At 43.8% G+C, this 115,343-nt stretch carries 77 protein-coding genes, 3 tRNA genes and 1 pseudogene (1 of these 81 only partly in view); 35 read left to right on the top strand and 46 right to left on the bottom strand.

Annotated elements, in window-relative coordinates; all coding sequences use genetic code 11:
• Nucleotides 1–89: 89 nt before the first annotated feature.
• The gene (locus tag GL182_RS08655) at nucleotides 90–725 is read right to left on the bottom strand and encodes a peroxiredoxin (RefSeq protein ID WP_163379269.1); all 636 of its coding nucleotides are present in this window, start codon (nucleotides 723–725) and stop codon (nucleotides 90–92) included.
• A 224-nt stretch (nucleotides 726–949) separates the two neighbouring features.
• On the opposite strand from GL182_RS08655, the gene GL182_RS08650 reads away from it, so the two are divergent.
• Nucleotides 950–1,021 (top strand) — tRNA-Glu (locus tag GL182_RS08650).
• A gap of 20 nt (nucleotides 1,022–1,041) precedes the next feature.
• A tRNA-Glu gene (locus GL182_RS08645) sits at nucleotides 1,042–1,113 on the top strand.
• Between the two features lie 128 nt (nucleotides 1,114–1,241).
• On the opposite strand, the gene GL182_RS24450 is transcribed toward GL182_RS08645, so the two are convergent.
• Complete coding sequence (locus GL182_RS24450; RefSeq protein ID WP_163379268.1) at nucleotides 1,242–9,350, bottom strand: malectin domain-containing carbohydrate-binding protein; 8,109 nt, start codon at nucleotides 9,348–9,350, stop codon at nucleotides 1,242–1,244.
• Between the two features lie 223 nt (nucleotides 9,351–9,573).
• Here GL182_RS24450 and GL182_RS08635 point away from each other — a divergent pair, with 223 nt between their 5' ends.
• From GL182_RS08635 to GL182_RS08620, 4 genes are read left to right on the top strand one after another with little or no spacing between them, the layout of a single operon-like run.
• Nucleotides 9,574–10,818, top strand: a complete 1,245-nt coding sequence (locus GL182_RS08635; protein WP_163379679.1) for a multidrug effflux MFS transporter — start codon at nucleotides 9,574–9,576, stop codon at nucleotides 10,816–10,818.
• A 59-nt stretch (nucleotides 10,819–10,877) separates the two neighbouring features.
• Entirely contained in the window at nucleotides 10,878–12,500 is a 1,623-nt protein-coding gene (locus GL182_RS08630) for an ABC-F family ATP-binding cassette domain-containing protein (RefSeq protein ID WP_163379267.1), read from the top strand.
• Between the two features lie 6 nt (nucleotides 12,501–12,506).
• A complete protein-coding gene (locus GL182_RS08625; protein WP_163379266.1) occupies nucleotides 12,507–12,911 on the top strand; it encodes a hypothetical protein in 405 nt (134 codons plus the stop codon).
• A gap of 23 nt (nucleotides 12,912–12,934) precedes the next feature.
• Complete coding sequence (locus tag GL182_RS08620) at nucleotides 12,935–14,116, top strand: class I SAM-dependent rRNA methyltransferase (protein WP_163379265.1); 1,182 nt, start codon at nucleotides 12,935–12,937, stop codon at nucleotides 14,114–14,116.
• 43 nt (nucleotides 14,117–14,159) lie between these two features.
• Here GL182_RS08620 and GL182_RS08615 read toward each other — a convergent pair whose 3' ends face one another.
• Together GL182_RS08615 and GL182_RS08610 are read right to left on the bottom strand one after the other, a co-directional pair.
• Nucleotides 14,160–15,569, bottom strand: a complete 1,410-nt coding sequence (locus tag GL182_RS08615) for a Gfo/Idh/MocA family protein (RefSeq protein WP_163379264.1) — start codon at nucleotides 15,567–15,569, stop codon at nucleotides 14,160–14,162.
• Between the two features lie 57 nt (nucleotides 15,570–15,626).
• Nucleotides 15,627–16,736, bottom strand: a complete 1,110-nt coding sequence (locus tag GL182_RS08610; protein WP_163379263.1) for an acyltransferase family protein — start codon at nucleotides 16,734–16,736, stop codon at nucleotides 15,627–15,629.
• Between the two features lie 209 nt (nucleotides 16,737–16,945).
• Here GL182_RS08610 and GL182_RS08605 point away from each other — a divergent pair, with 209 nt between their 5' ends.
• The gene (locus GL182_RS08605; RefSeq protein ID WP_163379262.1) at nucleotides 16,946–18,088 is read left to right on the top strand and encodes an amidohydrolase family protein; all 1,143 of its coding nucleotides are present in this window, start codon (nucleotides 16,946–16,948) and stop codon (nucleotides 18,086–18,088) included.
• Between the two features lie 273 nt (nucleotides 18,089–18,361).
• On the opposite strand, the gene GL182_RS08600 is transcribed toward GL182_RS08605, so the two are convergent.
• Both GL182_RS08600 and GL182_RS08595 read right to left on the bottom strand, forming a co-directional pair.
• The gene (locus GL182_RS08600) at nucleotides 18,362–19,462 is read right to left on the bottom strand and encodes an SGNH/GDSL hydrolase family protein (protein ID WP_163379261.1); all 1,101 of its coding nucleotides are present in this window, start codon (nucleotides 19,460–19,462) and stop codon (nucleotides 18,362–18,364) included.
• A 79-nt stretch (nucleotides 19,463–19,541) separates the two neighbouring features.
• Nucleotides 19,542–20,393 (bottom strand): hypothetical protein, encoded by an 852-nt coding sequence (locus GL182_RS08595; RefSeq protein WP_163379260.1) that lies wholly within the window; start codon nucleotides 20,391–20,393, stop codon nucleotides 19,542–19,544.
• 80 nt (nucleotides 20,394–20,473) lie between these two features.
• Between GL182_RS08595 and GL182_RS08590 the strand changes: the two genes are divergently transcribed.
• From GL182_RS08590 to GL182_RS08570, 5 genes are all read left to right on the top strand, one after another.
• A complete protein-coding gene (locus tag GL182_RS08590; protein WP_163379259.1) occupies nucleotides 20,474–21,844 on the top strand; it encodes a sulfatase-like hydrolase/transferase in 1,371 nt (456 codons plus the stop codon).
• A gap of 296 nt (nucleotides 21,845–22,140) precedes the next feature.
• Nucleotides 22,141–23,976: a glutamine--fructose-6-phosphate transaminase (isomerizing) gene (gene glmS, locus GL182_RS08585; protein ID WP_163379258.1), complete on the top strand. Its 1,836-nt coding sequence runs from the start codon at nucleotides 22,141–22,143 to the stop codon at nucleotides 23,974–23,976.
• Between the two features lie 19 nt (nucleotides 23,977–23,995).
• Nucleotides 23,996–26,203 (top strand): DUF4954 family protein, encoded by a 2,208-nt coding sequence (locus GL182_RS08580; RefSeq protein ID WP_163379257.1) that lies wholly within the window; start codon nucleotides 23,996–23,998, stop codon nucleotides 26,201–26,203.
• 227 nt (nucleotides 26,204–26,430) lie between these two features.
• Nucleotides 26,431–28,401 carry a hypothetical protein gene (locus GL182_RS08575; RefSeq protein WP_163379256.1) on the top strand — a complete coding sequence of 657 codons (1,971 nt, stop codon included), beginning with the start codon at nucleotides 26,431–26,433 and terminating at the stop codon, nucleotides 28,399–28,401.
• A gap of 7 nt (nucleotides 28,402–28,408) precedes the next feature.
• On the top strand, nucleotides 28,409–30,082 hold the full coding sequence (locus GL182_RS08570; protein WP_163379255.1) for a hypothetical protein: 1,674 nt from the start codon (nucleotides 28,409–28,411) through the stop codon (nucleotides 30,080–30,082).
• Here GL182_RS08570 and GL182_RS08565 read toward each other — a convergent pair.
• Nucleotides 30,079–31,314, bottom strand: a complete 1,236-nt coding sequence (locus GL182_RS08565) for a glycosyltransferase (RefSeq protein WP_163379254.1) — start codon at nucleotides 31,312–31,314, stop codon at nucleotides 30,079–30,081. The two genes, GL182_RS08570 and GL182_RS08565, sit on opposite strands and share 4 nt — an antisense overlap.
• A gap of 96 nt (nucleotides 31,315–31,410) precedes the next feature.
• Between GL182_RS08565 and GL182_RS08560 the strand changes: the two genes are divergently transcribed.
• The gene (locus GL182_RS08560) at nucleotides 31,411–31,998 is read left to right on the top strand and encodes a tRNA-(ms[2]io[6]A)-hydroxylase (RefSeq protein WP_163379253.1); all 588 of its coding nucleotides are present in this window, start codon (nucleotides 31,411–31,413) and stop codon (nucleotides 31,996–31,998) included.
• On the opposite strand, the gene GL182_RS08555 is transcribed toward GL182_RS08560, so the two are convergent.
• From GL182_RS08555 to GL182_RS08530, 6 genes are all read right to left on the bottom strand, one after another.
• Nucleotides 31,995–33,032: a 3-hydroxyacyl-CoA dehydrogenase family protein gene (locus GL182_RS08555; RefSeq protein WP_163379252.1), complete on the bottom strand. Its 1,038-nt coding sequence runs from the start codon at nucleotides 33,030–33,032 to the stop codon at nucleotides 31,995–31,997. The two genes, GL182_RS08560 and GL182_RS08555, sit on opposite strands and share 4 nt — an antisense overlap.
• Before the next feature lie 68 nt (nucleotides 33,033–33,100).
• A complete protein-coding gene (locus GL182_RS08550; RefSeq protein ID WP_163379251.1) occupies nucleotides 33,101–34,177 on the bottom strand; it encodes a Gfo/Idh/MocA family protein in 1,077 nt (358 codons plus the stop codon).
• 190 nt (nucleotides 34,178–34,367) lie between these two features.
• Nucleotides 34,368–37,451 (bottom strand): PVC-type heme-binding CxxCH protein, encoded by a 3,084-nt coding sequence (locus GL182_RS08545; RefSeq protein WP_163379250.1) that lies wholly within the window; start codon nucleotides 37,449–37,451, stop codon nucleotides 34,368–34,370.
• A gap of 28 nt (nucleotides 37,452–37,479) precedes the next feature.
• On the bottom strand, nucleotides 37,480–38,373 hold the full coding sequence (locus GL182_RS08540) for a phytanoyl-CoA dioxygenase family protein (protein WP_163379678.1): 894 nt from the start codon (nucleotides 38,371–38,373) through the stop codon (nucleotides 37,480–37,482).
• 15 nt (nucleotides 38,374–38,388) lie between these two features.
• Nucleotides 38,389–39,150 (bottom strand): DUF1080 domain-containing protein, encoded by a 762-nt coding sequence (locus GL182_RS08535; protein ID WP_163379249.1) that lies wholly within the window; start codon nucleotides 39,148–39,150, stop codon nucleotides 38,389–38,391.
• 28 nt (nucleotides 39,151–39,178) lie between these two features.
• Nucleotides 39,179–40,477: a Gfo/Idh/MocA family protein gene (locus GL182_RS08530; RefSeq protein WP_163379248.1), complete on the bottom strand. Its 1,299-nt coding sequence runs from the start codon at nucleotides 40,475–40,477 to the stop codon at nucleotides 39,179–39,181.
• 186 nt (nucleotides 40,478–40,663) lie between these two features.
• Between GL182_RS08530 and GL182_RS08525 the strand changes: the two genes are divergently transcribed.
• Both GL182_RS08525 and GL182_RS08520 read left to right on the top strand, forming a co-directional pair.
• On the top strand, nucleotides 40,664–43,549 hold the full coding sequence (locus tag GL182_RS08525; protein ID WP_163379247.1) for an FAD-binding and (Fe-S)-binding domain-containing protein: 2,886 nt from the start codon (nucleotides 40,664–40,666) through the stop codon (nucleotides 43,547–43,549).
• A 65-nt stretch (nucleotides 43,550–43,614) separates the two neighbouring features.
• Nucleotides 43,615–45,093 (top strand): Gfo/Idh/MocA family protein, encoded by a 1,479-nt coding sequence (locus GL182_RS08520; protein ID WP_163379246.1) that lies wholly within the window; start codon nucleotides 43,615–43,617, stop codon nucleotides 45,091–45,093.
• Between the two features lie 58 nt (nucleotides 45,094–45,151).
• On the opposite strand, the gene GL182_RS08515 is transcribed toward GL182_RS08520, so the two are convergent.
• The 5 genes from GL182_RS08515 to GL182_RS08495 all read right to left on the bottom strand — a co-directional run bounded on the left by GL182_RS08515 (nucleotide 45,152) and on the right by GL182_RS08495 (nucleotide 49,666).
• Nucleotides 45,152–46,024, bottom strand: coding sequence for an SMP-30/gluconolactonase/LRE family protein (locus GL182_RS08515; RefSeq protein ID WP_163379245.1), 873 nt, complete (start codon nucleotides 46,022–46,024; stop codon nucleotides 45,152–45,154).
• A gap of 188 nt (nucleotides 46,025–46,212) precedes the next feature.
• Nucleotides 46,213–47,100: a sugar phosphate isomerase/epimerase family protein gene (locus GL182_RS08510; RefSeq protein WP_163379244.1), complete on the bottom strand. Its 888-nt coding sequence runs from the start codon at nucleotides 47,098–47,100 to the stop codon at nucleotides 46,213–46,215.
• A 15-nt stretch (nucleotides 47,101–47,115) separates the two neighbouring features.
• On the bottom strand, nucleotides 47,116–47,907 hold the full coding sequence (locus GL182_RS08505; RefSeq protein WP_163379243.1) for an SDR family NAD(P)-dependent oxidoreductase: 792 nt from the start codon (nucleotides 47,905–47,907) through the stop codon (nucleotides 47,116–47,118).
• A 2-nt stretch (nucleotides 47,908–47,909) separates the two neighbouring features.
• Nucleotides 47,910–48,935 carry a zinc-binding dehydrogenase gene (locus GL182_RS08500; RefSeq protein ID WP_163379242.1) on the bottom strand — a complete coding sequence of 342 codons (1,026 nt, stop codon included), beginning with the start codon at nucleotides 48,933–48,935 and terminating at the stop codon, nucleotides 47,910–47,912.
• Nucleotides 48,936–48,961: 26 nt separating this feature from the next.
• Nucleotides 48,962–49,666 carry an orotidine 5'-phosphate decarboxylase / HUMPS family protein gene (locus GL182_RS08495; RefSeq protein ID WP_163379241.1) on the bottom strand — a complete coding sequence of 235 codons (705 nt, stop codon included), beginning with the start codon at nucleotides 49,664–49,666 and terminating at the stop codon, nucleotides 48,962–48,964.
• Between the two features lie 417 nt (nucleotides 49,667–50,083).
• On the opposite strand from GL182_RS08495, the gene GL182_RS08490 reads away from it, so the two are divergent.
• Both GL182_RS08490 and GL182_RS08485 read left to right on the top strand, forming a co-directional pair.
• The gene (locus tag GL182_RS08490; protein ID WP_163379240.1) at nucleotides 50,084–50,440 is read left to right on the top strand and encodes a hypothetical protein; all 357 of its coding nucleotides are present in this window, start codon (nucleotides 50,084–50,086) and stop codon (nucleotides 50,438–50,440) included.
• Between the two features lie 12 nt (nucleotides 50,441–50,452).
• Nucleotides 50,453–51,595 carry an NAD(P)/FAD-dependent oxidoreductase gene (locus tag GL182_RS08485; protein ID WP_163379239.1) on the top strand — a complete coding sequence of 381 codons (1,143 nt, stop codon included), beginning with the start codon at nucleotides 50,453–50,455 and terminating at the stop codon, nucleotides 51,593–51,595.
• A gap of 17 nt (nucleotides 51,596–51,612) precedes the next feature.
• Here the strand turns inward: GL182_RS08485 and GL182_RS08480 are convergent, their stop codons facing one another.
• The 3 genes from GL182_RS08480 to GL182_RS08470 are packed head-to-tail and all read right to left on the bottom strand — an operon-like array spanning nucleotide 51,613 to nucleotide 55,670.
• Nucleotides 51,613–52,659 carry an SMP-30/gluconolactonase/LRE family protein gene (locus GL182_RS08480; protein ID WP_240469745.1) on the bottom strand — a complete coding sequence of 349 codons (1,047 nt, stop codon included), beginning with the start codon at nucleotides 52,657–52,659 and terminating at the stop codon, nucleotides 51,613–51,615.
• 3 nt (nucleotides 52,660–52,662) lie between these two features.
• The gene (locus GL182_RS08475; protein ID WP_163379238.1) at nucleotides 52,663–53,829 is read right to left on the bottom strand and encodes an aldose epimerase family protein; all 1,167 of its coding nucleotides are present in this window, start codon (nucleotides 53,827–53,829) and stop codon (nucleotides 52,663–52,665) included.
• A complete protein-coding gene (locus GL182_RS08470) occupies nucleotides 53,826–55,670 on the bottom strand; it encodes a glycoside hydrolase family 2 protein (RefSeq protein ID WP_163379237.1) in 1,845 nt (614 codons plus the stop codon). The genes GL182_RS08475 and GL182_RS08470 overlap by 4 nt, the downstream gene beginning before the upstream one ends.
• A 289-nt stretch (nucleotides 55,671–55,959) precedes the next feature.
• On the opposite strand from GL182_RS08470, the gene GL182_RS08465 reads away from it, so the two are divergent.
• The 7 genes from GL182_RS08465 (at nucleotide 55,960) to GL182_RS08435 (ending at nucleotide 69,393) form a co-directional block, all read left to right on the top strand.
• Nucleotides 55,960–59,034 carry a PVC-type heme-binding CxxCH protein gene (locus GL182_RS08465; protein WP_163379236.1) on the top strand — a complete coding sequence of 1,025 codons (3,075 nt, stop codon included), beginning with the start codon at nucleotides 55,960–55,962 and terminating at the stop codon, nucleotides 59,032–59,034.
• 189 nt (nucleotides 59,035–59,223) lie between these two features.
• Nucleotides 59,224–64,875 (top strand): PKD domain-containing protein, encoded by a 5,652-nt coding sequence (locus GL182_RS08460; RefSeq protein ID WP_163379235.1) that lies wholly within the window; start codon nucleotides 59,224–59,226, stop codon nucleotides 64,873–64,875.
• Nucleotides 64,872–65,903, top strand: a complete 1,032-nt coding sequence (locus tag GL182_RS08455; protein ID WP_163379234.1) for a PorP/SprF family type IX secretion system membrane protein — start codon at nucleotides 64,872–64,874, stop codon at nucleotides 65,901–65,903. Before GL182_RS08460 ends, GL182_RS08455 begins: the two co-directional genes overlap by 4 nt.
• Nucleotides 65,904–66,002: 99 nt before the next feature.
• The gene (gene tyrS / locus GL182_RS08450) at nucleotides 66,003–67,292 is read left to right on the top strand and encodes a tyrosine--tRNA ligase (protein ID WP_163379233.1); all 1,290 of its coding nucleotides are present in this window, start codon (nucleotides 66,003–66,005) and stop codon (nucleotides 67,290–67,292) included.
• Between the two features lie 49 nt (nucleotides 67,293–67,341).
• Nucleotides 67,342–68,040, top strand: a complete 699-nt coding sequence (locus GL182_RS08445; RefSeq protein WP_163379232.1) for a TetR/AcrR family transcriptional regulator — start codon at nucleotides 67,342–67,344, stop codon at nucleotides 68,038–68,040.
• 246 nt (nucleotides 68,041–68,286) lie between these two features.
• Nucleotides 68,287–68,484, top strand: a complete 198-nt coding sequence (locus tag GL182_RS08440) for a hypothetical protein (RefSeq protein ID WP_163379231.1) — start codon at nucleotides 68,287–68,289, stop codon at nucleotides 68,482–68,484.
• Nucleotides 68,485–68,625: 141 nt separating this feature from the next.
• Nucleotides 68,626–69,393 carry an SDR family NAD(P)-dependent oxidoreductase gene (locus tag GL182_RS08435; protein WP_163379230.1) on the top strand — a complete coding sequence of 256 codons (768 nt, stop codon included), beginning with the start codon at nucleotides 68,626–68,628 and terminating at the stop codon, nucleotides 69,391–69,393.
• A gap of 8 nt (nucleotides 69,394–69,401) precedes the next feature.
• Here the strand turns inward: GL182_RS08435 and GL182_RS08430 are convergent, their stop codons facing one another.
• The 5 genes from GL182_RS08430 to GL182_RS08410 form a co-directional block, all read right to left on the bottom strand.
• Nucleotides 69,402–70,346: a YihY/virulence factor BrkB family protein gene (locus GL182_RS08430; RefSeq protein ID WP_163379229.1), complete on the bottom strand. Its 945-nt coding sequence runs from the start codon at nucleotides 70,344–70,346 to the stop codon at nucleotides 69,402–69,404.
• An 86-nt stretch (nucleotides 70,347–70,432) separates the two neighbouring features.
• Nucleotides 70,433–70,990, bottom strand: coding sequence for a 1-acyl-sn-glycerol-3-phosphate acyltransferase (locus GL182_RS08425; protein ID WP_163379228.1), 558 nt, complete (start codon nucleotides 70,988–70,990; stop codon nucleotides 70,433–70,435).
• On the bottom strand, nucleotides 70,987–71,790 hold the full coding sequence (locus tag GL182_RS08420; protein WP_163379227.1) for a patatin-like phospholipase family protein: 804 nt from the start codon (nucleotides 71,788–71,790) through the stop codon (nucleotides 70,987–70,989). The genes GL182_RS08425 and GL182_RS08420 overlap by 4 nt, the downstream gene beginning before the upstream one ends.
• A gap of 56 nt (nucleotides 71,791–71,846) precedes the next feature.
• Nucleotides 71,847–72,794 (bottom strand): acetyl-CoA carboxylase carboxyltransferase subunit alpha, encoded by a 948-nt coding sequence (locus tag GL182_RS08415; protein ID WP_163379226.1) that lies wholly within the window; start codon nucleotides 72,792–72,794, stop codon nucleotides 71,847–71,849.
• An 88-nt stretch (nucleotides 72,795–72,882) separates the two neighbouring features.
• Complete coding sequence (locus GL182_RS08410; protein WP_163379225.1) at nucleotides 72,883–73,536, bottom strand: ABC transporter ATP-binding protein; 654 nt, start codon at nucleotides 73,534–73,536, stop codon at nucleotides 72,883–72,885.
• A 248-nt stretch (nucleotides 73,537–73,784) separates the two neighbouring features.
• On the opposite strand from GL182_RS08410, the gene sucC reads away from it, so the two are divergent.
• The gene (gene sucC, locus GL182_RS08405) at nucleotides 73,785–74,999 is read left to right on the top strand and encodes an ADP-forming succinate--CoA ligase subunit beta (RefSeq protein WP_163379224.1); all 1,215 of its coding nucleotides are present in this window, start codon (nucleotides 73,785–73,787) and stop codon (nucleotides 74,997–74,999) included.
• Nucleotides 75,000–75,036: 37 nt separating this feature from the next.
• A tRNA-Arg gene (locus tag GL182_RS08400) sits at nucleotides 75,037–75,110 on the top strand.
• Between the two features lie 91 nt (nucleotides 75,111–75,201).
• On the opposite strand, the gene GL182_RS08395 is transcribed toward GL182_RS08400, so the two are convergent.
• On the bottom strand, nucleotides 75,202–75,621 hold the full coding sequence (locus GL182_RS08395) for a hypothetical protein (RefSeq protein ID WP_163379223.1): 420 nt from the start codon (nucleotides 75,619–75,621) through the stop codon (nucleotides 75,202–75,204).
• Between the two features lie 656 nt (nucleotides 75,622–76,277).
• On the opposite strand from GL182_RS08395, the gene GL182_RS08390 reads away from it, so the two are divergent.
• The 3 genes from GL182_RS08390 (at nucleotide 76,278) to GL182_RS08380 (ending at nucleotide 81,224) form a co-directional block, all read left to right on the top strand.
• Nucleotides 76,278–78,782 carry a M56 family metallopeptidase gene (locus GL182_RS08390; protein WP_163379222.1) on the top strand — a complete coding sequence of 835 codons (2,505 nt, stop codon included), beginning with the start codon at nucleotides 76,278–76,280 and terminating at the stop codon, nucleotides 78,780–78,782.
• A gap of 113 nt (nucleotides 78,783–78,895) precedes the next feature.
• Complete coding sequence (locus GL182_RS08385) at nucleotides 78,896–80,104, top strand: alpha/beta hydrolase family protein (RefSeq protein ID WP_163379221.1); 1,209 nt, start codon at nucleotides 78,896–78,898, stop codon at nucleotides 80,102–80,104.
• Nucleotides 80,097–81,224: a mannonate dehydratase gene (locus GL182_RS08380; protein WP_163379220.1), complete on the top strand. Its 1,128-nt coding sequence runs from the start codon at nucleotides 80,097–80,099 to the stop codon at nucleotides 81,222–81,224. The genes GL182_RS08385 and GL182_RS08380 overlap by 8 nt, the downstream gene beginning before the upstream one ends.
• A 4-nt stretch (nucleotides 81,225–81,228) precedes the next feature.
• Here the strand turns inward: GL182_RS08380 and GL182_RS08375 are convergent, their stop codons facing one another.
• Nucleotides 81,229–82,491, bottom strand: a complete 1,263-nt coding sequence (locus GL182_RS08375) for a hypothetical protein (protein WP_163379219.1) — start codon at nucleotides 82,489–82,491, stop codon at nucleotides 81,229–81,231.
• Nucleotides 82,492–82,792: 301 nt separating this feature from the next.
• Here GL182_RS08375 and GL182_RS08370 point away from each other — a divergent pair, with 301 nt between their 5' ends.
• Both GL182_RS08370 and GL182_RS08365 read left to right on the top strand, forming a co-directional pair.
• Nucleotides 82,793–84,343 carry a neutral/alkaline non-lysosomal ceramidase N-terminal domain-containing protein gene (locus tag GL182_RS08370; RefSeq protein ID WP_163379218.1) on the top strand — a complete coding sequence of 517 codons (1,551 nt, stop codon included), beginning with the start codon at nucleotides 82,793–82,795 and terminating at the stop codon, nucleotides 84,341–84,343.
• A 58-nt stretch (nucleotides 84,344–84,401) separates the two neighbouring features.
• Complete coding sequence (locus GL182_RS08365; RefSeq protein ID WP_163379217.1) at nucleotides 84,402–84,857, top strand: DUF1801 domain-containing protein; 456 nt, start codon at nucleotides 84,402–84,404, stop codon at nucleotides 84,855–84,857.
• Nucleotides 84,858–84,902: 45 nt separating this feature from the next.
• Here the strand turns inward: GL182_RS08365 and gap are convergent, their stop codons facing one another.
• Nucleotides 84,903–85,907, bottom strand: coding sequence for a type I glyceraldehyde-3-phosphate dehydrogenase (gene gap, locus GL182_RS08360; protein ID WP_163379216.1), 1,005 nt, complete (start codon nucleotides 85,905–85,907; stop codon nucleotides 84,903–84,905).
• 245 nt (nucleotides 85,908–86,152) lie between these two features.
• On the opposite strand from gap, the pseudogene GL182_RS24220 reads away from it, so the two are divergent.
• Nucleotides 86,153–86,343: pseudogene (locus GL182_RS24220) on the top strand (bile acid:sodium symporter family protein); the annotation flags it as partial.
• 110 nt (nucleotides 86,344–86,453) lie between these two features.
• On the opposite strand, the gene GL182_RS08355 reads toward GL182_RS24220, so the two are convergent.
• Genes GL182_RS08355 through GL182_RS08340 form a run of 4 tightly spaced genes read right to left on the bottom strand, consistent with a single transcriptional unit; the run spans nucleotide 86,454 to nucleotide 90,325 of the window.
• The gene (locus GL182_RS08355) at nucleotides 86,454–87,491 is read right to left on the bottom strand and encodes an aldo/keto reductase (protein WP_163379215.1); all 1,038 of its coding nucleotides are present in this window, start codon (nucleotides 87,489–87,491) and stop codon (nucleotides 86,454–86,456) included.
• A 12-nt stretch (nucleotides 87,492–87,503) separates the two neighbouring features.
• Nucleotides 87,504–89,351: a TonB-dependent receptor gene (locus tag GL182_RS08350; protein ID WP_163379214.1), complete on the bottom strand. Its 1,848-nt coding sequence runs from the start codon at nucleotides 89,349–89,351 to the stop codon at nucleotides 87,504–87,506.
• The gene (locus GL182_RS08345) at nucleotides 89,348–89,782 is read right to left on the bottom strand and encodes a phosphoribosyltransferase (RefSeq protein ID WP_163379213.1); all 435 of its coding nucleotides are present in this window, start codon (nucleotides 89,780–89,782) and stop codon (nucleotides 89,348–89,350) included. The genes GL182_RS08350 and GL182_RS08345 overlap by 4 nt, the downstream gene beginning before the upstream one ends.
• A 24-nt stretch (nucleotides 89,783–89,806) precedes the next feature.
• On the bottom strand, nucleotides 89,807–90,325 hold the full coding sequence (locus GL182_RS08340; RefSeq protein WP_163379212.1) for a hypothetical protein: 519 nt from the start codon (nucleotides 90,323–90,325) through the stop codon (nucleotides 89,807–89,809).
• A 168-nt stretch (nucleotides 90,326–90,493) separates the two neighbouring features.
• On the opposite strand from GL182_RS08340, the gene GL182_RS08335 reads away from it, so the two are divergent.
• The 3 genes from GL182_RS08335 to GL182_RS08325 all read left to right on the top strand — a co-directional run bounded on the left by GL182_RS08335 (nucleotide 90,494) and on the right by GL182_RS08325 (nucleotide 94,206).
• Nucleotides 90,494–92,032: a GH3 auxin-responsive promoter family protein gene (locus tag GL182_RS08335; RefSeq protein WP_163379211.1), complete on the top strand. Its 1,539-nt coding sequence runs from the start codon at nucleotides 90,494–90,496 to the stop codon at nucleotides 92,030–92,032.
• Nucleotides 92,033–92,136: 104 nt separating this feature from the next.
• Nucleotides 92,137–93,378 carry an MFS transporter gene (locus tag GL182_RS08330; RefSeq protein WP_163379210.1) on the top strand — a complete coding sequence of 414 codons (1,242 nt, stop codon included), beginning with the start codon at nucleotides 92,137–92,139 and terminating at the stop codon, nucleotides 93,376–93,378.
• A gap of 30 nt (nucleotides 93,379–93,408) precedes the next feature.
• Nucleotides 93,409–94,206 (top strand): hypothetical protein, encoded by a 798-nt coding sequence (locus GL182_RS08325; protein ID WP_163379209.1) that lies wholly within the window; start codon nucleotides 93,409–93,411, stop codon nucleotides 94,204–94,206.
• A gap of 35 nt (nucleotides 94,207–94,241) precedes the next feature.
• On the opposite strand, the gene GL182_RS08320 is transcribed toward GL182_RS08325, so the two are convergent.
• From GL182_RS08320 to GL182_RS08260, 13 genes are all read right to left on the bottom strand, one after another.
• Nucleotides 94,242–95,288, bottom strand: a complete 1,047-nt coding sequence (locus GL182_RS08320; RefSeq protein ID WP_240469744.1) for a glycoside hydrolase family 113 — start codon at nucleotides 95,286–95,288, stop codon at nucleotides 94,242–94,244.
• A gap of 1 nt (nucleotide 95,289) precedes the next feature.
• Nucleotides 95,290–96,753, bottom strand: coding sequence for a BCCT family transporter (locus tag GL182_RS08315; RefSeq protein ID WP_262889326.1), 1,464 nt, complete (start codon nucleotides 96,751–96,753; stop codon nucleotides 95,290–95,292).
• A gap of 265 nt (nucleotides 96,754–97,018) precedes the next feature.
• Nucleotides 97,019–98,596 carry a glucoamylase family protein gene (locus GL182_RS08310; RefSeq protein ID WP_205603611.1) on the bottom strand — a complete coding sequence of 526 codons (1,578 nt, stop codon included), beginning with the start codon at nucleotides 98,594–98,596 and terminating at the stop codon, nucleotides 97,019–97,021.
• A gap of 16 nt (nucleotides 98,597–98,612) precedes the next feature.
• Nucleotides 98,613–100,580, bottom strand: coding sequence for a glucoamylase family protein (locus GL182_RS08305; protein ID WP_163379208.1), 1,968 nt, complete (start codon nucleotides 100,578–100,580; stop codon nucleotides 98,613–98,615).
• A gap of 56 nt (nucleotides 100,581–100,636) precedes the next feature.
• Nucleotides 100,637–101,722 (bottom strand): LamG-like jellyroll fold domain-containing protein, encoded by a 1,086-nt coding sequence (locus tag GL182_RS08300; RefSeq protein ID WP_163379207.1) that lies wholly within the window; start codon nucleotides 101,720–101,722, stop codon nucleotides 100,637–100,639.
• Between the two features lie 25 nt (nucleotides 101,723–101,747).
• Nucleotides 101,748–103,286, bottom strand: a complete 1,539-nt coding sequence (locus GL182_RS08295) for a RagB/SusD family nutrient uptake outer membrane protein (protein WP_163379206.1) — start codon at nucleotides 103,284–103,286, stop codon at nucleotides 101,748–101,750.
• Between the two features lie 12 nt (nucleotides 103,287–103,298).
• Nucleotides 103,299–106,388 carry a SusC/RagA family TonB-linked outer membrane protein gene (locus GL182_RS08290; RefSeq protein ID WP_163379205.1) on the bottom strand — a complete coding sequence of 1,030 codons (3,090 nt, stop codon included), beginning with the start codon at nucleotides 106,386–106,388 and terminating at the stop codon, nucleotides 103,299–103,301.
• Between the two features lie 306 nt (nucleotides 106,389–106,694).
• Entirely contained in the window at nucleotides 106,695–108,596 is a 1,902-nt protein-coding gene (locus GL182_RS08285; protein ID WP_163379204.1) for a 7TM diverse intracellular signaling domain-containing protein, read from the bottom strand.
• A 97-nt stretch (nucleotides 108,597–108,693) separates the two neighbouring features.
• On the bottom strand, nucleotides 108,694–110,127 hold the full coding sequence (locus GL182_RS08280; protein ID WP_163379203.1) for a BNR-4 repeat-containing protein: 1,434 nt from the start codon (nucleotides 110,125–110,127) through the stop codon (nucleotides 108,694–108,696).
• Between the two features lie 88 nt (nucleotides 110,128–110,215).
• Nucleotides 110,216–110,596, bottom strand: a complete 381-nt coding sequence (locus tag GL182_RS08275) for a response regulator (RefSeq protein ID WP_163379202.1) — start codon at nucleotides 110,594–110,596, stop codon at nucleotides 110,216–110,218.
• A gap of 309 nt (nucleotides 110,597–110,905) precedes the next feature.
• Nucleotides 110,906–112,318, bottom strand: a complete 1,413-nt coding sequence (locus GL182_RS08270) for a mandelate racemase/muconate lactonizing enzyme family protein (RefSeq protein WP_163379201.1) — start codon at nucleotides 112,316–112,318, stop codon at nucleotides 110,906–110,908.
• Nucleotides 112,315–114,657, bottom strand: a complete 2,343-nt coding sequence (locus GL182_RS08265) for a cytochrome C (RefSeq protein ID WP_240469743.1) — start codon at nucleotides 114,655–114,657, stop codon at nucleotides 112,315–112,317. The genes GL182_RS08270 and GL182_RS08265 overlap by 4 nt, the downstream gene beginning before the upstream one ends.
• A gap of 35 nt (nucleotides 114,658–114,692) precedes the next feature.
• Nucleotides 114,693–115,343, bottom strand: partial view of a sulfatase gene (locus GL182_RS08260; RefSeq protein ID WP_163379199.1) — the final stretch only. 798 nt of this gene lie beyond the right edge of the window; only the last 651 of its 1,449 coding nucleotides appear in the window; its start codon lies beyond the right edge, outside the window; its stop codon occupies nucleotides 114,693–114,695.

Below are 115,343 nucleotides of genomic sequence, written 5' to 3'. Positions count from 1 at the left end.
ACTAATCGTCAAAACAATAGACTGAGTCACCTATAAAACAAAAAGGGTGATCAAAATCACCCTTTTTGTTTTACGTTTGCCTGAAATTTTTAAATATTTGGCTGCGGGGTTGTTCTGAGGTAGGGCTTGATTTCCTTGTGCCCTTTAGGAAATTTGGTGGGAATATCCTCATTCTTAATGGCCGGAGCTATTACCACATCCTCACCATGCTTCCAGTTGGCAGGTGTAGCCACGGAATAGTTTGCCGTCAATTGAAGGGAATCAATCACCCGCAGCAATTCATCAAAATTTCTTCCGGTACTGGCTGGATAGGTAATGATCAGCTTTATTTTTTTATCATTCCCGATAATAAAAACAGAACGAACGGTGAAATTTTCATTTGAATTAGGATGGATCATATCATACAGATCGGAAACTTTCCTATCTTCATCAGCAATGATCGGGAAATTCACGGTAGTATGCTGGGTTTCATTGATGTCATTGATCCAAGCTTTATGACTTTCTAAGCCATCAACACTTAAAGCCAGCATTTTAACGTTTCGTTTGTCAAACTCATCCTTTAACTTCGCCGCGGCTCCGAGTTCGGTAGTACAAACCGGCGTATAATCTGCCGGGTGGGAAAACAATATTCCCCAACTATCTCCCAAATATTCATGAAAGTTGATTTTTCCTGCTGTAGTTTCAGCGGTAAAATCTGGTGCGGTATCTCCTAATCTTAATGACATAATTTTATTTTAATTTAAATTATTCTATAGACTTTGTAGGGAAACGGAAATACCGCACAAAAAGTTTATACATTCCTACTTTTTTTAAATGCCTTAATTTTACCGGCTAATTTTCAAAGGTTTGGATATACTTTACCGAATAATTTTTTGGTGGGTTTTGGTTTGTTATTGAAAGGCCCTATATTTGCATCACCTTTGAGAAAAGAGCATATTCTTAAATAAAAGGTCCGTTCGTCTAGGGGTTAGGACGCATCCCTTTCACGGATGAAACACGGGTTCGATTCCCGTACGGACTACAACTTTGATTCATGCTTATGGTCCGTTCGTCTAGGGGTTAGGACGTATCCCTTTCACGGATGAAACACGGGTTCGATTCCCGTACGGACTACAACAAATATCGTTGATTTCTTCGCAAGGAGGATCAGCTTTATTTGTGGTTGTTAGTGGTTAAAGTGAATAAAAAAACCTGGTCTTTTGACCAGGTTTTTTTCTTTTATACCAATGATTGGTTATACCCTATTTTTTTACGATCAGTTTGAGTTGAAGCTGGGAGCCATTTTTAGCATTTAACCTTACCAGGTAAACTCCCTGCTCAAGTCTGTCAACAGGTAGCACATATTCTGATTGAACATTTTCTCTCACATCCTGGATCATCACTTGCTGACCCGACATCGTATAGATGCTAATCCATTCAAGGGCAATGTCTCCATCTAATTTGATAAAGGCTTCCTGACTTGCTGGATTTGGATAAAGGGTCGCTTTAGGGAATCCATTCCTTTTTCCAGGATTATCCATATTCGCTTCAGAAACATATGGAGGCAAAATTCTGGAGGATGATGCCACCTGGCCTTCTTTAGAAGACATTCTCTCCAAAACAATTCCGGATACATTAGAATTATTTTCAGAAGCAACGAAATCAATATCCATGACACCATCTGTTACTTCAATGTTCTCAAAAGTCAATTCGGTAGGCTGATTATTGCTATCCACGTAAATATCAAAGTCATCTTTTACCAATTCCCCTTCAAGAAAGATGTCAAACACCCTATTTCCTGCACTTGCTTCGGGGCCAGCCTTGCCATACCAGGGTTCGGTATGGAAGGTCTTCACTCTGTAAGTACCATTTTCAACTGGAATGAAATAAGACAAAGATTTGGCATACCTTTCCGTACGGAAGATCACAGGCTCGCTACTACCACTATTTACAAAGGTATTGGTGCTGTTGTAGTACTCAGGAAACGCATTATCTCCCAGGAAATCCATTCCATTATAGGAGGTATTCAGCGAGGACCCTGTATTTAAACTTAAAGTCCAGGAGGGTGCCGATTCATCCAAAACATTGATCTCAATCTGAGAAACATCGGAAAGCCCCTCTTCATCCGTCACTGTTAATGAGGCATTATAGGTCCCGGGATCTGAATATACATGCAAGGGATTCATTTCCTGGCTGAAATTACCATCACCAAAATCCCAGGAATAAGTCAGTTCGCTTTCCGCTGAGGAAGAAGCGCCATCAAATATAACTTCCAAAGGTGCCATACCTTCTGCGGAAGACACCATGATGACTGCACTTGGGGATAGCTGTACATCCGTTTGCGATTGAATGGAAAAACCTGAAATACTGGCATTATTCTCAACGGCTATGAGGTTAATATCCAATGTGCCGTCTTTGACCTCAATATCGGTAAAGGTCAACTCCATAGGTTCATTTCCATTTTCAACAAACAAATCAAAATCATCTTTTACGACTTCTCCCTCCAATAAAATATCATAAACACGCTGACCCGCCGCTTCCTCAGGGCCTTTTTTTCCATACCACAATTCATTATGGTAGGTTTTTACAGTATACACCCCATTTTCTACAGGAATGGTATAGGTGAAATTTTTTGAAAACCTCTCTGTCAAAAATAATGCTGGTGAACCCGCACTACTGTTACTATGTGTAGAAGAACTGGTGAAGGACACCCCTGATGTTGATTCTCCAAGGAATTCATTTTCCAGGTAGTTAACAGTATTGTTACTTCCCGAATTGACGGAAAGCGCAAACTCAGGTTGAATCACGGTGCCATCATTAACCGAAATAATCATTTCGTTTGTTGCTACGTTTCCGTTTTCATCTGTCACCGTCAAAACAACTTCATACTCCCCTACTGTGGTAAATTCATGACTGGGGTCAGCCTCAGCAGAGCTATTTCCATCCCCAAAATCCCAATTATAGGACAATGTACCCACACCGGTTGATCCATTACCTGTAAACTTAACCACCAAAGGCACTTGCCCACTTCGGGTGTCTGCTTCAATGATGGCCTGGGGCAAAGGATCGGAACCGCCCTCCGAAATGATAGAAAAACCAGCTATTGATGCATTGTTGGCACTGGCAATTAAACGAACCTCTAATTCCCCGTCGGTTACTGAAATATTTTCATGCGTCAGGGTCATGGGTTGATTTCCATTTTCTACAAAAAGGTCAAAATCTTTTTTTACAACCTCACCTTCCACCAAAATATCATAAACGCGCTGCCCTGGTTGGCTATCAGGACCACTTCTTCCATACCACAACTCATTGTGGTAGGTTTTTACAGTGTACAGCCCATTTTCTACCGGTATGGTATATGCGAAGTTCATTCCAAACCTTTCGGTATAATATAAAGCAGAATAGGCTCCGGAACTATTACTAGATGTTTTTGAGCTGGAGTAACTCACCCCGGAATTACTTTCCCCGACAAAATCAATTCCTTCAAGATTAACCAAACTGTTGGACCCTCCATTCACATGCATTTCAAATTCGCTTGGTGCGGTTACTTTAATCGATACCTGATCATTGGCCGAATTTCCTTCTTCATTGTACACCGTTACGCTTACGACATAGTCCCCTGGCATCTCAAAAATATGAGTAGGGTTCTGCTCGGAAGAAAAATTCCCATCTCCAAAATCCCAGAAAAATGTAAAGTCCTCGGGGTTGGAAATATCGTTGGAAAATGCCACTTCAAGAGGACTTGTCCCGGAATTGGCTGAATTGGTGATATTTGCTATGGGAAATGCACCCAATTCACCCTGATTGACGATGGATAATCCGGATATAGAGGCATTATTGGCAGAGGCTATCAGGTCAAGATTTAACTTGCCATCCTTTACTTCAATATCCTCGAATACCAGGGCCATGGGTTGATTGTCATTCTCAACAAACAGGTCAAAATTACTTTTAACCTTATTATTTTCAAGAAAGATATCATATACCCTTTTACCAGCCGCTGCTGTCCCTCCGCCGGGCTGACCAAACCAGGTTTCTGTATGATGGGTGGTTACTGTATAAATCCCATTAGGTACCTGGATCTCGTAAGACAGTGCACTAGAAAATCGCTCAGTCTGGTACAAAGCAGCGGACTGAATATTGGAGTTGCTATACACATTCCCGCCATTATGTATACCTGTAAGATTAAGATCGCCCAGATAGGTGTTTCCTTCAAAATTCACATCTGAAGATGTGCCTGAATTGTAAAACAATGACACTTCTTCAAAATTACCATCTCCCCCGATAGGAATCACGGTTTGTCCGTTATTTCCCCAATTTATCACCAGATCAGCATTTCCTTCCAACGCATCTCCTTCATAATCCAGTGTCAGATTGAATTCCTGGCCTGGTTTCCAGAAAACATTGGAAGGTAATTCACCTTCCAAAATAAATAAGTCTTCTGCATTGGGACCGGTTAGTTCTATGGATCTGATCCATAATCCGGTATTCCCATTTTCCAGCGATACCGAAATTTCTTTGGGTTGGCCTTTTTTCAAGGATATCGTTTCCGGATAAACCAATTCACTGGATTTTATTGGCTGACCATCAGGTTCGTCAAAACCGAAATACTCCATGTTCTTCTGGTTACCTCCTCCCCTGCTTGGAGAGCCTCCAAGGACAAACAGTCCTTTCCCTGAAACGATACCTTGAGTCCCATGACGGGCAAAATTCAAATCGTCCAGGCTTTCCCAGGATTGTGTCAAAGGATCAAACATTTCGGTAGTAGCCAAAGCCTCTGTACTGGTAGAAACCTCCCCACCAGCTACTATCAATTTATCCAGATAATTGTTTACCATTGCTCCAGCTCTTGGTGTAGGTAAACTTTGACTGGCAGGTAGGGTACTCCAGGACTGGCTGTTAAAATCATACACATCTACCTCTGACAGGACTGGAGCGAAGGTCCCACCGGTACCCCCTGATTGTCTGCCTGATACCACATACAGCCTACTTCCTATGGTGGTGGCAAAAAAGTGATCTCTTGCTCTGGGAGCGTCTTCTAAAACAGTCCATTCTCCCGTTTCAGGGTCAAAACTGTCGAAATATTTTACATATCCTCCATCATGGCCCTGGGTATTGCCACCAACCAGATAAAATTTACCTCTGTGTTCTACCAGGCCGGCTGATCCCCGTCTTCTGTTTTCAGGAATTGCCGGACCCTGTATCCATTCTTCCTTTGCAGGATCAAACATCCAGATATGGGTGGCTGGAGTTTCATTTGGGAAATCATTGGTTTGAAAAGCACCAATTACCCAAATCAAACCATCATAAGTCAAGGCCTGAAAATGATTGAAACTATGCGGATTGATATTGGAGAGGGAGCGCCATTCGTCTTTTGAGTAATCGTAAATATCTATGGTTTTGGCACTTTCTCTTCCACCCATCAGGTAGAACTTGTCCCCCGCCTGTACGAAACTATTTTCGTGTCGTGCAGTGTAAGCTGTACTTTCGTTCTTTAACGTCCACTTCTGCTCAGTCAAATCAGGACTTATGGTCCAGGTAAAGTTAAAGGAAACCGCATCAGAATGGATCTCATCTTCATCATCAATTGTGATGGTAACCCGGTAAGGGCTATTTGCCAGTGCACCCTCCTCTATGGAACCATATATGGTGCCGTTGGTGGGCTCCAGGTAGATACCGGGAGGCAAACCTTCCGCTGCATAATTCAGGTTTCCGTTCCCACCTGAAGCAGAAACAAACATGCTGCCGTCTAATTCATGATTAATAAAATTGATCTGGTCTTCTACTTTTTCAAATACTATAGGAACCTGAATTGGTTTTCCGATGATTTCTATGCCATTCAGCAATGGGTTTTCCTTCTGCTTGAGATAGGTAATATTTAACTCTCCATCAGAAACCGTCACGGGATATTGCTCCATGCCTCCTATCTTGTGTCCAAACCTTTCTATCAGATCCAGAGAAGATTCCACCACCTCACCTTCCACCTGGATATCAAAATACCTTTTTAAAAGGGCTGAAGTACCATCAAAACCATTACCCATATACAGGTTTACCAAATAATCTCCATTTGGTAGCGGGATACTGTATTCCATGCTTGCATCCGGACTGTATCTCTCTTTATTAAATATTTTTACATATTCTTCATCTGAAATATAATCCGGTATAGAGGCATGCCTGTCTGCTGCAGAAAAGGAATTGGTAGCGCTCCTTCCACCGGATACAGCAAACAAATCAGTTTCTTCAGGACCGGTAAGGCTATTGGATACCCAATCGGGTAAATTTTCTTCGCCGGCTATCGTAGCCCCCCCGGCATTGATTCTAAGTAAAATTTCAAAGTCCTGCTCTACAATAACTTCAAAAGTTTGCTCTACAAAGTAATTGTTTTCATCGGTGGCACGGACGGTGATTTCAGCACTTACCTCATCGTTGGGAATGATTACCCTCATCATGTTGTCCTCTATTTCGGCCCCAATCACAGGATTGGTATTCCCTGAAATAGAATAGGTGAGGTTATTCAGCCCGTCATCATCACCAAAGTATTCGTCAAGATCTGTCAAAACATCGGGATCCCCCAATAACCTGCTGATATCCCTTAAGTCCCTTATGGTATAGGGTACCTCTCCACTGACTTTGAAATAATTCCAAACCCCTATAAAACTTTTCCCCATATCATGGGAGGACCCGTAAATGCCTATAGCCAGGGGCATCTCTATATCCTGAATGGCGTCTTTTATGGCTCCCTGGCTTTCAATGATTCCCAGGGAAATGTATGGTTCATTATTGTATTTATACTTCGGCTCAACGGTACCTGTATAGGGGTTAACATCAAAGGCAAGTTCAATTAAAGTATTGGCGTCAGCCCTTTCTGCTTCCGGAATCTCTAAAAACAAGGGGCTCGCATCCTCTACATCTGCGATTTCCTGTGCTGCAGTTATCCCTTCTTTGGTAAAAACCAATTTAATGAAATTACTTTGAGTACCATCTCCTATTTGGATACCAACCTCTCCGTTTCCTTCATAACCATATAGTTGTCCGGGAGAGGATAGTCCTATGAGACCTGAAGAAACGGTGTAATTTCCAGTTTCAGTTCCTGCATTTACACCCAATTGAAAACCTTTGTCCTGATTATTTGCCAGCCCATTGGCTGTTCCTCCTGTCATTGAAATCTGTATGGCACCTGCCGTACCTCCATAGATATCGGGTTCTCCAGGACTTTCGTTACCCTTGTCTAACCAGTTAAGCCAATTCGGATTTTCATCTCCATTGTTCATCAAGCCCGTCAATCCTAACCCTAAATAACCAAACTCCTGGCCTGAAGCATCGGATTGATTGGTAAACAACTGGTTTTCGAGCGGAAGATTACTGGGATAACCAATCTGGAAGGGGTCATCCTTATCCAAAATACCGTCTCCATCATCATCCAGATCATTTAGATTTGAGACAAAATCTTTATCGTAATCATCTGGTGCGGAAGCACCAGAACAATAATCTGTGCCGTTATCTATTTCATCCTGATTGCTGTAACCGTCGTGATCATAGTCTGCATCCGGGTCAAAGTTTGGATCGTCCACCGCAATGCAAAACACATCATCTTCCGGAGTCAATACCATTATCCGGTTATCAAAAGTGGCCACCCAAATGGTGCCAGGGAAAATCTCATCATCCCCATTGGTAGCAATTCCCAGGGCATTTCCGCCATTGAGATTCCATTTACTGAATTCCGCCTCTTTCAATGAGCCGTTTTCATTGAGGTGCACCAAATGGAGGGTACCGCCATTTTTTCCCACAATCAGGGAACCTTTCAATGCTCCTTCAAAATTGCTTGCTTTATATTCAGCGATTCCATTCGAATTGTTTGGAAAAACAGTAACAATATTGGGTTGAGGGCCATTGCTATTCCCGAGGGTGGGAGCGATAAAGTCTGCCTCTTTCGGATTAGCCATGCCTGGAGGAACCGGAGGCCAGTTTGCCGGAAGACTGTTGGCTGCATAATCGTCAAATCCAGGCTGACCCGGAGCTATAGGTTCAAGGATTTGTGTCCTGAATTTATCTGTAGGCGTAAAAGCAGGCGTAACATTGGCATAATCGTTATTGTCTCCAATGAACTTAGTATACAAACCTGCTCCTCCCGGATCATAAGGAAATGAGGCTCCCTTAGGATAGGCTTGCCCCGGGTTAGCCCTAACGGGTGTGGGGTGACCCCCATAATAGGCACCGGGTACATAGGCATCCAAATCAGTAGTCACCAAAAGCAGGTGATCCTGGTTGTCTACAAACTCTCCATCTGCTGAAGGGTTCAGAGGACTAGCCCCTGGCTCACCGGGATCATACCCATTATTTACAAGAGAGGCATTACCTTCCCCCAGGGGCAGACCACCCCAATTGATATTGGCTCCATTGTCCGTGACAAACAACTTCCTGTCTTCAGTCACTACCAGGTCATAGGAGTTTCTATATCCGGGAGAATATATCTGAACAGGCCCATCTAGGGTGACCATTCCCATGTTCAAGCCATCATTACCCCCAAAGGGATCATTGACATCTACCCCATCATAATCCGGATCATTGGGATCATAGATGCCATTTACATTTTCCCGGCTGGGATCATCCAGGGTAGGGATATCGTATTTGAATGACCTACCGGAATGATTATCTGTTTGGGTGGGCAAAGCCTCAATGGCATCCAGGTCAATACTTAAGATAGCTGCAGAAAGGGCAAACTCAGTGATATAGGTAAAATTCTTAGAAGGCGAACCCGCATTTGTCAGGCCACCGCTGGCGACCAACAGGTAAGGTTTGCCATTGATGGTAGTAAACTCCAAGCCGTTAGTAGAATGATTTTCTTCGGATCGGGGCAAGCCTCTTACCAAATCCACTACCTCCCAACTTTCACCAGTCCAGCTGATTTTGGTAATAATTCCTGAGTTGGTATCGAGCAGCTTATCTCCGCTCGGCCCACCCCATTTGGGATCACTCGAACTGACATAGATAACCGGGTTTTCTGCTGTACCCACTACCGTCAATCCGGTAATTTGTCGATTATCCCGTTTATCGTAGGCTAAAAGTCCATTGTCATCATAATTGGGAATATTTTTTACCCCCAGGAGCAGCTCTTCACCAATCACATCATATTGGTTGGGGCCTTCCTTCGAAACCGTATAGATTTTGATCTCCCCCTTGAGCTGGGAAACATAAAGCCGCTCATCAGGACCAAACTGAAGTGAAGTACCTAAATTAATTTTATCAAAATCATTGAACGCCAGTGATGCCTGATTAAAACTAATGTTTTGAGCCAATAAATTATTTTGGAGGGTAACCCAAAATAAAAGAAAATAAAAAATAGATACGATCGTATTTTTAGCTGCTGTTTCCATAAATAACGAAATAATAAATTACTAAAACTTAATATCAATAATTTTTAAAAGTTTTATGCTGTTTTGTTGTTACAATATTAAACATTTTACCTAAAAGAATCAATCTTAAAAAACATTTTATTTTATTTAAAATACATTTTTCGGGATTCAACTATTAGGTTTTTCAACGTTGTTATGCTGAAACCCGGTTTTATCGCTTAAATGTCTATTTTTGCATTTATCAATGAAGGAGCAAAAGAATTATTTTATACTGGTTTTGATATTGGGAGCACTGAGCACAATCAGCCCTTTTTCGGTAGACATGTATTTACCAGCCTTTCCGGCTATCGCAAAAGACCTGCAAACCAGCATTTCAAACGTTCAGCTTTCCCTCACCAGTTATCTTATTGGCATCGCCATCGGGCAGCTTTTTTATGGCCCCCTTCTCGATAAATTTGGTAGAAAAAAACCACTTTATGCAGGCCTCTGGATCTATGTAGGGGCATCCGTGGCCTGTGCTTTCGTGTCTTCTTTCGAAGGACTCATAGCCATGCGCTTCGTTCAGGCCATCGGGGGATGTGTAGGAATGGTAGCTGCTCAGGCCCTGGTAAGGGATTTATTCCCGGTGACCAAAATTGCCCAGACTTTAGCGATGCTAACCCTTGTGATTGCCGTTTCCCCCATGATAGCCCCTACCCTGGGTGGATATATTGCTGCTCATTTCCACTGGCACTGGTTATTTATTTTACTGGCCATTATTTGTACCTGCATTATCATTTCCTGCAAATGGCAATTACCGGACGGAGCGGAACCCGACCGGAACCTCTCTCTCCGGCCTGTGCAGGTATTTAAAAAGTACATAGAAGTCCTTAATAACAAGCAATTTCTTACTTACATCCTGGTGGGTGGCATTGCCGGTGCAGCACCATTTGCGTATATCGCCGGTTCTTCGGATGTATTCATCAATATCTATGGATTAACCGCTACAGAATATGGATGGCTGTTTGCTTTTTTGTCCATAGCCATGATCGGGGCAACCCAACTCAACCATATATTGTTGAATCACTTTAGCAATCGGACCATTGTTATTACCGCCCTTTCCTACCAATTGATCATAGGACTGATCATCATTGTCGGGGTATGGACTGAAGCTTTCAATGTTTGGGTATTGATTGGCATCATGTTTATTTTCCTTACTGGTCACGGTCTGAGCGTCCCGAATGCTGCTGCCATTTCTCTTGCCCCTTTCTCAAAAAATGCCGGAAGTGCTTCCGCCATGATGGGCTTTATGCGCATGGCCATAGGTGGCCTGGTGACGGCTATGGTAAGTCTGTTTCACAATGGTACCGCCATGCCCATGGTCATGTTGATGGCTGGTTGTATTTGGGTTGCAGGAATGGTCCTTCTATTCCATTTCCATTCTACGGGAGAATTGTACACCTGGAGAAAAAAGCCTTCCTCCCTGCCTTTCCAGAGCAAGGGAAAATAGGTGATGCTGGATTATTTTTTTAACTTTGCGCTTTGTTAAATTTTCAGTAGCCAAATACAATGATTTCAGTAGATAATTTATCCCTCAAATTCGGCAAAAGGACCCTGTTCGAAGATGTAAACCTAAAGTTCACTCCAGGCAATTGTTATGGAGTCATCGGTGCCAATGGCGCAGGAAAGTCTACTTTTTTGAAAATTCTTACCGGAGAAATGGACAGCACCACAGGAATGGTCAATATCACTCCCGGGCAAAGAATGGCTGTTCTTTCTCAGGACCATTTTGCTTTCCAGGAAGAAGAGGTACTGCGCACCGTGATCATGGGGCATCACAAGTTATTCGAAATCATGACAGAAAAAGATGCCATCTACATGAAGGAGGATTTTACGGAAGAAGATGGCAACAAGGCGGCAACATTAGAGGCTGATTTTGCAGAAATGGATGGCTGGAATGCAGAAAGTGATGCAGCTGCGTTACTTTCAGGATTGGGTGTAAGTGAAAACCTTCATGGGAAGTTAATGAAAGACCTCTCTGGAGACCAAAAAGTGAGGGTATTGCTTGCCCAGGCCCTGTTTGGAAATCCGGATATCCTAATTCTTGACGAACCTACCAATGATCTGGATGCAGAAACCATCGGCTGGTTGGAAGACTTTTTAATTAATTTTAAAAACCTGGTCATTGTGGTTTCTCATGACCGCCATTTCCTGGATGTGGTAGCCACCCACATCGTGGATATTGACTTTAGCAAAATAAACATCTATTCCGGAAATTATTCCTTCTGGTATGAATCATCCCAGTTGGCCGCCAAACAAAAAGCTGACCAAAATAAAAAAGCTGAAGAAAAAAGAAAGGAACTGCAATCCTTTATCGAACGGTTTTCTGCCAATGTTGCCAAATCCAAACAGGCTACTGCCAGAAAAAAGATGCTGGAAAAACTCAATGTGGACGAAATCAAGCCATCCACCAGAAAATATCCTGGCATTATATTTAAACCGGAAAGGGAGGCCGGAGACCAGATCCTATTAACCGATCAGTTGGCCTTAAAAAAGGAAGAAACAACCTACTTTACCGATGTCAACCTGATGGTGGATAAAGGAGATAAAATTGCCTTTCTATCCAGAACCAAACAGGCTGTTACCAAATTTTTTCAAACCATTATGGAGGAAATCCCTGTTCAGTCGGGGAGTTTCAAATGGGGAGTAACCATCAATAAGGCCTACATGCCCAATGACAATTCTTCTTTCTTTAATTCGGACCTGAAATTAATCGACTGGTTAAGTCAGTATTCTGAAAATCAGGAAGAAGCTTATGTCAGGACTTTTCTAGGAAGGATGTTATTTACCGGAGAGGAGTCCTTTAAGAAAGCCTCCGTCCTTTCGGGAGGAGAAAAAGTAAGGTGCATGATTTCAAGAATGATGCTCCAAAACCCAAATCTCCTGGTTTTGGATGAACCTACCAACCACCTGGATTTGGAATCTATCCACGCCCTGAACAACGCCATGATCGATTTCAATGGCACTGTTCTCTTTTCATCATTCGATCATGCCTTTGTGCAATCTGTAGCCAACCGCATCATCGAATTTACCCCAAATGGCACCATAGACCGCAGAATGGATTATGAATCTTACCTGGAAGACCCGGAGATCAAATCCCTGCGCGAAAAAATGTATCAGAAAAATAAATAAGGCCCCTTGTTATTGGTCTTGATTTTCGTTTACCTGCCGGGAACCATCGCTATTGACGCAGGCTCTTCCCTTCTGGTAAAAACTTCCGGTGACTTTATGCAAAGTGAATGGCTCTGGACCTCTTGGTTAGTCTGCCTCTTTGCCGTTACCCTGATAGCCATGATTCTTGCATTTTGGAAAAGCAATAATTATGCTTTGATTGAGGAGTTTCGTTTTCCTTTTGGTGTCTTTACTCAATCTGCAAACTGCCGGAGTGTATGGGAAGAAAGCGTCTCCTTTGGGTGGCATTTGGCCCATAAGTTGTGGAATGGGGGTATATATGCCTTTTTATTTTCAGCTGTCTCACCTACCACTTCGTCCGCAACTGGACGCATTGGGCATCAGTATCAAGGGAATGATTGCAGTATCTAATTTGAAACCTAAATTAAATCATCATGGATAGCTACCCTGAAATTACGCTAAAAAAGGGAAAAGAAATCTCTATCATAAGGAAGCATCACTGGATATTTTCAGGAGCCATTAAAGATAAACCTGCTGATTTAAGAGAGGGTGAACTGGTTAAAGTTTTGGATTCTGGAAACCAGGTGTTGGGTATTGGCTTCTATTCTCCCGGGTCAATCATGGTAAGGATCATATCCTTCAAAGATCAGGAAATTGACACTTCCTTCTGGCTGGAAAAACTTTCTGCAGCATTCAAATTAAGAAGATTAATTTTTGATAAAACAAAAGGAAACACCAACGCTTACCGTCTGGTACATGGGGAAGGAGACTTACTGCCTGGCCTGGTTATTGATTACTACAATGGAAATGTGGTGATTCAGGGGCATCATCCAGGTATTATCCGACAACGTAAGGGGATAGTTGATGCTCTTATGGCCCTTTATGGTAAGGACCTCCATGCCATTTATGACAAAAGTGCAGCAGCCTTGCATTGGGAAGCTGGACCAGGGGATGAGTGGGTATATGGAACCAAACAACCCATCCGCATTTTGGAAAATGATGTATCCTTTGAAATAGATCTGGAAAAAGGTCAGAAAACGGGCTTCTTTTTAGATCAGCGGGACAACAGAAAATTGCTTCAGCAATACAGCAAAGGGAAAAAGGTGCTCAATACATTTTGCTATTCCGGTGGTTTTTCTGTTTATGCGCTGAAGGCAGGTGCTACTACCGTCACTTCCGTAGATATTTCCTCAGAGGCCATTGACCTTTGTAAAAACAACCTGGAGATCAATGGTTATGATCCCAATACCCATCCCTGTGTGGCGGCGGATGTCATGAAATACCTGCAGGAAAATGAGGTCGAATGCGATGTCATCATCCTGGACCCTCCTGCTTTTGCCAAAAACATCCGGTCCAGACACAATGCTGTACAGGCTTACAAAAGGCTCAACGCCCTGGCCATTAAAAAAATAAAACCCGGCGGGATAATATTTACCTTTTCCTGTTCTCAGGTGATTGACCGGGAGCTTTTTACACATACCATAACAGCTGCAGGTCTTGAGGCGAAAAGGAAAACACAAATCCTACATCAGCTATCACAGGGAGCTGATCATCCGGTCAACCTATTCCATCAGGAGACCTCCTATTTGAAAGGCCTGGTACTTTATGTGGAATAATTAAAGCTGCGAAATTTCCTGTTTCGCAGCTTTTTTATTACGCTCAAGCATTTACGCCGGTGGTACCACCACCTTTCAAGGTAAGTTCCACTGGTTGGTTGCTTTCCCAGGACCCTGCAGTAAAGTCCGGAACATCAATGGAATTGGACCTGTTGGCAACAGACCATTCACTCAATGGGGTGATTGAGCTCCATAATGCTGCATCATAAACATCCTGATCCAAAGGCAGACCATTCCTTAGACTGTCAATTAATCGCCAGTCCATCATAAAATCCATGCCCCCATGTCCACCGATTTTTTTTGCCATTTCTCCCACTTTTTTGACGATTTCGGGAGTGTATTTTTCCTCCAGCTCTTTTACTTCTTCATCCTTCATCCACCCATGGCCGGAAGATATCCCTGGAACCGGCCATTTTCTGGCCATACCCTTCGTTCCGCTGACCAAATGAATTCTGGAGTAAGGCCTAGGAGAGCTGACATCATGTTGAATCATGATGGATTTACCTTTTTTGGTTTTAACCAGAGTGGTGTTCATGTTTCCACGAAAATTCTTGGTGGCAAAGGAGGAAAAGAAATTATCCGTTTCAGCCAACTCTTCTGCCCGGGCCCTCATGTGGTAGTCATTGCTGGATAGGGAGGTAAGGTAATCCATTTGGTCTCCCCTGTTGATATTCATGATCTGGCAGACCGGCCCCAATCCATGTGTAGGGTAAATATTTCCATTCCTGTAATTCTCCTTCAATCTCCACATTTCCTGATAACCCGAATCTTTTTGAAAATTTAAATCCAAAAGATCATGAATATAAGCTCCTTCCCCATGAATGATGTCTCCAAAAAAACCATCCCTCGCCATGTTTAGTGTCATCAGTTCAAAAAAATCATAGCAACAGTTTTCCAATTGCATGCAATGCTTTTTGGTACGCTCAGAAGTTTCCACCAATTGCCAGCATTCTTCCAGGGAAATAGCGATTGGCACTTCGGAAACGGCGTGTTTGCCGGCTTCCATGGCATATACAGCCATAGGGGTATGCCATTCCCAGGGTGTAGCAATATAAATCAGGTCCAGGTCATCTCTGTCCACCATTTTCTTCCAGGCATAGGTGGACCCGCTATAGGTCTCAGGCTCATGAGAAGTACCTTCCAGACTTTTCATTACCTTATCCACCATCTCAGGCCTAAGGTCACACAGAGCTTTGATCTCCACTCCCTGAATTTTACTCAAACGATTGACAGCTCCCGGACCCCTCATACCCAGACCGATCACTCCTACCCTCACCACATCCAGTTTAGGGGCAGCATAACCACACATGTTAAACCTCTGGGCATGTTGTTTTTTACTTTGAACAAGCACTTTTTCTTGTTCTTCCTGAGAAAGTCCGGTAAAACCGGTTCCCATCATTCCTATTCCGGCAAGGCCGGAGAGTTTTAGAAACGCTCTCCTTTGATTACTCATATTGATATCTATTAATTAGTTTTAATTTTATTTATAAGGTTTTTATATAGATCATTCCTAAATTTTAAAAAATATTTTTCTCTGATATAGAAAATAACAAAGGTACCACATGATCCCTAAGGTAATTGTCGCATTCAATAATTCCAATAAATTCTCCGAAAGGCCCAGAGCACCAAATACCCCATAATTGAAAATCCTTACAAAACCTGTTAACCAATCATGCCCCAAAACCTGAGCAAAAAGGTAAATGAAAATCGGATTCATGCCTACAATGATAAAGAAGAAAGTCCAGCTTTTTACTTTTTTTACATCTATCAGCCAGTAAAACCATGCCAGGGCCAATACGGCCCATCCTCCTGAAGCAAAAACGAAAGCACTTGTACTGATCCTTTTAACGATGGGTGTGATTCCGGTCCAGTCCAGGCCATAGCCTATCAGGAGACCGCCCAGACCTGCCAGTACAAAATATTTAATCTTTTCCCTGGACGAGGATTGATGCGACAACAACAAATTCCCACACATGGCCCCCCAGAGGGTATGAGCCGCTGTTGGAATACAGTTGATAGCTACCCATCCCCCGCCATTAATTTTACCCATGAGCAGCAGGTCAGTAAAAGATCCAAAATTCTCTCCCTTAACAAAAGGTGCAGCAGGATCATACAAGCGGTACATGAATTCGGTCAATGCCAGCAAGCCTAAAGAAATAATCAGTTGAACCCTGAATGGTAACCTGATTAGAAAATAGGTCAGCAAAATGGTAAATGACAACTGGGTAAGTACATTCCATAACTCAAACACCAGGGCATCCGCATAAACACAATGCAGCCCCGTACCAAATAGAAACAATAGCCCGCAACGCCTTAAAATATGCTTTGTCACTTTGCTTCTATCCCCCTGTAAGGAAAGCCTTTTATTTAAAGAAAAAGGCATGGCTACCCCTACAATAAACATAAAAAAAGGTTGAATCAAATCCCAAAACCGCAGACCGTTCCAGGGATGATGGGTAAATTGAAGGAAAAACATATACCCCATGCTTCCCTCTGAAAACATGTCCAGTAGGGCACGATATATCAAGGCGGATTCCGCTACCAATAAAAACATGGTAATCCCCCGGTAAGCATCCAAAGAACCCAGCCTTTGGTCTGTTAATTTTGGGCTTGAGGCCATATTCGGTTTAAATGACTACATGTGTGGTCCAGCCATAAAAGGATGGAAGCCAAATATAGCTTTTCAATTTACTGCTTCAAACAGTACTTCATGAAAATATTATGAATGGTAAAGGGGTAAATTTAAAATATTTGTGTATTTTTCTTATTCGCTAAGGGCTGCTTTTATCTGCTAACCCAAAAAATTGATTAAAAAACACCCTTCCAATCATGTCTCCTAAACCCAATATGACACGCTATTCACAACCGCACATCATTTTCCTGTTTTTTTTACTGAGTTTTTTCTCCTGTGAGAAAGCAGATAATTCTACTGATGCTGAACAAATTCCGGATAACCAGGTCAATACATTGCTGTTAAAAGATTACAAACCTGAATCTATTTACAATAGCCATGGTCCTGCGGTAGAGAAGGCTGCCTTTCCCATCATCGATATGCATGCACACCCCTATGCCAAATCAGAGGCACAGCTGGATGAGTGGGTACAGCTCATGGACAAGGTAGGCATAGATAAAACCGTCCTCCTTACCTATGAGACCGGATCAGCTTTTGATTCCCTGGTGCAGGCGTATAAAAAATACGAGGACCGGTTTATCCTATTTTGTGGTTTTGATTATACCGGCTATGAATCGGAAGATTTTGGACCTGCAGCCGTGAAAGAACTGGAGAGGTGTTTTGCTGCCGGTGCAAAAGGAGTAGGTGAATTGGGAGATAAGGGTAAAGGCTTGTTTTATTCCAGACCCACCAAAGCATTTGGAATGCACATAGATGATCCGAAAATGAAACCACTGATTCAGAAATGCGCCGACTTGGGAATGCCTATTAGTATTCATGTAGCCGAACCCATCTGGATGTACCAAACCATGGATACCAGCAATGATGGACTAATGAATGCCTTCAAATGGAGACTTGATGATCAGGAAGGAATAGTGGATCATGAGGGCATGTTGAAGATTCTGGAAAATGCGGTGGCAGAAAATCCTGAAACAACATTTATTGCCTGCCATTATGCCAATTCCAGTTATGACCTTAGCTTGTTAGGTGAGCTATTTGACAAATACCCCAATCTATATGCCGATAACAGTGCCCGATATGCAGAAACCGCATCCATTCCCAGAACCGTAAATAAATTTTATACCCGGTATGCAGACCGGCTGGTTTATGGCACAGATATGGGAATAAGTGAAGGCATGTACAAAACTACCCTAAGAATTTTAGAGACAGCAGACGAACACTTTTATGACAGAAATATTTCTTCCTACCACTGGGCCATGCATGGATTTGACCTTTCCCCACTGGTTTTAGAAAAAGTATACCGGGAAAATGCCAGGAAGATTTTGAATTTACAGCCTTAAGATGACTATGAGATCCACCAAAATAACCTCCCTGCCATGAATAGGATTAGTGCCGGTAAATCCTTACAACTCATCTCCAAAATAAGGAACCATTACCGGCTAGCCGATGCCTGTGCAAAGACATTCAGCCCGGCTTCTTTCTGCAATGTTCACATCCTAAAATGGATCAGGGAGACTGAGTTACCGAAGTCCCTATAAAAAGGAGTTGGTTATTTGATCTGTTTTTTTGAATAAGTAATTAATTATTGATTTCATTCCTTTATTCAGGATACCCTATTTTAAAATCTCCTTGACAAGAGCGGCATAAGCGATGGCATATTGATCCATACCCAGATCGGAAGGATGAGTACCATCCACGGTAGCGTCCATTTCGAGTCCTATGGCATCCTTATCCAAATAATAAATGCCCTGAAACCCATCATTTATTAACTTTTTATAGGCTTGCATTGACCAAATGTTTCTCTTTTGGTAGGCTGATTTCCTTTCCATATTGATCAGGTCATCGGTATAGCCTGCGTGTGCAACCAAAATAATGGGGGTATCTGGTCTTTTTTCTTTCAAATAACGTACAGCATTGGAAATTCTTTTCTTAACCTCATTTTCCCCAAAAGTATCCCGCACTAAATTTGGCAGGCAATCCAAAATATAAATGCTGCTCTCAATTCCTGCCAGGTATTCAATTAAAGGTTCTTCTAGCTGACCATTCCCCGAAAAACCCAGGTTGATCAGCGAATGATTCACTTTCCTTTCCAGAATAGCTGTCCAGGCCATTCCCGGTCTGGAAGCACAGGCACCTTGCGCTATAGAAGTTCCATACACCACAATCGGCTTCTCAGACGGATCCTTTGACAGAAAGTCAAGTGTGGCGCCTCCCGGTATGCCTACCTCCATAGACAAAACCTCATTGTAGAGTGGCAGGTAAAGGTCAAAGTTTTTATCCTCCTGCTTGATATCATTAATAAGGAATTCATACTGTATGGTGTCAGCAAAGGAATAAGTACCTTTTACCCAAATCCATTGACCTGCCTCGTTTTTGGAATACAAATCCAAACCACTTACCCCTGTAGCAGGCATGTGCGGCATGCCATGGGTTCCCGAAACGGTATACCTGACGGTGATCTTTTTTGCATCGGTGGAAAATTTCAACTTGAGACCTGCCGCATGTCTGGAAAGCCTCCAGACAGGCTCCCTGACTTCATTCATCAGTGAGTCCGGTAACCTGGAAAACGCTGACGCAGCACCTGCTTTTCCGTGCACTATATTTTCCTTGCCCGACTCCAATGGGTCGAACCAGACGAGTTGCTCCTGTGCTGGTAAAGAAGCAATGGAAATGAATAATAAAAACAGCGTATTAGAAAGGAATCCAATTTTCATTTAAATATTATTTTCGTAAAACCAGTTGCTTTTAAATAAATTCTGAAGAAAGGTATCGCCTACAATGGGCAGTATACGCTTACACATGGAGGATTTCAATCTCAGTACCGTAAATTCTCTTGGCCACACCTGAAAAGGAACTCCAGTATGATCCGTAAATTTTCTTAGTCCCTGCCAGCAAAAACATTTCCACAGCAGCGTCAACCATTCCCTCCCTGGTATCTCTACCAAAAGTTTTCTGGTAGGTCACCACTACATCCGGAAATTTTGACTGTAGATATTCAGCTGTTTCAGGATCATCAGTAGCTAAAAAGGCTCCAAAATTTTCAGGATTTACTTTCAGATAAGCTTCGATCTTCTGTTCAAAAAGCCCAACTGGGCTATTTTCAATGGCTTTTTTGTGATCTGTTCTTCTTATATGTATGCCAATCATATGGTCCCTAAAGTTTTCTCTCGCAGCTTTTACTTTGGAAGCGACTTCCTGGGCTGGAACAAAGAAGCGGAACCCATCCTGGTAGTCCAAACATTGATTTCCCGTAATCACCAGAATGTTTTTCTTATGTGCACAGATTTTTTTCAGGTGATCGACACCTTTTTTGACATCTTTATCCATTAACAGACAATCAAACCCCAATACCCTACAAAGAATTTTATGGTAAATGGTTATAATCCAACGGATAACCGGAAAATTATTTTCGGTAAGGGATTTACGGTTAATGAAAAATTTATACTTAACTTCAGGCGCTAACAATTCGAATTCAGAACTCTTCTGAAATAATTCCTGATAACCAATATTTAAGCCCTTATCAGGGATCCAGATAACCTTTAAATCAGCATTAAGCAGGGATTTGAAGTATATAAAAGAAGAAATTGCCCTCATTCTGTTCCCTAAACCGGAAGTTGGAATCAGGAATATATTTACATTTTCCATGTGAAAAAAAGTTTAATCGTAAACTTAATATTATTTTGTATAAAGATTAAATTAATTCTTAAAATAAAAAAAAGTTTAAAATGTTGAAATTAATCTTAGCACTATTGCTATTGACCGGAATACTTTCACATAGTCTTCACGCCCAGGAAAAGCCAAATGTGTTGGTTATCCTTACGGATGATCAGGGGTATAAAGATTTAGGCAGTTATGGTTCAACAGATATACTGACCCCTAATCTGGATTTGTTGGCAGAAAAAGGCGTTAAATTCACCCAATTTTATGCAGGAGCCCCTGTTTGTTCTCCTTCCCGTGCTTCCTTATTGACGGGAAAATACAATTTTAATGCCGGCCTTTTTGGAAATGTAGCCCCTCCTCATGTAGATCCTGAAGGAAAATCTGGTTTGCCTACTTCAGAAATCACCCTTGCCGAGGTATTTAAAGCCAATGGCTACCGAACAGGCCTGATTGGGAAGTGGCATTTAGGCCATACCCCGGAAAAGCTTCCAAACGGACAAGGTTTTGATTATTTCTTTGGCCACCAAAGGGGCTGCATAGATAATTATTCCCATTTTTTTTATTGGAGTGGACCCAATTTACATGACCTCTATCAAAACAATCAGGAAGTTTACCGACCCGGGCAGTTTTTTGGTGATCTGATGGTTTCGGAAATGAAAGGTTTTATCGAAGAAAATGACGCAAAGCCCTTTTTTGCCTTTTGGGCTATCAACATGCCTCATTACCCCTATCAGGGAAACCCAAAATGGTTGGAAAAATACAGTGAACTGGAAAGCCCCAGAAAAGAATATGCCGCCTTTGTCTCTACGCTGGATGAATTGATTGGGGAGGTCTACCAGCACCTGTCGGCCACAGGAAAATTAGATAACACGATAATTGTCTTCCAATCTGACCATGGACACAGCGTAGAAGAGAGGGCCTTTTTCGGTGGAGGGGATGCAGGAGATTTCAATGGAGCCAAATTCAGTATGCTGGAGGGAGGTATACGCGTTCCTGCTATCATCAGTTACCCTGCTATGCTTCCCCAAAATGAAAGCCGCACCCATTGGGCCAACAGCGTGGATTGGTTACCTACATTGGCAGAAATGGCTGATATCAAGCTTGAGACTGATCAGCAAATTGATGGCAAAAGCTTGTTGCCCTTGATTTTAAACGAGAAAGAATCCAGTCCGCATGATGTCATGTATTGGGCAACCGGTTTTCCTGACAATGAAAACCATCCCTGGGCCGTAAGAAAGGGACCCTGGAAATTACTAGGCAATCCCAATGACCCCACCGGTAACCTGAATTTTGGAGCAGCAGATAAACTTTACCTGGTCAACCTGGAAGAAGATGTCACCGAAGCCGAAAACCTTGCTGCGGACCACCCGGAAATTCTGAAGGAGTTGCACCAGCTTTACAAAAACTGGGTCAATCCCTTTACATCCGGAAACTGAAAAAAATTTAGAGTATTTTGAAAATAAATACTTTCAACATTGCTGACAGGATTCTTAAAGGAAAAGCATCCTTCTATGCATCAAAATTAATTTTAGGAACACGCTTTCATCAATCTTTAAACTTTTAAATTAACTTTTTTTCTGGAAAGAAAATTTAGATTTTTTCTATTTACTTTTCTACATTTTTTTAACAATTCAGACAAATGTTGCATTTGTTTTTATTACTTTTTATTTATTAAATTTCGATCTCATAGATACTAAATTACTTTTATAAAATAATATTTTGATATTTTCATATGTGTGGTATCGTTGCTTATATTGGTTCCCGAGAAGCTTATCCAATCATTCTAAAAGGTCTTCAAAGACTGGAATACCGGGGTTATGACAGTGCCGGCGTGGCGCTGCTGGACAAGACAGTCCAGGTTTATAAAAAAAAGGGGAAAGTGGCTGAACTTGAAGCTTCATTGGTAGGCAAAAACCTTCATGCCCGGGCAGGTATAGGGCATACCCGTTGGGCCACTCATGGTGAACCTTCTGATAGAAATGCTCATCCCCACCGATCTTCGTCCGGAAAACTGGCCATGGTGCACAATGGTATCATAGAAAATTTTGCTCCCATCAAAAAGGAATTGATCAGCAAGGGATATGTTTTCGAAAGTGATACTGATACAGAGGTGTTGCTTCACTTTATTGATGACATTTACCAAAACGATGCAGAAAGCCTGGAAGAAGCCGTAAGGATTGCTTTAAAACGGATCGTAGGAGCCTATGTCATCATTTTGCTGGATCAGGATCATCCAGACACTCTGATTGCTGCCAGAAAGGGAAGCCCATTGGTAATAGGAATAGGAAAGAATGAGCATTTCCTGGCCTCTGATGCTTCGCCCATTATCGAATATACCAAAGAGGTGGTCTATATCAATGATTATGAAATGGCCATCGTAAAGCCGGATGAACTCATATTAAAAAATCCTGGAAACGAACGCATAACTCCTTTTATTACCCAATTAGATATGGAATTGGCTGCCATAGAAAAAGGAGGGTATGAACATTTCATGTTAAAAGAAATATTTGAACAGCCTACTGCTGTTTTTGATTGTTTGCGGGGAAGGCTTGACCCGAAAGCAGGAACCATTCGAATGGGAGGAATCGACAAGCATGAGGGGATTTTGAAGGAAGCAAATCGCATCATTCTAGTGGGCTGCGGTACCTCCTGGCATGCAGGGCTTTTGGCGGAGTATGTTTTTGAAGAGCTATGCCGCATTCCTGTTGAAGTGGAATATGCTTCAGAGTTCAGGTACCGAAACCCGGTGATCCATCCAGGGGATGTAATCATTGCCATTTCACAAAGCGGGGAAACCGCAGATACCCTGGTCGCTCTGGAAAATGCAAAAAACCAGGGAGCTTTTATTTTCGGGGTAGTGAATGTGGTGGGCTCAAGTATTGCCAGACTTTCCCAGGCAGGGGCTTACACCCATGCCGGACCAGAAATTGGGGTAGCTTCCACCAAAGCCTTTACAGCCCAACTAACGGTTCTTTATCTTATTGCCATAAAGCTGGGCTATTCCAAAGGCACCCTCACCAAAGAGCGGTACCTGCATTTAATCAATGAACTCGCTTTAATTCCGGAAAAAATCAGCGAAGTATTGAAAAAGGCAAAAGAAATTGAAGTCCTGGCAGAGAAATACAAGGATGCCAGAGATTTTCTCTTTTTGGGCAGAGGCTATAATTTTCCCATTGCTTTGGAAGGTGCCTTAAAACTTAAGGAAATCAGTTACATCCATGCGGAAGGATATCCCGCCGCTGAGATGAAACACGGTCCTATAGCACTGGTAGAAGAGGGGCTCCCCATTGTTTTTGTAGCTACCAGGGACAGCTATCATGAAAAACTGGTCAGTAATGCCCAGGAAATCAAAGCCAGAAAAGGGAAGGTTTTGGCCATCATTACTGAAAATGACAGTGTTTTCCATGAGATTGCTGATGAAACCATAACCGTACCGGCTGCGGATGAAATCCTGGCTCCCCTATTGAGTGTAGTCCCCTTGCAATTGTTGGCCTACTACACTGGTCTGGCCAAAGGCCTGGATGTAGACAAGCCCAGAAACCTGGCCAAATCCGTAACTGTGGAATAACCAAATTGTACACGCAGCCATGAATAAAATTACCCGGCACCCTTTATCTGCCCTGGGCTATCAATTTATTGATCAACAATTTCTGCCTAAGGGAAAGGATGAATACCATTTAAGGAACAAGCAAAACAGGTCGGAAACCAGCTACAGGAATCTGAATGCCCAGGAAATCGAATTGCTCGTTCGCAACCGGAATCAATCTGACGATTGGAATAAAATTTTGGTGGCAGATGCCTTTAACCCGGACCTCGTAAAAAATTGTAAATTTTTTGGTCTGGTACGTATCGGCAAACTGGAACCCTGTTTTCTGGAATACCATAATCTCCGAATGCCTGTTGGGATTTATAACAGCCATATCATCAGTTGCGATATTGGGGACAATGTGGTCATCGATAATGTCCACTACCTGTCACACTACATCCTGGGAAATGAGGTAGTGCTGGTGAATATCAATGAAATGGCAACTACCAGCCATGCCAAATTCGGTAATGGCATCGTCAAGGAAGGGGAAACAGAAGAAGTCAGGATCTGGTTGGAGCTTTGCAATGAAAACGGAGGTCGCAAAGTAGCCCCATTTAGCGGTATGTTGCCGGGAGATGCCTGGCTTTGGTCCAGGTACCGGGCAGATTTGGTCTTACAAAGTCAATTTCTTGATTTTACCCAAAAAGCATTTGACCACAAAAGAGGCTATTACGGAAAGGTGGGAGACCGCTGCATCATAAAAAATACGCTCATCCTCAAGGATGTATGGATTGGTTCGGATGCCTATATCAAGGGAGCCAACAAATTGAAAAACCTGACCATTCATTCGACTCCCGAATCCGGGACCCAAATCGGGGAAGGCTGCGAATTGGTAAATGGGATCGTCAGTGAGGGTTGTACGGTTTTTTATGGTGTAAAAGCTGTCCGTTTTTTCATGGCTTCCCACTCCCAATTGAAGTATGGGGCAAGGCTGATCAACAGTTATCTGGGTTCTAATGCCACCATTTCCTGTTGTGAAGTATTGAACTCCCTGATATTCCCTGCCCATGAGCAGCATCACAACAATTCATTTCTTTGTGCCGCATTGGTACAAGGCCAAAGCAATATGGCAGCCGGAGCAACGGTAGGTTCAAACCACAATTCAAGGGGAGCTGATGGTGAGCTGATAGCCGGAAGGGGTTTTTGGCCGGGATTGTGTGTCAGCCTGAAGCACAATTCACGCTTTGCTACTTTCAATCTGATTACCAAGGGAGATTACCCGGCGGAAATGGACATCCCCTTGCCTTTTTCACTCATCAGCAATGATGTACACAACAATGAATTGACCATCATGCCTGCCTATTGGTTCCTGTACAACATGTATGCTTTGGCTAGAAATGCCTGGAAATACCAGGACAGGGACAAGCGGATCGTCCCAATACAAAAACTGGAGTTTCATTACTTAGGACCGGATAGTATGATGGAAGTTTTTAAAAGCCTGCCAATACTTGAAGATTTGTGTGGTCTTGCCTATTTCAGACATTACCACCCAAAAACCTCCGCAGACAGTGCAATGGTCCGTCAAAAAGGTAAGGAATTACTTGTCTCAGAAGACCCTATTGTTGACCGCCTGGATATTTTCGCCAAAGGTTGGGAAAACAGCAACAGAAACGTTCGGCTAATCAAAGTTCGGCAAGCCTACCGGATCTATCGCCAAATCCTTCAATATTATCCCATTTATTGCCTCCTTGAAAATACAATTCAAGACTCATATCCGTCCGCCAGGGACATCCGGGTGCTTTTATCCAAAAGCAGTACTCTGGAATCATGGATTAATGTGGGTGGACAAATGATCCGGCAAACTGACCTGGAAAATCTTGTCGCCTCAATAAAGAAAGGGAGTATCAGCAGTTGGACTGCCCTTCACAAAGCGTATCAAAAACTGGGGCAAGCATACGGAAAATCAAAAACTACACATGCCTTATCCCTGATTTTGGCTCTTGAGGAAATTAAACCGGAGGAATTTACCGATCAACATTTAAAAAAATTATTGGTCGCTGCTATGTCTTTCAGGTCATGGTTATCAAAACAAATCCTGAATTCGAGGAAAAAAGACTATGACAATAATTTCAGAAACATGGTATACCAGGATCTTAATGAAAGAGATACTGTGTTGGGATCCCTTGAGAGCAATAGCTTTATAGCGGAAGACCGGCAAAATTGTCATTCATTTCAGGAAAAAGTAAGTCTTTGGTTGGATTCCCTGTAAGTAATTGCCTAATGGCTACCTCCTTTCTATCAAATATTTCCTGAATTAAAAAAGAAATTTTGGTCAGGCAGGTTCCCCCTGAAATAGGTACAGAAAAGGATGAACAAGTTTGTCTTCTATTATTATCAGGCGAAGTCCATGTCTCTATTTTAAGGAAGATTTTTTATTTGATCAAATAATGCTAAATTAAGGTGTTTTGATTATTGGTATACCCTAAACCGATAAATATGCCTGATAGATACTCCATAGTGCTGATGCTAAGCCTGGCATTATATTTTCTGGTGTTTCTTACTGCCAGTGCTCAGCCATGTCCCGAACCAATGGCCACACCTGATTCGAACGGCAATTTTTTAGAAATCACTTCCCCGGAAAAAACGGTCAAAATTCCTCTAAATCAAATTCGCATCTTTCCAGGAGGAAAAGAACGGATTTACATCTTGCTTCCGGACATTTTGACGGCATTAAATACGCCAATCATTCGTTGGAATGAATTGGTGCTAAAAAAACCCCTGAACGTGGATGAAAAGTGGAAAGGAACCATTGACAGAAAAAGTTTTTACCCTACTTCATGCATTCCCCTATTGGAAGACGCTCACTTTTCTTCCGCCGAATCAAATGAAGACTTTTTATATAAAATTGAAAACAACAAAGTAAGTGTCAAAGGAAACATTTCCTTCGCTCAAGTGGCAGGAAGACAAATTGTCATCCACTTAAATGTTGACCAACAGGATGTTCCCATGCCTTTGATAAATGATCTTGATGGTCAAATTTTCACTAAAGAGGGTCCAATTCCTATTACATCAGGAGAAATCAGTTATATACCTACATCTAACCTATTGAAAGGTTCCGGGTTGGCTGAGGGAACAGCAATGAACCAAAGCTTCGAATTCCTTATCCGGGATTATCAGGGGGAGCCAGGAATTTTTGCAACCAATGAGGGCACCGATCGCCGGGGGGCCTTTTACATCTACAAAATCGAAGGAAAACCCGAAGAGACCATAACCATCCATAAATACGCTCTGAATCCCGAAAACCTGCTTTCAAATTCATTTTTCAAAACTACTCCTTTTGATATCCATTCTTTGGATCTTGGTGAACTGACTCCAGTAGCCAACTATACAAGTAATTCTGTATTAATCGACCCCAAACCAATTCCTACCCTTTTACCCTTGTCAAACAATGCCTTTGAAGGCAATCAGCCTACCATCGATCAAATGAAAATTGTAAATAATCCTGAAAAACTGGATCAGGCTTCCTGGGGAAAAGACCTTGCCTTTTCTTTCGAAAACTTACCTATATGGAACATTGATTTTCAGGAGGAAAACAGCGAAGACAGTTTGCAGCGGATTCTTGTCCGGTACAAGGCCCCGGAAAACCCGGAAAACCAACCAGTCCTTACTGAAAGGCTCTCCTACAAACAGGTAGAACAAATGAATGCCGGTTTTATGGAAATTTTTAAAAATTTTGATGAGACCAGCGACACCGTTCAGCTCAAAACAGCTATTTTACAATTGTTTGAAACAAGTAACCTGGGTACTGAAGCTACCATTTCAGACGATTTTGAGCCATTTTTGGTCGAGACCATCAGTGGCTTTAGGGAGGCTGAAAAATATGCCCTGACGTCAGGATCTGGGGATTTTATACCTGCCTTGAACGCAGATGGACTGGATTTACTTCCTGTTGAATTAAATATAAAAACAGAAGACGGATTTCCGGAATCCAGGTCATTTGATTTCAACAATACGGCAATAGTAATTGCGTACGAAAGTGACAGCATCACCATAACCGCATCAAATGAAGCTCAGGGCGTGCAAACATTGAAAATACCCAATGCAGGTTTGATTGATATTTATCAATTCTATGGTACCCTTAGCCAGCTTCCTTTAACAGTGGGATTTGAAACAGATTTGGCATTTTTTGATGTAATTCCCACATCCACCATGAATTATGCTCAGCCAGAAGGACAGGAAAGACTTCTGATCAAACCTAATTACATTCATGCCTGGGTCCAGGTTGAGGAAAGCCTGACGTATCAGGGCAAGCCTGCGTACAAGCTTAAAGTTCAATTCAACGGTTTGACCAATCCTTTATTTGCCGAGAGCTACGAAGAAAGTTTTTCAGGCACCTATTTCGTAAGCCAATCTGTTCCACATCAAATCATCCGGGCCAATTTCGAAAAAGGACTCATCTTACAATAAATCCAATATGAAATACTTCCGCCGTTCAGCCTTTCCCCGTCTATGGTTTTTATTTGCTTTTTTCCTGATAGGATGGTATCTGGGATCCTGCAAGGAGAAAATAGATCCTCCTGCAAAGGAAGAGGTATCAAAAGCCATGGAAAATGGCTACCTGGCCCATGAAGGATATAGTAGAAGCCTGAATTTTGTCAAAGACTGGCTGGCTTATGCCGATCCCGAAACGGGTTTGATCCCTCGAAATCTGGGAGATAGCCAGGATATCTGGAATGCCAAAGACGCTGCAGCTGACAATTATCCCTTCATGGTTATGACTGCAGCCCTTCTGGACAGTGACTTGTACCAAGGCCAAATGAAGCAAATACTGGAAACCGAGATAAAGGTAACGAATAGATTGGACAGGCTTCCAGATACTTATTCTTTTTCGAAACAAGGGTTTGAACAGGAAACCTTAAATAAAGATGACCTTATTTTCGGAGCCTCAGAGTATGTGAAAGATGGATTATTACCCCTCACAGAATACATTGGAAAAACAGCCTGGTCGGACCGGATGATCGGGCTGGTAGATGATATCTGGAAGCATGCCGAATACGAAACTCCCTTTGGCCTGATTCCCTCATTGAATGTAGAAGTTAATGGTGAATTGTTGCAAGTGCTTTCCAGGGTATACTGGATGACAGGTGATAAAAAATACCTGGAATGGGCCACACGACTAGGGGACTATTATTTACTTGGCCAGCAGCATCCTACAGATGATTTTGAGGTATTGCGACTTCGGGATCATGGATGTGAGATCGTTTCAGGATTATGTGAATTGTATATTACCAGTGCTTTCGCAGCAGCGGATAAGAAATCAGCCTACCAGCCGGCCATTTATCGCATGCTGGATCGCATATTGGAAGTAGGTACCAACAGCCATGGGCTTTTTTACAATCAAATAAACCCTCAAACCGGGGAAATTCTGGATGAAGGCATTGCCGATACCTTTGGCTATACTTTCAATGCCTATTATGGTGTGTATTTACTGGACCAACATGAGGCATACAGAACGGCTGTTTTAAAAGCCCTCGGGAATTTGGATCAATACGAGTATTTCGATTGGGAAAGGGGAAGTGCAGATGGCTATGCAGATGCTATAGAATCCGCCCTCAACTTATATAACAGGGAAAAAAGCAGTAAGACAGCTACCTGGATTGACAGCCAAACCCAACACATGTGGTCCCTTCAGGATTCAGCCTACAGAAGCGGCACGGCAGCCTACCGTGGAAATGGCATCATTGAAGGTTGGCATGGAGACGGGAACTTTGCCAGGACTACCCTGATGTATTGCCTTTGGAAAAGTCAGGGAGCTACTGCAAGTCCCTGGCACAAGCAATTGTATCTGGGTGCCATTCCAAAAGAAAATGGCATACTGCTTACCCTCCTTAGCGAGGAACCCTGGAAGGGAAAAATCAATTTTGATGCACCCAGGCACCAAAAGATTTTTCAATTGCCATTGGACTACCCCAGGATCAATCAATTTCCGGAATGGTTTACCATTTCTCCGGATAAAAAATACCAGGTAACCTTCCCTCAGGGCGAAACCAGGCATACTTACACGGGGAAAGAATTGATGGAAGGGCTTGAAATCAATCTCGAAGAAAACCAGCAAATCTCTGTATTGGTTGACCTTTTGGACGACTAAATTTGGTCTGAATTCCGGAAGGCTTCCAGTAAATCCGGTAAGTCAAGCTTTTTAGGATGCGTCCAAATTAGAGACATTAGTTCATTGCCAGCCACTTGAACCGGAAGGGAAGGGAAATATTGGTCCCTTAAATGGTGTGTCAATTTGAGGATCATAAATCCATCCATCCACTGCCAAAACCTTTTGAAAAAGGCAGATTCGCCATTGGATTGACTTTTTATTTCCGAAACCTGCATTTCAAAATTGACGCCACGAAGGAATTCCAAAATGGGTTTTGGAAGCGGTAATGCTCCTGGCTGATGGGAGTAAAGCAACGGAACCTGCAAAAAAAAGGCTTGCAGATTACGGTAAATATCCGGATGATAACTTAGCTTTTCAAGCATCCCTGCGGCCACATACTCCAACTGAGCCCTACCCGTACCAAATGGAACCCGATCTGACAGCCTGCAGGAAGGGTAAACTGTGGCAGCTAAATAGGTGAATTCATTCACCGGAATTAATTTATGCATGAAGTAAAAATCTTCTCCTGCCTTTCTTCTATTCATCCCTCCCGCCCTGGCGTAGGCAGCAGCTTTTACCGCCATGCAAGAGCCCACGGTATGACAGGCGAAAGGATAACCTGCCCATTTCAGGCCTTGGATATAGCAACGGAGGTGCAGTTCATATTGAATTATTCCCATTTTAAGCTGCTGGTCCGGTTCCAATTCATACCTGTGTTCAAACTGGAAATGGGCCAAATTGATGGAAGGATTGTTGAATCCTCTTTGCGCCGCCTGAAAATAATCCGGAGAAACTTCACAATCAGCATCCAGACACAGGATAGGTCCGTCCCTGCCCAGCAAACCCCAACGTCTCAGGGCTTCATCCATCCCTATTTTTCTCGCCCAACCTGCTCCTGCCTTGTTGGCGGCCAGTCTTTCTTCCCGTATGATTCTTATCTGCAGGAATCCTTGTTCTTGCCTGCTTTTCCAGGATTCAATTTGGTCAACCGTCTGCTGGTTTGTTTCCATAATGGATGGATTTGCACCGACCCCTGAATTGATTACGATGATGACTTCAACAGTGCCCTCCGGGCATTTACAATGTTGCAAAGAATCGAGGGTACTGCGTATATCTGGTTCATTAAAGGCGGGTATGACGACTACCAGGCATAGGTCCACAGCAGGTACATCCTGGAAAAAGGGTGGTTTTACCTGAAATCGATTGGTGTAGGTTTTGATTATTTCCTGCATGGATTTTGTCGGGTCGGGTATAGCTCAGGAACTACAAAAATGAAAAAGAAATACTACATTTGTTTTCTTTGATTGCAAAATTTCCATTTTCCCATTATGAAATACTCCATAGACCTTACAGTTTCCTCTTCCCAAGCCTGGTTGGATGCCGTCATGGGTGATTTTAAGGCTTTTCTTCAGGACCATGCAGATTGCGAAAGAAAGGCCTCTGCCATGGCTACTTCTCTGATAGCCAAATATCCAGACAGGGAGAAAATCATTCCGGAAATGATCGAGACGGCCATAGAAGAACTGGAGCACTTTCAACAGGTTTTTGAACTCATGCAACAAAGAAAAGTGGCCTTGAATAAAGAAATGAAAGAGGATCCATATATCCGGCAATTGATGCCATTGACTCATGGAGGAACTCCCGAAAGCAGGTTTCTTTCACGCATGCTTTTGGGCTCAATTGTGGAATGCAGGGGATGTGAAAGGTTTAGAATGGTCTCTGAAGCCCAGGACGATGAGAGTTTGAAGAAATTTTACAAAAACCTCTGGACCTCAGAAGCCAAACATGGCAACATTTATGTAGAACTGGCGCTGGAATATTTTGATGAAAAAACCGTTTACGATCGCTTGCACCAAATGATGGATTTTGAAGGAGAAGTAATCAAAAACCTACCCATCAAGCCTGCCTTGCATTAACTTTTATCTTCCTGGTTTTTCTTTGCGGGCCCGGATGCCTGCAAGGCCTTTTTTTCCTCCAATTTCTTTTGGATAATGTCTGCAGGATACTTCAGGGTAAGTTCTCTTATTTCATAGGAAAACTCATTGTATAACTCCTGCCAGACTTCCCTCTCCTCAGGGGTATACTCATAAAACCCATGCCCATTAAAAATCCCTTTTCCTCCCGCATCTACAATATCATTGATTACCTTGCCAGGAGTAGCATCGTTGTTCAGGGTAGGAAACAGGTCCTTCATTACCTCCCTGTAGCTGCCAATGCCGGTAAAGTCCATCCAGCGAAATACGCCCATCATGGGCAGAAAATACCCCGCTACATTTCTGCAGGCCCTGTCCACGTCTTCTACTGTCGCATAATCCCCATCCACCAGGTGCATGGCCTCCCGATACATGGCATACATTAACCTATTGGCAATAAATCCCGGAAGATCTTTTTTAACCAATACTGTTTCCTTTTGCCACAGTTCACCCAAATCATAAAGAAATTGTGCTTTTTCAAGGTCACTTTTTTCACCACAGATTACTTCCAAAAACCGGGTAGTATAAGCAGGTTCCATCCAATGTAAACCAAAAAACCTGCCAGGGTTGCTGACATACTGCTGCAAGGCTGTAATCGGAATGGCCGAGGTATTGGTAGTAATGAGGGTTTCTTTACCTACAATTCCATCCAATTCCTGAAATATACCCGCTTTTAATTTTTTATCTTCTTTAATTGACTCAATGATCAGCTGACTCTTACTCAAGGCCTTTAAATCCCCTGAAACAGAAAAGTTTTTAAGATAATCCGCTACATCATCCTGAATCAACCCTTTTTCAGCGGCCAATTTGAAATGATTTCTTACCCTTTGTTTACCTGCTTCCAAGGCCTCAGGCAGCAGCTCAACACCAACTACCGGGTGCCCGGCCATCAACATGCAAGCTGCGATACTACTGCCCATCAAGCCAAGTCCAATGATGCCAACCTGAAAATGCTCAGGCTTAAATTCTTCTGTCATACCATTCCATTATAAAAGAATAAATCAAAAATTTGATGAGAAAATGAAGTAAATGGTCAGGAGCCCATTTACAAAGGCACCACCTTACCTGTCCTGACCGACTCATCACATGCAAAAGCAATTCGCAGGCTGTTGACAGCATCTTCCATGTGGTTACTCAAATCAGTATCTTCATGGATAGACTGAAGAAAATATTCCTGTTCGCGTTTACACAAAGCATTGTGGTCCGGCTCATCTGTTAAATCAACCCATTCATCTTCATGAGCAAATTTTTCATCCTTGTCCAGTTCAGAGCGGTGATACAATAAAGACTCTGTCTTGGTATGGGCTTCGATGCTGTCCGATTTTCCACTTCCTCCTGCCTCTTTGGCTACAATAGATACAGAGCCTGCCGGGCCAAAAACATCCTTGATAAAAAATGCCGTTTCACTGATCATGGGTCCCCAGCCAGCCTCATACCAGCCGACAGATCCATCTTCAAACCTAATCTGCAAGTTGCCGTAATTGTAATTACCCGCTGGAATTTCTTCCGTCAATCTGGCCCCTATGGCATATACCTGAACGGGTTTTGACCGGGTCATTTGGCACATTACATCAATGTAGTGTACCCCACAATCTACTATGGGACTTAGACTTTTCATGAGATTTCGGTGCAAGGTCCACATTTTGTCTTCACTTTGCTGGTTCAAATTCATGCGCATCACCAAGGGCTTCCCCAGCTTCTGACTCATTTCAATGAATTTTTCCCAGGATGGGTGGTGCCGCAGAATATAGCCCACTACCAGTTTTTTATTGTTTTTACGGGCCGCATTGACTACCCTTCTGGCTCCTTCCACCGTATCTGCCAGAGGTTTTTCAACAAATACATGGCAACCTCTCTCAAAAGCATCAACAGCAAAGGTTTCATGCGTATCCGGATAAGTGGAAATACTCACCGCATCCGGATTGGTAGCATCCATAGCTTTAAAATAATCATCATACAGCGCATAGCCTCCCCCTAGTTTTTCATTAAGTACCTCCTTTGTTTTTCCTCCTGATACCAGGCCTACAATCTCATATCCATCAAGTTGGTGATAGGCCAGTGCATGGGAAGCTCCCATATTGCCACAGCCGACTACTAAGATTTTTATTTTTTTTTGGGTCATGCTTATTGTTTTTTTATTAATTTAATTTTCCTGTTATTTAATACATTTAGTCCAATTTAGAAAATTTTCTTTTAACCAGAGGAACTTCCCGACAATTCTTTCTCCGGGAGAAAGAAACCGGTTTATCCCAGGTAACCACTTTTGAAAAAAACAGGTGATAGAAACCTAAATGTGGTGAAGGCAAGGCAATTTATTCTTTATGGTATAAACCATCAGGCAAAGCTTCCAAATAAAACATTAAATCACTCAATTCCTGCAATTCCAACCCTTGTTCCAGGCCTGCAGGCATCAAGGATTGGCTGGAAGCAGCCATTTCTACAACCTCATCTTCATCTATTTGGCGTACAATTCCAGGTCCCACGGCCAAAGCATACCGGCCTTCTTCCAAACCTTTAACTATTCCAAGAAAACTTTGGCTTTCTGTTTTTAAAGCCATGGTTTCAAATTCCCGGGCAAAACTTGCATTTGGATAGAGAATCGCTTCTAAAATATCATGCCGGCTCCGGATTTCTCCGATATTGGTAAGGTCAGGACCGAAAACCCCTCCCCTTCCTGCTACTGCGTGACAGCTTCCGCAGGTCCCTTTTCCAAAGAATATTTCCCTTCCCCTATCTACATCAGCAGGCAAAAGTTCCATCGATAGGCTATCTAAATGTGCCAGCCTTTCGTCTTGCTGTTGGGTCAGACTATCCAGCAGGGTTTTACCATCCTCACGAAAAATTTCCTTTACCAGGCCTATGGAAAGCTTGTCCCAAATTGCTTTCCTGTCCAGCAGGTTTCGCTCCAAGGCTTGCAAAAGTTCCGGATCATTAATTTCCGGAAGGCTTTCCAACAGGTAATATATGCTCCCATCAGAAACCTGTGGAAGAATTTCCCTGATGATCCATCCCAACCTTGGGGCAGACACATTCAGGTTTCTGACAAGGTTGGCAGACAAATGCCGGGTATGCTGATGGTCCTCGGTCAAGAACTGCCGGACTATCCATTCAAATTCCTCATCGCTTACCTTGTGTCCATTACCGATCAATGATTGATATGCCTTTAAACGGAGAGATGTTTCCAAGGTGTCTGAGCGGGCCAAATCGGTCAATAAGGGATTGAAGTCGGATAGGTCCAGGTCAACAATAAGCTGAATAACTGCTTCTTTGATGGCGGTGCCACCATTTTTCATCAATCCAAGCAGGCTTTCTTTTAAAGCAGGTGTGAGATCCCTTGGAGGATGGGCCTGAAGCATGTTCATTAACCATAGCGTTTTCTCATCCGTTGTCTGTTTCAATTGATTGGTAAGAAATGCCTGTACCGATGAATGGTTGATAAAACCTGGCCATAAATCCATCACAGCTGATTCCTTGCAGTTTGTTTTATCCAGGCAGGCATTCAAAAAACCCATAAATGATTGGTCCCATTCCGGATGGTTCTTTAAAATCCAACTGGCAGTATGCTGTTCTACACTGTCACTGGACATCAGGTAAGGTGCAATTTCCTTTTCTTTTAATTTATCAGAACCCTTTTGGTCCAAAGCGATCAAAGCAGCCCTATTGAAGCCATTAGTCTCCAAAAAGTGCAGGAGTTGCTCTTCATTTTTCATCTGAATCAAAGCGAAAATAACCGCATGTTCGAAATACCGGTCATAAGGTTGACTCTCCAGTGCCTCCAGAAGAGGCAATGTGGCATTTGGAGATGCTATTTGCCCCAGGGCTGTGGCTACCTGCCTGGCAAGTGGTAGGGGCGGCTTATTGGCTAAAACTGCCAGAAGTGCATCCACCGCTGTATTTACTTCTGCCATACCCAGCACCCGTGCTGCAGCTGTTTTTACCAGATCACTTTCGTCATTCAATCCGGTTAATATTTGATTCCATGCTCTTGGATTTTGGGTTCTGAACAATAGAAAAACCGCTTTTGTACGGACCTGCGCATCAGGATGTTCCTTCATTAGGCTGTTCAGGTAAGGAATCGCCAACAGCGGCTCCTGAAGTAGGTATTCTCCGGCCTTTTCGGCAACCCTGGATCGGGGATCTTCTAACAGTCCGGCTAATTGCCCCATAGTCAGATTTTCCCAGGGGATGTTTTTTCCCCAGAGGTCTTTTGCCTCCCCTTTAGCAGACAATTTTTTGATCCTGTATATACCGCCGACAGCTTCCGGCCTGGCTGTACGGCTCAAAGGACAGCCTGCAATGAACCAACCACCTGTATTCACAAGCAAAAGATTGCCGTCCGGCTCTTGTAAAACATCTGTAGGGTGAAAATCAGGGCGTTGAGAAGTCAGGAAATGAAAACTTTCGGTATTGAAACTGGCCCCCTGGGCGGTCAATTTGGTCTGAACAATCCTTCCGGTATTAAACTCTGCATGAAAGAGATCTCCATCAAAATCAGGAGTCCACCGGGAGCCCTGATACCGCATCAAGCCCGAAGGGGAAACCCTGGCCATCTGGTGCATGACAGGCATCAAGTCCCCGGTTCTGACCAGGTTATCCTCCTGAATCACCGGATGTGGCTTGGGATAAACCCCATCTTCCACCCAATGCATCAAGGCATCCCTGAAACCCCCACTGGGATCGGTAAAATAGGTCATGGTACCCAACACCTCACCAGAAGGCGTAAAGGCCAATTCAATGGCGTTATCAAATCCTCCTCCAGCAAATTGTTGTAGCTGGCTACCATTGGGCAAACAGCGCCAGATTCTGGCTCCCTTACCTTTAAAATGAACAAATTCTTTGCTTAAAATATCAAATCCCCGCCTGGCATCTGCCAGATATAGCCAACCGTCAGGCCCCAAAAATGGTCCGCTGAGAATCGCTGCATTATGGTTGAGGGACCAGCCAGAAAGCAGTACTTCCTTGTCATCTGCCATTCCATCCCCATCTCTATCCGTAAACTTTACCAGATCCGGAGAAAGGGTCACAATGAGGCTTCCATCCAGGTAAACTCCTCCCATGGGAAAAGGTAAACTATCTGCAAAAATGGTTTTATGGTCAAAAACACCATCTCCATCTTTATCTTCCAATAACAAAATCCGGAAGTCGGGTTTTGCCAGGATGTCATCCGTGCTTTCCGTTTGCCCGCTTGATTCCATCACAAACAATTTCCCCTGATCATCAAATACAGCAAACATGGGATATTTTACCAAACCATCAAGGGTGGCTTCTTCTACAATAAATCCTTCCGGAACCGTAATACCGGCCAAACTTTCAGGTTGGGATTTAAAGAGGTACAAACTTGCCCAGACCAAAAAAATCAACCCCAATCCAAGCATCCAAAACCATAATGGCTTCATCTTTTTCAAATGAATTTGCATAGCAGCCTTAAACCATTGAAAAAACCTTTTCCCTATCTAATAATAGTGGAAAAAACCGGCCTTTTAATTTTGCTCCGGGAGGAAAGACCGGCACACCGGCCAATAATTCCTCATGAGTATTGGATTGAGTTCCATCGGCAAAGACATTCAGTACAAAAGCCCGCCTGGATCTATCGGACTTGTTTTCAAAAGAGCCATGAACCATCAGTGGATGATGGAAGGTTCCAAAGCCCTTTTTCATTTCAATGGGTATGGGTTGAAATTCCTTCTTTTGCGCTTCGCTGAGGTAATCCATCAATCCTTCCATGTCTCCCGCTAATTCAGGTTTATCCAGCAAACCCCAGCGGTGACTCCCCGGAACATAATGCATGCAGCCATTTTGGGTATCCGCATCATCCAATCCCACCCAGCAGGTAAGGTGCTGCATGGGAACAGAACGGGTCCAGTAAGAGTAATCCTGGTGCCAGGCCACTACTCCACCATGCCTGGCCGGCTTACAAAACAACTGATCATGCCAGAACCTGACGGATTTTTCTTCAAGTAACTGGCTGGCTGCCATGACAAAAGCCGGGTTCCATAAAATATCGTGAAATCCCTCCTTAATCCTCCAATGACCCAATGAATGAAACAAAACCTTATTGGGATCATTGGATTCATTGGACTTGAATTCGTAAAACAGCTCGTTACCAGGGTGCTCAGGGTCAGTCAATACTTCCAACTCTTCGTTCAACTTGTCTACCTGCCAGGTTTCCAGGAGCTTGATGTGAGACAAATATCCATTCTCTTTAAAAAACTCAACTTGCTCAGGGCTAAGTCTGTATTTTTCCCATTCACCTTGATTTTTTGGCCAATCGAACAAATCCGTCAGCAATTCATGGAATTCAGATAAATCTTTCACCATCGTTACAGTCAAACATTAAGGATTAGACAATAGCGGAGCAATCTGCTCGGCAGAAGTAACGCCCGGAGGCAGAGAGGTTACGGTTAGTTTTCTAAAATGAATGGGTGCCCCCTCAGATTCCAAACAGATGTATCCTTTTTTCTGGCTGGATTGCCGGATCCCATTTACAAATTTACCATTGACAGACAACTTAATGACCCCATCTACACAAACTACCACGTAGGTATTCCACTCTCCTTTACCCAGGCAGCGGTTTTCAATGGACTTGCTTCGTGTTCCTCTGGGATTGTCAGGAATGGTCTCCACCCCACCAACTCCAAAAAGCTCACCATGCACATAGGCGATGGGTGGCAATTCTCCATCTTCCCTTTTGTTTTGGTTGACCCAATCCAATTCAAGCATTTGAACTTCTACCCCATCCGGGAGTCGGTTATCTCCAGGTACAGCAGAAGACCAGACAAAGCTACCCGAATTACCTCCGGCTTCCATGTGCTTCCATTCTACATACATGATGAAATTTTCATATTGCTTTTCAGACCGGATCACACCGATGGGAAGGCCCTCACAGACCAATTCGTCTCCCTCAAATCTCCAGGTATCCTCGCCTGTATTGACATCAAACCATTTCATTGGGTTTTCATCACTGCTTTTACCCTGGACCAAAGCATTCAGATCCTGCTCTTTTCCAAAATCAAATAAATAATCCTGGGCAGCTGATCCAGACCATGAAAAAAAATAAATTAGCAGTAGGGCGCTTAAATTTCCGGATTTCCTCATAAAATAAAGGTCTATTTTGGTTTATTAATTATACGACTTTGGTCACTCCCGGTACAGCTGCCGGAGGCACATCTACCACCAGGTCCCAACGGTAATCCTCTGCAGCAGGCCCGAGTTTATGCTCACTGTTCATGGCTTCTTCCCAGGTAAGGGTTTGACCACTATACCCTACCATACGCCCTAATACAGCCAACATGGTACTATTGGCCATTAATTCTCCCTCGTTCATGGGTTGTCCTGCCCGGATGGAAGCAAAAAGCTCTTCGTGCTGGGTTTCATAGGGGTTATTGTATTCCCCATCGTAATCCCATCGATTGGCACCCATGGTGGCATGAACCCTTTTTCCTATGTCCACCGAAGCAAATCCTTCTGTACCGGCAATGTCCACTTTGTTTGTATTGGAACAACCTTTTTGCTGCCGGCTAAAATGAACCCCTTTGATATTGTTCTCGTATTCGTATTCGATAGCAAAATGGTCATAAATATTTCCCCATTGTTCCTCCGTTCGGGATTGCCTTCCTCCTGTTCCTGTGGCCCGTATAGGCAGCCGGTCACCCAGCGCCCAGGACATCATATCCAGACTGTGCACCATCATTTCCACAATATAATCTCCGGATAACCAGTCATAATAATACCAGTTTCTCAGTTGGTATTCCATCTCGGTCCAGTTATCCTGCCTGGGTTTGTACCAGAGCCCCCCACCGTTTCTGGCTGTAAATACGGTGGTCACATCCCCTATTTCGCCATCCAGTATCCGGCTAAACAAAGCCCTTTTGGGAAAGTCATACCTGAAGGTAAATCCGGATACCACAGAGAGCCCTTTTTCTTTGGCCTTTCTGGCAGTTTCCAAAACACTCCTGACCCCCGGCGCATCTACCGCTACAGGTTTTTCACAAAAGACATGCTTTCCTGCATCTACCGCAGCTTTGAAATGTGCAGGCCTGAAAGCCGGCGGTGTGGTCAGAATCACCACATCCACTCCAGCATCCAAAACCTTTTGATAGGCATCAAAGCCCACAAATTTATGTGCTCCATCCACTTTTACCTGCTCGGGATTTATTTTCTTGAGAGACTGGAAAGACTCTTCCAAATAATCAGAGAATATGTCTCCCATACAGGTCAATACTGCGTCTTTATCAGCTTTTAGTGCCTGGGCTGCTGCGCCTGTACCCCGACCCCCACAACCAATCAGTCCCACTTTAAGCGGTTCCCTTCGTGCTGCCTGAGCAGGTGAAATACTTAAGCCAAAGGGAAATAGGGAACTGCCTACTACTGCAGTACCGGTTGATTTTAAAAATTTACGGCGGTTATCGTTCTTAATATTCATGGTTTTGATCTCGTTTATGGGTGTCAAATACCCTTCATTTTTCGGACTAAGCCACAAAATACGATATGTCTTTTCAAGTTCAAACAATTTTTTCATCAAAGGGACAAAGACCCTGGATAAAAATATTTGTATTTGTTATCAATCCACAAAAAATAATATCTTTGAACAAATTGACAATAACCTTCCATGCAAGTACCCGAAATAGAAACCAGGCCGGATTTATCAATGCTGACGGCTCAATTACAAGGAGATGTATTGACGGATGCCGTTAGCCTGGGCATTTATGCCACAGATGCCAGCATCTACCAGATCAGGCCTTTGGCGGTAATCCTTCCCAAGGGTGAGGACGATGTAAGGATGACGGTTGCCTGGGCAAGAGAAAAGAAGTTCAGTATTCTACCCCGTGGTGCCGGAACCAGTTTAGCTGGACAGACGGTAGGCCATTCCATCATCCTGGATTTTTCCAAATACATGAACCAAACCCTGGAAATCAATCCGGAAGAAAGCTGGGTAAGGGTTCAACCGGGCAAAGTCCGGGATGTGTTGAATGAAGAATTGGCACCAATGGGTTTACATTTCCCAGTGGACCCTGCCACCTCCAGCCGTGCCAATGTTGGTGGCATGGTTGGCAATAATTCATCCGGTACCAAAAGTATCATTTATGGCAAAACGGTTGACCATATCATCGCTGCCAAAGTTTTGCTGGCAGATGGAAGTGTGTTGCATTTAAAAAATACCGATCCTGAAACCTATCAGCAAATCGCCACACAACCTTCGAGAGAAGGAGAAATTTATAAGAAATTCAAGCAAATCATAGATCAGCAAAAGGATTTAATCAAGGAAAAGTTTCCCAAAGTGATGCGCCGGGTGGGGGGATATAATCTGGATGAGTTTGTGTATACGGATCAATGGAACCTGGCCAAACTGATCACCGGCAGTGAAGGAACCCTGGCTACTACCCTGGAGTTGAAGCTTCACCTGGAGCCTCTCCCGAAATTTAAATCGGTCTGTGTGGTACATTTTTCCTCTGTACTGGATGCCGTTGGCTCTGTCACCCCAATTCTCAAATACAAACCTTCTGCGGTAGAAATTCTGGATAAAATAGTAGTAGACCTGAGCCGGGAAAACCTCACTACCAGCAGGCATTGCCATTTCATCAGTGGAAATCCGGAAGCAATTCTGATTGTAGAATTTTATGGAGAAAGCGTGAAGGATGTAATGGATCGGCCTACTGCAATGATAAAAGATTTGCAGGAACAAGGATTGGGCTATGCCTATCCCCTATTTCCTCAAGGTCCGGCATACGAAGATGTCTGGGTAGTCAGGAAAAAAGGGCTGGGCTTGATGTTAGGAATCAAAGGTAAAAAGAAACCCCTGCCCTTTATCGAAGATGCCGGCATTCCTACAGAGTACCTGAAAGAATACATCGACCGTACCCTCCAAATTTGCAAAAAGCATGGGACAGATGTCGCCATGTACGCCCATGTTAGTGTAGGCGTCATTCATGTTCGCCCTATTTTGGATTTAAGGCAGGAAGCAGATATCCAACGACTAAAGGCTATCGCGGAAGAAACCTTCGACCTGGTCATGGAGTATGGGGGCTCATGGAGTGGCGAGCATGGAGATGGGTTGGTGAGAAGTGCCTTTAATGAACGGTTTTTCGGTAAAGAAATATACCAGGCATTTATTCAGGTAAAACAACTTTTTGATCCCGAAAACCTGATGAATCCAGGAAAGATTGTGGAGGCACAAAGCATAGAACATAATTTAAGGTATGGTACGGCTTATAAGGATCGAAACGTAAACACCCATTTCAGGTACAAAACCGAACAAAGCTTTCAGGAATCGGTACACATGTGCACAGGAGTCGGAGAATGCAGGAAATTAATCGGAGGCACCATGTGTCCCAGTTTTAAAGCCACCCGGGATGAAGAACACTCCACCCGTGGAAGGGCCAATGCCCTGCGAATGGCCATGTCCGGGCAGCTGGATGAAAATGGACTGGAAAGCGAAAGACTACAGGAAACTTTGGCCCTCTGTCTGAGCTGCAAAGCCTGCAAGTCCGAATGTCCCAGCAATGTGGACATGGCGAAAATGAAAAGCGATGTGTTGCAGATTTATTTTGACAAGAATGGTGCCCGTTTAAGGGATAAAATGATCAAAAATGCCCCTGTGATGGCCAGCAAATTTTCAGGTTTTCTGGCTTCCCCTATCAATGCCATTCAATCTTCAACCCTTTTCAGAAAAAGCCTGGAAAAAATTGCCGGCATTGACCAAAGGCGAAAGCTTCCGGCCTATGCCCCTGAACCCTTTTTTAAATGGTATGATAAGAACAAAAAAGGGCAATTCAAGTCGGATAAAAAAGTGGTTTTATTCGCAGATACCTATTTAAATTACCACGAACCTACTGTGGGTATTGCTGCTGTAAAGTTACTCAATGATTGTGGGTATGAAGTAATTATGGCAAACGTGGGGTGTTGCCAACGACCTAAGATATCCCATGGGTTCCTCCGTGAAGCGAAGCGGGATGGGCTGACTACCCTGAGTGGGTTAGTATCCTATATCGATCAGGGACTGGATATCATTGTGTGTGAACCCAGCTGTGCTTCTGCCCTGAATGATGATTTCCCGGATCTGCTGGAAGATGACAACCTGGCAAAAAAACTGAAAACCCATGTGTTGATGATTGACGTTTTTCTGGCCAGGGAAATGGATAAGGGTAACCTGACCGTCAGGCTAAAAGCTAAAACGGATCAATTATGGGTGCATGGCCATTGCCATCAAAAAGCACTTTATGGTACACAAGCCATGAAAAAGGCGCTGCTTGATCAGGACACCTTTTCGGAGATCCCTTCCGGATGCTGTGGGATGGCAGGATCTTTTGGTTACGAAAAGGAGCATTACGAAATATCTGAGAAAATAGGACAGGAAATTCTTTTTCCTGCCATTGCACAGACGCCTAACAATGCAACCCTGGCTGCTTGCGGCTTCAGTTGCCGGCACCAGATTGATCATTTTACAGGCCGGAAAGCCAAACATTGGGTGGAGTGTGTGGAAGTGGTCCCTGATTGATCGGTATTGCCTTTGTTAAAGGGTCATTTATAAAGAGGTTAGAATTGATAAAGCAATATCCCCAAATGGACAATAGCAACAGAAGAAGTTTCCTGAAAAAAAGTGTCACCGGTGCCGCCGGCTTTTATATTGTTCCTTCCCATGTGGTGAGCGGATTAGGGCATGTCACGCCCAGCGATAAACTCAATATTGCCGGAGTGGGGGTTGGTGGTAAAGGCAGGCCCAACCTGAATGCCATGAAATCAGAAAACATTGTGGCATTGTGTGATGTAGACTGGGAATTTGCCAAGCCCTGTTTCGAAGATTTCCCAGAAGCAAAAAGATTTGAGGACTGGAGGGAAATGTTTGACACCATGGGTAAGGACATAGACGCCCTGATGATAGCCACTCCGGACCATACCCATGCGCTGATAGCAGCCACCGCACTTCAATTAGACAAACATGTTTATTGCCAAAAACCGCTTACCCATTCCATTTACGAGTCCAGGTTGCTGACGGAACTTGCCAGCCATCACCGTGTGGCTACACAAATGGGCAATCAGGGCAATTCCGGGATTGATGCCAAGGAAGTAATAGAATGGATTCAGAATGGTGAAATTGGGGAGGTCAGGGAAGTGCATGCCTGGACTGACAGGCCCATTTGGCCACAAGGCCTGGAAAGACCAAAGGAAATCCTTTCTCCGCCCAAAACCCTGAATTGGGACCTTTTTCTTGGCCCGGCCCCCTATAGACCCTATCATGAAATATACACCCCCTGGAATTGGCGGGGCTGGTGGGATTTTGGTACCGGTGCTTTTGGAGACATGGCCTGCCATGTACTGGATCCGGTTTATGCTGCCCTGAATTTGGGTTATCCCAGCAGCATAGAAGGACATTCTTCTCCCATGAATACTGAAAGTGCACCACAATCAGAACAGGTTAAATTTCATTTCCCGGCCAGAAAACCATTGGAAAAGCTAAGTCTACCGGAAATGGATGTGTATTGGTATGACGGAGGCTTATTGCCTTTCCGCCCGGAATTACTACCGGAAGGAACAGACTTGATGGCAGATGGTTTGGGAGGTTGCCTGTTTATCGGCAGTAAAGATACTTTATTTTGCGGATCAGGAGGCGTGGGGAGGAGATTGCTTTCCGGCAGAGAGCCCAAGGTAAAACCCTGGCTCAGACGCATTCCATCAGCGAAAGGCTATAAAGATGGCCCCCACGAACAAGATTGGATTCGGGCCTGTAAAGAATCTCCAGAAAACCGTACCGAATCAACTGCCAATTTTGCCTATGCGGGACCATTCAACGAGATGGTGCTACTAGGAGTTTTGGCAGTCAGGCTACAAAGTCTGCACAAAACCCTGGCATGGGACGGGCCCAATATGCGATTTACCAATATTGCCCCTGACGACCGGCTCAAGGTTAAACAATCAGATGGTTTCACCCGGATAAACGGCAGACCCCGGTTTAACAGTCAATTTGTGGACCTGAATGCAGAAGAAACCATCCAGGAATATATCCGGCACCAATACAGGGAAGGCTGGCTTTTACCCGGATAGGGAAAATGAGTCCATAAACTTTTTTCAGAATAAACAACTTACCCCCAGGAAGAAAATTCTAAATGCCTGCTTCAAAAACTACCTCCCCCTTTACCGGCATATTACATATAAATACGCCTCCGCTTTGGGGATATTTTTGGATCATTTCTTTAGACATGTTCTCCCTTGCCGTGGTGATGAGCAGTTCATCATTGTCCGGCCCGACAAAAGCACAAGAAGTGACATGCGGTGCGGGAACATCTATTTTGTTTAACTGAATACCTATTTCGGGATCCCACTGGTATACACCAAAGCCACCATAATGAGCCACCCATAATTTCCCGTTTTGATCCATACACATGCCGTCCGGGGTGCCCATTTCTTCAGGAATACTCACCACGACCTGCTTAAAACTGATAAAACCAGTGTCCAAATCGTAATCAAACGCCTGAATTTTTCGTGTCGGGCTATCGATGTAATACATCGTTTTCTGATCCCTGGACCAGCAGATCCCATTGGATATGCTCACCAAATCAACCTTTTTCTTTACCTCCAGATCCAGGTCCACACAATACAACCCTCCGGCATATTGGGTAAATTTGGTGCTCATGGTTCCTGCCCAAAGCCTGCCTTTTCCATCACAGGCACCATCATTGAACCTGTTTTCCGGACGCTCTTTTTCCACTTCACAGATCCATTCCAAATGCGCTGTCTCAGGGTCAAATCTGGCCAATCTGGCATCCAAGCCCAAAATGTACTTTCCCTGCTTGTCGGGAATTACCAATGACAGCCGATGAGGAAATTCCCATTTTCGAAGATTTTTCATTACAGGCTCATACCGATACAAGTGCCCCTTTTCTATATCCACCCACAAAAAGCATTGTTGCGTTTTGTGCCAGGTGGGACTTTCTGCCAGTATGCATTGGGTGTCAACTAATAAGTCTGCTTTCATGTTTTTACTATTTAAATCCTGCCAGGGTTGAAGGTTATTACGGAAAAAAGATTTCCTGAAAAACCCCTGTTGTCTAGGGAAAATGACCAGTCAAGCAAATGATGCCATATCCAGCATATAAGAGGTACTGCCAGGGTAAGTTGGTTCCTTTCAGATTGATGTTCAGAAAGGCAGTTATCCCATTCCTTTTATGCTGGCCAGAATTTATCGATTTTATGCTTTAAGAAGGAAACGCTTCTTTCCAACTGATCCATTCCATCCACCCCATCTTCTATACTGATCCAGCCGTCAAACCCAACACGCTTCAATTCAGTGAAAATGGCATCATAGTCATTCAATCCTTTTCCAATTTCTCCATGGCTCAACCTTTTGGCATAACCTACAGCACCCCCTTCTTCTTTTTGAAGGTCTTCTATGGTGCCATATTTGAGATACCGGTCACTGGCATGCATGGTTACCACCCTGTGAGAAACCTTTTCCAGCAATTCAAGCGGATCCTCCCCTGCCAAAAATGTATTACTGGGATCGTAATTTACCCCGAAATTTGGATGTTGGATACTGTCCACAAGTTGACAAAATACATCCATTTTCTGTGCAAATTCGGGATACTCCCAAAAGTCATCCTTGTAGTGGTTTTCCAAAATCAAAGTAATCCCCCGCTCTTCGGCATAGGGAATACAGGCCATAATGGATTCTGAAGCAAGGTTTACCCCCTCATTTATGCTAAGTTCCGGCCTTTTTTGTCCGGAAAGCACCCTACAGTAGCTTCCCCCCAGCGTATGGGTCATGTCAATCCAGTTTTTTTGCTTTTGGATTTCCTTTTCCCGGAAATTACGATCAGGATGGGTGAAATCTGGCGAACAGCACATCATAGGTATCACTTTACCCGTATCTTCGACCATTTTCCGAAATTTGGGCCAATTGGTTTGATCCTCCATTTCCAAAAAACCTGCATACCATTCCAGACCATCAATATCCAATTTGGCTGCCAGGCGGATCCATTCCTCCACCTTCATGGAACCATCCTTGCACAAGGCCTGCATATAGGCTTTGGGAAATGCTGCTAATTTAGGCATATATATTTCTTTTGATTATTTGATTGTACTTGTATCTTTTGGGGCGTTTCTCCCTATCAGCGGATATTGCTCCAATTCCATTACCTGCCCGCTGACCGGCCCACATTCATCTGAAAGCCAGAAGACTGCACCTGCAGCGATTTCCTCCGGAGCAATGATTCTTCCTGCGGGGGCATACATATCGGGTAGCTGCTCATACCAATTATCAGAAAGGCCGTGACCTTTCTTTCTTTCCTTCTCCGTTTCTGTCAAAACCCATCCAGGATTTATCTGATTGACCCTGACTCCATGATCCCGAAACAGGCTGTCTCCCAGATTTCTGGTCATCGTCATCAGTCCCCCTTTGGACATACTATAGGCCAGCAAATTAGGTTCTCCACTCCATGCATTGACCGAACCAATGTTGAGCACATTGCCTTTATTGGCTTCTAAATCTGGTAGGGCCGCCTTGATCAGCAAAAAGGGAGCAATGGTATTGATGGTCAAAACTTTTTGTAAAAAGGATTTATCGACGGACTGAAAATCAGATGAAACTACCCAGGCAGCATTATTTACCACGGCATCTAGTTTACCAAAGGTTTTTTTGGCCAATTCAACCAATCTCTCTCCACAACCTTCTTCCTGAAGGTCCTCTACATGCAAAACTGCCTGCTGTTTTCCAATGCTGTTCACCACATCCTCCCCCCATTCTTTTTCCAGTCCATGGACCACAGTTTTTGCCCCTTCCTGCGCACAGCGAATGGCGATGGCCTTTCCAATTCCGGTAGTGCTACCGGTAACGATGATCACTTTTCCTTTCAACCTCATTTCTAAACCGGTTTGAGTACACTTTTCACCACCTCACCATGGTGCATTTTTTCAAAGGCTTCCAGCCAGGAGGTAACAGGCCATACGCCTCCGATAATAGGTTTCACATCCAGCATCCCGGATCCCATCATGCCGATTACCTTTTCCCATATAGGCCAGTTGTGGCTAAAACTTCCCTGAAGCCGGACGTTTTTCTGCACAATTGGATCCAATGAAAAATTACAGGGTTGTGGCCCCCAACCTACTTTGGTAATTTGGCCGTTGGGCCTTACCAGGTTCATGGCAATTTTTAGCGTGGCACTGGCACCAGCAGCATCGACAATCAGGTCTGCTCCGAGTCCATCCCGGGATTTTGCCCAATCTGTAGCATCCCCGATGATTCCTTCGCATCCATACCCTTTCGCTATCTCCAGTCTTCCCTTATCCGTCTCCAGGCCAAGCACTGCCACCTCCGCACCATTGAGCCTGGCCATGACAGCACACAACATCCCAATCGTACCAGGACCGATCACCACGACCCGGTCGCCGGGTTTGATCTCCGAATTCATAACTACTGCATTGTAAGCCACACAACAGGGTTCCGTTAAACAGGCCTCTTCAAAAGGTACCTGATCAGGAACATGATGCAGGCAACGGGCAGGAACTTTGACATACCTGGTCATGGCTCCATTCACTCCGTACCCAAAACCTTTTCGGGTAGGATCCAGGTTGTACAAGCCTATCCGGCTCATGGGATTCAAAGGGTCAATTACGGCGGCAGTTTCACTGACTACCCGGTCCCCGATATGCCAGCCTTCCACCCCTGGACCTATGTCCAGGATTTTACCACCGAATTCGTGTCCCAGCACCACCGGGTAATTGACCGGCCAGCTATGATCGGCGGTCCATTGATGCAAATCACTTCCACAAACCCCTACATTGGCCACCTCCAATAATACTTCTCCATTACCTATTTCAGGCTGTTCAATTTCTCTCAGTTCCACGGAACCCTTGGTTTCCGCATAATTTACTACCGCTGCTGATTTCATCGATATTCCGTTAAACTTTTAAACTTTTATTTTTTAATAGCCACATCACCATGTGCATGTACTGCATCACATATCTTTCTAAGTGACGCTTCCAGGTCTCCATCTGCAGTTTTGAAAGCGTCTGCGTCAATGGTCAATGGTGCGCCAAGTACCACCAGGGGTGCTCCGTATGAAGGCGTCGAAATGGCCTGCTCCAGACTCAGGCCACCAACAGCCTGCACGGGAATTTTTACCGCTTCCACGATTTCCTTCAATTGATCCAAAGGACTTGGCATGCGTTTTCCCTGGGCTGCAATACCTCTTCTTTCATCATACCCAATATGGTGGACAATATAATCACATCCCAGGTCTTCCAGAAACCTGGCACCCTGGACCATATCCGGGCAACCCAGATTATCTCCCATTACTTTTACGCCATGGTCTTTTCCTGCCTGTACCACGCATTTGATGGTCTCTTCGTGTGCTCTTGCCATCACCACTACATGGGTAGCACCCGCCTTAGCCATCATTTCCGCTTCCAGATAACCTCCATCCATGGTTTTCAGATCTGCTACAATGGGGGTGTCTGGAAAAGCCTCTCTCAACTTACGCACACCGTGCAGACCTTCCGCAAGAATTAAAGGGGTGCCGGCTTCCAGCCAATCCACTCCTGCCCGCATGGCAAGTGCAGCAGTTTCAAGGGCTTCGTCAATGTTGGTTAAATCCAGACTGATTTGAACAATTGGTTTCATTATTTTTGGTTTATTTTATAGTTTATTAAATGATTCTTTCCGGCTTATGGGAAAAGTAATCCTGAAATAAAGTCCTATTTTAAGGCGATCTATGGATTCATTGGGATTGAAAAATAAAAGGTAAAGTAGCAGTGGCTATGGGTTTGCATGAAATTTTTCGGGTCGACTTTTTAACTCAATACTGAAAGAAATCAATTTAAATAATTATTTTTAATCCTCCTTAGCTTTCATGTGTTTATAATTGATTTTTAATGGCCACATGGAATCTTTGACGATTAAAATAATCATTGCTCTGTGTGTTTAATGATGATTTTAATCGTGTCGATTTCATGTAAGAATACATGATTTTTCACAAATGGACTATCGGGTGGATAAAGGAATAGGTAAATTGGTGTTTCAAACAAAATAACCTTTTGCATGCAAGAACAATGGATTTTAAAATCGACAGAACCAATTTCAGAAAATGAATTAAAAAACGCACTCCCGGGTATTTTTGAACAAAAAAAGAAGGAATTGGCTATATTTCTGAGTCTGTATACCAAGGCTGATGGAGCCATCGCAGAAAATATTAAGCTGCTTTCCTGGGAAGCAGCTCCATCAATAGACAAGGGTTCCTGCCTATTAGGCTTTGATAAAGTTTATTACAATGCCTGTCTCAACATTCATGAAACAGACCAGGATAAAATAAAAATCGATTATGAATTTAATTCGGCGGCAAACAAAATTATCTTAACCGGTCCTTATATTCCTGAAAGAGAACCTGACGATATTTAATTTCCAGCATCCATGAATTCTTTTGATATAGTCATTGTAGGGGCAGGGCCCGCAGGGGCCATGGCTGCCTATACGGCTGCCTCCCGGCAAGTGAAAGTACTGATCATTGAAAAAGAAATGCTGCCCCGGTATAAAACCTGTGGTGGCGGACTGGTATTTCGTGGCAGGAACCGCTTACCCTTTGACATTTCTCCGGTAGTTGAGAAAACATTCAATGAACTGGAAGTTTTTTTTGAGGATGCCAGCCATTATTTTTTAACCAAAAGAACCGATCCTATTATCACCATGGTGATGAGGGATGGATTTGATGCCTTATTGGTGGAAAAAGCGATGGAGAAGGGTGCCCATATCAGGGACAAAACCCAATTAAACGGGTTGGAAGAAACAGAAAATGGCATCCTACTGCAAACTTCAGCCGGTGAAATCCGAACCCGATACCTCATAGCTGCGGATGGAGCACTGAGCCCCACTGCAAAAATAGCAGGCTGGAAGGAGAGCAGGACACTTATCCCAGCTTTGGAATACGAAGTAATGGTGGGCAAAACCGACTTTGAAAGGTTATCCGAAAAAGTCAGGTTTGATGTGGATGCAGTGCCTCATGGATATGCCTGGTGTTTTCCAAAAGGAAACCATTTATCCCTTGGAGTTGCCAGCATGAGGAAACAAAAAATTAATCTGAAAGCCTTTTACCAGGACTACCTTAAAAAATTAAATATCCGGGAAATACTGTCCTCTACCGCTCATGGTTTTCAGATTCCCATCGCTCCCCGCACAGACGGGTTTTCAAAAGGAAATGTACTTCTTGTTGGTGATGCCGCCGGATTTGCTGATCCCTTAACTGCAGAGGGGATATCCAATGCACTGTATTCGGGAGAATTGGCAGTCAACGCAATCCTTGAAAATTTTGAGCATAATCAACTCACCCATGTGGCTTACCAGAACAAACTGGAAGAAAAACTCCTCCCCGAATTAAAAACTTCGGCCATCATGGCCTGGGTATTTTATACTCAGCCTTCCTTAAGAAACCTGCTACTGCAAAAATACGGTCAAAAGGGATGTGAGCTGTTGACAGATATTTTCATGGGAAAAAAAGCCTTTCCGGAAAATATCAAACAACGGCTGAAAGAAAAAATACCTTTACTTAAATTCATTTGAAGTAAATTTGCTGTCCCTTACCTTAAAGGAATTTTTACTACATAACTGTCTGCTGTGACAAACAAAACATCTTCATTTTTATTGAGAGCCACATTAGAGGTCAATTCCCCCACTTTCAATCGTCCCAACAGTTTCCCAGAGGGATTAAAAACCCATACACCTCCAGGTCCGGTGGCAAAAACGACGCCATCACGCCTTATTTTCAGTCCATCGGGCAGCCCCGGTTCCCCCTGCACCAATTGACTGGCATCCTGATAAATCCTGCCATTTGCCAGGTTTCCCTCCTCATCAAGCTTGTAAATGTACCAATATGGCTTTTCCGGATCTGAGTTGGCGATGATCAACTCCTTTTCCCCAGGCAAAAATGCCAGGCCATTGGGCCGGCTGATGCTATCCAACAGCAACTCCAAGCTGCCATCATGGCTGAAACGGTATACTCCCTGAAAGGGTATGGCTTTTGCCGGATCATCCATATTGAATTCCAAACCGTAAGGTGGGTCCGTAAAATAAAGGTTCCCGTGCCGGTCATATACCGCATCATTGGGACTGTTGAAGGGCTTGCTTTCATACAGACCCACAATTGTTTCAAATTCAGGCTTAGGATCAGACAGGGGGGCCAGCATTCTGGCGAGCCGCCTGTCTCCATGCTGGCAAAGAACAAGATTACCTTCAGGATCCAGCAGGAGCCCGTTGGAACCCAATTCCCCCCCGCGGGAAGCAGATCCGGTAAAACCTGCCGGTTCCAGGTAGACCCTGGCTTCTTCTCCCTCCTTCCAGGAATGAACTTTATTGGCAGGAATTTCAGAAAATACAAGCATTTCCTCTTCCTCCAGCCATAACGGCCCCTCCGTCCAGGTATAACCGCTGCCAAGAATGCTCGCTTTGGCAGTGGAATGAATGATTTCTTCCAAGCCCCTATCTGCCATGTCGATGGTCAGGGGAAGATAGTTTATTAGGGAATCAGCATCATCAGTGTCCAGGCTGCTGTCAGTTCCGGATTTTTCGGAAGAACAGGCTGCAGCAACCAAAAATACAGGAATAAGGAAATGATTGATTTTCAACATTACCTACTCATTTACGGAAAACTTATACACACATTCATGGGTGTAATTTTCTCCGGGCCTTAAGGTCACAGAGGGAAACTGAGGCTGATTGGGCGAATCAGGAAAGTGCTGGGTTTCCAGACAAATGGCGCCCCTTTTGCCATACGTTTTATCGCCTTTTGAGGGAGATGTTCCGTCCATAAAATTACCCGTATACACCTGCACTCCCGGCTGATCGGTGAAGACTTCCATTTTTCTTCCATTTTCGGGTACCCAAACGCTGGCTACTAATTTGGTGTCCTTGTTTCCTTCTTCCCTGTTGATTACCCAATTGTGGTCATATCCTCCACCCTTCTGCAATTGCTCATAATCGGCATCAATCCTTTCTCCGATCAAATGAGGACTAGTAAAATCCATGGGTGTACCTGCTACCGGCCGCAATTCCCCTAAGGGAATCAATACCTCATTGACAGGAGTGAATTTATCCGCATCTAATTCCAACATGTGGTTGGTAACGTCTCCTTCCCCATGACCATTCAGGTTAAAGAAAGAATGATGGGTCAGGTTCACAATGGTAGGCTTATTGGTGGTAGCCTCATAGGTGATTTTAAACTCATTCTCATCTGTAAGAAAATAATTCATAAAAATGGTGAGTTCACCTGGGAAACCCCCATGTCCATCCGCTGAAACGTATTTCATGGCCAATTTCTGATCAGTAGCTTCGATAACCTCCCAAACCACTATATGGTAGCCCCCCGGCCAGCCATGAAGATTATTGGGTCCATTATTTGCTTCCAGTTCATAGGTCTCCCCATCGAGGGTAAATTTGGCATCGGCAATGCGGTTACCATAACGCCCTATGGGAGCTCCGTAATAAGAACCCGGATGATTGATGTAATCTTCGAGATTGTCATATCCGAGAACCACATCTTCAAAATTTCCATTTTTGTCCGGGGCAAATAATTCTACTACCCGGGCACCGAAATTTGTTACGGTCATTTCCATCCCATTTTTATTGTGCAGGCGGTATAGTTTGACCGGTTTTCCATCGATGGTTTTTTCAAATTTAGACTTATCCATTGCTGTTAAAGATTGAGGTTCCTGATTCTCTTGAGAATTTTCTGTCTCTCCGGGGCCACAGGCCAGTAATAGGCCTGATAATACCAAAGAACTTATAAGGGTTGATTTCATTTCATTGGGATTTTAATGGAGTATAATTCGGCATTTTTTTGCTTTAAAAATGTTGGCTCAAATTTAAGCACCTTTCTGTCGTAGGTCATCAGTCCATTTACTTCTACCTCTACATCTGTTGTTTGGGTATAAATGGCTGAAGATAAGCCTTGCGGAATAAGGGGTTTTAAATCCCGGATCAATTGGCTATACCTGTCCCGAAGTTCGTCTTTGTCTTTAAAACTCTGGTACCCCCAGTTATCTTTTTCCTGCCAGGTATGCCCTTCCACAGGAAGGCCAAGCCCACCATATTCTCCAAGGACTATAACCTGGTCCTCACCCCAGATGCCGGGATCAGGCATCACAGGATCCGGGTAATTGTGCATGTCCATGATTTGGCCCAATTTGGTGTAATTGCCACCACTGGCCCCATTCACCAGGCGGGTTGGATCCTTTTCTACAGTCCATTCCACAATTTCCTCAGTTTTAAACTGGCCCCAGGCTTCATTAAAGGGTACCCATACCACGATGGAAGGGAAATTATAATTGGCCTCCATGATCGCTTCCCATTCTTTCCTGAAGATGGCCTCTGATTCCGGTGTTCTTTGTTTTTCTGTACCTTTTCCTACCACCCCGGGCCTGGATTCCCAGCGGTTACCCATATCCCCACTAGGCATGTCCTGCCAGACCAGCATACCCATTTGATCACAATGGTAATACCACCTGGCCGACTCTACCTTGACATGTTTCCGTATCATATTGAAACCCATGTCTCTGGTTTTTTCAATGTCAAAAAGCAGGGCCTCATCGGTGGGTGCAGTATACAACCCATCGGGCCACCAGCCCTGATCCAATGGTCCGTATTGAAAAAGAAATTCATTGTTTAAAAGCAGGCGTTGAATGCCCTGTGCATCTGGTCCCATACTGATTTTCCGAAGGGCCGTGTAACCCGTAACCTGATCAATTTCCCTCCTACCTTCAACTAAGGTAACTTCCACATCATAAAGGAAAGGGTTTTCCGGATCCCAAACCCGGGGGTTGGAAAGTGTAAATAAAGCTTCCTCCTGATTATTTACTGTTGCTTCGCCGACCAGCTCCCCCTCGGCCAGCAATTTCACACGCACTTGCTGCCCTTCCCTGTAATGAGCAATATCCGGCCTGACTTTAATTTGCTTTTTGTCCAGATCCGGGCTGTTTTTAATTCCTGAGATGTACTGCTCAGGAACAGCCTCCAGCCATACCGTTTGCCAGATACCGGTCACCGGGGTATACCAAATTCCCTTTGGCTCATTGACCTGCTTGCCCCGGGGTTGGGGTCCCTCATCGGTTGGATCCCATACCCTTATGGCCAGGGATTGGGTTTTTCCCGATTTCAATGCTTCCTGAATTTCGAAAAAGAAAGGGTCATAGCCACCCTGGTGTGTACCTACAGATTGTCCATTGACAAACACTTCAGCTTCCCAATCTACCGCACCAAAATGAAGCAATACCTTATCCCTTCTTGAAGAACGGGGTATTTCAATATCTTTAAAATACCAGAGCTCCTGATCCTTCCCAACCATTTTGCCCACTCCGGATAGTGCTGATTCAATGGCAAAGGGAACCAAAATTTCCCCGTCAAAAGATCCGGGCATCGGAGCCCCTCTGTCCACCAGGGCATAGTCCCATAACCCGTTTAAATTTTGCCAGGAATCCCTTTTCATTTGGGGGCGGGGATATTCAGGAAGTGGATTCAGGGGGTCAACATCTTCGGCCCAGGGGCTAAGAATTTTATCTTTGACAGGATGCCATTGACTTTGCTGTGCAAAGGCTGATGAATAAAGAATGACGGTCAGAAACCAAAAGGATATGGTTTTTTTCATATGATTATTATTTTTAAGCGGTCAGATAGCCTGTCCCTATCCCAAAATCGGGAGAATCTTTGATGATTAAAAAAATCATTGCCCTGTATGTTTAATGATGATTTTAATCGTGTCGATTTCATGGGTTCAACTATTTTTGAGTCAATTGTATTTTCAAAAATGCTCTTTTTTGAAAGAAATTAAGCGAAAATATCAAAAATAATGGAGAAAAGTATCGTAGCCTCCTTTAAAATCCATAATTTAATGCGCACAAAGACATTTGTGAATCTGACATTACCCTCAACTTCAAATGATTACCTTTCCTTCCTTTTACAAGCCGATCAATGGCTTGGCTCCAATTTTATGGCTACTGGGCATTTCCCTGCTTAACCAGGCTTGCCAGGAAAAAAAATTTGATCACCCTTTGGCTGCCAATGAGGACGTGGCCCGCTATATGGAAAATTTTGAAGGCAGGGGCGACCTTACTGATCCTCAATCCTCACCTACAGCACCCGAAGATGCCGTCAGGGCTTTTCAGCTGCCGGAGGATCTTGAAATAGAGCTGGTTTTGAACGAGCCGGATATAGTTCAACCTATTCACATGAGTTTTGACCACAAAGGAAGGCTATGGGTAGTACAGTATCATCAATACCCCTATCCTGAGGGACTAAAAATCACAGCTATAGATAACCATACCCGGGTCAGCTTTGACAAACAGCCGGAAGCTCCGCCAGAAGGGAAAAGGGGCGCAGATAGAATCAGTGTATTTGAGGATAGCAATGGAGATGGTACTTTTGACACCTCCTTCGATGCCATCAGCGGCTTAAATATTGCAACGGCAGTAGCCTTGGGAAGGGGGAAAATATGGGTGATGAACCCTCCTTATCTTTTAGCCTTTGCAGATAAAAATGAGGATGGACTGCCAGATGCTGATCCGGAAGTACACCTGGAGGGATTTGGCCTGCAGGATACCCATGCGGTAGCCAATAGCCTGCATTGGGGGCCGGATGGATGGCTTTACGGGGTCCAGGGAAGTACTACCACATCCCATATTCAATCCAAAAACAGCGAAGCTGTTGCTTTCAGTGGTCAGGCCATATGGAGGTACCATCCGGAGAAACAGGAATTTGAACTTTTCGCTGAAGGGGGAGGCAACAACCCCTTTTACCTGGAATTTGATCGCAAGGGCAGAATTTTTTCAGGTTCCAACGGTTATGGCCGGGGCCCCTATTACAAACAGGGCGGCTATTACATCAAGAGCTGGGGCAAGCATGGTGCACTGACTAACCCCTATGCCTTTGGTCATTTGCCAAACATGCCCCTAAGCGGCGAAAATAAAAGGTTTACGCATGCGGTCATGATGTATGAAGCCGATCTTTTGCCGCCAAAATACCGGAACAAAATGATGGCCCTAAACCCCCTGCACAACTACATTCAGTTGACGGCATTGGAAGAAAACGGATCCTCATTCTCCAATAAGGATATCGGACTTTTGGTTGAAACAACAGACAAATGGTTCAGACCCGTGGACATTAAAACTGGCCCTGATGGAGCGATTTATCTGGCCGATTGGTATGACAGCAGGCTTTCCCATGTAGACCCCCGGGATACCTGGCACAAAAGCAGCGGTAGAATTTACCGCATCAAACCAACTGCTCAAGCCATAAGCAGGCCATCCATTGATTTCAGTAAAGCAAATTTCACTGAGCTGGCCACCTGGCTGCAACACCCGAATAAATGGTACCGACAACAGGCATTAAGGCAGTTTGCCGACCGGAAAGATAAAAATGCCTTGCCCGAGCTGCTTCCCCTGTTCCGATCTGAAAACCCTCAGGTTGCCTTAGAGGCATTGTGGGCCATTAATCTTTCCAATGGTTTTAAGGGAGAATTCGTGAAGCAAGCCCTGCAGCACCCGGATGCCCATGTTCAAATGTGGACCATCAGGTTATTGGGGGACGAGAAATCTATTTCTGAAGACATTTTCCCCACCTTTATCCAACTGGCAGAAAACCATTCCTCAGCTGAAGTAATCAGCCAGATCGCTTCCACCATCAAAAGACTTCCCGTAAACCAAGCTCTGCCAGCACTGGAGGCCCTCCTTCACCAGGATTTGGATCCCAACGATCCGGATATCCCCCTATTGGTTTGGTGGGCATTGGAATCCCAGATAGGAAATGATCTGTCCGCCGTATTGGCCTGGTGGGATAATCCGACAAACTGGAATAACCCAGTCAGCAAAAGTCACCTGGCAGGACGCATGATGCAGCGTTTGGTAATGGGAAATCACTATGAGGCTGCCATAGATTTCTTGACAACATCGCCCAATGAATCCTTTGACCAGGTCCTGGTAAATGGCTTTTACGAAGGTATGGTGGGCAGGGACCTGACAGCTGTACCTCAAAAGCTACTGAATGAAATTTCAGGGAAAGAACAGGAGGCAACTCCTTTCCAGATGGAGTTGAGGGCAGGTGATTTTGCTCATCTCCCGGATGCGTTGGAATGGGTAAGGGATGAAAAACAATCCTTAAAAAACAGGCTAAGCCTCATTTCACTTTTTGGAGAAGTAAAAGCCCCGGCAACTGTTCCTGTTTTATTGGATTTGACAAAATCGGGAGACAGTCCCAGCACTCTAAAACAGGCTGCCATCCATTCCCTGAAAAACTTTAATCAACCTGAAATAGGCAAAGGGATGGCTGCCATCTATCCGGGAATCAGGGGGGATAGCTATGTAAGAGAAGAGGCCATTCGGCTATTTTCCAGCCGCCCCGAGTGGGCCAGGGCATTTTTCGATGAAATTACGGAAACAAAAGTAATTCATAAAGCAGATGTACCTTATCATCTGATAAGAAAGTTCTACGCATTGGAAGCGGAGGACATAACAAAAAATACAGAGGAAATCTGGCCGGAAAGCAAGCCATTAAATGGGGAACAAATCAATGAAAGCATCAAGTATTGGAAAAAAGTAGCCTCTCAGGGTAAGGGAAATGCATTGACCGGCAAGCAAGTGTTTGTTACCGAATGCGGCACATGTCACCGTCTGGGTGAAAACGGAGGCGAAATTGGCCCTGATCTGAGTGGTTATGACAGGACAGATTTGGATTATTGGTTGTTACATACCATCAATCCCAATGCGGATATCCGGGAAGGTTTTGAGACCATGGAGCTTACCTTAAAAGACGGGAGAAAAATAATAGGAAAGTTGGTGAAAGATGAGGGCGGTGTCAAATATATCGCCCCCCCATTGGGAGGAAAAGGCGAATATGTCTCAGACGCTGATATTCATACTATCAAATTTAGCCAAACGTCCATCATGCCTGAAAGACTTTTTGAGGAGCTTCAGGAAGAGGAGGTCAGGGATCTGCTAGCATTTATTTTAAATCAATAGATTAAAAAACCTAAAGCTAATATCAATTATTAAAATCAATTGCTTAATTTTATTGCTTCATGTTATATTATGTTCAATATTTTGTAGTTCAAACAATTAAAACTGTTTTTTGTTGTGGGTTTTTTTAATAAAGGTTTTATTTTTTATCAAAGTGAACGATTGAAATTTTTTATTCCCGTCATACTTATTATGGTATTGACCCTTAGTGCTTTATTGCATACACAGGGTAAAGATTGGCTGTTATTTTTGCCCATTTCGGTTATTGGCCAGGAGGAGGTAAAAATTCATTACGATGAGAACCTGGAAATCACCCTGGACATGCTTTCGATAGATTATGAGGGAGATCTGGGAGATTTGACGCTGGAAGTATTTGAAGGAACAGGATACGATTTTACCGGAAACACCATCAACAGGACCATAGAATACGATGATGAATGGAACGCAGAAGGGGAAAGAATAGGGGTCAATGTACGGATTTCTGATGGGGCTGACCTGGTGGAATACGAACTGGAAGTCCTGGTCATCCCTCCTATAACCCAAACCAGTTACGGAGAAAACACATGCCTGGGCACCATATCTTTGACGGTACGGGCTTACAGGCCTAACCCGGGTACACCCTCTGAGTCATTCCCCTTTATCTTTACCTTGGTGAATGAAGATGGAGATGTTATTGGCGAACAGGAAATCAATAGCTTTTTTTCCGGACAGGGAAGTGCCAGCGTAACTTTTGGAGGAGAAGAGCTGGATTTGGATAGAAATGCAACCTATGAAATCCTTGTTGAAGACAATTTGGGCAGGACTTTTAGCAGAAATGCTGGCCCCATAGGAGAAGCCTATAATATAGATTTTGAATTGAATGTTACAGGCCCGCTGTGCGCCGGAGATCCAGGTGGGGTGATAGAATATATCATATATGATGCCGAAGTACCCCTAAGGTCTTTTACCATTCTGGACGGGAACAATAATGTTGTATCTGAAATCTATGATATTATTAGTCTTACAGAAGATTACCTGGTAATTAGTACTGATAATTTAGGGCCGGGAAATTACACCATGGAAATAGTAGACGGATTTGGCTGTCTTGGTACTGAACCCTTTGAGATTGTCGTTCCCGAACCCATTACGGCTGAAGAAACCATTTTAAACCCTACCTGCTTCGGGGCCAGTGATGGGCAAATTGATTTATTTATTTCCGGTGGCTGGTCTGAGCCTTTTGAGCAAAGCCCCATTTCAGCCTGGAGAACCTACAATATACAATGGTTTACCGCAGGTGGTGAGGAGTTGGGCAGTGGAGAGAATAACCTGATCTCTGCTGCTGGTGAAACTACCGGAATGAACAGTAGCCTTACTGACCTTCCGGCGGGCAGTTATTATGCAGAAATCACCGAAAGTGCCAGAAAATCTGAAATTCCGGATGCAGAGCCTCTGGTCTGTACGTTTGTAACCCCCTTAATCCTTGTCGAGGGGCCTGATCCCCTGGATCTTAATGCTGGTTTTAATGATGTGACCTGCAATGGAGCAGGAGACGGTTTTGTTTCTATTTCTCCGACAGGTGGTACGGGGCCATACACCATTGAATGGTATGAGGGAAATTTTGCCGACCCGGATGCAGCTGACCCTTCAGGATTGACGGAATTGCCTGCTGGTCCAGGTGATGAGGATGCGCAACGGCAAGGCCTGGAACCAGGCGATTATGCTGTTTTGCTGACCGATGCCAATGGCTGCTTCCTGGCAGAAAATTTCACTTTAAACGAGCCTGACCCTTTATCCATGATTGAGCGGGCAGACCTTAGGGTAGACGTACAGTGTTTTGGTGAAGAAACGGGATTGATTGTGCTGGAAGTAGATGGCCGAACCAACGCACCCTATTTTTTTGAAGCCTACAAGGATGGTGATTCAGAAGGTATCAAGCCTTCACCCATAGTCTCTACGGCATTTGGTCCCGTATTTATCGAAGACTTGCCGGCGGGAAATTACCGGGTAGTGGTCACAGATGCCAATGGCTGTACTTTTGAAATCAATGATATCCTTATAGAGCAGCCTGAAACGGGATTATTGATTGAAGAACCGGTTATTTCAGACTATAATGGCTTTCAGATTTCCTGTCAGGGACTAACTGACGGGAGCATTGAATTGGAAATTTCCGGGGGTGAAGGAGAACTTGAATACCTTTGGACCGGCCCTGATGGATTTGAATCTTCAGATAAGGATATTTACGACCTGGCTCCTGGCCAGTACCAGTTTCTGGTAACTGATGAGAATAATTGTACAGCAACCATAGGGTCAGTAGAATTATCTGCTCCCCCTCCTATTTCATTAAACGTAAATATTCCAAATTACAATGGATATGAAATAAGCTGTTCAGGTAGTGCAGATGGCAGCATCGATCCCAATCCTAGCGGGGGGACAGGAACCTATACCTATAATTGGACAGGTCCCGATGGGTTTACCTCTACGGATCCGGTCCTGGAAAATCTGGGGCCAGGAACATATAACCTGGAAGTCACCGATTCCAACGGGTGCAGTTTTGTAGAAGACTATTACCTGGACCAACCCATGGAATTGATTATCCGGGAGATCGAAGAGGAAAGGGTTGACATCACCTGCTTTGGAGAAGATACAGGAGCCATTGTCGTAGGCATTTCCATCCCCTCTGTGCTTCCCTATGAAATTCAGCTTGGGGAAATGGGTGAAACAGCTCCTCTGCGGACCATTGATAACTTTTCCGGAGAAAGGTATGAACTAACTGACCTTGAAGCGGGAAATTATTGGGTACAGGTTACGGACTTAAACGGCTGTACCAAGATTATTGAAGACATTCCTATCGTTCAACCGGATACCGGCCTGGAATTAACAGATGTATCAGTTTCAGATTATAATGGTTATGAAATCTCCTGTAATGGAGCCAGTGACGGGTCCATCTCTTTTCAGGTAGAAGGTGGACAAGGAGATGTGACGCTATCCTGGACTGGTCCGAATGGCTTTACCTCAGACAGCAATTCAATTTCCGATTTGGCACCAGGAACATATGAACTTCTCGTCACAGACGAAACCGGCTGTTCCCTGTCGGAAACTTTCGAGCTTACAGAAGCTGATGCATTGAGCTTAACCGATGAGGTCTCGGACTTCAATGGTTTTGGCATACAATGTAATGGGGGGAATGAGGGTTTTATCAATTTAACCATTTCAGGCGGGAATGAGCCCATCAACATCGCCTGGACAGGTCCGAACGGTTTTATTTCCAATGATCCATCCCTGGAAAATCTGGAAGCTGGTGACTATGAGGTTAGGATTACTGACCAGAATGGCTGTCAGATCAGCAGCAGCTACACCCTTACCGAACCAGAAAGCCTGGAATTAGTAGAGCTGACCGAAGAAAAAGAAAATGTGGGCTGTTTTGGACAGGAAACTGGAAAACTGGGGGTGAGCCTGAGTGGACCTTCTGCTGGTCCATATCTTTTTAGCCTGGAAAATCAAGATGGTAGCATCACCCGGAATGCGCCACCGACAACTGACATCAACTGGATAGTTGAAAACCTGCCAGCAGGGAGCTATACGGTACAGGTAACCGATGCCAATGGATGTTTTCAAGAATTGACCGGGCTGGAGATTACCGAGCCTGAGTTTGGCGTCCGGATTGAATCCACAGAACTATCCTCCTTCAATGAATTTAATATCAGTTGTTTTGGGGAAGCAGATGGGTTCATTGAGGTGACTGTGAGCGGGGGTTCAGGAAATTACACGTATGATTGGACCGGTCCGGAGGGGTTTTCCTCAAATGAACTTAGTATTTATTCACTAGGTCCCGGGGTTTACCAACTCACTGTTACAGATCAAAACGGATGTGCCATCAGTTCAGAGGAAATGGAGATTCTTTCACCGGACCCTATTGATTTGAATGCTAGCGTCAGTGATTTCAATGGGTTTGGGATCAGTTGTTTTGGAGCAAATGACGGAAGCATTTCGCTTTCTCCTTCCGGAGGTACGGAAAACTACCGCATTTCGTGGACAGGCCCCGGCGATTTCACTTCAGGTGAAACAGCCATTTCAGGGCTTTCACCCGGCATTTACGAAGTGGTTCTGGCAGATGAAAATGGCTGTGAGGAAAGAGAAAGGTTCGAAATAAATGAGCCGGAATTGCTTGAAGTGTCGCTGGAGGATAAAGAAGATGTATTATGTTTTGGAGCTTCCACCGGTAGCATTTCCATCAACCTGAGTGGAGGCATACCCGATACTTACACATTAGAATGGAGCAGGGACGGGGCACCCATAGACCTGACCAGTCAAAACCTGGAAAACATTCCTGCGGGTAACTATTCCCTTACCGTAACTGACGCCAATGGCTGTACAGCAGTCATTCCTGAAATTCAAATCTTGCAGCCAGAAGCTGCTCTGGAGGCCAGCCTGAATCAAACACCCGTCTCTTGTTTCAATGCCAATGATGCCAACCTATCCGTAGACATTGAAGGGGGCGAGGCACCTTACCAGGTAAGTTGGAACATTGGCTCCACCCAAACCGAATTTACGGGTCTGGGTCCAGGGTTTTATCAGGTGACCATCACCGATGCGAATGGTTGCAGTCTGACAAGGGAAACCACTATTGAAGACGTACCCGTTTTTGATGTAGACCCTGAGGTTCAGCAGATCTCTTGCCATGGAGCTGCAGATGGAAGCATTTTACTCAACCTTGAAGGAGGGGAAGCTCCGGTGAGGGCCATATGGGATCATGGTCCGGAGCAGTCCTCCCTCTATAACCTGGGGCCGGGAACTTATAGTGTTTTGCTGGAGGATGCCAAAGGATGCACCATTCAAAGGTCTTTCAATATCGTAGAACCAGATATTTTGGTAGTGGTGGAGCAAATTCAGGATGCGCTTTCCTGTGAAGATGGACAAAGCGGTGCCATAGATCTGGTCGTTTCAGGAGGCAGTCCTCCCTACAATTACAATTGGAGCAATGGCGCCACTAGCCCTGGCATTTCAGGTTTGACCAACGGCACCTATTCCGTAGAGGTAACAGACCAATCCGGATGTTTCGTGAGCCAAACCTTTCGGGTCAACAGACCTTCTCCCATCACCATAGACATGATATCCACTACCTCAGCCGTGTGCGAACCCAGGGAAATCTCGGAAACTTTTGAAATCAATGTAGACGGTGGAGTAGCACCATATGCTATTGAATGGAGCAGTGGGGAGGTATTTGATAATGGTTACCAGATGAGGACCGATGAACCAGGTACTTACACAGTCACCGTGACAGATGGTTATGGCTGTACCCAAAGCAGAAGCTTTGAAGTAGACAATAGCCAGGTCTTAGTGGATGGGAGCTTTGCTTCAGCTTCTTTTGACAGCTTTGGAGAAAATCTGGTCAACTTTGATGTGCAATTTATAAATAACAGTAGTGGCAACATCGAATCTTACTTCTGGGATTTTGGCGATGGCAACACCAGCCTGGAAACAAGTCCTGTCCACCAATATCAGGAAGCAGGTATATATCAGATAAGTCTGACAGCTTTTGATTCCTGGGACTGTGCCACTACATCAACATTTGAAATCGAAATATTGGATTACTTCCTGAAGGTACCGAATGTATTCAGCCCCAATGGAGATGGTATCAACGATTATTTCTTTCCCAAATTTCTTTATATTGAAGAAATCTCCTTTACGATTATGAACAAATGGGGTGAAATAATTTTCCATACAGATGATTTGGACTCAAGGGGATGGGATGGTACCTATCGTGGAGAGAAATCTATTCCCGGCAATTATGTTTATAAAATGAATTTTACCACCACCGATGGAAGGGAGTTTTCAGACAACGGTGCATTGATGCTATTGGAATGAAGAAATTATGGATCATAGGGATGGTAGTTTTATGTCTGACGGGGGGATGGAATGAATCCATGGGACAGGATTTCCATTTTACCCAATTTTATGCGGCACCATTAAATCTGAGCCCAGCCCTAACTGGTGCCATGGAAACAAGCCGGGTAGGGATAAACTACCGCAAGCAATGGCCTGGCCTGGGTTACGATTTTAATGCAGCGGGCTTTTATTATGATAACTATTGGGATGATTCCAATGTGGGAATAGGACTTTCCGCTTCCCAGTTTACAGAATCCTTTTTGAAAATAAGATCAGCAGACATCGCCGGGTATATTTCCTACAGGTTAAAATTAAGGGAGGAAAGCTTTCTGCGCTTTGGGGGGCAATTTGGTGTGGTCAACAGAAGCCTTACCCTTCAGGAATTGGTTTTCGGAGATCAGATCGATTTATTAAACCGAAGTGTCAACCCCAATACCATAGACAGGTTACCTGGAGAAGACAGCAATTGGTATCCAGATATTTCTTTTGGGGCGTTGCTTCAGGTGCCGGATTTTTGGTTTGGAATCAGCAGTAGTCATGTCACAAGACCAAATATCGGTTTTTTGGATGATGGGATCGGAAATAATCTTCCCATCAAATGGGGGGTTCATGGCGGTTATGTGAAAAACCTCGATAACCGAATGTTCAAAACCTACACCATCAGAAAGGTGTTTTCAGTATCTTTCAATTATAAACGGCAGGGCACCTTCCAGCAAATAGAAGTAATCCCTCAGCTGCAGGTGGAAAACTTCATCGGAGGCTTGGGTTTTAGAAATATTACCCGGTTCAATGAATTGCCCGATCAGAATTCGGTCAATGCCGTTTTAGGCTTTAACCTTCCGGAAGGCATCACCATGGCATACAGCTATGATTACATGTTGAACCGGTTTAGTAATCCGGCCCATGTATCTCACGAAATTTCCATATATTTCACCGATCTGAAAAGAAAAGCCTACAGGGAGACGCTTCTACCCTGCCCTCCGGGCAATGCCAACTGGAATTATTAAAAATGGAAGTCTGCGAAATTCAGCCATAATTAAACCTATTCGTTCCTTCAATTTCACCGGATGCCTTATATTTGCGGACGCATTTAAAAAGCCGAGAAGATGAATGATTTTATAGCAGAGCTAAAGTGGCGGGGAATGTTACAGGACATGACCCCGGGATTAGAGGAACATTTAAAGAAAGGAATGGCTGCAGCATACCTGGGTTTTGACCCCACTGCCGATTCTCTTCATATTGGTCATCTGGTAGGTGTCATGACCCTGGTGCACTTCCAACGGTCAGGAAACCAGCCGGTAGCCCTGATCGGCGGCGCCACAGGCATGATCGGAGATCCCTCCTTTAAATCGGCTGAAAGGAGCCTACTGGACAAGGCTACCCTGGATAATAACATCACCGGCATCAGGAAGCAATTGGAAAAATTTTTAGATTTCAACGCAACCAGTGAAAACAAAGCCATTCTGGTCAATAATTATGACTGGATGTCCACCTTTTCTTTTCTTGATTTTATCAGGGATGTAGGCAAATACATTACCGTCAATTACATGATGGCCAAGGACTCTGTAAAGAGAAGATTGGAAGATGGTAATGGCCTTTCCTTTACGGAATTTACCTATCAATTGATCCAGGGGTATGATTTTTACCATTTGTGGAAGCATAATTCCTGCAGCATTCAGTTGGGTGGTTCGGATCAATGGGGAAATATTGTGACCGGAACCGAATTGATCAGAAAAAAAGAAGGTGGAGAAGCATTTGCCCTTACAGTTCCTCTGATCACCAAAGCAGATGGAAGTAAATTTGGCAAATCTGAAGGAGGCAATGTCTGGCTGGATCCGGAAAAAACCTCTCCCTATGCTTTTTACCAATTTTGGTTGAATGTTTCTGATGAAGATGCCTGCAGGTACATTCGGATTTTTACCACGCTGGATAAAACAGCCATTGAAAGCCTGGAAAATGAGCACCTTGAAGCGCCCCATCAAAGGGTATTGCAAAAGACCATCGCCCGGGAAATAACAACCCTGGTTCATGGTGAAGGGGAATTTAAGATGGCTCAGAAAGCTTCCGGGATACTCTTTGGAAATTCCTCCCTGGAAGACCTCTCTACCTTGAATGAGCGAACATTCCTACAAGTATTTGAAGGGGTTCCGGTAATGCAAATTGACCAGGAAACTTTTACTGCTAAAGAAAATATCCTGGAGCTTCTTTGTAGGGATAAAACCATTTTCAATTCAAAAGGAGAAGCAAGAAAACTCATTCAGGGCGGGGGGCTTTCTATCAATAAGGTGAAGGTGGCTGATCCTATGGCCGCCATACAAATGCCTTTGCTTCAGGAAAAATACCTGTTGGTTCAAAAAGGGAAAAAGAATTATTACCTGATCAGGGTTCAGTCATAATCCTACTACCACAGGGTTTTTCAGGATATGGGTACAAAACCAATTGACTATGGGGGTTTACGAGAGACAACAGAAAGAAAAAAAGATCCTTGAAGCAGCCATTCAGTTGTTTGGCCAGAAAGGTTTTCATGCCACCAAGGTTGACGATGTAGCCAGGAAGGCTAAAATCAGTAAAGGGTTGGTATACTTTTATTATAAAAGCAAGGAAGACCTGTACATGGCCATCACCAAAAAAGGAACAGATGAATTAAAGGACATGATTCAAAAAGCGTTTGGAAAACCCAAGGAAAAAACCGGAATAGAGATCATGACAAGTTTGGTGCATGGATACCTTCACTTCGCCCAGGAAAAAAAAGTGTATCATGAAGCCTTGCTATATTTTTTATCCCTACTGGACCAGTATCAGTCAGACAAGGACAAAGTGAATCCACTGCTTATAGAAAGTCAATATTTCAATAAGTTGCTTCAAAGCCACCACGATCTGGCCAAATCAGGGATCAAAGCCATTTCACAAGGGATCAAAGATGGAAGCATCAGACCTGATCTTCAGGCAGAAAGTACATTTTATACCTTGTGGAGTATGATGATTGGGTATTGCCAGCTGAGTGGCTCTATCCGCCTGGAGCCTTCGGATATCCGTATCAACTCCGAGAGCTGGAAAAATGGATTTTTAAAATTGTTTTTTGAAATACTGAAGGGTACAGAAAACCCTTTTAAAAGCCCTCCCATACAAGGGAAATTATTCTAACACCAGATCAACCCTTGAATTCATTTTTCTATTTCGGTCTTTCCAAGCTGATGCACTTTAGCCCTAAAAGGTAATTCGCAAAGCATGTCTTGGGCTTAAATGGGAGCAAATGGACGGCAGTATGGGTTTCATTCCATTCATATCCATGCAAATGGGTATTTATTTAAAATAAGATATAGTCATCGAACGATTAGGCACCTTTCTTGTTTCATAATCAGCATCTAACAAAAACTAAAAAAACATATCATGGACTTGTTAATAGGCGCATTATTTATCGGAGCAATAATACTGGCAGTTTATTTAATCTTTAAAAGGATATTTAATCGAAAAAAGGGGAAGGTTAATGCCAATCAGGAAATATCTTCCAAGGAAGTTTTGGGGAAAGAAGTTTCTAACATGGAAGGAGGAACCGGATATAGGGACAACGAGGGTCGGGGCAAATGATTCCATTTTGATCCCTTTTGAAAAAATAGTTAAAATCTGAGAAGAATACTTAAATTAATTTTTTCCACAGTGGGTTAAAATTGACATTAATCCCTTAAATTGGATCACAATAATTCTTTTCTTTTAGACAGGTAACTCAACATGGATTTAAATTCGTTATTTTCATTACAAGATAAAGTAGCAATAATTACAGGTGCCAGCCGGGGAATAGGTGTTTCTATCGCCCACTTTTTCGCCGCAGCAGGGGCCAAAGTAGTGATCAATAGCAGAAATCAGGAAAGGTTGGATGAGGTTACTCACAAGTTAAGGGAAAAGGGATATGAAGTTTGTGGGATAGCCAATAATATTGGATATGCAGATGAAAGGCAAAACCTGATCAATCAAACCATTGAAAAGTATGGGCAGATAGACATCCTGGTCAATAATGCGGGTACCAACCCTGTCTATGGCCCCATCGACGAAACCGATCTGGCGGTTTTTGATAAAATCCTTGAGGTAAATGTAAAAGCACCTTATGAGCTTTCGAAACTAAGTTTGCCCTATTTAAGGCAATCTTCAGGCCCATCTATTATCAATATCAGTTCTATCAGTGGATTATCTCCGGAAAAAGGTCTCGGACTGTACAGCATAAGCAAATCGGCCCTGATTTCTCTGACCAAAGTTTTTGCCAAGGAATGGGGAAGCTATAATATTAGGGTAAATGCCATTTGCCCCGGTTTAATCAAAACCAAATTTTCTGAAGTTTTGTGGTCCAATGAGTCAATAAGGGAAAAATTTTTGGCAGAACTTCCCTTAAAACGGATTGGTGAGGAAGAAGAAATCGGAGCAATGGCTTTGTTTTTGGCTTCCCGGGCTTCCAGTTATACCACGGGCGCCATTTTTACAGTGGATGGGGGATTTACTATCTGATAATAGCATCAGGTTTCATTTTCATTGTTATTTTCTTCTTCCATTTCAATTAGCTTAACCCTAACTGCTTGTTTGATAGGGGTTACCTGGCCACCTACATTTTCTGCAATAAAAAAGGTCAATTGAGCTCCGAATAAAAAAATAAGAACTGAGTAATATACCCAGATCAAAACAACTACCAGGGAACCGGCAGTCCCATAATAGCTTCCCACATCTGCATTACCCATGTAAAGTCCTATAAGATATTTTCCCAGACCAAACAAAGCCATGGTTACAAAAGCACCCAGCCATACGTCTCTCCATTTGACCACAGCATCGGGTAATATCTTGTACATCAAGCCAAAAATCAATACCAGAATGGTTTGCGTGATAATAAAGTTTATAATGGAGGCCAATTTCAATGTACCGGTGTCAAAAACTTCAGAAAAATAATTTAGAAAAATAACAATAAAGGCATCTGCCAATAAAGATACCAGCAGCAGAAAACCAATTGAGGCTACCATAGAAAAACTAAGCAACCGGTTGATAACAAACTTTAAAAAGCCCCGTTCTGGTTTAGATTTAATGTGCCAGATATGGTTGATGCTGTTTTGAAGACTTACGAAAACAGTAGTAGCGGAGAAAACCAGAATACCAATACCCAATATTCGGGTATAAATTCCCTGCCCACTAATCGTTACATTTTTCATGACTTCATCCAGCGTTTGGGCACTTTCCTCCCCTATCAAACTGGTCACCTGGGCGAGCAATTCCTCCTTTACCGTATCTTCACTATAAAGGACTGAAGCGATATTTAAAACAATGATCAATAATGCCGGCAGGGAGAAAATGGTGTAAAAAGCTGTAGAAGCAGCAAAAGTAACCGAATCACTCTTACCAAACTCCTTGACACTATCGAAGATAATTTCAAAAAAAGTAAACCGTTTTAAATTTTTAAATTTTCTATTGATCATTATACAAACAATTTACAACAAAGAAAGACGATATATAAATACCAAAAATCGTACCCTTAATGGCATGTCAATAGGAATGTGAGATTTTAGCGAATCCCCTGATCCGGGTATTTACCCGTAATGGTTTTCCCAAAAGCCTTCATTTCTTCCATTTGCTCCTCCATTTTACCATTTGGCTGGATGACAGGACCTATTCCTGCCAGCTTTCTTTTGTAATCTAAAAACCCAATCACAATAGGGACATCCGCACCTGAAGCGATGTGGTAAAAGCCGGTTTTCCAACGGGGGGCATAACTTCTGGTACCTTCAGGAGTCACCATGATGACCAATTCATCTCTTTCCCCTAACATCTGAATCATGGCCTCTGTGTAGGTTTGCTTTCTCCTGCCAGGAATTCTCTTGCGGTCAATTGAGATTCCCCCCAATGCCTTGATCAACCAGCCCAATGGGCCAACCATTACTTCCTTTTTGATGGTAAACCTTACTGGTACATCCATTAGAAAAAATGCTGACCTGGCATATAGTAAATCCCAATTACTCGTGTGGGGAATAGCTATCAAAACAGCTTTCTTCAGCCCTTCCGGCCATTGACCAGCTATTTTCCAGCCAGTTATCCAAAATACAAATCTTGCAAGTAACTTCATGGTTTTATTGGATGGAAATCCTCATTTTTTAGTGCCGACAATTGGGGGTTTTGCTCGATAAATGCGCTTCCTGCAGCGAGTCCAGCAGCATAAATTTCAGTTGCTTTTTTGATTTCCAATACCCCATACCTGGCCAGCCCGGGTGGATCAATAAAATAATCACATTTATGTTTTCTGCTGTATACATTGTAATTCATCGACATGATAACCGCTCTCTCAATCAGCCCCTTGATATGGCCGATATCCTGAAGTTCCGGTAGGTTATTACAGTTAATCCCAATGATGGTTTGGCATTTATCCACTAAAGGCTCGACCGGCAGGTTGTTTAAAACCCCGCCATCCACATACAGTGACCCCTCCATCAAAATCGGCTCAAACATTCCTGGTATACAAGAAGATGCCATCAGCCTTTTGATCAATGGTCCCTGAGAAAAATAAACCGTTTGGCTTTTCTGAATATTCGTTGCCGCAATAAAAGCTGGAATTTTCAAGGCAGAAAAATTATCTACAGGTAAATATTTCGCAAATAGGCCCTTCAGTAAATCCATTTTTAACAGGGCTTTAAAACTGATGGAGGGCCTGAAGAATTTGAAATAATTGGTTTGGATAATGATATCTAAAATCGCTTCGGGTTTATGGCCATAAGCATACATCACAGCTGCAATTGCACCTGCACTGCTACCGGACAGGTAGTCTGGGTAAATTCCTTTTTCATTGAAGGCTTGCAATATACCCAAATGGGCAATTCCACGCACTCCTCCGCCGGAGAGCACGATACCTAATTTATTTTTGTTCTCCAAAATCAAGTGCTGTAATCCCCTTTCCTATCAAAAGAAGGTGGGTTTTCCCACCTACATTATTCATTAACGATCCCCATGACACAGAATTTATCAATGCGCTTTTCTATGCGCTTATCGGGTTTCATTTTATCCAACTCAGCCAGGGCATCAATAATCTGATTTTTAATTCTAACGGCCATATCCTGCATGTTTCTGTGGGCACCCCCCAAAGGTTCTTCAATGATGGCATCTATAAGTCCATTTTCCTGCATGTCAGGTCCCGTGAGCTTCAGCGCTTCTGCAGCCTGCTCTTTATAATCCCAGCTCCTCCATAAAATAGATGAACAGGACTCAGGAGAAATCACAGAATACCAGGTATTTTCCAACATATACACTTTATCCCCTATGGCTATTCCCAATGCGCCTCCTGATGCTCCTTCTCCGATAATGATACAGATAACAGGAACTTTCAGTTTAAACATCTCCCTTAGGTTTTTGGCAATGGCCTCTCCTTGCCCCCGCTCCTCTGCCTCTATTCCTGGAAAAGCACCCGGAGTATCGATAAGGGTAATAATGGGCTTGTTAAACTTTTCGGCCATTTTCATCAGCCTTAGTGCTTTCCGGTACCCCTCTGGATTGGCCATACCGAAATTCCTTTCCTGCCTTTGTTTGGTATTCCTGCCTTTTTGCTGTCCGATAAACATGACTGTCCTACCGTTGATATCACCCAAACCTCCGATCATGGCTTTGTCATCCTTCACGGTACGGTCTCCAAATAATTCGATAAAATCATTGGTCATTTCATAAATGTAATCCAAAGCATAGGGCCTGTCGCCATGTCGGGAAAGCTGTACCCGCTGCCATCGGGTAAGGTTATGAAAGGTTTCTTTTTTTAAGACCTGAAGTTTTTCTTCCAGGGATTGTATATCTGCAGATAGATCTATGTTTTTCCCTTTCGCCAAGTGTATCATTTCTTGAATCTTATGCTCCAGATCAGCTATTGGTTTTTCAAATTCTAATACCATAAAGTGCATTTTTAAAGACGCAAAGTTAATTATTAATTTTTGATTCCCTGCCCAACCTTCTCCAAAGATACCAAAGCAGGCCTTCTCATCAGGTTAAAATCCTTCCATCTTCCATGGTTAACATCCTATCCGACATACCTGCCAGGTTTTGATTGTGGGTTACGATTATGAAAGACTGGCCAAATTCATCCCTTAATTTGAAAAACAGCTCATGTAAGGCCTGGGCATTTTGAGTATCCAGATTTCCACTGGGTTCATCCGCAAAAATCATGTCAGGATTATTCACCAGAGCCCGGGCCACAGCTACGCGTTGTTGTTCACCTCCTGAAAGTGCGGATGGCTTATGAGAAAGCCTGGATGATATTCCCAGCAATGAAGCAAGCTCCTTAGTCCTGTTTCTGAGAAAAGCCTCAGATTTTTTGCCAATGAGCCCGGGAATCCAGATGTTTTCCTCTGCAGTAAATTCAGGCAATAAATTATGAAATTGGAAAATGAAACCTACCCGATCATTCCGGAAGGAAGCCAATTTATCTCCATTGAGCTTCAGGATGTCTAAGCCATCCACTTCCAGATTTCCTGAATCAGCTTTATCCAGGGTGCCCAATATGTGAAGCAAGGTACTCTTTCCGGCACCTGAGGCACCTACTATGGATACAATTTCACTTTCCTGTATGGCAACATCCACCCCTTTTAATACATGGAGATCACCGTAAAATTTTTGAAGTGATTGAGCAGTAAGCATAATGAGTGGTCAAATTAAGGAGTTTACCCAAACCCCTGTATCTGGTAAAATTAATCAAAATTTTAAAAAATAAGGTAATTTAAACGGTTAAGGCATTTTTATTCAGTTATAACCCTGGTTTATAAAGTAATAAGCTATTTCATCAATGCCTTAAATTGGCAAAGATCACATGAATCGCCAAAAAGCAATCCTTAAATCTTGAATTATCGGACAATTGACATTAACTTCGGGCAAAAATTTTGATCAGAATGAATATACACGAATATCAAGCCAAGGAAGTTTTAAAATCTTACGGAGTTAAAATTCAGGAAGGAATTGTTGCCGAAAGCCCTGAAGCCGCCGCTGAAGCTGCAAAAAAACTGAATGAGGAAACAGGAACTTCCTGGTATGTTCTGAAAGCCCAGATCCATGCCGGTGGCAGGGGTAAAGGAGAGATCAAAGAAACCGGCTCCAGAGGAGTAGTTTTGGCCAAATCTCTGGATGAAGTCCCTGAAAAAGCAGGGAAAATATTGAATGGCACCCTGGTAACCATTCAAACCGGGGAGGATGGTAAGTTCGTTAAAAAAATTCTGGTGGCACAGGATGTGTATTATCCAGGCAAATCAGAACCAAAAGAATATTATCTATCTATTTTGTTAGACCGGGCCACCGGAAGCAATGTAATCATGGCTTCCACCGAAGGAGGAGTAGACATTGAAGAAGTGGCCGAGCACAATCCGGAAAAGATTATCAAGGAATGGGTAGATCCATCCCTGGGCATACAACCTTACCAGGCAAGGAAAGTGGCTTTCCAACTCGGTCTCGAAGGCAATGCTTTTAAAGAAATGGTCAAGTTTATCATGGCCCTGTATGCTGCGTATGACGCTACTGATGCCTCACAATTTGAAATCAACCCGGTATTAAAAACCTCAGATGACCAGATTTTGGCAGTAGATGCCAAGGTTAATCTGGATGACAATGCACTTTTCAGGAACAAAAAACTTTCAGAAATGCGAGATCTTGACGAAGAAGATCCGCTGGAAGTGGAGGCTGGAGAATCAGGACTCAATTATGTGAAATTAGACGGTAACGTAGGCTGTATGGTCAATGGTGCTGGCCTGGCCATGGCTACCATGGACATGATCAAGCTATCAGGAGGGGAGCCTGCCAACTTTCTGGATGTAGGTGGAGGAGCCAATGCGCAGACCGTAGAAGCAGGATTCAGGATCATATTAAAAGACCCCAAGGTAAAAGCCATTCTTATCAATGTCTTTGGAGGAATCGTAAGGTGTGACAGAATCGCCACAGGTGTGGTGGAAGCCTACAAGTCTATTGGAGATATTCAGGTTCCTATTATCGTAAGGCTGCAAGGTACCAATGCTGAAGAAGGGGCTAAAATCATAGACGAGTCGGGTTTAAAAGTTACTTCTGCCATTACCTTAAAAGAAGCAGCAGAAAAAGTTCAAAATGTACTGAAAGGCTGAATTAAATTTACTATTTTTGCGGCATAATTGCTTGCAGGCACCCGTAGTTCAACTGGATAGAATATCGGATTTCGGCTCCGAGGGTTGAGGGTTCGAATCCTTCCGGGTGTACAAAAAAGCCCCCTAATATAATTAGGGGGCTTTTTTTTGCCAGGCCCTTCTGGATCAAAACAAAAAAGATCCAAAAGTAGTAGCAGCTATATCAAGACTCCTTGATCCACTTGAATAAGGTCTGGTAGGTAACACCATTCTCCTTACTGAATTCAGCCTTGGTTTTTCCTTCAGCTTCCGCCTTTTTCCAGGCACTAAGAATATTGGCCTTTTCCTGGCTGGAATACGTTCTTCGTCCTCTACCTGTAGCCTTTTCTCCCTTACTATCCAATCCATATATAAACTGGACTAGCGCAATAAATTTAGAGGCTTCAGCTTTTGAATGTAAGCCCAGTTCCCCGAGATCTGCCAGAGCTGTATCTTTTACATTTCTGGTTACAAAGGGATGTTTTCCTTTTTTGTGAGCTTCATCTATGGAATGAAATACATTGCCATCAGCGTCTTCCATATATACGACAGTGTCCGTTTTGGAAAGATCTGAATGCTTGTTTAAAAACTCCTGAATTGACATAAAATATTAAATTAAGATTTATTGGATGAATTAATTTCTAAAGTTGTCAAAGATACTAATTATATAAATAAATTTTTACAAATACTATACCAAATATGTTATATGTCAATTGTTAATTCTTTTTAATGAAGAAAATAAGATTGGCTATTAAGAAAAGTTATTTAGAAAAAGCAGATATGACGCGTGACGAGATCGTTACATACAAGGATAATTATTAAAGTTCAGAGATTTCTTGTCTGCCAGGCAGTCAGGCATTCGAGCTAAGAAAAACAAAAAATAAACCCTTGAATGATTATTCTCTACTATCTATTAAATAAACTACCAGGTAATTTCAGGGAAGTTTACGGAGATTTCATTTCCCCAAACCTCAGGTGCATATTTATGCCAAAGCCTGGCTAAATCGTTCTGATCTTTGAGAAATTTTTCAAAAAGAGGAAAATGCGTTTGGAAATTAAAAACTAAATGGTTAAGTTTATTTGCAAGTAATTGCGGCGGCTGGAGTAGATCCTAAAAAGATCACCTTCATCCTTGAGCTTAATCAATGAGGAAATTCAACAGGAGGGGATTGACTTTAAAGGTATCACCTTGTTTCAAATATCATACTACCAATAGAGTTGAAATTTAACCCAATTTCCAAACAGTCAAATTAAATTTATATGGCCAATTTGATCAATTACATCTGGCAAAGTACATTTTGTCTCGCTTTTTTCTACGGGTTGTACTGGGTATTCCTAAAAAATGAAAAGACGTTTTTATTAAACCGGTTTTATTTATTGCTCAGTCCGCTCTTAGCCTTAGCTTTTCCTTTGGTAAAAATCCAGGTGCCTTTTGATAAACCAAGCATTTCTCTTGAGAATACTGCGTTTTTAAAAGCTATACAAACTGATCAAAATAAGGAGATCATCGGTACCTTTGGGCTTCCTGAAGTTACCGTTACCGGAAGTAAATTGCCTTTACTTTGGGAAATAACAGATTACCTCCTATTTGGATATCTTATCGTTTTATTAGCTTTATTATCCAACTTGATCTGGCAATATTTTCAGTTGAGACTATTATTGGAAAAAGGGTGGTATCAAACCAAATATATTTTAAAAGACAATTACTTTAAGGTACCTACCTTTGGTATGGCTCCAGTCTTTTCCTTTTTTGATAAGATTTTTTGGGATGAAAATGAACACCTGAGTGAGAAGGAAAAAACACAAATCATACAACATGAGCTGGAACATGTCAAACAAAAGCACACCTATGATGTGCTTTATTATCAATTTCTCAGCATCCTGGTTTGGTTTAACCCCATGATACATTTAATGCGGTTTGCCCTGATAGACTTACATGAATATCAGGCAGATGCAAGGGTATTGAAAGAAACAGTCAATAAGGAATCATATCCCAGATTATTGGTAAAAATGGCTTTTAAGGGAATAGACCTGCCAATTGGCAATTACTTTATCCGTTCTACAACTTTAAAGAGAATCATGATGATGAAAAAACCCCATAAAATCAATCGGTTAAAATTGCTCATGCTGCTCCCATTGATGCTCATGCTTTTTGGATTGGTATCCATGAAAACCAACAAGGGAATTACCCTGCTCAATCAGGTAAAAACCCAACCAATGCAATTTTTAAAGAACCAGATATTGGCTGCCCAGGATTCCATTCAGGTTGGTATCAAGATTAAAAATCTAAAAAACCCCATCCATTACGAAAGCATTGGCATATTGGATAACCAGCAGCTGGTTGCCCAATTAGGAGAACTCTCCTATGAATTTACAGGAATACATAATGAAAGCGACTATCAAAGGATACTGCAATTAATTGAATCTTTAAGAAATAATTCCACCCTGGTAAAAAAGTATGAAAATGCACATGCTTTCGATGAAGTGGAAAAAAGACCTGAGCCATCGACAGGTTGGGAAAGCTGGTACAATTACCTGCAACTTCAAATTCCCCGGCAGCAGCATCAATCTCAGGCAGCATCAGGACCTGTAGTACTGGAATTTATCGTTGACCAGGAAGGTAAAATCACGCACCCCGTCATTAAGAAAAGCTTGATTGAACCTATAGACCAACAACTACTGACGGCTTTAGAAAGCGAGCATGCCCCCCAATGGAATCCCGGTCAGCATAATGGGGAATCTGTGGCGGTAGTAGTCCATACCCACCTGTATGTTTCCCCTACCCAAACTGTCAGACACGTGGCAAATCACCCAACCACAACACCTGCCTCAAAGCCCCAGAAGTTGCCTGCGACCACCAGCTTTAATACAAGAAACCTTCTTTCCAATAGTTTTTTCCTGGACGGTAGTATGGCAAGCAAGGATACAAACGACTTGAAATCAGGGGCCATCGCCATGGGTCAAGCTGCCATGAAATACCTGGCACAGCATCTTACTTTTCCCTTTGGGGATAGCAACACCGATCACATAGGCACTGTTTTGGTTCAACTAAGAGCAGATAAGACGGGAAAGGTAACCGACTATCATATACTAGAAAGCCCATCACCGGCCACCCAGGACATCCTGCTTGAGGTGCTGAAAGATTTGCCTGCATTGGAACCTGTCAAATCCAAAAATGAATACCTGGTCTTGTTGCCGGTTACTTTCCAGCTTCGTGGGAAAGAACAGTCCCTTCCTCCGTCCCAAAAGGAAAAGTATGGAGAGGAGGTTACCGTAAACGGCTACATGGGTGGTGGCAAAAGTAAATTCAGACCCGAACTTCCGCCTTTGACCCAAAAGCTTCCCCTGAGGATCATCAATAAAGACTATATCAATTTTAATGGGGTTACGCTTCCCTTGAATATCGGACTTACCCAAGTTATCGCCAGTATGATCAGGTACCATCAATGGGAACCGGAAAAGGTAGAAGTTGTCTTTTATGCCTCTGAAGGGGTGAAAATGGGAACTGTACAAGAAGTCCAAAAGGCCTTGAAGGAAAATGGGATGAATAAAATAAGTTATGCTGAGCCCCAACAGTCTGAAACAATTGATTCCACCAAGGATCCTTTATACATCCTGGATGGTGTGATTCAAACTGATCAGCATTTCCTAAGCCAAACCAAACCGGAAAACATTGAATCCGTTTCAGTTTTGAAGAGTAATCAGGTCAATTTGTACGGGGAAAAAGCCAAAAACGGTGTGATTTTAATTACCACCAAAAAATAATATTACCAAAAGCTTTATTTCGCTAGACCCTGTCAAATTACGGGAAATACTTTCCTCTAATTTGGCAGGTTTTTTTATATTGCACGTCATATAGACCCAACATTTTGAAACCTATGTATTGTAAAGCTTTTCTTGCCCTTAGCCTTCTAACTTTCCATTTCTCCGGCACCTTTGCCCAGGAGGAATTCAATTACGACGAGTCCAGGGTTCCGGAATATTCCCTTCCCGATCTATTTGTATCACAGCAGGGTGCGGTTATTTCATCTATTCAGGATTGGGAACACCAAAGAAGAGAAGAGATACTGCGCCTGTTTGAGGATCATGTATACGGACAAGTTCCGGAAAGCATGGATGATCTCAGCTTCAGCCTTGCTTCCGAAGACAAGGAAGCCATGGAAGGAAAGGCGCATTTAAAGGAAATTGACATCCGGGTGCAACGCAATGGGCAATCAATCACCATGAGGCTTATTCTTTTTATTCCCAATATGGCTCCCAAACCAACTCCTGTATTTCTTTTGATCAATCACCGTGATCCGGAGAATATTGACCCCACACGCAAAGTAAAAATGGGATTTTGGCCTGCGGAGAACATCATCGAAAGGGGGTTTGCAGCTGCTACTTTTCATGTGAAGGATGTCTCCGACGACAACAACGATACCTTCCAGGAAGATATCCTTCAAACCTTGTACCCTGAACAGCTCACAATGGAAAATGGAATGAGGGGTCTGGGTGCCTGGGCATGGGGTGCCATGAGGGCCATGGACTATTTTGAAACAGATCCTCAAATTGATGCCAAAAAAGCAGCTGTAGTCGGGCATTCCAGAGGTGGGAAAGCTTCCCTCTGGACCGGAGCTCAGGATACCCGATGGGCCATTACCATATCCAATGATTCCGGTTGTGGCGGTGCAGCCTTGTCCAGAAGGAGGTTTGGAGAAACAGTCAGGCGCATCAATACCAATTTTCCCTATTGGTTTACTGATAATTTCGACCGGTACAATGACCGGGAAGAGCTGCTACCCCTGGATCAGCACATGCTTATTGCTGCTACAGCTCCCAGAGCAGTATACGTAGCCAGCGCATCCGAGGATCAATGGGCAGACCCCAAAGGGGAGTACCTTTCCCTGCTTCTGGGCACAAGGGTACACCGTGAGATTTATCAGATGGATGGTACCTTACCCTCCGGTCTGCCGGAAGTGGAATCTCCGCTGCATTTACCCTATGCAGGACATCATATCCGGGAAGGCAAACACAATCTCACGCCCTATGATTGGGAGCGGTACATGGATTTCGCAAGTCAGCTTTATGGATTAGCCCATGAGTAGCGACAGAAGGAGGTTCCTGAAAAAAGCCGGTGGTTTGGCCGGAATAGGTCTTACTGGTCCGTTAAGTTTTTCCCCAAGGCAAGTAGCCCAAACGGAAGGATACCTGAGAGACCTGGGCATGAAACTTTGCCTGGCGTATTTTTGGGGCATAGAGGAACAAAAAACAGCCCTGGCCAGACAAATGGATGTATTGGGCGCGGTGGGAGGAATCAATCCCGGAATGGCCGGCTTAAACCAACAAAAACCCTGGTCAAGGGAAGTGATCAAAGGAGTAAAGAAAGCCTGGGAAAAAGAAGGCCTTGCCTTAACGGTCATCGAAGGTCCTCCTTCTTTGGGAACGAAGACAAAATTAGGCCTTCAAGGAAGAGATGAGGAAATTTCCAATTTCATAACTTTGATGAAAAACCTTTCCCTGGAAGGGATTGATACCATTTGTTACAATTGGATGCCGGTCATTAGTTGGGCGAGAACGGTGATGGACAGACCCGGCAGGGGTGGTGCCCTGGTGAGTGCATTTGATGTGGAAGACATAAGGGATAAGCCCAGGATCACTACTTATGGTGAATTGACTCATGACCAGATGTGGGAAAACCTCCAGTACTTTTTGGATGCGGTTGTTCCGGAAGCTGAAAAATATGAAATTAAATTGGCACTCCACCCGGATGATCCACCAGTCTCGCATATTCAGGGAATTCCGAGAATCATGACATCCGTAGATGCCTTCAAACGCTTATTGGACATGTATCCCAGCTTTTTTAATGGCATTACCTTTTGTCAGGGAAGTTTTGCCTCTATGGGTAATTTGAGCAGTGGTGTGGATATACCTGCTGCCATTCGGTATTTTGGAAATAAGCATTCCATCCATTTTGTACATTTCAGGGATGTGAAAGGGGATAAAAACAATTTTGAGGAGACCTTTCATGATGAAGGGAAAACCGATATGTATGCCGCCATGAAAGCCTTATATGACATCAAATTCAAGGGTCCCATCCGTCCGGATCATGTACCCACCATGGCAGGAGATAGCAATGAAAAACCAGGGTACAGTACCATTGGAACACTATATGCCATAGGGTACATCAGGGGATTGATGGAAGGAGTAGGAAAAAGCCATGTATGAGCCATCAGGTGCCTACAATATCTGAGATATCCAGGTAGTACATCTGCCTGCTGCCTTCATGGGTGGAATCAAAAAACACCCGCTTACCTTGCTGATCACAGCGGGGATGCAGGTCACAGCGCCACTCTCCGGTAAAACGCCCGGGAGAATGAAATTTTCCTAATATGACCTTTTTATCGCTGGGTATGTGGTAAAGGTAAAGGGTAATGTTTCTGTCTTTGTCCGGATAGGTATCATTCAACACCCATTCCTCCTGGGTATGGGGCACATAGGTATTGTGTCCATTTCTATTCATGGACTCCTCCCCAATGAGTTCCATTTCTTGCGTTTTGTCCCTGAGCAACCAAAATCCTGCTTGTTTACCAATAGGTTTGGTCCAGACAAAAATATGGCTTGGGTCCTTCCACACAAAATGAGAGGAGTTTCCTGAAGGGTCGGCTATATAAAGATCATCGCCATTTGTATCCACGGTAATCATCCGGGTGACAAAGCCGGTTCTGGCCATGACTTGATTTTCAAGTATTTCAGGCCGCCACCGGTGTAAAAACAGCAAACGCCGGGAATCAGGGCTAACCAGAAGGTGGTTAAACCAATGATAATTGTCCGTGACCTGGCTTCCCAAATGGGGTCGGGAAGCCAGGTCTTCCAAACTCAGAAGATGGGTAGTATCTCCGGTTTTTAAATCCATGGTGTAAAGTCCTATTCCGTCTGGCGCTTTTATTTGTTGATAAGGGTCCGGTATCCCTGCATAGCCATATCCCGGTCGCAAGTGCTGTATCCTGTTAAAGGCAGTTCCTACGGCAAAGGAGCCGTTGGGTGCCAGGGCATAGATGGGTTGAGGGAGGGTGCGCATGCGCTCTTGTCCAACATGAAACACCCGGCTTACATACCTACCTTTTTCCATGTCATTCCAGATCACCTCCTGTGAAGATCCCGGGATCCATTGCAACATGCAGGATTGTTGCCAACTCCAGGCACCTGACTCCCCAATCTTTTTCCAGTGGTTGTCATTTTCCAGGTCAATCAATCCTACTTCCAGTTTATCCGTCACTCGGGGAGATCGCCCTTCAAATTCCACCCTGCAACCCAAAGCATATCGGCCTGTGGGATCCACCTGCCATTTGTCATAATAACCAAACCAATGGCCTTCCGGACCTTTGGTTATGGGTACAGGTTCTTTGAAAGATGGAGAAGATATCCATTTTGGGGCATAGCGCACTGACAAGGACATCAGCAAGCCGGATTTTACAAATTTTCTTCTATTCATTAATGTCTGAAATATTTTGGGTCAAGGTTAAAGTCAGCATAATTGGAGTATTGACGGTTTAAACTCCCCCATCTACTATCCTTTATATAAATAGGCTAAAACGATTAAAACCCATAAATGGAATGGCGTATGGATCGGTTTAATTGTTTTATCTAACGAATTTTTAACTATATTAATGAATTGAAAAGAAAATTAAAAGTTTTGATCCTCTCCCCTTTCATTGAAACTAAAAAAAATGAGTATCCATATTTTATTCAAAACCAATTTGATGAAACGGAGGTATCAGGAATAAACTCTATCAATGAAAACAGGAATTAAATACACCTTGTCCATTATTGCATTTTGCCTGCTGGTACTGCTTATTTACGGAGCTTACCAGTTCAGGGACAGGCATAAAGGATATCAGCTGGACCTTTCCATTAAAAATAAGCAGGTTGCCAACCTGCATGCCGGTTTTGCCAAAATAGATATCAGTCCGGTAAACTTTGATACCTGGACCGATGCCAATGGAGATGCGAGATTCAATGAGGCTGATGGGGATAAGTACAACGATCTCAACAAAAATGGGAAATTTGATCCCATCTGGATAGCAGGTTTCCACCAAAATAAACCTGCGAGCGGTATAAACGATCCCTTATGGGCAAGGAGTATGGTTTTGGATGATGGCCACACCAAATTAGGTCTTTGTGTCATTGATATGATTGGCTTTGGCAATGATGAAGTCATCAGCCTCAGAAAAAAGCTCTTGAAAATAACCGATCTGGACCACCTGATCATCAGTAGTACCCATGTTCACTCTTCCCCTGACATGATGGGCATGTGGGGACCGGGGCCTTTTACAAGAGGAGTAAATAAGGGATACCAGCAGGAGGTTTTTGATGGGATAGAAAAGGCTGTTCTTTCCGCCTGCCAAAACCTTAAGCCTGCCAAACTTAAATTTGCTATCAATGAGCAGGACGCTTCCCATTTGGTGGGTGATAGCCGGGAACCAATAGTGTTGGATGCCGGCATCCGCCTGATGCAGGTGGTGGAAATAGAATCGGAAAAAACCCTCGGAATGCTGCTGAATTGGGGCAATCATCCCGAAACCCTTTGGTCTGATAACACCCTGATCAGTTCTGATTTTCCACATTACTGGAGGCACTACATGGAGGAGGGTATTCAATTGGAAGATTCCGTTGTACATCAGGGACTAGGTGGTGTGGCGATCTTTCTAAACGGTGCCCTGGGTGGCTTAATGACCACCCGCCCAAATGATCCGATAACCGACCCTTTTTCTGGGGAAACGATCCAAGCCGCCTCGGTTCAAAAGATTGATGCCCAGGGAAAGTCTCTGGCCAAAATCACTTTTGAAACCATGGCCAGGGGGATGGACAGCATTTCTGAAGGTTCCCTTTCCCTAAGGGCCAAAACGGTAACCTTGCCAATGAGCAACAAGTTATTCAGATTGGCAGCTTTTGTGGGCGTTTTTGACCGGGGTTTTGTCCAATGGGGAAAGGTCAGGTCGGAGGTCAATGCCTGGAAAATTGGCCCTGCTTCTTTTGTTCATATTCCCGGTGAGCTTTATCCTGAAATATTAAATGGTGGAGTAGCCTCCCCGAATGGGGGTGATTTTGGAATTGAACCGGTAGAAGTACCGGCAATCAGGAGTCAAATGCCCGGTAAATATCGTTTTTTTAGTGGCATGTCGAATGATATGATCGGTTATATTGTCCCAAAAAGTCAGTGGGATGAATCCCCACCTTTCACCTATGGAAGGGACAAAGCCCCATACGGAGAAATCAACTCTCTGGGGCCGGAAACGGCTCCCATTTTGCATCGCACAACCCTTGAAATACTGAATGACCTCTAAAAGCCATTGAACTCAACGCAGAAAAAAATACACGTTAAACCCATATAATCAATTGAATATGTCCCATTCTCCTGTAGACATCGCCGCATACCTGGAAACGATTCCTGAAGACAGAAAAAAAGCCTTCGAAAAATTGAGACAAACCATTATCGATCATATTCCTGAAGGTTTTGAAGAAACCATCAGCTATGGAATGATTGGCTATGTGGTCCCCTTGGATAAATATCCCAAAGGTTACCATGTAGATCCTAAGCTGCCCTTACCCTTTGTGAACCTGGCCAATCAGAAAAACTACATCGCCCTCTACCACCTGGGATTGTACGCCAATGAGGCACTATTGAACTGGTTCAGGGAGGAATATCCCAAATATAGCAGCAGGAAACTGGATATGGGGAAAAGTTGTATCCGGTTCAGGCAAGTAGATAAGATCCCCTATGAACTGATAGGGCAGTTGATGGAAAAAATAACCATGGAAGAATGGGTCAAAAGTTACGAAACAGGACAAAAAAAATAGGGCTGAAGGAAACTTCAACCCTATTCATCTATGTCAATGCCAATATTATTTATTGGCAATATAACTGACCAGGTCCACTACTTTATTGGAATAGCCCCATTCGTTGTCATACCAGGCCACCAGCTTCACAAACTTATCACTAAGCTGAATACCGGCACCGGCATCAAAAATGGAAGTACGGGCATCTCCAATAAAATCATTGGAAACCACTGCATCTTCTGTGTATCCCAAAATGCCTTTCAAATCACCTTCGGCAGATTCCTTCATTTTGGCACAAATTTCTTCGTAAGTAGCTCCTTTTGAAAGCCTAACGGTCAAATCTACCACAGACACATCCGGAGTAGGTACCCTGAAGGCCATACCGGTCAATTTTCCGTTCAATTCAGGAATAACCTTACCAACGGCTTTTGCTGCTCCTGTAGAGGAAGGGATGATGTTTTGTCCGGCGCCTCTTCCACCTCTCCAGTCTTTGGCTGAAGGTCCGTCCACTGTTTTCTGAGTAGCAGTGGTTGCATGCACCGTAGTCATCAAACCTTCTTCGATTCCCCAATTGTCATTGACAACTTTGGCCAATGGGGCCAGGCAATTGGTGGTACAAGATGCATTTGAAACAAAGGTCATATCAGAAGTATAGGAAGATTCATTCACTCCCATTACAAACATGGGGGTATCATCTTTGGAGGGTGCAGACATGACCACCTTTTTCGCTCCGGCTTCTATGTGGCCTTTGGCACTTTCCTTGGTAAGGAATAAACCGGTGGATTCTACTACTATCTCGGCACCCACGTCGGACCACTTCAAATCAGCGGGATTCTTTTCAGATGTTACCCGGATAGCATTTCCATTAACCACTAATTGGCCATTTTCTACAGCTATATCACCCTTAAATTGTCCATGAGTGGAATCATATTTTAGCATATAGGCGATGTAGTCCACATCGATCAGGTCATTGATACCAACAATCTGAATATCATCTCTTTCCTGGGCAGCCCTGAAAACAAGTCTTCCAATTCTGCCAAATCCATTGATACCTACTTTGATTTTTTTCATAATGTAGTTGTCTATTCTTTCGTTTTAAAAGATTGATTAATATTGAAACCCCTATTTCTAGCCCTTTACTATGAATCTAAAATTGAACGATTTAAAATTAGCTAAACCGGGAATTTGAATGGTTGATCCAAAATTTTCAATGGTCAAATTTATAAAAATTTAACTTATCATTGAAATTTTGCTTTTGAATAGTTAAAAAAACTTATCCCTGGCCCGAAGGGTGGATCGAATTTGGAAATTTATATACCAAAACACTTACCATTGAAACGACATTCAAAATTCAGGGCTTGCCTTGGTATTGATTTTCAATTATTTCGACGGCCTGGGTGGCAAGTCAATCATTGCAGGCTGGTGGGGCATCTGGCACATTGTGTCAGAGTTAACCCTGACCGCTCTCTGGAAACGCTTTAGAAATGTTCCAACAGCCATTCAATAAAATTTTAACAGCAATCGTTAAAACCGACCTGTGGTTTTATTTCTCAAAAATCGAGCTGAGGGGAAACTTTCGTTGCCTGTAGAAAAGGCACTCTAAAATTTTCAGCTCAATCAAACTTTATAATACTCTACCAAATTCCCGTCAAAACCAGCCACTTTTTCAACTAACTTGTTCCGGGTGGCCGTATCAAAAGCCTTGAAATTCTTGGCAAATCCTATTTTTTCTTTCAGCATTTCAGCATTATCGGCACCGGTAATCAAAACACTGATGGGCAAAGACCAGGAGAAGTGGACGGCCTCCTCAACGGTTAATGCATGGGGGATGATTTTTGGCTTATCCCCATGGTTGAAATGAGAGGTACCTCCAAAAAAGCCACCGTTGGCCAGGGTCTTCATGGCCATGGGAGCCATTTTCATTTCTACCAGTTTGGGCATCACATTGTTAATAAAACTCTTGTAATTCGGGTCGAATGCATTGATTGGCATTTGACAGGCCTGCAAGAGATCGGTTCTTTCCAACATACGGAGGTGGGCATTGTAATCCGAATGACCCGAAAAACCAACATATCTCACCTTTCCACTTTCCTGAGCTTTCCTCACCACCTCCAATACACCATTCTGAATCCTTCCGTCCACATCTCCGGGGCTGGTAACAGCATGTATTAACCACAAATCCAAATAGTCCGTTTTCATGCGTTTCAGGGTTCCTTCCAGGTGTGCCTCGGCCGTCTTGCCGTTTCTTGCGGTGGATTTACTTTGAATAAAAGCAACATCCCGGTATTTCGGCGTAAGGAATTGCCCATACCTCCTTTCACCTGTCCCATTTCCATAAGATTCTGCATTATCAAAAAACCTTATTCCACCTGCAATGGCTGTTTCAATGGTTTTTTCAGCCTCCATTTCAGACATCCTGGCAATATGGGCTCCTCCCAGACCAAGCATGGTTACCGCCTCTCCGGTACTTCCAAATTTTCTTTGAGGTAGTAACTCGCCCCATTTATCTTTCAAAACAAATTTTCCCATTTTCGTTTGCATGTATTCCGGGACTTCATTAGCTTCTGAAAAACTCATGGGTAACATGATGCCGGCTGTCAGGCTTGCCAATGACTTTAAGAAGGATCGCCTGTTTTTTTCATTTCCTGAATTCATGATTTCTTTGGGTTAAAATTCAACATTGATTCCTGCAGTAATATTTATTCCTGGCATGGGATAGCCACTTTCCATTTGATAGGAAGTGTCCAATAGGTTGTTGGCCAACACATAAAATTTTACCTCTTCTATCAACTGATACGTTAAGTTCATATTCAATAAGGTGTAATCAATCGAGTTGCTTTCAGTACCCAGACTATTATTCAATCCAAAAATTTGTTGAACAAAAGGTACTACTGATAATTTTCCAAAATTTGTACTGGCTTGCATATTGAGGTGATGTTTAGGAGCAAACAATACGTTGTCCGTTCCATCCAGGTAATTGTAGTTAAAAACCAAATGAAACATTCCCACAGGCCTGTACCGGACCTGACTTTCAATACCCTTATTCTTGAATGCACCAGTATTTCTGTTACGCGGTGGAGCAGTGGAAGGGTCCAACTGAATCAGGTTATCCCCTTTGGTGTAATACACTACCACTTCCATCTCCAAGTGCTGGTCAGGCAAAACATGGGTCAGGCCCAGTTCATGGTTCCACATGGTCTCTGGATTCAACTCATCATTGGCAGGTGGAAACAAATACAAGTCTACAACTGATGGGCTTCTAAAAGCCTTAGCCGATGAAATTTTGAGCAGGTTCCTTTGGTTTATTTCATAGGAAAGGCCAAAGCGAGGAACCGTTGATTTTCCAAATTGGGAATTATTGATTTCCCTGACCCCCAGGTTTACATGTAATTTTTCCCACAAGGACTGCTGGATTTGTAAATAAACATCGGTTTGATTGATCCGGTGGGAAACATCCAAACCTGCAGCTGCCTGCGGTGGAAGGCTCTCATTGATGGCTTCCCCCCCAAATCGACTGTGGTCAACGCCCAGGGTAATGGTCTGCCCGGGTATCAGGTGGAGATTCTGATAAAAATTAATTCCCTGGTTTGAATCTGTGGACTCAAATCCGCTGGTAAATTGGTGTTCACCAAAGTTGTGGTAAAAAAGGGCTGCCCCTGAAATTTTATCTCCCTGATTTTCCAACCCTAAGGCAACCCTTCCCCGCAAATAATCCCTTCGATCATCAGATAAGGGGGATGACAAAGTTCCCGGATGAAAATAAATGGCATCGGACAATTGAAAATCAGCAGCGATGCGAATATCCTCCTTCGCCTGATAATTCAGTTTGTAAAAAAGGGCATTGTTTTCAAAGCTGTCATTGGCATCATCCCTGTATCCATCTGTTTTACTGCTATTGACAGAAAGCAAGGATTGCCATTTTCCTTTTTCATAATTTACCCTCCCGGTATAGCTGCGGGTACCGAAACTACCCATACCTGCCTGCAGGTTTCCTGACCAGCCCTCCTCATTCCCCTTATCTGTGATCAGGTTAATGGCTCCTCCCATGGCATTGCTTCCATATAACACGGAGGCAGCTCCCCTAATCACCTCTACCCTTTCAATATCGGAACTATGATAAGCATCAGCAATGGGATGAGAAAAAATCCCCATAAATTGTGGCTGCCCGTCTATCAATACCAGAATTCTATTGTTGGGTGTACCACTGATCCCCCTGATGGAAATATTTCCTCCTGAACCCGGACCTACTCCGAAGCCTACCAGGGAACGTTCATTGAGCATCAATCCCGGAACATGGCGAACCAGGGCCGGAAGTACATTGATGTGTCCGGATTCCTTCAAATTGCTTTTGTCAATGACAGAAATACTGGATGTAACCTGGGATGCCAACTTTGCCATTCGTGTACCCGTTACTACCACCTGATCCAAACCCAAAGTATCTGTTTCCTGGGCTGATAAGGAACCACTCAGACCAAGTAGTAGGCAAAATACTCCGTAGAGAAATCGGTTTTTCATTCCTCTACATTGTTTAGCCAGGGCCAGTTGACACATGATTTTACTTTCGGAAACAAAACCATGTCTGCGGTACCTTTCAATACAAAGGTATGTACCTCATTATGGCACAATTTGTCCTTGATTAAAGCCAGGGTTTTGCCGGTAACGGCCACATCATCCACAACCAGGATACGTGGGTAACTGAAAAAATCCCAGTTAAAATCACCCAGAATCTCCGGGGGGTCATGGATGGGCTCATTGTGGTCATTTCTGTGGCTGGCCCGAATTATTTTCATGGCTACGCCAAGCTGATGGGCAATCATACAGGCAGGAAAAATTCCTCCCCGACCTATGCCTAACACCAGGTCAATTTCAGGAAAATCAAAAGCATATAAAGCCTCACTGATGGCATCAAAGGTTATGTCAATTTTTTCCTGCATCTGTGTTTTCATTAAAGCATAAAATTGTTGTTACGTTTATTCTGATTTTTCTTGCTTTCCCTGCATGACAAAACCCAGGATTACCAGGACAATTATCCCTGGCCAGCCCCTCCCTAGCGATTGGATAAAATAATCGATAGGTGTTTGCGGTAATAAACCCAAGCCGAGAAGCAGGGCGGCCCCTATGCCCTTTGCCAGCAATATCGACAAAATAATGGACCAGAAATTACTCATTTTTTCTCTTAAATAGCCAATAGAGAAGGTGAAAACAGTCAATTCTACAGTCAGTAGAATCATCAGCGACCATTGGTCATTGCCGGATATTAGGAAATTTAAGGCCGGAGAAAGTACAGCCGCAGCCAGTGCCGGGGTTTTCCCAAACAAAATCAAGGCGATGAGGGGAACATAAAACATAGGCAAAAATAGGGCACCAATAGGAACTCCCTGAATGGGAGGAGCCAGATGTATTGCTACCGGTAACAACACCGCTGCCAGCAAGGTAAACAGCGAAGTGAGAAAAGGGCTAGTTTTGTAGTGATGTTGTAAATATTGCATTTGTCGATCGTATTTATGGTTATGAAAATGTAAAGAAAAATTAGCAGGACTGCAATTATATCCTTATTAAAAGCCCTATTTTCAGTAAATTATCTACCAAACTAAAGTGGTCTGATAATTGTAGCTTATGTAATCAGACTTTTACATGCAACAATATATTATAAAATCATGCCCGTAATTGGAGAACTAATAAAAAGAGCCATTGATTTAGGTGATAAACTAAATTCCGAATCCAGGCCTGAAGAAAAACAACTAAAAGTACTACAGGAATTATTGGATAAGGCCAAAGACACCGCCTTTGGGAAGTACCATGGATTTAAAAACATAACTAAATCCAAGGATGCCATATTAAATTTCCAACAAAAGGTACCCTTCCATGATTATGATAGCCTTTATGATCAGTGGTGGAAAAAAATCAGGGAAGGCCATGAAGACATTACCTGGCCCGGCACCAACCGTTATTTTGCAGTCAGCTCAGGAACCACCAGCAACAGCAAATACATCCCGGTCACCGATGACATGTTGGATTCCATTAGGAAGGCAGGCATACAGCAAATCATGACCCTTTCCAAATATGACCTTCCCTCAGACTTTTTTGAAAGGCAGATCATGATGCTTGGAAGCTCCACCGAATTAAAAGAAAACGAAGGTTTTCTGGAGGGAGAGATCAGCGGCATCAGTGCGAGCCAGATACCTTTTTGGTTTAACAATTTCTATAAACCGGGCCCGGAAATTTCTGCCATTGAAGATTGGGACGAAAGGATAGAAAAAATTGCCGCAGTGGCCAAAGACTGGGACATTGGTAGCATCTCAGGCATTCCATCCTGGATAGAGCTGATGATGAAAAGGGTCATTTCCTACCATGGGGTCGATAATATCCATGATATCTGGCCAAATCTTGCGGTCTATACCCCCGGAGGTGTGGCATTTGAACCCCACAGAAAAAGTTTTGAAAAAAACCTGGCCCATCCATTGATATACATAGACACCTACCTGGCTTCAGAAGGCTTCCTGGCCTTCCAGGGAAGGCCCGATACCGATGCGATGGCACTGGTTTTAGATAATGGTATATTTTTCGAATTTGTACCTTTTGAGCCGGAAAACATGGATGATTCAGGTGCCATACATCCCAGAGCAAAAGCATTGACCATCGCAGAAGTGGAAGAAGATAAGGATTATATTCTGGTCATTTCTACCGTGGCCGGTGCCTGGAGATACATGATAGGTGATACGGTATCCTTTACTGACAAAGAAAGGGCTGAGATAAAGATTACCGGTAGGACAAAATTCTTCCTGAATGTGGTAGGTAGTCAACTCAGCGTGCATCAAATGGACCAGGCCATGGAAGCTGTCCAGGAAAAATTCAACATCACCATTCCGGAATATACGGTCAGTGCGGTTCGTGAAAATGGGGAATACCTGCATCGCTGGTACCTGGGAAAAGAATCAGGAGAAGCCAATGAGGAAGAATTAACAGCGTTTTTAGATCAATCCCTGCAAGCAAACAACAAAAATTATAAAGTGGCAAGAAACAAAGCTTTGAAATCCATAGAGGCTAAAATTATTCCTGCTGCCACCTTTATCGCCTACAATGAAAAACAAAAGAAGAAAGGCGGCCAGGTAAAATTTCCAAGAGTAATGAAGGAAGAGGCTTTTGGAGATTGGGAAAATTTTGTTAAAAATTCTACCAGTTTGGCAGATCATTGAAACCAAAAGGAATAAAAATCCATTGTTAATTCAGCCGGTCTGAACTAACAATGGAATCCTTTTAGTGAGGAGATTGGCTTTGTATTAACAACAGGTTCGTAGCCATGCTCATTTTTAAATCCCTGTCATCTGCCAACTACCGTTATTTCTTCACCGGACAGGCCTTTTCCAACCTGGGCAATATGATGAAACAGGTGGCGGTTGGCTGGCTGGTATACCGGCTAACCGGATCTGCATTGCTTTTGGGTCTGGTATCCTTCTCAAGAGAAATTTCAGCATTTCTGTTCTCTACGGTGGCGGGGGTACTGGCAGATCGGTACAACAAGCACCGCCTATTAATGGTCTGTCAATCCATCATAGCCCTGAATGCCATAGTTTTGGCCATTCTGACCATCAGTGACAACATAAATTTTCAAACCTTGTTGGTTTTGGAAATAGTCTTTGGCCTGGTAAGTGGAATGGAAATGCCTTCCAGGCATGCCTTTGTCAATGACCTGGTAGAAAATAAAAGCTACCTGACCAACGCCATTGCCTTGAATTCCTCCCTTTTCAATACAGCCAGAATTGTGGGACCTGCACTGGCGGGAATACTGATACCCATAATTGGGGAAGGGTATTGTTTTCTGTTATATGCGGGGGCAAGTGTGGCCGTAGTCGTGATTTTTACTTTTATCCGGTACCAGCCCTCGGGCAAAAGAAACCCGGTAAAAAATTTCAGGAAGGAATTTAGGGAGGGTGCTGTATTTGCCGTCAAAACCAAACACATACGCTTCCTGATCCTTTTTGTAGCAGGAGTTACCTTGATCGGCGTCTCATATATGGTAATCCTCCCCGTGGTTGCGGCTGAGGTATTTCTGGGAGATGCCGTCATCTTTGGGTACATGACCAGTGCGGTAGGAATCGGCTCATTATTGGGAGCGTTTTTTGTGGGCGCCAGAAACAATGTGGTGGGCCTGGATAAATTGATTCTTCTTGGAACGATAACCTTTGGTTTGGGGCTGGCTGTTTTTTCATTCAGTACCATTTTATGGGTATCTTTACTGGCCTTGGTAACCACAGGTCTGGGAAGGGTGATTATTTTCACTGGTTCCAACACTTTACTGCAAACCATTGCACCGGAAGAAAAACGAGGCAGGGTGCTGAGTTTTTATATCATGATGTTTATGGGTGCACTTTCCCTGGGAAGCTTTATAATAGGACTGCTGACAGACTGGATCGGTGCACCACGTACCTTGTTGTTTGGAAGTATGGGGGTTTTACTTATGGGCCTTTACTATGCCAGAAGCCTCCCTTTGCTGAGGAGGAGAACCTACCGTGCCATAAAAAAATCAGAAACATTATCCTGATAAACAGGAGCAACCAAAATCCACTTAAGCATGAAACCATTCCATTTACTTTTAATCAATAGTTTAAGTCTGATCATCACGTTATTCGTCAACTATCTGGGAGGCACGGGAGCGTATCTCGGTAAAAGTGTAGGAGAAATCAGTAGTTTGTATCCCACCATTATCACACCTGCAGCTTATGCCTTTTCCATCTGGGGTTTGATTTACCTGGGCCTGATCGCTTTTGTAATTTATCAGTGGTACACTTATTACTCCGGAAAGCCTTCAGTTTCTATAATCCCCACAGGCCTTTGGTTAACGCTGGCTAACATCTTCAATGCATGCTGGATCTTGGCCTGGACTTCGGAATATATTCTTTTGTCCACCCTACTGATCTCCCTCCTGCTATTGGCCCTGATACGTTTGGTTATCCGACTTCGCCTGGAACTCGATGACGCTCCCCTGCAGGTCATTTTTTGGGTGTGGTGGCCCATTTGTATCTATACCGGATGGATTATCCTGGCTACGGTTTTGAATATTTCTGTATGGATACAAAACAGTGGCTTTTTAGCGGAAACCTGGTCTGAAGGCACCTGGGCAGGGCTGATTTTAATCGTAGCCAGCCTGATTTATACAGGATTAACCTACCTGCGAAACATGCGTGAAGCAGCTTTGGTAGGGGTTTGGGGCTTTGTGGCCATAGGTATGAAGCAGTGGGAGGCCTTGCCTTCCATTGGCATTTTATCTGTTGTGCTGGCAGCCATGTTGTTTTTTATTGCCATGCTGCATGGCTACAAAAACCGTAAAACATCACCGATGGCAAAAATATTAGACAACAAGCAGGGATAAGTTTCTGGTTCAATTCCGATGTAACGAAATCAGCCTTATCCTCCGGGAATTGGCTGTAAAAAATACCTTTGCATGACTTGTTCTGCCAATCTATTTTGTGGGGTAAAATCAGGGCTGGCATTCCTGGATTCAGGATACCATTTCCAAAAATAAACGCCCTGAAACCAAGGTTGGTGCCAGACAGATTCAAAAAATGCGGTATAGCATCGGGCCTGCATTTCCTCAGACAATATGGCATTTTTCCTTTCCCGGGGCCAAACCCAGGGAGAATCTGCCGCATCGAGGGTGTTACAATAACCCAACTCGGTAAATAAAATTGGTTTTTGGTAAAGGTGGTTTATTTTCTCCAGCTTGGGTAAAATTTTTTCCCAGCCCTGTCGCAATTGATTCAAGGTAGGATCTTCACCTACTGAAAGTGGAAAATAAGCCTGAATGCCGATATAGTCCAGGGCATCCCAAAACTTTACCGATTCATACTCCGTGAAATTTGCAGCATAGGTCAGTTTTCCGGAATAAACCTCCTTAACAGCGGTGATAATCTCCCGCCAGTCATTTTCCCGTTCACTGGTTTTCTCCAACTCTGTACCTATACACAGCAAGGGAAGTTTTCTTTCTTCAGCAAGTCTGGCATAATAAACGATGAAAGCCTTATACTGCCCAAACCATTTCTTCCAATCCGACTCATTATTCATGGAAATTTCTCCGGGCCAGGATCCCCTTACCCATAGGTGGGGTTTTAAAATGCTTGTAAGTCCCAGTGATTGGGCTGTGTCAATGGTGGTATTAAGGCCATCACTGCTCTCACCCCACCACATTTTATCGGAATGGGTTTCCCACCTGATGGATGGATCTGTCGTATGGGCCTGCCAACCAAACGGGGTTTGGGAAATGTGACTGGCACCTGTCCTGGACAACTTTATCATCTCCCCGCCCTGCAATGGCTCCCTGCTGCCAACCCAACACACACCTCGATGCCTGTCTCCTTCATAGCGGGCCAGGTGTTTTTCATTTATAATTGAGTCACAGGAAATACCCATTACAAGTATCCCTATGGCCACTATACCATTCATCCGTACAGGCATGCTACTTTTTTTGAAACAAGATAAAAAGAAAACTGCTGATCATCAGCAGGTAAACCCAACTAAATGGCAAAGCCATCAATACCAGCATTTGGCTAATGGATTCCAACAACTGCTCCTTGCCAACAAAAATGGTAGCCACGGTAAACAGTACTAGGATCACCCCCCAACCCAGCAGGTTTCTCCTTTTGGGTTCCATGTTTCCATTATCGGCAAAAATCCCCAGCACATAAATGGCAGAATCTATGGATGTAATCAGAAAGGTAAACACCAGGATCAAGCCCAGCAATTTAATTAATCCTGCCTGTGGCAGACTATCAAAGAAAACAAAGATGGACCCGTAAAGGGAATCAAACTGCCCTTCATAAGCTTCCGGGTTACCAATCAATTCAAAAGCCTGGGTGCCGAAAACCGTAAACCAGAAAAATGTTCCCAGAGAAGGCACCAGTAAAACGCCAAAGATAAATTCACGAAAGCTTCTGCCCTTTGAAATTCTGGCAATGAAAACCCCTGTAAAGGGAGCCCAGGAAAGCCAGAATGCCCAATAAAAAAAAGTCCAGTCCATCAGAAAGTCCTGTGCGACTTTCATGGCGCCAAAATTAATACTCATAGGAAGAAAGTCCTTCAGATAGCTTGCAAGGGCCGCATAAAAGTTACCAAATACACCCAACACATCTCCTGCCAACCAGGTAAAGACCATTAAAAACAAGGCCAGGAGAATATTGAATCGGGATAAATTGCGGATCCCATTGCTCAATCCGGTAAAAGCTGAAAGCGTGGCCAGAGATCCAAGAAAAACCACTACATATGCATTATTGGTGTAATTGACATCCAGCATACCAAAGAGTTCTCTGAATCCTGCCAGCAATTGCCTGCTACCCAATCCCACGGCCCCTACCACTCCAAACAAGGTGCTGATGATGGTGATCACATCAATGGGTACAATCAACCAGGGTCGGTGGTATTTCCCATGCAATACAGAAGAACTGAGCATCAACCTTCCCTTTCCATATACAAGAAACCCTATGATCAGGCCAAACATGCCATAAAATGCCCAGGGCGTCAGCCCCCAATGGAAAAAAGTATATTCCAAAGCAAATATTTCCGGGGAAAGTGCAGAAGCCCTAGGGGCTTGAGTATAGTAAAATACTGGTTCCTGAATGGCTCTTAACATCAGCCCGGCACCCATTCCTGTGCTGTAGAGCATGGCTGCCCATGAGAACCAGCCATAGGCCACCGGCCCTTCACCCAATTTGTATTTCCCCAGGGGAGATACAGCGATACCCATCAAAGCCAAAACCATTAGCAAGCCCAGGTAAAGGTAATAGGTACCAAAATAATCCAGGGTAAAGCTTGCGGCTTCCTCTATCCATGCTTTAAATCCTACCGGAAAACTGAATGCCATCAGCAAAAAAATCAGGCAAGCCAGCAGGGAGGCCAGAAATGTAGGTTTGGAAGTTGGTGTCAAACGGATAAAGCTAACTATATGGAACAAATACCATGCATCAGGCCATGTTTTGGGGTCTTTATTGGCAATAAAACCAGCCAGTTTGAAAGCACAGGCAGCGCAAGGCCAGGGTATAATTGAGAACTACAAAACAGTGACCGGTGCCAAAGCCAATTCAGGCCATCCAAGCATTTCTAATGCGTAAACCGGTTTGAATATACAATACAATTTGAAGCTTACCCTTGATACCACCCAAAATATTTCTTGCCTTCTTATTGAGCTTACTTTAATCTGACGTGACAAAGCCCAGTTTTTTCAAGCCCTCCTGAACTTCGGGCGCCTGCATAAACAAATTCCAGCCCAAACCGGAGCGATAATTTTCAATCATGGCAACAATGGGGCCCTGATCTATGGCCAGGTACCTTTTGGGATACCAGCCCTCTTCAGGACTCAGGGCATCATAAAACCCATACCGGCCAAAGGTTTTTTCTCCATAATTGTAATAAAGGTTTTTCAGGACTTTTTTGCTTTCTTCAGGGGTATAGGGCATAGATGAAAGGGCGGCAGTGGGTGATATGACTCCCCTATCATTTCCTGGCCGGTGCGCAGCATAGCCATTGGTGGAATAACTGGCAGTAAGCCCCCATAAATCCTCTCCATAACCTTTAAACCCAGCTTCATTCTCCAGGCACCACTGCCGGTTGATCAGGCTGTGGTTACGGTTATGCTCCCAATAATCCGCATAGTTATCTTTTAATCCTTTTGGGTTCAAGCCCAGATAGGAATAATGTGCCCAAAACAAAGGACCTCCGTATTCCGGAGACCCATTGTGTACCAGGGGAAGGGCATAACCATAAGCTGCACCCTTGTTTTGAATAGCTCCCCCACGTGCCCATCCCTGGTGATACACCTGCTCCGAAACGGCATGGGTTGGGGAAGAAGCTGCCAGCACATAGGTGATCAGACATTCATCATAGCCCCGGATAGCGAAGTCCTTTTGCCAGCCAAAATTGGGAGACCAATGCCAATACAATACATCTTGCCCTCCCTGGGTGTGCCAGTCCCATTCCATTTCCTTCCACAAGACATCAATTTTGTCAGCCAGGCTTTGCTCCCTCTCACTGCCCTCCCGGTAATATTCCCTTACAGCAAGCAAACCTTGCATCAAAAAAGCAGATTCGACCAGATCTGCCCCATCATCATCCTGTCCGAAGGGTTTGACTTTGCCAGTCTCTCCATTAATCCAATGGGACCATATACCGTGAAACCGGTCAGCATTGGCCAAAAAATCCACTATCTTTTCAAACCGGGCCAAACCTTCTTCTTTACTGATCCACTCCCGGTCCAAGCCGGCAAGCAAGGCAAAGAGTCCAAAGCCGGTACCTCCCGTGGTGACCACCTGTTGGTCATTTTGCGGATATACTCCGTCCATATGAATTCTCTCCCGGGCCATGCCGGAATTAGGTTCAGCCCCCTCCCAAAAATAGCGGAAAGTATAATATTGAACCATGTCCAACAACTCCTCCTCACTCATGGTCCGAGTTTCTACCGCTGCCTCTCCGATGAGGTGCGTGCCTTCCTCCATCTGGGCTTCAATTTTATAATGCAAACCCAGATTTTTTCCCAAATCATTTACAAAGTCCAGGTATAGGGTGTCGGTCAATTCGGCTCGCCTGGAATAGTTCCCATCTTCCTTCCTGACGTACACGGTGTATTTCTCAGCCCCTGCCTCAGGATGCCAACTCAATTCCACGTGCCGGTCATATGCCTTTGTTTCAATTCCTTTGCCGGTACCAGATTTTTGCATGCAGGAATACCCATTTAACAACAGGATCAATATCGAGCAATAGGTAAGTAATTTCATGATTCAGCATTTAGAGTTATTCGTAGGTAAATTCCAGTTTTTCCAGGCCGGAATCTATTTCTTCATTTTGCATAAAATGATTCCAAAGCAAACCTGTACGGTAATTCTCAATCATTAACAAAATTGGTCCCTGATCTATGGCCAGGAAATCGGTTGCAAACCACTGACTGGTAAGATCAAATGCATCCAAAAAGCCCATTTCTCCCCAGAGCCTGTCCCCCAGTTGATAATAAAAAAACTCCAGGGCTTCCATTGATTCCTCTGGGGTATAGGGCATTGAAGACAGGGCCGCTGTTGGGGTAATCACGCCCAGGTCCCGGGTAGGTGAGTGCGCAGCATAGCCATCCGGATTATCACTTGCCGTTAAACCCCAGGACTGCTCCCCGTACCCAACATAGGAAAGGGGATTTTGGATGCAATGGGCCCTGTTGATCAGGCTATGCCTTCGGTTTTGTTCCCAATAATTGGCGTAGCGGTCCACCAAATTTCTGGGATCCAGCCCTAAAAAAGAATAATGGGCAAAAAACAGGGGTCCCCCCCTTTCCTGTCCGAGAGGAAGGACGAATCCGTTGTAGGATTGTCCATTTTGTATGGCTCCATTCCTGGCCCAACCTTCGTGATAGACTGCTGCCTCTATCGGATAGGTTGGGGAGGCAGCTGCCAGTACATAGACAATCAAAGCTTCGTTATATCCCGAAACAGGCAGGTTCATGGCCCAACCCAGGTCTGCTGACCAATGCCAGAATAGTTGGTTCTGCCCTCCCCTGGTATACCAATCCCATTCTACTTCCTCCCAAAGCTGAGTAATTTGATCCCGAAGTATTTTCTCCCCGGCCTGGCTGCTATCCAGATAGCTGCGCACAGTCAATAGGCCTTGCATTAACAAGGCTGTTTCCACCAGGTCACCTCCATTGTCCAGACTACTGAAAGGAATGGTCTTTCCGGTATTGCCATTCAGCCAATGGGGCCAGACTCCATGAAAACGATCCGCCTGCTGAAGGAAATTCAGTATTTTGGATAGCCTGTCAGTTCCCTGTTTCCGACTGATATAGCCCCTCTCCATGCCGACCACAAGGGCCATGAGCCCAAAGCCGGAACCACCGGTGGTTACCAGATCTCCTGAGCTGCTTCTTTCCCTGGCCATGCCACTCTGGGGATGGGCAAAGTCCCAGAAATACCGAAAGGTCTGAGATTGAACCTTATCCAGCAGGGTATTTTCATCCAGCAACGGGAACTTCGGTTCATCTGTGCCCTCGGAATAAAAAATGAGTTCAAATCCTTCTACTTCAATCTCACTCTGGAAACCCTGAGCGGCAGCAAAAGAAAAAGTAAACTGTCTCAAACCATTTAAGGGGGCCGAGGACTGAATTTGGTAATGCACTGAATCCTTTACATGGCTTACCTTTACAGGGAGCTCGCCTTCTCCCTTTTCCTCCAGCCGGATAGATTCCTCCCGCAATACTACCTTACTGGAAAAATGAAGGTCCAGTTGAAAATCCCGTCTTGCTCCTACCCAGTGCCTGGCACCAAGGTGATCTGCCCCCAGAAGGCTAAAAGACTGCACCGAAACAGACCCTAAGAGGGTAGTAAATACCCACTCGCTACCCGGGTAAGTCTGTCCATTCTCACCGGTTAATCCTGAATGGATTTGCAGCTTGTAGGTAGTGCCCTGTTTCAGCAGTCCTACCGGGAGCAACCTGATGGTCCGGCGTTCATTCAGAAAATTGGTATTAAATGGTACTTCATCACCGGAATCCATATCTGTTAACTCCAGGTTTCCGGAAACGGAATTTGATGAAAGGGGAATGGTGAAATGAAGGTGAATGGGCTGATCCAAAGGAACGTCTGTCAGGGGCTCATTCCCCGGAACTTCCAGCTCTCCTATGGTCAGGCTGCTCAATTCCAAAGCAGGCCCATCCGTCTCTTCCTGATGACAGCAACAAAAAATTAAACCTGATAATAGGATAAGGATCTGATGTTTCATGGTAAAAAAACAGCAGAAGGAATCCCTTCTGCTGATTATTAAATGGGCTATTTGCTTCAGTTGGCTTCTTCCATCATTAAGGATTGAATTTCTGATTGGCTGATGGCCCGGTCAAAAATTCTTAACTCATCCATCTCACTTGAGGTGGACAAATGGCCCCATCCGGCAAAGCGGGGGGCACCAGAGGCCACCGAAAGTATATCACATCCAGACCAGTCGATTCCCGGAAAGCTGCCCTGACTGACCACTTCACCATTGATATAAACCGTACACTCCTCTGAGGCGATGGTAAAGGCGATGTGATTCCAGGCATCTATCGCCGGATCAATATCGGCTGCTGCCCCCCCGTCAAACCAGTTTTCCCCGGAACCATTGCCCACATTCAGTTTAAACCGCTGCATCCCTCCGGCATTTTCCCTGAAAAGTCTGAATCCGGAAGTCCTGTTATTCATGGCTGTTGGATTGGCCTCATCGGGAGGCCCCATCACCAACAGCCCGGCCCGGTCTGGTGTACCATCCAATTTGTACCAAAAAACCGCACTAAATTCCTCCGTTTGAAGGTTTTCTGCCTCATAAGTAAGGTAGGCATCCGGACTGCCGGAATAAGCCCTGCCCGAAATACCGCTCGTAAAACCCGGCGAACCGGATACATTGGCATTCTGGATGCGTACCAATTCCGTATAGTCCCCATCAAATGGCAGATAAAACACTTCATTTTCATAGATGGGTTGATAGGGTTCTATTTTTTCAAATACCACAGCAGTTGTGGTCTCCTTCCCCGAAAGATCCCGGGCAATGACTTCCAGCTGATGCTCTCCATTGGTCAGGTTGTCATAACTAAAGGTATTCAAAAACCTCCGGTAATCTTTGAAATCCTCAAACCGGGCGATTTCCTGTCCATCCAATTCCACCACCACGGACTCAATTTCTATATCGTCTTCGACTTCAAGGTCGATTTCTATGGAGGTAACCTCCTCTGTAACCCGTATCTGGGTACCGTCGGTAGGATAATTTACGGTAATTTCCGGGGATTCATTATCTGCTCCCGGTTCAACAAACTCAATATCATCAATATAGCCATCGGTACAGGCAGTGAGTCCAAGAGCCAATACCACCACCAGGCTGATCCATTTATGTGTCATGTTGGAATATGTTTTATGTTTCAATTCATTCTTCATTTGCTGCCTCCCGGATTTGGGGTAAAATATCCTGCTGTTCGAGCGGGTAAGGGAGATACCGATCTCCTTCACTAAAGGTCCTTCCACCATAATTCAACTCTGAAGTACGGTCATACCTGATCAGGTCAAAATACCTAATTCCCCATTCCATGGCAAATTCGGCATATTTCTCATCCAATACCGCATCCAGGTCCACCGTGCTAAGGTTATTCAATCCAGCCCTTGCCCTCACCTGGTTTACAGCTTCCTCTGCTGATAAGACCTGGCTACTGGCTCCGTTGACCAGGGCCTCCGCATGTAAAAGCAATACTTCGGCATACCGGATACAAGTAAAGTTTTTATTTTCCCCGTAGGTAAACCTACCCGGTGTCAATTGGGTAGATGGCAGGTAGTGCTTCCCGCTAAGGAAGTTATACCGTGGGTGGTTGTTAAAAACATCTCCGTCGGGACTGACGTTGGATACCCAATCCGGTAAATTCTGGTAGGCGGCATCGGATTGGATTTCAGCTATACCATCAGGGGTAAACAGCACCGAGGTAGTCAGTCGTTCCTCCTCATTCCTATCCAACATGAACTTCACATATTTTTGAGATGGTTCAAAAAAGCCCCAACCTCCTCCTGCTCCCGAAACGGTGGGAGTCCAACTGGCAGGACCGAAAAAATCCCAGAGATAGCGGGTGCGCGTTCCGCTGGCCTGACCAAAATCGGAATATTGCAACTCCAGCAAATTTTCATCATTCAGCTTGCCTGGGATTTTAAATAGCTGGTAAAAATCGGACTCCAGGGCAAACAAACCACTTTCAATGATTTCATCTGTAGCGGCCACCACAGCTGTGTGATTGTTTAGCTCCATATTGGACCTGGCTTTGATAGCCAAAGCCGAGTACCTTGTCACCCCTCCCTTTACGTCAGATCTTTGATTGGGATGCACGCTCGGCAGGTCGGGGATGGCTGCATCCATTTCCATGGAAATATGCTGCATCACTGTTTCATAGTCAGACAATTCCACATTAAACAAATGGCTGGGCTCCGAAGCATTGGGAATAAGTACTGATCCCCATAATCTGGCCAGGTACATCAATTCAAATGCTCTCATGACCTTTATTTCTGCGATGTATTGTCTGGCATTGGCTTCGCTGGCTCCTGCTTCCTGGTATTTCTCTATTTCCTCCATGGCTCCATGCCAGTACAAGAGATCAGAATACAGGTTGAGCCAGGTAGAATTGTACATCCAGAAATTCCTGTCATAGCGAAATTCATCTGTCTCGGTCAATGGAAACTGATCACCCGCAGCATTCACATCATCGCCCCTCACACTTATCAGCGGGAAGGTCTCCCATTGCAAACTATACAATTCAGCATAAGCGCCATAAAGCAGCAAAACCATGTTTTCAGATTGAGAATAGTCGGTATCCTCGGCAATGAATTCATTCTCCAAAGGCTCATCCAGCACTTCTGTACAAGACAGTCCCATTAGGATGGCTGAAATGGCCAAAAACAAAACGGAAATATATTTATAGGTATTCATGTTTGTCTTATTTTAAAGTTTAATGTTTAACCCAACGGTATAAATGGCCGGGATAGGATATACCTGGCGGTCGATGCCATTGGCCACTTCAGGATTAAAACCATTATAATTAAACATCGTAAGTGGTCGTTCAGCCGTAAGGGTGAACCTGGTTTCGGGCATTTTTGATCCAAAAATCTCCCGGTCTGAAAGGGTATAGGAAAGCCTCACATTTTGAATCCGGAAATACGAACCGTCCTCTACAAAATAATTGCTGAGATTTTGGTTCCAGCCTTTCCTCAAGCCTGCTGCAGAAGGGTACCGGTTGGATGTGCCTTCTTCCCTCCAGAGATTATCGGCAAGTTCTGCATCCAAATTGGTATCATTGGTGAATATGATTTCTCCCCGTTTTCTGTTCAGTATTTTATAGCCGGACTGACCTTGAAACAGTGCAGAAAAGTCCAGGTTTCTATACCTAAACCCAGCATTGAAACCATAGGTCAGGCTGGGTAAAAACGAACCCAGCACTACCCGATCCTGATCATTAATGATACCGTCTTCATTCTGATCCCTGAATATCAGGTCTCCGGGTTGCAGGTTGTTGTCATTGATAAAGTCCTGGCTGTAACCGTAAGAATTGATTTGTTCCTGAGATTGAAAGACGCCATCTGTTTCATAGCCAAAGAAAGCCTGGTAGGGCTGTCCAATAATGGACCGCTGTCTGAATTCGGCCGAGCCTGCATCCAGACCTTCTGCCCCGCCCAGCCCTAAAACTGTATTCTCCAGGGTACCAAAATTACCTCCAACATAATAGGAAAAATTGGTGGACAGGTTGTCCTCCCAGTTGGCAGACACTTCCAATCCCTGGTTGCGGATTTCCCCTACACTTCGCCTTTCGCTAGCACGGATTACCGGAGGTATGATGCTTACCGCCAGGTTTCGGGTATCCCGGATGAAGTAATCTGCTTCAAGAGAAAGTCTTTCCCTGAACAGGCGGGCATTCAATCCAAAATTCCGCTCCACAGTGGTTTCCCATTGCTCAATCAAATCAAAGGTCGGATCCAGGCGACGACCAATCACCAGCACCCCATCAATGGCTGCATTGGTTTCTACCAATACCGGTGCGCCTACGGATGGACTGATGCCATCATTACCCAATTCACCCCATGAACCGCGAATTTTCAGGAAATTAATCGCATCCACATTAAAGAATGCTTCTTCTGTAAGCACCCATCCTGCCCCAATAGTGGCAAAATTACCCCATTTGTTTTGGAATTTATTGTTTCCGTCCCTTCTGAACGTTCCGTATAATAGGTAACGGTCATCATAATTGTAGGCCACACGGGAAAAGTAGGACTGAAAAAACAAACGTGAACCGCCATCTCCGATACCATTCAGGTCAAAATCGGTCGAGTTATTCAGGTACCAGAATTGTTCTTCCTCTCTGTCCGGATTGGGGTTGATATTTTCGCCCCTGGCAAAAAGGGATTCATTGGTTTCACTTCGGTAGGATTGCCCCAAAACAACCGTGAGATTATGCCGATCAAAGTTGTTTTGGTAAGTAAGGAAATTATCCCAGATCTGATCAAAACGATTAAATGTTCTTCTGTTGATGGAAGATTGCCTCTCAGTGATCCCGTCATTATAGGCAAAGCCTACGTTTCTGCTGGTCACACTTTCCAGGTTGTAATTATAGGAAGTTTTAAAGGTCAGGTTGTTGGGTATGATCTCCAACTCCGCATAAAAGTTACCCAGAATTTTGGCTATTTTATTTTTATTATCCGAATACAAAAGGCTATAAAACGGGTTTTGATTGCCCCTGTAACCAATTTGCTGGGCATTGGAAAGTTGGTAAGGTTGGGCATCCGTATTTTGCTCATCGTTTACCGGAATAATCGGTACTGCAAAGTAGGAGCGGAACCAGGCCCCATTGTCCCCATTGTACTGCTCTCCGGTGCTGATATTCAAATTACCTCCCACACTGATCCAATCCCTCAGGTCTGAATCCAATTTGACCCTGAAGTTCATCCGCTTGTAGCTGTTTCGGGTATCCTTCATCAAACCCTGCTGATCAAAATAGCTGCCTCCAACGGAATACCGGGTTCGGTCACTCCCTCCATTAAAAGAAAGGGTATGGTTTTGAATGGTTGCTGGCTGCATCATTTCTGCATACCAGTCTGTATTTACGTCCGGCAGGCTGGGATCAATCCGGCTTCTGCCGTAGCGCTGGATGGCATTTTGTACGAATGCCATATCCGGAGTAGAACCGGTTTCATTGATATACCCCACAAACTGTTGGGTATTGGCCATTTTTAAAATATTTTGTGGGTTTTGAATGCCATAGTATCCATCGTATACGATTTCCGGCTCCTGATTATAGCTACCGGATTTGGTTTCGATCACTACTACGCCGTTGGCCGCCCTTACGCCATAAATGGCTGAGGCAGAGGCGTCTTTCAAAACAGAAATGGTTTCTATGTCATTAGGATTAAGGAAATCAATATTTTCAAAAAACATGCCGTCTACTACATAAAGCGGAGCCGCACCACCTTCAAATGAGCCTACGCCTCTTACCCGCACCGTGGGAGATGCTCCTGGTGCCCCATTACTCACAATCTGTACTCCGGCCACCCGGCCCTGAAGGGCTTGCATGGCTTGCGAGTTGGGAGTTTTGATAATGTCATCAGATTTGATGGTCGAAATGGCAGAGGTCAGGTCCTTTTCCCGCTGGGTACCATAACCAACTACCACTACCTCCTCCAGGTTTTGAGAGTCTTCGGTAAAAACAACATCAATCTGGCTTCGGCCATTTACCTCCACTTCCTGGGTTTCAAAGCCAATAAAGGAAAAAACCAGGATCGCATCCGATGAAGCTACTGATAATTCATAATTGCCGTCCATATCTGAGACGGTACCATTGCTGGTATTTTTCTCCAGAATATTAACTCCCGGAACTGATTCTCCTGTAGGATCTGTAACATTTCCAGATACAGTAAGCTGTTGGGCCATGGCGTTGGAACAGGCGAGGCCTATCATCAGAACAAAAAAGCCCGGGAACCAGCCCCATCTGCTCGGGATTTTGGGCTTAAAATATCCCTTGTCGAAAGTAAAAGGAATTCTCATAAATAAGTTAAATTAGGTAGTATTTAATATTTAAGTAGTAAACAATTTGGTTTAAGATTGTTTATACTGAAAAGGTAGTCTAAAGTCAGAAAAACAACTGATGCAGGTTAAAAAATGTTGGAAATAGTGACTGATTGTTACGGTTATTCGGTAGGGTAATTCACAGATCAATAACACCAATTTATGCCTGAATATGCTTTAAACCGATATCTTAATTTTTTTTATCCAAGGTATTTATCACCCCTATATCTTCCTGGGAATGGAAAATTTTATCACAGGCTTACTCCAGAATTCCGATGGTCAAAATCAGCTCGGCAAAGGATACAGGAGAATCATTTCTTCCCAACTGGGCTGCCCATCCCCCGCAGCCAATACCTTTTGATTTACCTTCTTCCGAAAGGCCCAAATGGTATTGCGACTTAAATTCAGGCTTGCTGATAATTCATCCAGTGTTATCTTTTCCTTAACCATGAATGAGGCATAAAGGATATAAAAAGCCTTTTCCAGGGGAAACTTTATACCGTGAAAAATGGTACCTGCCGTTACCGAATCAATATGACCACAATGTGAGCATCTTCGCGAAAACCATTTGGGTCCCTTCCCAAACTTAGATTTTCCACATTGTCTGCAGGAAAATCCCCTTCCCCACTTCAGGTCTTCCAGGTATCGGTAGCAGGCTGATTGGTCAGGGAAAATATTGGCAAATTCTTCCCTTGAGAGGGATTGTTGTGATATCCGGGCCTTGTAGGAATCACGAATGGAGCTTTTCAACTTCCAATTGTCTTTATCCAACAGGTTATTGATTCTTTTGATCTCCTCATCCTTTTCCTGTAATTGTTGGTTATATTGTTCCAACAAGCGGTTTTTTTCCTCCAATTCTGTTGTCCTGCACCTTACTTTTGTCTCCAATTCCAGGTTGACCCTTTCCTTCAGGGCAATATTTTCCTTGTATTGGGACAAAGAACGTCTCAGTGCTTTGTCCCGAATTTCCTTCATGATCCGGATCCGGTCTCCCAGGGCAAAAGACAACAGGACCATTTCGATCAGAAATGCAAAGTGCAGGCTGTAATAAATAATGGTATGGTGTGGAATAATGGCATAACTGGCTAAAACCTTGATGAAAACCCCTGTAAACAAAACCCCATATGCCATAACAAAAAAACGGGCAGCCTGAAAGTTTTTAAGCAGCAAGTAAATCCCAGACGAAAAAATCAGTAAGAAGGGAAGCAAGTCATAGTAGGAAATTTCAAAATAAGATTTGTCAAACAACAAGCCTGTTAAAAATATCAAGGACTTAAAAAACAGGGAAAACCAAAGCAAATAGTGAAATTTCTTCGCTCTCCTTCGGGTATTCAAAAATCGAATGGTAAACAGGACAGCCCAGAATATGATGAAAAAACTAAATACTCCATTAACAATAAAATTTAATTCCGGCAACTGGGGCCAGAAATATTGAAAACCGATGCCGTCCAAACTCATGGCATACAAACCCACACTCAAAATATATAATATGTAATAAATATATTTCATTTCCCTCACCGCCAAAAAAATCAGAAAATTATAAAAGGCTATGATCAGGATCATTCCGTAAAACAGTCCAAATAGAAAATATTCACTTAAGGCATAATGAATAAACCGATCTAGTGAGCGGACGGCTATGCGGATATCGGCCTTCTGGCTTGAATTAATTTTAAAATAGAAATTCTCAATTCTGTCCTGGTCGTTGGGGATTTCAAGTTGGAAGTTTTTATGGTTGAAAAGCCGATTGCTGAAAGGAAAATTGTCCCCCATAAAACGGCGCTGGTAAACCCCGTCTTCATCCGGAAAATAGGCTTCGATTTTATCAATGCTTTGATCATAAAACTCCAACAACCATTTTTTATCACTATCAGGGGTATTGGCAATAGAAAGTTTTACCCAATAGGTATAGGCGGTATTGAAATCGTTTTTGCTGAAATTGGCATTGATTTTAAAATTTTGCTGAAAAGGGGCTTTAATGATGTCCTCAAACATCAGGCTATTACTGGAATCTTCAAAAAATTCGAGTTGATCTATGGCATATATCCGCTCATTCCAATTGTCATCTATCCGTAATGTAGCCTCTCCGGAAATGCGCTGACCAAACCCCAGGGCAGCCACCAAAAGAAAGACCAACAAGTGAAACAATTTCAACAGGACAGCCATTCTCAAACGAATCCGGATATGCATTTTAAATCTCCTTTCTAAAATAACCCGGTCAGGCTAAAAATCAGTTCCATGATGAAAAACTAATTTGGAAAAGAAGCGACTAAAAACACTTGTTGCTTTACCTCAAAAACCAGCTGCTGAACCAACCGGTCCGCCACCTTTTGGGTTTTACCTGCTCCTGATCCATTTCGTAGGGAAGCTCCCATACTTTTCCTGTACTGCTGCCAAAATAAAGCTGGCTTTTACTGAACTCATTCGGATTACCATCTGCCCAGAAGTAGTAAAACGGATCCTGACCGTTAATAACCCTTCTGATATAATTGTGGTTGCGATCACTTCCCCTGGTCACACTTTTGGATTTATCCCAATTTTTCCCTCCATCACTGCTTTGCCACATTTCTACCTCTCCGCCTCCTCCCCATTCCTGCGGGCTGTTATTGGTGGGACCTATCACCATCCAATTATCTCCAGAAACCCAAAGGCTTCCCATGTCGTAATTTTGATCGGATTCGGTAATCACATGATCTTCCCACGCTGAACCATTCCAATGGACCACATGCCACTTCCTGCTGCCATTTTCCGGGCCAGGCTCATGCCCTATCCCTTCCACATATAAGGCAATGGGGTTCCCATCAGCATCGAAATTTACGTCCTTTAAATAAACATTCCTTTTTTGGCTAAAGTATTCCCTTACCAGGCCCGATGAAGTTAAATTTACTACTGGAATTTCCACTTTATTCCCTGCTACATCTGTCCATGTCTCTCCAAAATCAGTCGTTTGAAAATAATACAAATTGGTTCTTAAATCTACATTACCATTGGGATGCCAGTTGCAGAAGAACCCAATTTTATTGCCAGTCTGACCACTAATTTGGTAATGACCGCTATTCTTATCCCCATTTCTTTTTATGGCTACCAATTTTTGATCGGAAGACCAGCTCAATCCATCCCCACTTGTCTCAAAATACAATTCCCGAATACCGGTATATTTGGTAAATAAATTAAGAAAACCCCTACCCGCTACATATTTGGGCTGGGGATAGGTCATTTCTTCTTCTGAAATCTGATCAAAGGCATCGATACTGTATGGTTCCTTGCTTTTGTACTTAAAACCCATTCTCCTTCTCCCTCGGCCACTCACAAAAACCCAGATATAGCCCGCTTCATCTATGGACAAACTGGGATTATCATGAGGGTCATCCACCCCAAGCTTATCATGCACGATCACGGGTTTGCTCACCATTCCTGTCTCATGATCAAACATGCCTATCATGCACAGCAGGTATTTTTCATTTTCGGCCCGGGTGCCTCCATATACGAAAAAAGTCCGATTGACTTCCGGAGAATGAATGGCAAGGGGAATGTGCTTTGCCGTGTAAGTACCCAGGCCCCCTGAATACTTATCCCCATAGGTTGAAAATTGCCCCAGGGTAAACCATATGCCCTTATATCCATCAACAGTGGGAAATTTCTCCTGAGCAACCAGTGGTTGCCCAAAAGAAAAGAAAATAAAAAATAAGTTGGAAAGGATAATTTGGGTTTGTCGCTTCATGGGTAGAAATTTTTCAGTGAAGCAACAAAAATAATTAAATTGTTGAATAATAAAACCTATACCTCTCTCGGGAAAAACGAAAATTCATTTACAATTTAAATTTTTCCTTGAGTTGAATAAAATCCTGTATACTGAAAGGTTTTACCCAAAAGTCTACGATTCTTTTATAAGTTTTAGCTTTACGTTTATCCGCAGGTTCTATGGAGGAAGTAATGATGATCACGTCCACGTTTTGATTAAATTTCATGGCTTCCAGCGTATCCAATACATCCCAACCTGACAAACCAGGCATATTGATGTCCAGAAACATGAGATAATCCTCTTCCTGTTTGGCATTATCTGCGAGAAAACCTAAAAGATCCTCACCATTATTGAATGAGCTCACCTCAGGGCCTATTCCCGCTTTTTCCATCAGTTTCTTTTGCAACAAAATAACAATGGGATCATCATCTACCAATAATATTTTCACCTTAAACCATTTATCTTTAGTAATACAAACTTAAATGAATCAACCGTTCCAGGATGGCATACTGAAAAAAGGCCTGGAAAAAGGAAGAAGTTTGACATACAGTTTTATATATTTAAAATACATTTTTTCAAATGTAAAACAAGAAAAAGGAATTAAAAATAAATTGTTCCACTTTTTTCGTATAATTTTTTCAAATCCAATTTATATGATAAAAAATATTTGTTATGTGATAAAATAAGCCATCAACCAGAAGTTGATGGCTTTATTCTAAAATCTTATTTGAGCCGGAATTTTAGCATGAAAACCCGATCACATCTCAAACATACCCTCATAATGGGGACTTTCAGCCAAAATCCCACCGCTTTTGGCATAGAATTCAGGACCTGTAGGATAAACTCCCTCTTTGGTTTGTACCCAGGATTCATTGGACATGGGATGATAACCTAACATTTTATCCCAGTTTTTATAATATTGATGACCATTGGTTTCCTGTAATCCCAGGTTCATGTCAGGAAAAGGAGCCAGCCGGGCTGCGACATTTTTATTCCAATCCACTAAAATGGGATTTACAGTAAGGTCTGCACAGAAACATGGAATTTGCTTTTCATAGGCTGCCTGAGCTATTTTCATGGTCATGCTCATGGTTTTGGCAATGGCTTTTACGGCAATGGCCGAATAGCCCTGTTCAATTCTCTGCAAGGCATCCTCCACGGTATGTGCACTCTCATCCGCAGCAATGCGTACCCCAAGATCCCCTACATAGCTGTGGTTATCCTCTCCAAAGGGTTCTTCAATTACCGCTATTTGTTCAAAGGCACCAATTTTCCTGGCATGGTCCAAAAACCTTTCCAGCGTTTCCTTTTTTTCGTAGCGCTCGTTTACATCAAAATAATAGGGGATTTTCCCGTTTTTGGTATAGGGGGTTTCAAGGTGACCCAGGGTTTTGTGAACAGCAGTCAGAAATTCTATGTCCTTGGCAAGCATTTCTTTCTGGGTTCCTGCCGCACCTGTCTTCAATTTCATGATAAAATGTCCCTGATCTGCAGCAGCTTGAATGTCTTTGATGGCTGCACCCACACTGAAGGAAGGGATACTGGCTACCTTGTCATGTTGGTGAGACAACCCAGGCTTGTAGGCATCGGGAATCATCTCATCAAAATTTTTCATTCCATTTTCTGCTCCATAAAGTAACCAGGCAGCGTTATCCACCGGTACCAAAGCATTTAATGCAAAAGTCTTTTTCAGTCCGGGGTTACCGGTTATTTTTTTACCATAAGCATAAACTTCAGGAAAAATATCGTCCAGCAAGGTTACGGGGTCAACAAAACTATTGCCTTTGATGAGCTGCAATGCCCTTTCGGTGATGGCATACATCAAAGCATTCCCTCCGGTGGTGGAATGCGCCTGAAATACAGCTTTATCAGACCATAAAGTTCCCTGAGTACCTAGGCCAATCTTCTCTATCCCACTCTCAGACCGCATCAATGCGACGGTCTGCCAGGCTTCGGTGATGGCGCTACCCTTAAACCGGTAGGGGTACAAGGGTTCTCTTTCAAAATTAGAATCGGTATGGCTTACTTGGATCTTTTTCTTCATTGAATCATTAGAATAAGTTGTTCCCAAACTTATGGAGGGAATACCCAGACCCCCAACCGCCAGGGCGGTTCCAGACCGGGTTAAAAAGGTACGTCTGCTCCATCCATTGTTGTTTTTTGATTTCATGGTTTATTGGGTATTTGGTTAAGGGTATACCAGGCTTCCGAAGACCAGAAGGGCTTTCCTTCCCTGCTTTCTAAAGCTTCGGAAAGTTTAAAATAAATGACATGATCTTGCTTTAGGCCGGGAATCTCCAGGTATAGTTTTTTGCCATCTGAGGACCACTCCATTTTTGCGGGAACCAATTGTTCCAGATCAATTTTTGGTCCCCCATAGGAAGCGGTGGGCTCGTACCGCCACTGTTCTATATGTATGGGCTCATCCGGGAGTTGGTCTGCTGCTACCGGTATTGTAAATTCAATCTCAAAACCACCGGGCATTGCCCTGATGGCTAGCATTTCAAAAGTACTTTGGCCATTATATTTGATTTTCTCAAGGCCAAACTGGTTTTCTTTCCAGCTCCAGCCTCCAACCATTCCCACTTCTCCAACATATAAAGCCCCATCCGGTCCCCAAACCAGGCGATTCACCCCGGCAGTAAAACCCTGAGAAAAACGGAACACGGCTCCCTGGTATTGCCCATTAATTTTTTCCAGAAAATCTCGCTTGATACCCCCATTGGTCACATCACCGTGCAGGAGCTGTCCTTTATAGGGGCCATCTTGCATCAATATTGGTTCAGAAGGCGAGTTTCCGATTTCTTTATCAGGAAGCCAGATGGCAGGTGGCACCATTTCAGGCGGATCTTTTTCCTGCTTTTCTGAAAGCCCCCATGCCATGCCGTTATAGGCACCTTTTTGTACATGTACCAACTTATTGGCCGGCAACCATTGACCCTGATTATCTGTTGTGAAAATTTCTCCATCCATGCCCAGACCGATCCCATTGGGTGTCCTCAAGCCATAATCCAGGGACTCATAACTCCCGTCCCTGCTGATCTTCAAGGTCCTGCCCCTGTCAGGCAATTGCCTTTCATTAGCCATTAACCGCATGGCCATGGATAAGGTAATGTAAAAATGGTCGTCCTTGTGCAGCAAACCGAATGCAAATTCATGAAAGTCATCTGTCACCCCCCAGGCATCGCAAACCACCCGGTACTCATCTATGATTTCATCACCATCATGGTCAATCAATTGGGTCAATTCATGTTTTTGTAAGACAAATATCTCCCCGTCCACCACCTCCAGTCCCAATGGTTCTGCCAGACCTTCGGCTACACGCTTGACGGATACCGCCGATGGATCATCCTCCAAAACCCCATCCAGCAGATAAACTCCTCCAATCGAATCCCAGGTACTGACCAATAGGCGGCCATCCGGCAGAAAGGCCAGTCCTCCCACCCTGGGCTGAAAATCTTCATCGTGCAAAATGGTAAGGTCATAACTGGGGTGAACGCCCTCCAAAGCCGCTCCATGGCCCGGATTGAGTTTTACATCCTCCCCAATGGAGCTATTATTTCGTTGGATCCGGGCAACCTGATTATCATTTGTTTCCTTTGGCTTGAAGGTAAATATATAATCCAATATGGTTTTTATCTCCTTTTCTGCCAATTCCGGATGCGCATTCATGGGCGTTTCTCCCCATACTCCTACGCCTCCTTCTTTTATTTTTTGGGTAAGATAGGCATAGCTGGCACCCTCCTTTGGATATTGGGTAGCTATTTGCTCAAAAGATGGCCCCACCATGGCATTGTGCTCCTCATGGCAGGTATAGCAATCACTGTTTTCCATCCACAATATTCCCAAATGATCATAGCTATCCCCCACCGCTGGTGGCTGTTGTTGCGGTAATGGTTGAAAAAAATCCGTTAGGGTGTGGTCATCACTGATGGTATGCCTGACCTGTCCGTTTTCGCTTTGCAGCTCAAAAGTCAGCGCTTTAGGTTTGTCCCTGAATTTAAAATATCTTTCGAATCCGGGATTTCCTGCGCCATCCCGGGTGAATTCTGGACTTTCCTGCAAAGCAATCCGGCTTCCATCCTCAAGGATAAAATCATAATTGAGGGTAATCCTTTTGTCATCAAGTAAATATCCTTTGTATTGCAGTTCGAACGGGATTTCCTGTCCATTTTTTGAAACCACCCATTTTCCAGGCAAGTCTCCTTCCTTATAATAGGCTTCTCCCCAGCTACCGGGCTGTATGTTTTTTTTATTGGTAAAGACCGTTCCTTCCATCAAAATCCCGCCTTTCCATACTTTATACAGCTGCCCTTTTGCCAGATCATAGGCTGCATAGCAGGCCGAATCCAGTGCAAGGCTGAGCATCCGGGGTTTTCTGTCCAGAACTGACCGGAAAGCCCAGGGATCCAGGGGCCTTTCAGGTACCTCCCTGGTATCGGGTTGGCAAGCGAGCAGGTGCAGGCCTGTGATCAATACGACTACCAAATGACAACTTTTAAACTTCATTATATTGAAAGTCAACACCATATTTCTCCGTCAAATCAGAATGGTCCCTTTTCCGTCGTTATTAAAGCCCCTGGCCCACCAGGCATGGTGCCCCTGCTCCTTTCTATATCCAGAGGTTTTCCGGTCTCCTTATCATACCAGTCTCCGGTGAGGTCCTGGGGAACCGTATCATCCGTTTCCTCAGCCCATTGAGCCAGAACCTTTCTCAAATGATCCAGTGCCAATTCGCCTTCCGCTACAGCAGCCACATTTAACCATTGCCCGGGATCTTTCCGAAGTAGGTATAACTCCTCATGAGGCCTGGGAGAGGCAAAAACATCCGCCTGAACCGGATTGAGCTTCCCTTCTTCCCGCTGGGCTTTCAAATCGGAAAAAGATTCGCTGGCATTGGAATCTGCTGGCCCGGGATTACTGTGATGGGGTCGGTTGTTTTGTATGTACAGGTAGTCCCTGCTTCTGACCATGCGGGCATGGGCTTCGTGATCGTGCCAATTATGCTCGGCAAAAACATATTTCCTAAAAGGCAATCCCGGATTTTGCAGCAAGGGTAAAAAACTTTTACCTTGAAAATTATCCCTCATAGCTACTCCAGCCATATCCAGAAAAGTAGGCGCCAAATCAATGCTGCTGACCAGACTTTCTGAAACCTTTCCCTCATTGTGTATTCCTGCAGGCCACTTGATGAT

This window comes from Cyclobacterium sp. SYSU L10401, assembly GCF_010993705.1.
Lineage (GTDB): Bacteria > Bacteroidota > Bacteroidia > Cytophagales > Cyclobacteriaceae > Cyclobacterium.
The sequence above is the reverse complement of the archived record's forward strand: the minus strand, read 5'-3'. Positions and strand labels throughout refer to the sequence as shown.

Excerpts from the sequence above, each read along its gene's own strand:
- GL182_RS08655 (WP_163379269.1), bottom strand. The coding sequence starts at position 725 with ATGTCATTAAGATTAGGAGATACCGCACCAGATTTTACCGCTGAAACT.
- GL182_RS24450 (WP_163379268.1), bottom strand. The coding sequence starts at position 9,350 with ATGGAAACAGCAGCTAAAAATACGATCGTATCTATTTTTTATTTTCTT.
- GL182_RS08635 (WP_163379679.1), top strand. The coding sequence starts at position 9,574 with ATGAAGGAGCAAAAGAATTATTTTATACTGGTTTTGATATTGGGAGCA.
- GL182_RS08630 (WP_163379267.1), top strand. The coding sequence starts at position 10,878 with ATGATTTCAGTAGATAATTTATCCCTCAAATTCGGCAAAAGGACCCTG.
- GL182_RS08620 (WP_163379265.1), top strand. The coding sequence starts at position 12,935 with ATGGATAGCTACCCTGAAATTACGCTAAAAAAGGGAAAAGAAATCTCT.
- GL182_RS08615 (WP_163379264.1), bottom strand. The coding sequence starts at position 15,569 with ATGAGTAATCAAAGGAGAGCGTTTCTAAAACTCTCCGGCCTTGCCGGA.
- GL182_RS08610 (WP_163379263.1), bottom strand. The coding sequence starts at position 16,736 with ATGGCCTCAAGCCCAAAATTAACAGACCAAAGGCTGGGTTCTTTGGAT.
- GL182_RS08605 (WP_163379262.1), top strand. The coding sequence starts at position 16,946 with ATGTCTCCTAAACCCAATATGACACGCTATTCACAACCGCACATCATT.
- GL182_RS08600 (WP_163379261.1), bottom strand. The coding sequence starts at position 19,462 with ATGAAAATTGGATTCCTTTCTAATACGCTGTTTTTATTATTCATTTCC.
- GL182_RS08595 (WP_163379260.1), bottom strand. The coding sequence starts at position 20,393 with ATGGAAAATGTAAATATATTCCTGATTCCAACTTCCGGTTTAGGGAAC.
- GL182_RS08590 (WP_163379259.1), top strand. The coding sequence starts at position 20,474 with ATGTTGAAATTAATCTTAGCACTATTGCTATTGACCGGAATACTTTCA.
- glmS (WP_163379258.1), top strand. The coding sequence starts at position 22,141 with ATGTGTGGTATCGTTGCTTATATTGGTTCCCGAGAAGCTTATCCAATC.
- GL182_RS08580 (WP_163379257.1), top strand. The coding sequence starts at position 23,996 with ATGAATAAAATTACCCGGCACCCTTTATCTGCCCTGGGCTATCAATTT.
- GL182_RS08575 (WP_163379256.1), top strand. The coding sequence starts at position 26,431 with ATGCCTGATAGATACTCCATAGTGCTGATGCTAAGCCTGGCATTATAT.
- GL182_RS08570 (WP_163379255.1), top strand. The coding sequence starts at position 28,409 with ATGAAATACTTCCGCCGTTCAGCCTTTCCCCGTCTATGGTTTTTATTT.
- GL182_RS08565 (WP_163379254.1), bottom strand. The coding sequence starts at position 31,314 with ATGCAGGAAATAATCAAAACCTACACCAATCGATTTCAGGTAAAACCA.
- GL182_RS08560 (WP_163379253.1), top strand. The coding sequence starts at position 31,411 with ATGAAATACTCCATAGACCTTACAGTTTCCTCTTCCCAAGCCTGGTTG.
- GL182_RS08555 (WP_163379252.1), bottom strand. The coding sequence starts at position 33,032 with ATGACAGAAGAATTTAAGCCTGAGCATTTTCAGGTTGGCATCATTGGA.
- GL182_RS08550 (WP_163379251.1), bottom strand. The coding sequence starts at position 34,177 with ATGACCCAAAAAAAAATAAAAATCTTAGTAGTCGGCTGTGGCAATATG.
- GL182_RS08545 (WP_163379250.1), bottom strand. The coding sequence starts at position 37,451 with ATGAAGCCATTATGGTTTTGGATGCTTGGATTGGGGTTGATTTTTTTG.
- GL182_RS08540 (WP_163379678.1), bottom strand. The coding sequence starts at position 38,373 with ATGGTGAAAGATTTATCTGAATTCCATGAATTGCTGACGGATTTGTTC.
- GL182_RS08535 (WP_163379249.1), bottom strand. The coding sequence starts at position 39,150 with ATGAGGAAATCCGGAAATTTAAGCGCCCTACTGCTAATTTATTTTTTT.
- GL182_RS08530 (WP_163379248.1), bottom strand. The coding sequence starts at position 40,477 with ATGAATATTAAGAACGATAACCGCCGTAAATTTTTAAAATCAACCGGT.
- GL182_RS08525 (WP_163379247.1), top strand. The coding sequence starts at position 40,664 with ATGCAAGTACCCGAAATAGAAACCAGGCCGGATTTATCAATGCTGACG.
- GL182_RS08520 (WP_163379246.1), top strand. The coding sequence starts at position 43,615 with ATGGACAATAGCAACAGAAGAAGTTTCCTGAAAAAAAGTGTCACCGGT.
- GL182_RS08515 (WP_163379245.1), bottom strand. The coding sequence starts at position 46,024 with ATGAAAGCAGACTTATTAGTTGACACCCAATGCATACTGGCAGAAAGT.
- GL182_RS08510 (WP_163379244.1), bottom strand. The coding sequence starts at position 47,100 with ATGCCTAAATTAGCAGCATTTCCCAAAGCCTATATGCAGGCCTTGTGC.
- GL182_RS08505 (WP_163379243.1), bottom strand. The coding sequence starts at position 47,907 with ATGAGGTTGAAAGGAAAAGTGATCATCGTTACCGGTAGCACTACCGGA.
- GL182_RS08500 (WP_163379242.1), bottom strand. The coding sequence starts at position 48,935 with ATGAAATCAGCAGCGGTAGTAAATTATGCGGAAACCAAGGGTTCCGTG.
- GL182_RS08495 (WP_163379241.1), bottom strand. The coding sequence starts at position 49,666 with ATGAAACCAATTGTTCAAATCAGTCTGGATTTAACCAACATTGACGAA.
- GL182_RS08490 (WP_163379240.1), top strand. The coding sequence starts at position 50,084 with ATGCAAGAACAATGGATTTTAAAATCGACAGAACCAATTTCAGAAAAT.
- GL182_RS08485 (WP_163379239.1), top strand. The coding sequence starts at position 50,453 with ATGAATTCTTTTGATATAGTCATTGTAGGGGCAGGGCCCGCAGGGGCC.
- GL182_RS08480 (WP_240469745.1), bottom strand. The coding sequence starts at position 52,659 with ATGTTGAAAATCAATCATTTCCTTATTCCTGTATTTTTGGTTGCTGCA.
- GL182_RS08475 (WP_163379238.1), bottom strand. The coding sequence starts at position 53,829 with ATGAAATCAACCCTTATAAGTTCTTTGGTATTATCAGGCCTATTACTG.
- GL182_RS08470 (WP_163379237.1), bottom strand. The coding sequence starts at position 55,670 with ATGAAAAAAACCATATCCTTTTGGTTTCTGACCGTCATTCTTTATTCA.
- GL182_RS08465 (WP_163379236.1), top strand. The coding sequence starts at position 55,960 with ATGATTACCTTTCCTTCCTTTTACAAGCCGATCAATGGCTTGGCTCCA.
- GL182_RS08460 (WP_163379235.1), top strand. The coding sequence starts at position 59,224 with ATGGTATTGACCCTTAGTGCTTTATTGCATACACAGGGTAAAGATTGG.
- GL182_RS08455 (WP_163379234.1), top strand. The coding sequence starts at position 64,872 with ATGAAGAAATTATGGATCATAGGGATGGTAGTTTTATGTCTGACGGGG.
- tyrS (WP_163379233.1), top strand. The coding sequence starts at position 66,003 with ATGAATGATTTTATAGCAGAGCTAAAGTGGCGGGGAATGTTACAGGAC.
- GL182_RS08445 (WP_163379232.1), top strand. The coding sequence starts at position 67,342 with ATGGGGGTTTACGAGAGACAACAGAAAGAAAAAAAGATCCTTGAAGCA.
- GL182_RS08440 (WP_163379231.1), top strand. The coding sequence starts at position 68,287 with ATGGACTTGTTAATAGGCGCATTATTTATCGGAGCAATAATACTGGCA.
- GL182_RS08435 (WP_163379230.1), top strand. The coding sequence starts at position 68,626 with ATGGATTTAAATTCGTTATTTTCATTACAAGATAAAGTAGCAATAATT.
- GL182_RS08430 (WP_163379229.1), bottom strand. The coding sequence starts at position 70,346 with ATGATCAATAGAAAATTTAAAAATTTAAAACGGTTTACTTTTTTTGAA.
- GL182_RS08425 (WP_163379228.1), bottom strand. The coding sequence starts at position 70,990 with ATGAAGTTACTTGCAAGATTTGTATTTTGGATAACTGGCTGGAAAATA.
- GL182_RS08415 (WP_163379226.1), bottom strand. The coding sequence starts at position 72,794 with ATGGTATTAGAATTTGAAAAACCAATAGCTGATCTGGAGCATAAGATT.
- GL182_RS08410 (WP_163379225.1), bottom strand. The coding sequence starts at position 73,536 with ATGCTTACTGCTCAATCACTTCAAAAATTTTACGGTGATCTCCATGTA.
- sucC (WP_163379224.1), top strand. The coding sequence starts at position 73,785 with ATGAATATACACGAATATCAAGCCAAGGAAGTTTTAAAATCTTACGGA.
- GL182_RS08395 (WP_163379223.1), bottom strand. The coding sequence starts at position 75,621 with ATGTCAATTCAGGAGTTTTTAAACAAGCATTCAGATCTTTCCAAAACG.
- GL182_RS08390 (WP_163379222.1), top strand. The coding sequence starts at position 76,278 with ATGGCCAATTTGATCAATTACATCTGGCAAAGTACATTTTGTCTCGCT.
- GL182_RS08385 (WP_163379221.1), top strand. The coding sequence starts at position 78,896 with ATGTATTGTAAAGCTTTTCTTGCCCTTAGCCTTCTAACTTTCCATTTC.
- GL182_RS08380 (WP_163379220.1), top strand. The coding sequence starts at position 80,097 with ATGAGTAGCGACAGAAGGAGGTTCCTGAAAAAAGCCGGTGGTTTGGCC.
- GL182_RS08375 (WP_163379219.1), bottom strand. The coding sequence starts at position 82,491 with ATGAATAGAAGAAAATTTGTAAAATCCGGCTTGCTGATGTCCTTGTCA.
- GL182_RS08370 (WP_163379218.1), top strand. The coding sequence starts at position 82,793 with ATGAAAACAGGAATTAAATACACCTTGTCCATTATTGCATTTTGCCTG.
- GL182_RS08365 (WP_163379217.1), top strand. The coding sequence starts at position 84,402 with ATGTCCCATTCTCCTGTAGACATCGCCGCATACCTGGAAACGATTCCT.
- gap (WP_163379216.1), bottom strand. The coding sequence starts at position 85,907 with ATGAAAAAAATCAAAGTAGGTATCAATGGATTTGGCAGAATTGGAAGA.
- GL182_RS08355 (WP_163379215.1), bottom strand. The coding sequence starts at position 87,491 with ATGAATTCAGGAAATGAAAAAAACAGGCGATCCTTCTTAAAGTCATTG.
- GL182_RS08350 (WP_163379214.1), bottom strand. The coding sequence starts at position 89,351 with ATGAAAAACCGATTTCTCTACGGAGTATTTTGCCTACTACTTGGTCTG.
- GL182_RS08345 (WP_163379213.1), bottom strand. The coding sequence starts at position 89,782 with ATGAAAACACAGATGCAGGAAAAAATTGACATAACCTTTGATGCCATC.
- GL182_RS08340 (WP_163379212.1), bottom strand. The coding sequence starts at position 90,325 with ATGCAATATTTACAACATCACTACAAAACTAGCCCTTTTCTCACTTCG.
- GL182_RS08335 (WP_163379211.1), top strand. The coding sequence starts at position 90,494 with ATGCCCGTAATTGGAGAACTAATAAAAAGAGCCATTGATTTAGGTGAT.
- GL182_RS08330 (WP_163379210.1), top strand. The coding sequence starts at position 92,137 with ATGCTCATTTTTAAATCCCTGTCATCTGCCAACTACCGTTATTTCTTC.
- GL182_RS08325 (WP_163379209.1), top strand. The coding sequence starts at position 93,409 with ATGAAACCATTCCATTTACTTTTAATCAATAGTTTAAGTCTGATCATC.
- GL182_RS08320 (WP_240469744.1), bottom strand. The coding sequence starts at position 95,288 with ATGCCTGTACGGATGAATGGTATAGTGGCCATAGGGATACTTGTAATG.
- GL182_RS08310 (WP_205603611.1), bottom strand. The coding sequence starts at position 98,596 with ATGAAATTACTTACCTATTGCTCGATATTGATCCTGTTGTTAAATGGG.
- GL182_RS08305 (WP_163379208.1), bottom strand. The coding sequence starts at position 100,580 with ATGAAACATCAGATCCTTATCCTATTATCAGGTTTAATTTTTTGTTGC.
- GL182_RS08300 (WP_163379207.1), bottom strand. The coding sequence starts at position 101,722 with ATGACACATAAATGGATCAGCCTGGTGGTGGTATTGGCTCTTGGACTC.
- GL182_RS08295 (WP_163379206.1), bottom strand. The coding sequence starts at position 103,286 with ATGAATACCTATAAATATATTTCCGTTTTGTTTTTGGCCATTTCAGCC.
- GL182_RS08290 (WP_163379205.1), bottom strand. The coding sequence starts at position 106,388 with ATGAGAATTCCTTTTACTTTCGACAAGGGATATTTTAAGCCCAAAATC.
- GL182_RS08285 (WP_163379204.1), bottom strand. The coding sequence starts at position 108,596 with ATGCATATCCGGATTCGTTTGAGAATGGCTGTCCTGTTGAAATTGTTT.
- GL182_RS08280 (WP_163379203.1), bottom strand. The coding sequence starts at position 110,127 with ATGAAGCGACAAACCCAAATTATCCTTTCCAACTTATTTTTTATTTTC.
- GL182_RS08270 (WP_163379201.1), bottom strand. The coding sequence starts at position 112,318 with ATGAAATCAAAAAACAACAATGGATGGAGCAGACGTACCTTTTTAACC.
- GL182_RS08265 (WP_240469743.1), bottom strand. The coding sequence starts at position 114,657 with ATGAAGTTTAAAAGTTGTCATTTGGTAGTCGTATTGATCACAGGCCTG.